The sequence below is a fragment of the Arthrobacter rhizophilus genome (assembly GCF_026241105.1).
Lineage (GTDB): Bacteria > Actinomycetota > Actinomycetes > Actinomycetales > Micrococcaceae > Arthrobacter.
The window spans coordinates 57,672-173,014 of the sequence record NZ_JAPFFT010000008.1 but is presented as its reverse complement, the minus strand read 5'-3'; the positions used below and the strand labels follow the sequence as shown (position 1 = coordinate 173,014).

The window sequence follows — 115,343 nt, the reverse complement described above, 5'->3', positions numbered from 1 at the left end:
CGACCGGCCAGATATACTCGACGGTCATCGCCAAGGAACGGCGTGGCGAGTACCTCGGCGACACCGTCCAGGTTATCCCGCACATCACGGATGAGATCAAGCGCCGCATGCGCCTCCCCGCTGAAGGCAAGAACGCTCCGGACGTCATCATCACCGAAATCGGCGGCACCGTTGGCGACATCGAGTCCCAGCCTTTCCTCGAGTCGGCCCGCCAGGTCCGCCAGGACATCGGCCGCAACAACGTCTTTTTCCTCCACGTCTCGTTGGTGCCGTACATCGGCCCCTCGCAGGAACTGAAGACCAAACCAACACAGCACTCCGTTGCCGCCTTGCGCTCCCTCGGCATCCAGCCGGAAGCGATCGTGATCCGCTCAGACCGCGAGGTGCCCGATGCCATGCGCGAAAAGATCGGCCGCATGTGCGACGTCGATATTGACGCAGTGGTCAACGCCGCCGATGCTCCCAGCATCTACGACATCCCCAAGACGCTGCACTCCCAGGGCCTTGACTCCTACGTCGTCCGTGCCCTGGATCTCCCGTTCAAGGACGTCGACTGGACCAGCTGGGACAAGCTCCTCGAAGCAGTCCACAACCCCAAGCACCAGGTTGAAGTTGCCTTGGTGGGCAAGTACATCGACCTCCCGGACGCTTACCTGTCCGTGACCGAAGCCTTGCGTGCCGGCGGCTTCGCCAACGAGACCAAGGTCAAGATCCGCTGGGTCCCGTCCGACGAATGTGAAACCCTCGAGGGCGCCACCAAGTCCCTGGCCGGCGTCGACGCGATTTGTGTTCCCGGCGGCTTCGGGATCCGTGGCTTGGAAGGCAAGCTGGGTGCGCTAAAGTTCGCCCGCGAAACCAAGCTTCCGGTTCTGGGCCTGTGCCTGGGCCTGCAGTGCATGGTCATCGAGTACGCCCGCAACGTGGTCGGCCTCGAAGGCGCATCCTCCAGCGAGTTCGAGCCCGACTCCAAATACCCTGTCATCGCCACGATGGAAGAGCAGTTGGACATCGTGGACGGCAAGGGCGATTTGGGTGGCACCATGCGTCTGGGTCTCTATGAAGCCAAGCTGGACGCAGGCTCCGTGGTTGCAGAGACCTATGGCGCAACCACGGTCAGCGAACGCCACCGCCACCGCTACGAGGTCAACAACAAGTACCGCGAGCAGATCGCGGCCGAGGGCCTGGTGTTCTCCGGAACGTCTCCCGATGGCAAGCTGGTTGAGTACGTGGAACTGCCGCGCGAAGTACACCCGTACTACGTGGCAACGCAGGCCCACCCGGAGCTCAGCTCCCGCCCCACACGCCCGCACCCGCTGTTTGCGGGGCTTGTGAAGGCTGCGCTGGAGCGCCAGGCAGGCGTTGATTCGGCTGCGAAGTCGGCTCGCAAGGTAGCTGCGAAGTAATCGCTCACACAAACGAAGGACGGCGCGATGCCCGGTATTTCTGAAACCCCCAGTACTTTTCGGAAGGTTTCGGACATGCCGAGCCCGCGCCGTCTTTTGTCGTCCAACAAGGTCTACGAAGGCCGCATTTGGGACGTCGTCAGCGACGCCTTCGAGCTGGGCGAAGATACCGGTACTTTGGTTCGCGACTACATTGACCATCCTGGCGCCGTCGCGGTGTTGCCGATGAATGTCGACGGCGAAATCCTGTTGCTCAAGCAATATCGCCACCCGGTCGGCATGGATCTGTGGGAGATTCCCGCCGGGCTTCTCGACGTGGCCGGAGAAGACTTTGTGGTGGGTGCGGCCCGGGAGTTGGCCGAGGAAGCCGATCTTACGGCCGCCACGTGGAACGTCCTGGTGGACTTCTTCAATTCGCCCGGATCCTCGAGCGAGGCGATCCGAATCTATCTGGCGCGGGGACTGGGAGACGTGCCCGAGGCCGAACGCCACGTCCGCACGGAGGAGGAATCCGAAATCGAGCTGGTGTGGGTACCTCTCGACGAGGCTGTTGTGGCAGTGCTGGAAGGCCGTCTTCACAACCCGTCCGCCGTCGTCGGGATCCTCGCCGCCGCAGCCGCACGCGCCGACGGCTTCAGGAGCCTGCGCCCGGCCCATGCCCCCTGGCCAGCCCACCCGAGCCAACGCTGACCATGCCGCAGCTAGCGGAAGCCCGGATTCAAACTGCCATTGACCGGGCCGTCACGGACTACCTGCAGCACCTTGGCGTGGAACGCGGCCTCGCAAGCAACACGTTGTCCGCCTACCGCCGGGATCTGTCCCGCTATTCGAACTTCCTGGCCGCCTCCGGCGTCGACAAACCAGGCAGCATCTCCCGCCACGACGTCACCGCCTTTGTGCAGGCCCTCGCCGACGGCTCGGATGGTGGCGCCACGCTGGGCGTCCGCTCTGCGGCGCGCACCGTGGTTGCCGTCCGCGGGCTCCACAAGTTTTGGGCTTTGGAGGGGACGACGACGGCGGACCCCGCCAGCGATGTCCACCCGCCAATGCCCGGCCGGCGTCTGCCGAAGGCCATCAGCGTCGGCGAAGTGACCCGGATCCTCGAAGCGGCCGGTGCCGATACCGCCACCGGCCTGAGGGACCGGGCACTCCTGGAGTTCCTCTACTCCACAGGTGCCCGCATCAGCGAAGCTGTGGGGCTTGACGTTGACGATGTCTCGCTCGAAGCGGAAGCCGATAGGCCCGCGATCGTACGGCTCTTCGGAAAGGGCTCCAAGGAGCGCCTGGTGCCGCTGGGATCCTATGGTGCTCGCGCCGTCGGGTCCTATGTGGTCCGCGGAAGGCCCGCGTTGGCCGCCAAAGGAAAAGGCACTCCGGCACTGTTCCTGAACGCCCGCGGAGGGCGGATCAGTAGGCAGAGTGCCTGGACAATTCTGAAGGCCGCAGCGGAGAAGGCCAACATCACCAAGGATGTCTCCCCGCACACCCTCCGGCATTCGTTTGCTACGCATCTGCTTGAGGGCGGTGCGGACGTCCGTGTTGTCCAGGAGCTCCTGGGCCATGCCTCAGTGACCACCACGCAGGTCTACACCTTGGTCACCGCCGATACCCTGCGAGAGGTGTACGCTGCGGCGCATCCTCGGGCGCTCGGCTGATAGAGCTGTAACCTGCGGGCTTGTGCCGGAAACTATACCATTAGTCAGGTTTTTGGCTTGGTTTCGGATTGAGAGTGGGGGATTGTGCGTTCCGAGGGGGAATCGACGTTCATCGCCTTGCACAGAGATACGTATCCGCGCATATTCCGGTTTGTGCGGCGGCGGGTGGATGACCCACAGGTGGCTGAGGAATTGGCCGCGGACGTGTTTCGTGTGGCTTGGCAGAAATGGGATGAAGCGTCGTCAGTGGATGTGGCCTGGTTGTTCACTGTGGCGAGGAATCTTCTGGGGAATGCTTATCGGAGTCATCAGCGCCAGCTAGCGCTGCATGAGCGGCTTCGTGAGTCTGTGGTCCCCGGCGACGGCGCCGGGAGCAGGTATTCGCTGGTGGACGAAGTGTTGGATTCCTTGCGGGAGAAAGACCGGGACATTCTGCAGTTGGCGTATTGGGATCAACTGACGGTGGCCGAGATCGCGGCGGTCCTGCAATGCGGTGAGTCGGCCGCGAAGGTGCGGTTGCACCGGGCGCGTGAGGCCTTCCGGAAATTACTGCCGGCCAATGCCGGTGCCGTGGCAGAGAAGTTGGGGGCATAGGGATGGATCCGATCAGAGATCTGATTGAGGGTGCTGATCCGTTGCGCGGTGGAGGGGAGCCAGTGCCGGATGCAGAGGCGGCTTTGGCCAGGGTGTTGGCTGCCCCGGCCGGCGGCGCTGATAAATTGCCGCCGAATGTTCGCTCCTTGGCGGCCGCGCGACGGCTCCGGAATGCCAGGATTGCGGGGTTGCTGACGATGGCCGCCGCCGCTGTGACCGCCGGAGTGCTCGTGGCAACCCATCTCGGTTCGATCAGTGCTGTGCCCGTTCCGGCCGGTACGTCCACGATAGCGCCGAGCGCGTCACCGACGGCGACTGCTTCGGCCGCTGGCACGGCAAGCCCGACCGCCACCGCGACGGCAAGCTCCGCGGCGACGCCTTCGTCACTTGCCGCCGTTGGCCACGGTGAATGCACGATTGAGAACCTGACTGGCGCCATGACTTCATTGGAGCGGCTGAAGCCGGTTCTCCGGCTTGTGGGTTGCAAGGCCGGATGGATGAGCATCATGGCGCCGGCACCAAGCGACAATCCGAATCCGGAACCGGGGGACTGGTTCTGGATCGCCAGACTTGTCAACGGGACGTACGTGCAGGAAACCAGCCTTGTGAACTGGGCGGCCGCTGCGTCCAATAACGATCGCCTGACGGCTGAGCAATTCATGGACAAAGCGTTTGTCAACAGCGGAATCCCAGTCGAGCTTCGTACAGCGCTCGTCGGTTCCCCGGAGCCGGGATCCCTGGCAGCGCTTGGCATCAAGACCTACGAGGACCGGTCCACAGGCTACAAAGTGAGCTTCAACTATCCGGCAGCGTGGCAATTGGGTGACCCAGGCAGCCTTTCCCTGACAAGCGGTCCTGGGACTGCGCTCACGGACTCCAATGGCCAGTCCATGGCACGCCTCGCCTTGGGGGAAACCAACGACTGGAGCTTGAGCAGCTGCCTTAACAAGGCGCCCTACAAGATCCTCGACAGCCAGCCCATGCCCGGGCTGCCAGTCGACCCGGCATTGCCAGGTCAAGGAACACCAAGATTCGTCTTCGTCGCCATGACATCAGCCGCAAATGACGGAGGTCCCGTTCAGGCAGGGATTGGAATCACCAACCGCATTGCTGGACAGGACGGGATTGGCTGCGTCCTTGATCTTGCTGTCGCAGGACCCGGTCCTTTGAAGTTCTTCAGCTTCACGGACCGCCGTCCATTGGGCGGACCCACATGGGGCCTCTACAAGTTCAAGACAATGGACGAGGCCGCGGCCTTCACCCAGACGCAAGGCTACAAGGACTTCAAGGCGGTCATCACCTCGCTCACCATCACCAAAGCCGGCTAGCGACCCCTGACCTCGCAAGCTCGGCCAGGGAACCCTGCTCGCGCGGGCCCACTCAGGTGACCGGCCCGGCGTCGTTCTTCAGGGCCGAGGCAGTCGTAGGCTTGATCCCATGACAGCCGCCCAGGTGACCCTCTGTTTTCTCCTCCGCGAGGTCGATGCCGGCCGGGAGGTCCTCCTTGGACGAAAGCGCACCGGCTTCGGCAAGGGCAAGGTAGTGGGCGTCGGCGGCCATGTGGAGGAGGGGGAGACCGCCATCGAGGCTATTTGCCGGGAAGTCCGCGAAGAAGTCTACGTCCAAGTTGAGCCGGACGACCTGGTGGCCGCGGGCACTGTGGACTTTGTCTTCCCTGCCAAACCCGAGTGGAACATGTTCACCACCGTGTTCCTCGCAGAATCGTGGGTGGGGGAGCCCACGGAGAGCGACGAGCTCACGCCGCAGTGGTACCCGGCGGAGGAACTGCCGGTTGCCCACATGTGGGCCGATGCCGAACACTGGCTTCCGGCGATGATGAATGGCCGGCGCATGGACGTCCGCGTGGTGCTCGCCGACGACAACGAGAACGTGGCCGAAGTCTTCCATTCCGACTGGACCGACGACGGAGCAGCGGCGGGTGTGCTCGCTCAGAATTGGGTACCCGGGCTGTAACCTCAAGACGTTTGCCGGAAACTAACACGATAGACGCCCGGTTCGGGGCGCTTAACGACAAAGGGGGAATGGTGGATTCCAAGCGCCACGATGGCCACGGACTGTCCATGCACGACGAAAGCATGGAGCGTTCATACCGCCCTGAGATCGACGGGAACATGTTGGGCGTGGACTCAGCGGACGCTGAACGGAAAAGGAAGATGCGGAGGCTGAGAATCATCGTGTTGGTGGCACTGGCCGCAGCGGTCCTGGCGGCGGGAGTCCTCGTTGCCGGCAACCTTGGGTCCCAGAGCCAGGCGCAGGCCGGAAGTCCACAGGCTCCGGCTGCTACGACGGCACCTGCATCGACTCCTCCCTCGCCAACAGCGTCGGAGACGGCTCCGGCTTCAACGGTGGCCACCGCATCGGCTGCTGCATCAGCAACTCCTACGCCCGAGCTCGCGTGGACGAGCTTCGTCAGTGCCAGCGCGCACGCGCAATTCGACCTCCCCATGGGCTGGACGGCCACTGATGTTCCCGCAGGTACCGCCAGCAGTCCCGCTTCCGGGATCCAGGTGAAGGACGAGGCAGGGCGCCTCATGGCCAAGTTCTACTATGGCGCGGGCGGCGGCGTAGGCGGGGCGTGCGGGCCCGGCACATATAAACAAACGGAGCTCGACAAAGCCGCCACCTCACTGACGGGGCAGTGGGTCACCACGTCGCAAGCCCGGTTCTCTTTTCGCCTGCTGGATCAGACAGCCCAGGGCGGCGGCATCGGCTACCAGATCGGTTTGGTGGACAAGTCCAGCGGCGAACTCCGGGACAGCTGCCTGATGTACTCCTTCGTGTCTGGTGCGCCCAAGGGCACGCTGTCTTTCGCTACGAGTGATGCCCAGGCCCCTGGCTCCCGCACTTTCAGCACCATGGCGGAAGCCACCCAGTACTTGCAGACACCTGAATACCAGAAGCTCAAGCGGATGATCACCAGCCTGCAGCTCACCCAATAGCTTGCAGTACGACGGCGGGCCGGTCCCCACGAGCCCCCTGACCTCGCAAGCTCGGCCAGGGAACCCTCCCCACGAGCCCCCTAACCTCGCAAGCTCGGCCAGGGAACCCTGCTCGAGTGGGCCCACGCGTGGGCCCACTCAGGTGACCGGCCCGCCGTCGTGCGTCCAGAAATTACGGCAGGTGCCGTTCGTCCACGCCGTTGTATTCGCTGAGTGGGCGGATGAGGGAGTTCGATCCGAGCTGCTCCATGATGTGTGCGGTCCAGCCTGTGATGCGGCTGGCGACGAACAGCGGGGTGAAGGTGGGGGTGTCGAAGCCCATGAGGTGATACGTGGGTCCGGCGGGGTAGTCCAGATTGGGCTTGATCGCCTTGGCCTCGTCCATGGCTTGTTCAAGGCCGTTGTACAGGCCCAGGATCTCCGGCCGGCCATAGTGGGCGATCATCTTGTCCAGCGCGGCCTTCATGGTGGGCACCCTGGAGTCCCCGTGCTTGTAGACACGGTGCCCGAATCCCATGACCTTCTTCTTCTGCGCCAGGGCGTGTTCCATCCAGGTCTTCGCCCGGCCAGCGGCGTCATCCAGCGATTCCTCGGTGCGGATGCCGATTTCCTCGAAGGTGTGCATGACGGCCTCGTTGGCGCCGCCGTGCAACGGGCCCTTGAGGGCGCCGATCGCCGCGGTGACCGCGGAGTGCAGGTCCGAGAGGGTGGAGGTGACAACACGGGCCGTGAAGGTGGAGGCGTTGAAGGAGTGCTCGGCGTAGAGGATCATCGAGACGTTGAACGCCTTCACGACCTCGTCCACAGGCTCCTCGCCGAAGGTCATCCACAGGAAATTCGCCGAGTAGCCCAGGTCGTCGCGGGGTTCCACGACTCCCTGACCGCGTCGGCGGCGCTGGTCGTAGGCGACCACTGCGGGCATGGCGGCGAACAAGTCAATTGCTTTGGCCATGTTGGCCTCCGGCGTGGAAACGTCGGCCAACGGGTGCCGTGCTCCCAGTACCGAAGCGGCCGTGCGGCACACATCCATCGGGTGGGCTGTAGTGGGCAGCGTATCGATGACCTGCTTCACCACGGGGTCAAGGGTTCGGCCCGCGCGCTCGCGGGCTGTGAACTCTGCGAGTTCTTCCGGCGTGGGCAACTCGCCATTCCACAGCAGGAAGGCGACTTCCTCGAAGCTGCATTTGGCGGCGAGTTCCTGCACGGGATAGCCGCGGTACAGCAGTGAGTTGGTGTCCGGGTTGACCTTGGAGATTGCGGTGTAGTCAACCACGACGCCGGCCAGGCCCTTCTTGATCTCTTCAGCTACCATGCTGAACTCCTTCGTTCGTCGGCAAGAACTCCGGAATGGCCGGAGCGCCTGCATCCCTTGGTTGATCCAGTTACCGGCTGAGCCCAGGAATCTGGAAGTTGAAAACGCTCGTGTCGAAGTGGTTGTAAGCCTCGTAGTCCACGAGGTCATAGAGGCGCGCACGGGTGAGCATGTTCTCCACCTGCGCCTCCTGCGTTCCTGTGGCCTTGATCGTTTCCAGCGTACGCTCTGCAGCCCCCATGGCAATGCGGAGCAGGGTGACCGGATAGATCACCATGTTCACGCCGACGCCCTGGAGCTGTTCCACGGTGAACAAATCGCTCTTGCCGAACTCGGTCATGTTGGCCAGGATCGGCACGTCCACTGCATCACGGATGGCTTGGAACTCGGACAGATCCTTCATGGCTTCCGGGAAGATGGCGTCGGCGCCGGCATCGACGAGCGCCCGGGCACGTTCCTGGGCGGCCTCGATGCCGTCGACGGCGCGGATGTCGGTGCGGGCCATGATGAGGAAATTCGCATCCCGTCGGGCGTCGGCCGCGGCGCGGATGCGCTTGGCGGCGGTGTCGACGTCGACGACGTTCTTGCCGTCCAGGTGCCCGCAACGCTTCGGGTTGAACTGGTCCTCGATGTGGCAACCGGCGAGTCCGGCGTTTTCGAGCTCCTGGATGGTGCGGGCCACGTTCATCGGCTCGCCGAATCCAGTGTCCGCGTCCACCAGGCACGGCAATTCAGTCATGCGGGCAATCTGCCCGGCACGGGTGGCCACCTCGGTGAGCGTGGTCAGGCCGATGTCCGGCAGTCCGAGGTCGTTGGCGAGGACGGCACCGGAGATGTAGACGCCGGGGAAGCCCTTCTCCTCGATCAGGCGCGCCGAGAGCGGGTTGAACGCGCCGGGAAACTGCTGGACGGTCCCGGAAGCGAGCATCTCGCGCAGGGCGAGGCGCTTCTGCTCCGGCGTGGTCTTGGAATACAGCATCTAGAACAGCCCCTTCGGTGCGGCGGCGAGGTCGAAGACGCCGGGCGCGGCAGTGATGTTCAGCTGGTCCAGCTCACCCGGGCCCAGTTCCGGGAGGGCTTCGGCGGCGGCGAGGAAGCGTTCGATCTCGGACGCCTCGACCAAACCGGTAGCAAGCGTGCGGAACTTGTTGATGTATTGCTGGCGGGCGAAGGGCCGGGCACCGAGCGGGTGGGCGTCGGCGACGGCGATCTCGTCCGTGATCACTGTTCCATCCGTGAGTGTGATGACAACAGTGCCGCCGAAGGCCTTTTCCGCGATGTCCAGGGAGTGGTAGCGGCGGGTCCACTCGGGGTCTTCCACGGTGGTGACCTTGTGCCACAGCTCCACGGTGTCGGGGCGTCCGGCGCGTTCGGGGCTGTAGGAGTCCACGTGGTGCCAGGAGCCGTCCTGCAGGGCGACCGTGAAGATGTACGGGATGGAGTGGTCCAGGGTCTCCCGGCTTGCGGTGGGCGAGTATTTTTGGGGGTCGTTGGCGCCGGAGCCGATCACGTAGTGCGTGTGGTGGCTGGTCTTGATCAGGACGGACTTCACGTTGGCCGGGTCCGTGGCCTCGGGGTGCTCGCCGTGGAGTTTGCGGGCGAGGTCGATCCAGGCCTGGGCCTGGTATTCGGCGGAGTGTTCCTTGGTGTAGGTGTCCAGGATGGCGCGCTTGGGCTCCCCGGCCTCCGGGAGCGGGACTTCGTAGGAGGCGTCCGGGCCGTCCAGCATCCAGGCGATGACGCCGTCTTCGCCTTCGTAGATGGGCACGGGCGAGGTCTGGCCGCGCATGGAGCGGTCCACGGCCTCGACGGCCATCTTGCCGGCGAACGCGGGGGCGTGGGCCTTCCAGGTGGAGATCTCGCCCTTGCGGGACTGCCGTGTGGCCGTGGTGGTGTGCAGGGCTTGGCCGACGGACTGGAAGATCGTCTCGACGTCCAGGCCCAGGAGGGTGCCGATGCCTGCGGCGGCGGAGGGGCCGAGGTGGGCTACGTGGTCGATCTTGTGCTTGTGCAGGCAGATGGCCTTGACCAGGTTCACCTGGATTTCGTAGCCGGTGGCGATGCCGCGGATCAGGTCCGCCCCGCTCGCGCCGGTGTGCTGGGCCACGGCCAGGATCGGCGGGATGTTATCGCCCGGGTGGGAGTAGTCCGCGGCCAGGAACGTGTCGTGATAGTCCAGTTCACGCACGGCGACGCCGTTGGCCCAGGCAGCCCACTCGGGGGAGACCTTGTCGCTGATTCCGAAGACACTGGAGCCCTTGCCGTTGGTGGTCGGCGCGTGGGTCAGGGCCTGCGCCCGGGCAGCGATGATCGGGGCACGGTTAAGGGAGGCAATGGCAACGGAGGCATTGTCGATGATTCGGTTGATGATCATCTCCGCGACCAGGGGAGTCACTTCGACGGGGTCGGCGGCGACCGTGGCGATCTTGTGCGCCAGCTGCTCCTCACGGGCAAGGTTCTCTTCGCTCTTGTAGACGCGGACGTGGTTGTTCTTCACCATGGTGCTCCTTCTAGTGAGGGGTGTGGGTGGCTTTGACGTGGGAAAGACTGCGGTGCAGATGGACTGTGGTGGCGGCTTCGGCGAGCCGGGGGTTGCCTGCCGCGATGGCTTCGGCGATCGCGGCGTGCTCGGCCGCGGCGGCATGGAGGCGTCCGGCGTCGTCGGCCGCGAGGCGGCGGACCCGCACCAGGTGCACGCGCAGGCTGCGCATGGCCTGGGCGAGGTAGGAATTGGAGATGGCCTCGTCGATCGCTTCGTCGAGCCTTCCCACCAAGGCGTAATAGTCGTGCCGTGCGGGATCGCTGTCGTTGAGCATCTCCGGTGCCCGGAGGAGCTCGGCGTGGAGTCGCTCGAATACCGCGCATTCACCGCGTTCAGCGGCAAGGGCGGCAGCTTTGCCTTCCAGGGTTTCGCGCAGTTCGAACAGTTCGTCGATGTCCTCCAGCGAGATGTCGGTGACGACGACGCCGCGGCCGCCTGCCGCCGTCGTCAGCCCTTCCGCGCTGAGTCGGCTCAGCGCCTCCCGGACGGGCGTGCGGGACACGCCCAGGCGTTCGGATTGTTCCACTTCGGCGAGGACTGTGCCGGGGGTCAGCCGCCATTCAATGATGTCCTCGCGCAGGGCAGCATACGCCTTGTCGCTGGCGCGCATGGATCCTCCCTCTGCTGTGCGGATTCCCTCAGTGTATACAAAAACCTCGATCCAGCCTAGCTTTGTTCAAAAAAACGATCCAAGATTCGATCTATGTATACATAGTGTCGGTCAACACCAGCGGCTGGGGCGTTAGCTCCGGTTCCAGCGGTACTCATTTTCGGGTCGTCCGGGAGTGCCGTAGCGCGGATTCCTGGTAGCCAATCCGGCGTCGGCCAAGTACTCGAGGTAGCGGCGCACGGTCACCCGGGACATACCAAGGGCCTCAGTCGCCTCGCTGGCGGAGACGGCCCGGCCGAGGCTTGCGAGAAGGTCTTTAACAGAGTCCAGGCTGTGGGCGGAAAGTCCCTTGGGCAGTGGGAGCTCGGTGGGCGCTCGGAGGCTCGCGAAGGCCTGGTCCACATCGCTTTGCGAGGCCCCGCTGGCACGCGCGCCCGACGCCGGTGCGGCAAGTTGCTCGCGGAACATGCGGTAACTGGCGAGCTTGTCCGCAAACGTCGCGAAGGTGAACGGCTTGATCAGGTATTGCACTACGCCGATCGACACGGCGCTGCGGACGATGTTGACTTCCCGGACGGCGGTGATGGCGATGATGTCGGCCAGCAGGCCGGACGCGCGCATCCTGCGGGCAACGTCCAGTCCGTGAAGGTCCGGCAGGTTCATGTCCAGGAGGACAAGGTCCACCGGTTCCCCCGCCGCGGCGAAATCGTTGAGCAGCCGCAGGGCCGATTGCCCGTCCGGGGCTGTTCCAGCAACAGTGAAACCGTCAATTCGGCCGACGTAGACGCCATGGGCATCTGCGGCGATGGGTTCGTCCTCGACAACGAGGACGCGGATATCGGTCATTCGGCTTCTTTCCTGGAGTCCGGCGCGGGGAGCACCACACGAAACAACGCACCGCCCAAGGCGCTGGTGGATTCGCTGATGGACAGCGTACCGCCCAGCCGTTGCACCGCTTGCCGCACTAGTGCCAGGCCGACGCCGCGGGAGGGAGTTCCCGGGCCCGCGCTCTGTCCGATGCCGGCTGCCTTAGTGCTGTATCCGTACTGCCAGACGTCGTCCACAATGCCGGGATCGATGCCGTGGCCGGAATCGACAACCGTGAACGTGGTTCCGTTAAGTCCCGACTCGATGCCTAGTTCCACTTTCCGCGGCGGGGGAGCGGCGGCTGCGGCATCGAGCGCGTTGTCCAGCAGGTTGCCCAAGATCGTCACCAAATCCTGGACGGCCAAGCCCTGAAGGCCGTCCCCGCCGGACACGGTGACAGTGAGCTCCGCTCCGCGTTCGTGCGCCTCCGCCGATTTCCCCATGATGAGTGCGCTGAGGACAGGTTCGTCCACTGATGCCACCAGATGGTCGGTCAACTGTTGGCTTAGCTCGAGGTCCTTGGTGGCAAAATCCAAGGCGTCGGCGGTACGCCCGAGCTCCATCAGGGAAACAATGGTGTGCAACCTGTTGGCGTGCTCATGGGTCTGGGCCCGCAAGGCGTCGGACAACGTCTTCATGGTCTCCAGTTCGCTGCCCAGGGACTCGATTTCCGTGCGATCCCTGAGCGTGGCTACTGTGCCGAACACAGCGGGGCGCTGCCGACCCGTCATTCCCGGTGGCCCCACCGCGGGCGCCTGGTTCACCACCAGGATCCGGGACCCGGTGAGGTGGATTTCGTCGTGCGCCGTGCGGCCGGATTCGAACAGGCCGTGGAGGCTGGCATCCAGCGGCAGGTCCGAAAGGCGCGGGGCCGGCCCCGCGGCGGGGTCGACGTCGGACCGTTCCAGTCCCAGCAGTTCCGCGGCCTGGTCGTTATACATGACCACCCTGCCTCCGGTGTCGATGAGAACTACGCCTTCGCGCACTGAGTGCAGGACCGACTCGTAGTACGCGAACAGCTGCGCCAATTGCTCCGGCCCCCAGCCCCGGGTCACGGAGCGCAGGTACCGGCCCAATAACCAAGAGGCCAGGGAGCCGCCTGCGAGCATGGCCAGGGAGATGGCGATGATTGCTGTGAGCCGCGCCGACACTGCGACGTCGACCGTTCGCACCGTGACGCCCGCAGCTACCAAAGCCCGAACGGTTCCGGATGGATCTTCCACCGGAACGATGGTGCGCACCGACGGGCCAAGGGTGCCGGCCGTGACTTCCGTGAAGGTTTGTCCGTGCAATGCCGGGTCAATAGTGCCGATATAGGGTTTGCCGATTTCGTCGGGGTTCGCGTGGGTCCAGCGGGTCCGGTCCGGCGCCATAATGGTGATGAAGTCGGCGTGGGCGTTGGCCATCACTACCTGCGCGTACGGCTGCAGCGTCGCCGAGGGATTCGGCGTGCCGGCGGCCTGAAGCACGAGGGGGTTGGCTGCGATCGCCGCGGCAACGGCCTGCATGCGCTGCCCGGCGTCGTTGTAGGCCCGGTCCCTGGCATCCACGAAGGCGGCCGTCCCCACGATCGCGGTGAGCACCAGGATGAACAGCAGGTTCGCCACAAAAAGTCTCCGGGCAATGCTCCAGCGTCGGATCACGCGCTCCTCCTTATGATCAATTCTGCGACCAATATGAACGCAACAGTGATACATGTCACCTTGCCCCGAATGATGGATATCACAGCAGAGCGACGCAGGGACATTTTGCAGGAACCACGGCGCTTTCCAGAGTATCTAAAAGGAGCAAAGCCATGACCTCTCAAAGAGGAGAGATTGCACCCGCAAAGGCCGGGCGCAAGGGGCTGGACAAGTCGCATTACCTCTACATCGCCGTGATCGCCGCAGTTGTGCTCGGCGCCGTCGTCGGCCTGATGTTCCCTGAAGTCGGAAAATCCCTCAAGCCTTTGGGCGACGGCTTCATCAAGCTCATCAAGATGATGATCGCCCCGGTCATTTTCTGCACCATCGTCCTGGGTATCGGTTCCATCGCCAAGGCAGCCACCGTGGGCAAGGTCGGCGGGCTTGCACTGGTGTACTTCCTGGTGATGTCCACCTTCGCGCTCGCCATTGGACTGGTGGTGGGCAATATCATCCACCCCGGCGAGGGTCTGAAGCTGATCCCTTACGACCCCAACGCGAAGGCTGCCACGAACAGTACCGCTGACTTCCTGCTGGGTATTATCCCCGGAGACATTCCCGTCTTGCCGACGCTCCTGGCCGCCATTCTGGTGGGCTTCGCGCTGCAGCGCATGGGCTCGCAGGGGCAGCCGGTCCTCAAGGCCATCCAGCACGGGCAGGCTCTCGTCTTCCGCATCCTCATCATGATCATGTGGCTGGCGCCAGTCGGTGCCTTCGGTGCGATCGCCGCAGTGGTCGGTGCCACCGGAGTGAAGGCTATCTTCGGCATGCTCACCCTGATGGTTGCGTTCTACATCACCTGTGCGCTGTTCATCGTGGTGGTCCTCGGTTCCTTGCTCCGGGTTGTGGCCGGCGTCAGCATCTTCCAGTTGATGAAGTACTTGGCTCGTGAGTACCTGCTCATCTTCTCCACGTCTTCCTCCGAAGCAGCGCTGCCGAGGCTTATCGCCAAGATGGAGCACTTGGGCATCTCCAAGCCGGTTGTCGGTGTCACTGTGCCCACCGGTTACTCCTTCAACCTCGATGGAACTGCCATCTACCTGACCATGGCCTCCCTGTTCGTTGCCAACGCAATGGGCATCCCGCTGGACCTCGGCGCCCAAGTATCGCTGCTGGTCTTCATGATCATCGCGTCCAAGGGAGCGGCTGGCGTTTCCGGTGCCGGCTTGGCCACCCTCGCAGCGGGCTTGCAGGCCCACCGTCCCGAACTTCTGGGAGGCGTAGGCATGATCGTGGGCATCGACCGCTTCATGTCCGAAGCCCGCGCTCTGACCAACTTCACGGGCAATGCGGTCGCCACGGTGTTGATCGGCACGTGGGTCAAGGAAATCGACCGTAATCAGGTCACAAACGTCCTGTCCGGCGCGAAGCCGTTCGACGAGCTGACCATGATCAGCCACCACACGGAACCCGTGGTGAAAGAGGCCGTGGCCGCCTAGTGCGGCATACAGCCTAGAAGCAAAACGCGAGCAAGGCAGGACCCCCTTGGCGGGACCTGCCTTGCTCGCGTTTTGGCGGCCCGGAGACCAAACCTTCTACCTCAGCTAGAAGGTCAAGGCTCAAATTGCGGGGAAAGTCAAGTTCCGCGGAATGCCGTGTCGGGCGCTGTAGCCTAGGTGGGGAGCAGTGCTGGTGCTGGAAACAGCCGCAGGAAATGACCGTCGTGGAGAGAGTGGATAGATACGTGAGCAGCGAACGGGGAGCAACTACGCTGGAGGACACGGATTTCGAGCTGGAAGACGCCGTCATGGGACCCACGGGCCGCCCGTACCGCGACTTCCCTGAACCCGCGCCGCTGGCCTCCCATGGTCCGGCCCGGGTCATCGCCATGGTCAACCAAAAGGGTGGCGTGGGCAAGACCACGTCAACCATCAACCTGGCCGCTGCGCTCGCAGAGTTCGGCCGGCGCGTTCTGCTCGTCGACTTCGATCCGCAGGGTGCACTGTCCGCGGGCCTGGGTGCGAACCCGCACGAGCTCGACCTCACTGTCTACAACGTACTCATGGACCGCAAAGTGGACATCCGCGACGCCATCCAGAAGACCGGCGTCGAAGGCATCGACCTCCTGCCGGCAAACATCGACCTCTCCGCGGCCGAAGTCCAGCTGGTCAACGAAGTGGCCCGCGAGCAAGTGCTGGACCGGGCCCTCAAGAGCGTCGAGGACGACTACGATGTTGTCCTCATCGACTGCCAGCCGTCCCTGGGCCTCCTGACGGTCAATGCCCTGACGGCCGCGCATGGAGTGATCATTCCGCTGATCTGCGAATTCTTCGCACTTCGCGCCGTTGCCCTGCTCGTCGAAACGATCGAAAAGGTCCAGGACCGGCTGAACCCGCGCCTGCAGGTGGACGGCGTACTCGCCACGATGTACGACGCCCGCACTTTGCACAGCCGTGAAGTCATCTCACGCCTCGTGGAGGCGTTCGGAGACAAGGTCTTCGAAACCGTCATCAAGCGCTCCATCAAGTTCGCCGACGCCACGGTCGCCGCAGAGCCCATCACCAGCTACGCCGGAAACCACATCGGGGCCGACGCCTACCGTCGTTTGGCCAAGGAACTGATTTCGCGCGGCGGCGCACCCTAGCCAGCGTGGCACAGCCACTCATCCCTGCGGCCAAGCCCGCCCAGATTGCCCAGCTCGCACAGTCCGGTGACGCCCCGCCGTCGTCCTCTTCCGCAAGTGGCGCGGACGACGCCGGAGTCTCGCCCACCGCGCGGAAGGCCGGCTTCGAGGTCCGGCTGGCAAACTTCACCGGGCCTTTCGATCTCTTGCTCGGCTTGATCTCAAAGCACAAGCTGGACATCACGGAAGTTGCGCTGGCCACCGTGACGGACGAGTTCATCAAGTACATCCGGCGCCTTCAGGAACTGGGGGAGGGCTGGGCGCTGGACGAAGCCAGCGAATTCCTGGTCATCGCCGCGACGCTTCTGGACCTCAAAGCCGCGAGGCTCCTGCCGGCCGGCGAAGTCGAGGATGCCGAGGACATCGCTTTGCTGGAAGCCCGGGATCTCCTCTTCGCCCGGCTTTTGCAGTACAAGGCTTTCAAGCAGGTGGCCGCGATCATGTCCGGCACTTTGGAGTCCGAAGCCCGGCGCTTCCCGCGGCAAGTTGCACTGGAAGGGCATTTCGCGGCATTGCTGCCCGAACTGATCTGGCGCCACACGCCTGAGCAATTCGCTGCGCTTGCTGCCAAGACCCTGGCGCCGAAGGACAACACGCCCGAGGAAGTCGGGCTCGACCACCTCCACGGAACACCCGTCAGCGTGAAGGAACAGGCCGAGATTATCGGGTACCGCCTGCAACGCGGCCTGCCACAATCCTTTAGGGCCCTCATTGCCGACGCGGAGTCCACGCTTGTTGTCGTCGCCCGGTTCCTGGCGCTCCTGGAACTGTTCCGCGACCGCGTCGTGGCCTTTGAACAGCCGGGGCCCCTCGCCGAACTGACAGTCCGCTGGACTGGGCGCCCCGAAGGATGGAGTAGCGACAACTTGAGCGACGAGTACGATTCCGGCCCTTTCGCCGATGAATCGGCCGTCACCGCCGAAACACACACCGACACTATCGACAAGGCACAGGAGCCGCAGTGAGCGAGCAGGAAACAGACGGGGACGGCCTCGCCGAGCTGGAAGCCCTACCCGGTGGTACCCGTGCGGCTCTGGAGGCCGTCCTGATGGTGATCGACGAACCGGCCACCGCGGAAGAGCTGGCTGCGGGGCTCAACGTGACGGTCGCCGTCGTCGAGGATTTGCTGGCGGGACTGAAGCAGGAGTATAGCGGCTATACTGTTAAAGCCCCGGGCAGGGACGCTGATGACTTGCACACCGATGCAAGTGCCAGCGCTGCACCCCGGGGTTTTGAGTTGCGGAACGTTGCCGGAGGGTGGCGGATCTATTCACGCGCGGAATTTGCCGACGTCGTGGGCAGGTTCGTTCTCGAAGGCCAGACCGCGCGGCTGACGCAAGCAGCACTCGAAACCATGGCGGTCATCGCGTACCGGCAGCCGGTTTCCAGGGCCAGGGTGTCGGCTATCCGCGGCGTCAATGTCGATTCGGTCGTACGGACGCTTGTCCAACGCGGGCTGATCGAGGACTCAGGTACCGATCCTGAGTCGGGGGCCATGCTTTACCGGACTACCTCGTACTTCCTCGAGCGAATGGGCATTGGCTCGGTAGCGGAACTGCCTCAATTGTCCCCCCACCTTCCGGGGTTGGAGGGGATCGAGGAGTTCTTCGACGCCGAACGCATGTAATCGCAGGACGCAAGCAGTCCGCAGGCACGGCAGCGCGAAACAACTCGATATTGCAAGGATCTACCAACGCCCGGCTAGTAGCGGGCAGAGTTCACAGGGCAGATATTCTCTGTCCGGCTGGCTAATGTTGAGAAAGAACAAGCTGGCCACAATAACAAAAAGGACGGGTCATGACACAGGCGGGACGCCAGGGTTCACCACGTAATAGTTCGGGACGGAACGGTTCCGGACGCAATGAGTCGCAAGACTCCGGCCGCAGTAGCGCTGGCCGCGCAGGAGGCAGCGGCTTCGGCGCCGGCCGCGGAGGCGCAAGCCGTGCCGGCGGCGCCTCTGGAGGCAGCAAGCGCAGCTTCTCCCCGGGCGGGGACCGCCCCTTCAAGCCAACCCGTCCGCGTGAAGAGCGCCCCTTTGATCCGGACAACCCCACCTCGGCGGGAGGCTACGAGCGCCGTGAAGACGCCGGCCGCCAAGATTCCAGGCCGGCAAAGGCCCCGCGCAAGCCAGGCTCCAACAAGCCCGGCTTCGGCAAGGCTCCGGGCACACCGGGCGCGTTGAAGCCGAAGGCCAGCAACAAGAAACAGTACGCTTCCCGCGCCTTCGGCAGTGAGCGCTTCGGCCAGAACCTTGGTCCGATCCGCAAACCCCGCGGACGCCGCGGCGAAGTTCTTCAGTCCGAGCAGCACGACGCTGATGGCGTTCGCCTGCAGAAGGTCATGGCCCAGGCCGGCGTGGCTTCCCGCCGCGTGTGCGAGGAAATGATCCAGGAAGGCCGCGTCGAGGTCAACGGCCAGCTCACCACCGAGCTTGGCATGCGCGTGGACCCGACGTCTGCCGTGATCCACGTCGACGGCATTCGCATCCAGCTCGATGACACCATGCTGTACATGGTGTTCAATAAGCCCAAGGGCGTCGTCTCCACCATGGAAGATCCCGAGGGCCGTCCCTGCATCAGCGACTTCCTCAAGTCCGCCAAGAACAAGGGCGAGCGTCTCTTCCATGTAGGCCGCCTTGATGTCGCCACCGAGGGCCTGCTGCTGCTGACCAACGACGGCGAACTTGCCAACCGCTTGACGCACCCCTCCTATGAGGTGCCCAAGACGTACCTGGTACAGGTCCGTGGTCCGTTCCCGCAGGGCGTCGGCGCGCAGTTGAAGGCCGGCATCGAACTCGAAGACGGCATTGCTTCCGTCGACTCCTTCAAGCTGGTGGATTCCACACCGGGCCACGTGCTGATCGAGGTTGTGCTGCACTCCGGCAAGAACCGTATTGTTCGCCGTTTGTTCGAAGCCGTGGGTTTCCCCGTGCTGCGACTCGTACGCGTCAAGATCGGTCCCATCGGCCTGGGTGACCAGCGCCAGGGCAGCATCCGCAACCTCGGCAAGCAGGAAGTCGGACACCTCCTGGCCTCCGTAGGACTGTAAGGCATGTCGGCATTCCACTCGCACGGCCGGGGCCACCTTGACGGCCCGGTGGTCGTTTTCGGCACCGGTCTGCTCGGAGCCAGCATCGGTCTCGGCCTGCGTGGCCGGGGTGTCTCCGTGTTCCTTTCGGACCCCTCGCCAACCAACCAGGCCGTGGCCGTGGACATCGGTGCGGGTAGGCCATTGTCGGAGCTCGAGGGCTCTCCCCAGTTGGTTGTCGTTGCCGCGCCGCCGGATGTGACTGCCGACGTCGTTCAGCGTGCCCTCGGTGAATACCCGGAGGCCGTTGTAGTGGACATTGCCAGCGTCAAGCTGGCAATCCAGGCTGACCTCGGGAGCCGTGGGGTGGACATGTCCCGCTACGTCGGGACGCACCCGATGGCTGGGCGCGAGAAGTCCGGGCCAGTTGCCGCCCGTGGCGAACTCTTCACCTCCATGCCGTGGGTCCTTTGTCCGTCCGAGGAGACCAGCGCCGATGCGCTTCAGACCGCGCGTTCCCTTGCCGGGGACCTGGGGGCAATAGTTTCCCAGTTCACGGCGGAGGAACACGATGAAGCTGTTGCTTTGGTGTCTCATTTGCCCCAGGTGATGTCATCGCTTCTCGCCAGCCGCTTGCAGGGAACGCCGCTTCATGCGCTGTCCTTGGCGGGCAACGGGCTGCGGGACACCACCAGGATTGCTGCCAGCGATCCCACCCTCTGGGTGCAGATCCTTGGCAACAACGCGGCCAAGATGGTGGAAATCCTCCATGGTGTCCGTGAGGACCTCAACCGTTTGATCGGTACCTTGGAGGATCCCACGGCCGCCGGCGCCCGCCTGGACCTTGCGCAACTCATCAGTGAGGGCAACGCCGGGCAGGCCAGGATCCCGGGGAAGCATGGCGGACCCCCGCAGGCATATTCATGGCTTACAGTTCTGGTAGACGACAGGCCCGGGCAGATTGCCAGGCTGCTGACGGAGATCGGTGAGATCGGCGTCAATGTCGAAGACCTCCGCCTGGATCACTCGTCCGGGCAGAACGTTGGCATGGTGGAACTTTCCGTCATGCCCAACAAGCATGACCTCCTTGTTGAAGCCTTGACCGACCGTGGATGGCGGGTACTCCAGTAATGACACGTGACCTTTTCGGCCCGGAGACCGTAGTACGCCCGGGCAAGCCACTCGTGGTCGCCATCGACGGTCCGTCCGGCTCCGGCAAGTCCAGCGTCAGCAAGGAAGTTGCCCGGCGCTTGAAGCTCGCCTACCTGGACACGGGTGCGATGTACCGTGCATTGACTTGGTACTGCCTCAAGACCGGCATCGACCTCACGGATAGTGCCGCCGTCGAGCAAGCCTCGAAGGATCTGCCGCTGGAACTTAGCACCAGCGCCAACGCCGAGTACGTCAGCGTTGCCGGAGTGGACATCACGGAAGAAATCCGCGAGCCCAGGATTTCGTCGTCCGTCAGCGCAGTGGCAACAACCTTGGGCGCCCGCAACGAGCTGATTCGCCGCCAGCGCCAACTGATCGAACAGCACCACCGCCGCATGGTGGTGGAAGGGCGGGACATCACCACCGTCGTCGCGCCCAACGCGGAGGTCCGCATGCTGCTGACCGCAAGCGAGGAAGCCCGGCTGCGGCGCCGCGGCCTCCAGCTCGGCGGAACGCAGAGCAAAGAGCAACTCGCCGCCCAAGTGATCCACCGCGACGCCAAAGACTCCACTGTGGTGAACTTCACGCAAGCGGCCGACGGCGTCGTCGCCCTTGATTCCTCGGACCTGGACTTCGAAGAAACGGTCGAAACAGCACTGAGCATTGTGGGCAAGGTCATCTACGGTGACTGAAACCCGCCTCCCGGCACGCTGGACCATGCTCTGGAGCCGGCCTGTGGGCTGGCTGCTGGCTCATGTCCTGTACCGGACCGCGATCACCGGGCGCTCCAACGTTCCCAAGTCCGGTCCGGTCATTTTCGCTGGCAACCACATCAGCTTCCTGGATGGGCCGGTGATGTTCGGAGCTGCGCCGCGGCCCATGCACATCCTGGTCAAGAAGGAGATGTTCGAGGGTTTCCTGGGACGTGTGCTCCGTGCCTCGGGGCAGATTTCCGTTGACCGTTCCGGCGACCGCGCGGCGCTTCAGCTCGGAAAGCAAGTGCTCGACGCCGGCCGTTGCGTCGGGATTCTCCCTGAAGGAACTCGGGGGAGCGGCGCCGCCGGCAGCATCAGCAACGGCGTTGCGTGGCTCGCCCTGATGTCCGGGGCCACTGTCATTCCCGTGGCCATCCTCGGAACGCGGATCGGGGGCGAACACCGTGATTCGATTCCGAGGCCGCGCCGCCGCCTGCACGTCAGTTTCGGAGCTCCCTTCAATGTGACCCGCAGAAATGGCGAGTCGGGGCGTGTTTCAATGGACAGGGCGGCTGCGGAGATCCGCGCTGCGCTGGCTGGACACGTCCAGGATGCCGTCAAGACCACCGGTCAGTCCCTTCCGGGGGACTAAATGAACCGGCCCACAGCCAATGCAGCACCGCCAAGAAGAAGTAGCCGGGACGCCGGCAGATCACCACTAAGGAAAGTGCAATGAGCGATACGACTCAAAAATCCGGCAACATCGGAGCCGGCGACGACGAATACACGCCCACCGGCACCGACCAGGTGGCTGAACACCTTGCCGCCCTGGACGACGATGAAGCCGAACTCCGCGCAGCCTCCCTCCGGGTAGGCCTGGAAGACTATGACCTCGACGAGGACGACGCCGCCCTGCTGAGCGGACTCTACGACGATGAAGGCGAAGACGGTCCGCTCAAGCTTGACCCGGTACTGGCCATCATTGGACGCCCGAACGTCGGCAAGTCCACCTTGGTGAACCGAATCCTTGGCCGCCGCGAGGCCGTCGTCGAGGACACGCCGGGCGTCACCCGTGACCGCGTCATGTACTCGGCACACTGGAACGGCCGCAACTTCACGCTGGTGGACACCGGTGGGTGGGAACACGACGCCAGGGGCATCCACGCCCGCGTCGCCGAGCAGGCCGAGATGGCCGTGGAACTCGCTGACGCTGTGCTCTTCGTGGTGGACTCCGCAGTCGGCGCCACTGCCACGGATGAAGGCGTCATGAAGATGCTGCGCAAGTCCAAGAAGCCGGTCATCATGGTGGCCAACAAGGTTGATGACTTTGCGCAGGAAGCCGACTCGGCCGCGCTCTGGGGCCTTGGCTTCGGCGAGCCGTACCCCGTGTCCGCCCTTCATGGACGCGGCGTTGCCGACCTCCTGGACCACGTCATGGACACCCTGCCCGAGTTCTCCACGGTAGAGGGTGTTGAGCGCTCCGGCGGACCCCGCCGTATTGCCCTCATCGGCCGTCCGAACGTCGGCAAGTCCTCCTTGCTGAACAAGCTGGCCGGTTCCGAGCGCGTTGTGGTGGACACCCTCGCCGGAACCACCCGCGACCCTGTAGATGAATTCATCGAACTCGGCGACCGCACCTGGCGCTTCGTGGATACCGCAGGCATCCGCCGCCGCCAACACATGGCCCAGGGCGCAGACTTCTACGCTTCCCTGCGTACGCAGGCCGCGCTCGAAAAGGCGGAGGTCGCCGTCGTGCTCCTGGCCGTTGACGAGGTGCTCAGCGAACAGGACGTCCGCATCCTGCAGCTCGCCATCGAGTCGGGCCGTGCGCTGGTGCTTGCGTTCAACAAGTGGGACCTGCTCGACGACGAACGTCGCCGGTACCTTGAACGCGAAATCGAGCAGGACCTGGCACACGTGGAGTGGGCCCCGCGCGTCAACATTTCCGCCAAGACGGGCTGGCACAAGGACCGTCTGGTGCCCGCGCTGGACCTCGCCTTGGAGAGCTGGGACAAGCGCATCCCCACTGGACGCCTCAACGCGTTCCTGGGCGAACTCGTGGCTGCCCACCCGCACCCGGTCCGTGGTGGCAAGCAGCCCCGCATCCTGTTCGGCACCCAGGCATCCAGCCGTCCGCCGAAGTTCGTGCTCTTCACCACGGGCTTCCTGGACCCCGGATACCGCCGATTCATCACTCGCCGCCTGCGCGAGACCTTTGGCTTCGATGGCACGCCGATCGAGGTCAACATGCGCGTCCGCGAAAAGCGCGGCAAGAAGCGCTAATTGAGACGCGCGTCACACCCAAGACCCGCCGGGGTGTCATTGGAAACCTCGAACATCGTGTAAGCTTTTTGAGGTGGTTCGGCCGGACTGCTTAGGTGAAAATCTAGGCGGAGAACGGCAGAACTGACGGGCTGTAGCGCAGCTTGGTAGCGCACTTGACTGGGGGTCAAGGGGTCGCAGGTTCAAATCCTGTCAGCCCGACCGCAAGGTATCGATAACAGAGTCCCGGGAACCCAAGGGTTCCCGGGACTTTTGCGTTTAAGCGTTGGTTTGGCGGCGAGTGCGTGTTGGATTCTGCTGTTCGGATGGGATCGTCTGCGCTCGGATGTCAGATTCTGCTCAATCATTCGAATTGATAGAATCCGGATCCGCGAATCACGGGACCGGCAACTTTCTGCGAGAAGAATGATCCAGCAGAATCCGACAGTGTTCGAGGGCGGAGCGCCTTTGACGGGTGGAATGATCCAGCAGAATCGACGCCGTCCCCGTGATTCTCTCCGGACCAGACCTCGCCGTCCTGACCTTGTTTGAAGGGGCAGAGCCTTGAAACGACATGACTCGCCGTGTCGTAAGCGATTTCCCAAACCAAAGAAGGTCAGGACGGCGCCGCCACGTCTTCTTTTCGAAACCGGCCGCCCCCACAATGGGGGCAGCCTCACCTTCGCCCCGTCATGCGGCGAATACCTACGAACAGCACCAGCGTCAAGAAGATCCAGGTGGAAGAGAAGACGTTCAACCCGTCCTGTTGACTTGCCGTCAAATGCAAGGGTTCAGCGAAAACTGTCGAAACTGCGCGAGCTGCTAGCCCGGGCAGAGCGCAGGCTGTCATCAGTCCGAAGAGCTTCAGCGAACGGATGTTTACGGTGACGGCGAGCCATCCTAGAGCGAGTCCCCACGTGGGCAATTGCACGATTTATGTACCAACTTTCAGCTTCTCGGGCATTAGCAATCTATGGCCGACACTTGGCGCCTAGGTGCTGAATGGGAAGAAATGAGTGGTCCAGATGCCCGATTTAGGTGCCTTTTAGGCACATCTAGGTGTGCATGGGCCTCCGTCTAGGTGCCGGCCCACCCCGTTTATTATTGAACGGTGAGCGAAACCCTTCCCCCTTGCCCTGAATGCGCCAGTGAATACACCTACGAGATGGGTGCGTTGCTGGTTTGCCCCGAGTGTGCCCACGAATGGTCGCCGGCCGCGCCTGATGGAGTGGAAGCCGAGTCGACGGAGATCAAGGACGCCGTCGGCAACGTGCTCGCGGACGGGGATACCGTGACGGTGATCAAGGATCTCAAGGTCAAGGGGAGTGCTACGGCCATCAAGGTCGGCACAAAGGTCCGCAACATACGTCTGGTGAACGGCGTGGGGGATCACGACATTGACTGCAAAGTGGATGGCTTCGGCCCCATGCAGCTCAAATCCAGCGTCGTCAAGAAGGTCTGACCCCCCGATAGGACGCGCGCCGCAGCACGCGCCGCCCAAAGGCACGCCCGCCGCGCCTCACGCGCCCTACGAAACAAGGCAAGTGCCTCAGACCCCCTGCAGCGCCCCCAGAGCCTTGACCAGCGGCTCAAGCTCCGGCACCAATTCTGCGGCAGTCAGGGATTCCGCCAGGGTTTCGTCGTGCACCGGCCTCGCCGCCAGCAATAACTTCTGGCCGGCCTCGGTAAGTTCGGTGTAAATCCCGCGACGGTCGTCTGCGCACAGGATCCTGGTCAGCAGCGCACGGTCCTCGAGCCGGTTCACCAACCGCGTGGTGGCGCTGCTGGATAGTGCAGTCGCCCTGGCCAGCTGTTGCATGCGCATGTGCCATCCGTCCTGGCGGCTCAAGGCGTCCAGCACGGTGTATTCGACCACCGAAAGATCCGCGGCCGATTGCAACGCCTTCTCAAGTGCTGCCTCGATGTTTCCGTGTAGCGCAGCGAGAGTCCGCCACCCCTGTGCGCGCACCTCAACGGCGTCGTCCTTGATGCCCATGTCTCCCGTAACTCCTGCCATTGATGAAGAAACCAGACGAGCGCAAAGTAGTTGCTTGCGCAAATACATGGCGTGTGCAACTATATATACAGCGTCTGCAACTAATATTCTACGGTTCTCGGCAACGCACTTCCAGTCTCACGGGAATCCATCCCCACAAAGGAGCACAACATGCCCGCAGGGTTGATCGCCCTTGCCCTGGGCGGATTCGGCATTGGCTTGACCGAGTTCGTCATCATGGGCCTCTTGCCCGGGATTGCCACCGACTTCGGAGTCAGCGAAGCAGCCGCGGGCTGGTTCATTACCGGCTATGCGCTCAGCGTGGTTGTCGGGGCACTCCTGGTTACGGCGGCCGTAACGCGCTTGCCGCGCAAGCCCGTGCTGATCGGGCTTCTCGTTCTGTTCATTGCCGGCAACTTCCTCTCTGCCATCGCAGACAGCTACCCGGCCATGTTGATCGGGCGTGTCGTCGCCGCCCTCTGTCACGGAGCCTTCTTCGGCATTGGCTCGGTCGTCGCAGCCGGCCTGGTCCCGGCCCACAAGAAGGCTGGTGCCATTGCCATCATGTTCACCGGCCTCACTGCCGCCAACGTGCTGGGCGTGCCCTTCGGAACGTTCCTCGGCCAGAACCTCGGCTGGCGTTCCACCTTCTGGGCCATCACCATCATCGGCGTTGTGGCGCTCGTCGGCATTGCCCTCATGGTCCCGCGCACCAAGGACGACGCTGTTTCCGGCAGTCTCCGCAGTGAGCTTGGCGCCTTCAAATCCGGTCAGGTGTGGCTTTCCATCATCGTCACCATCCTTGGCTTCGGCGGCATGTTCGGCGCCTTCACCTACATCGCCTTCACCCTGACCGAAGTCTCCGGATTTGATCCCCGCGCCGTCCCGTGGCTCCTGGTCTTGTTTGGCGCCGGACTGTTCGTCGGCAATATTGCCGGCGGCAAGGCGGCCGACAAATCCGTCGACAAAACCCTTGTGGTCATCCTTGCGGGCCTCGCGCTGGTGCTCGTGTTCTTCGCACTGACCGCCGCGAGCCCGGTGGCCACCCTGTTCTCGCTGGCCCTTATGGGCGGATTCGGCTTCGCCACAGTCCCGGGCCTGCAGATGCGCGTCATGCACTTTGCCACCACCGCGCCCACACTTGCCTCCGGCGCGAATATCGGCGCCTTCAACCTCGGCAACGCGCTAGGTGCCTGGTTGGGCGGCGTCACCATCACCATGGGTTTGGGCTACACCTCGCCTATCTGGGCCGGGGCCGCCATCACCGTCGCGGCCCTTCTCGTGATGATCGCGGCCGCTGGGGCCGCACGGCGCGGGGGAGCCGCACAGGCTGCTTCCGCACCGCAAGTAGCCCCCGACGTCGTACGCGAACCGGAAGAATCGCCGGTCCCCTAAGTGAAACGCGCCGAAGCCCGCCACAGAAGGGTGGCGGGCTTCGGTCGGGAATCAGCCGTCGTCGCCCGAACCGCGTTTGGCCAGGATCTCGCCGTTGGTCTGGCATGTGGGGCAGTACTGCATCGAGGTGCCCACGAAGGTAACCTCCCGCACGGTGTCCCCGCAGACAGGGCAAGCCTCTCCGGTCCGGCCGTGCACGCGCATGGAGGCTTTCTTGGCCGGTTTCAGCTCGCTGGGTTTCTTGCCCGAGAACTCCTGGACGGCGCCACGGAGAATGTCCTTCATCGTGGTGAAGAGACGTTCCACTACGTCCGGCTCCAGAGAAGAAGCGGTAGCGACGGGGGACAGCTTCGCTGCGTGAAGGATTTCGTCACTATAGGCGTTCCCGATGCCCGCAATGAGCTTCTGGTTCTTCAGGATCCCTTTGATCTGCTGCCTGTTGCGGAACAGCCTGCTGAACTCGTCCAAGCCGAAGCCGAGGTCGAGGGGATCCGGTCCCAATTCTGCGATGCCATGGACCTCCACAGGCTGGCGAACGATGAAGATGGCCAATCCCTTCCACGCTCCTGCGTCGGTCAGGATGACACCGTAATCGTGGCCGCTGTTCGAAAAGCCCAGCTGTGCGGCGAAATAGCCGCCCGCACCAGTGGCTTCGGCACCCGGTGGTTTGTCCGAGAACCGCAGCCAGCCTGCCTTCGCGAAATTGACGATCAAGTGAAGAGGCTCTGTTGAGTCTCCTCCCGTGAGTGCTTCAGCGGAAGGGGCGATTTTGAAGTCCAGGAATTTTCCCTGTCGACCGACGGAATCGATTGTCCGCCCGATCAGCGACTCATAGGGAACATCCGCAACCTTCAGGGCGAACGCCGATGGCAGCAGCAACTGGGTGAGCTGTGCGCCGGAAAGCCGCTCTTCCAAGAAATCGGTCAGGGCAGTGAGTTCGGGCAGTTCCGGCATGATCGCGCTCCTTCGACGGCGTTGCAGGATTATGCGGCTCGAGTCTGGTTCCAATCATCCCAGACACCTGTGGGGAGGAGGGCTGTATGTGCTTATACTTTCAGCGGTGGCCGGACCTCAGGGCCGCCGTCGTGGTCCGTAACGTCCCGATGAAAGGCGACTCATGAGCATTATTCCTGCCGATCTTTCCTACACCGCCGAACATGAATGGGTCAGCGCCCCGAATGCAGACGGCGTCGTGCGCGTCGGCATCACGGACTTCGCCCAAGATGCACTCGGCGACGTTGTCTATGCCCAGCTGCCGGAGCCCGGCACCACGGTGAAGGGAAACGACGTCGTGGGTGAAGTTGAATCCACGAAGAGCGTGAGTGACATTTACGCCCCGGTCAGCGGCGAAATTGTCTCCCGCAATGAGGCTCTCGATACTGACTCTGCCCTGATCAACTCGGATCCCTACGGTGACGGTTGGCTGTTCGAGGTAAAGCTTTCGGAAGCTGACGCCATCGAGACCCTGCTCAGTGCATCAGAGTACGAACAACAGGTAGGCTAAAAGGTATCTGGCCCGCCAAGTCGGTTCTCCTCGAAACAGGGGAGCGGTTGCGGCGGGCCAGCGACCCGTTTGGCCCGGCAGAACCGGGTAGATGCGTAACCGGCAGTTCGTAACAATTGCTGGCGGATGAGGAGGATTTCCATGGTTGGCGGCAAGCAGAACCAAGCCCGGGACGAGCACGGTGCAGTAGGACAGCCAACGTCGGAGACCACGTCAATCCACCTCACGCCTGTGCGGCACCATGAGTCGGATGTCCGCCCGCCATTGGCACCCGAAGAGCGCGCGGCAGTCCAAGCGTTGCCTCCAGGATCGGCGTTGCTGATTGCCCACACCGGCCCCAACGCAGGTGCACGGTTCCTCCTGGACTCGGATACCACCACGGCCGGCCGCCACCCGGATGCGGACATCTTCCTGGATGATGTGACAGTTTCGCGTAAGCATGTCGAGTTCGTGCGCACCCCCGAGGGCTTCGAAGTGGTGGACACGGGAAGCCTCAACGGGACCTATGTCAACCAAGACCGGGTTGACAATGTGCTGCTCAAGAATGGCAGCGAGGTCCAGATCGGGAAGTTCCGCCTCACCTACTACCTGAGCCCTGCCCGCGCAGCAGGCCAAGACTGATTCCGGGTACGCCTGTGGCAATGGCCCAGCCGGAACGGCGCGGACCGCAGGTCCTCAACATCGGAGAGGTCCTCGCTCAACTTAGCGACGATTTTCCCACCATGACGGCATCCAAGATCCGTTTTCTTGAGGAAAAGGGACTGATCAATCCGAAGCGCACTCCTGCCGGATATCGGCAGTATGCCGAGAGCGACGTCGAGCGTTTGCGCTTCGTGTTGGCGCTCCAACGCGACCAGTACCTGCCGCTCAAAGTCATCAAGGACTATCTGGACGCGATCGACCGCGGCGAACGTCCCGAAAACCTTCCGCCCGGCGTGTCCGTTTCACCCCGGATTGTCTCGGACGAACTGGCCGCTGAATTGCAGGGCCACGTACGCGCCTTGAGCGAGGAACAGCTCCGGACGGAATCGGGAGCCAGCGTCCCGCTTTTGCAGTCCCTCCTCAGCTTCGGGCTTATCAGCCACGTCAATGGAAAATTCGACGAACACGCCCTCCAGGTGGCGCGGGCATGTGTCCAACTTGAAAGCCATGGACTTGAGCCCCGGCATCTCCGCCCCTTCCAAGCCGCAGCTGAACGTGAATTCGGCCTGGTGGAACGTGTCGTTGCTCCGCTGACGTCCCGGAAGGATGCGGCATCGCAGTCTCGGGCTGCCGAAGCCGCCCGCGAAATCAGCGAACTCTGCCTCAGCCTGCACCGTGCCTTGGTGCAGGACCGTATCTCCCGCATGGAAGCATGATGATCGAGGTCGAGATTGTTGGAGTGCGGATTGAACTGCCTTCAAACCAACCTCTGGTTCTCCTGCGGGAGATGCACGGGGAGCGCCATGTTCCCATCTGGATCGGCACGCCCGAAGCCAGCGCCATCGCCTTGGCCCAACAGGGTGTAGTGCCGCCCCGGCCCATGACCCACGATCTCCTGGTCGACGTCGTTGAGGCTCTAGGCCACACGATCATCAGCGTGAATATTGTGGCGGTTGAGGACAACATCTTCTACGGTCAGCTCCAATTCGACGACGGCACAGTGGTCAGTTCCCGTGCGTCTGACGCCTTGGCCCTTGCCTTACGGGCGAAATGCCGCATCTGGTGTGCTGATGCCGTGATGGATGAAGCCGGAGTCCGGATCACCGAACACGATGAAGGCGAAGATACCGAGCCCGGCCCCGAAGTCGACGAAGAGCGTGAATTGCGCCGCTTCCGGGAGTTTCTGGACGACGTGGAGCCTGAGGATTTCGAAGGCTGAAGGCCACCTAAGGTTAAAGTTGAGGGTGAAAGTTTCGACACGACCTGAAAATGGTCCGAACGTCTTTGACCTCAGGCCTCGGCACGCCTAACGTCGAAGGTATCAAGTTCTCGTTGCATCCGGGACCCGCGCAAGTCACACTGAAAGGTGCGGACGCGTTGAAATTACACGACTGCATTTCCCTTTCGTGTTGGCCGCCGCGTGCACCATCCCCAAGGGAACTTCTGACAAGGAGGGTCACGTGAGTCCCAAAGGCGAAGCAGGCGAGCTAAAGCAGGCCTCGGCAGGCGTTGCTGTCCCCGCAAGCGGTGCCCAGGGTCTGCTTTTCACCGAGGACCTTCCGGTCCTGGATGAAGATGCCGGCTACCGCGGTCCCACCGCGTGCAAGGCAGCAGGGATCACTTACCGCCAGCTGGACTACTGGGCGCGCACAGGACTTGTAGAACCAGCTGTGCGGGGCGCAGCTGGATCCGGCTCGCAGCGGCTCTATGGTTTCCGGGACATCCTGGTCCTCAAAGTCGTCAAGCGCCTCCTGGACACAGGCGTGTCCCTCCAGCAGATCCGCACAGCCGTTGAGCACCTGCGCGAACGCGGGGTGGAAGACCTGGCCCAGATCACGCTCATGAGCGATGGCGCGAGCGTTTATGAATGTACTTCTGCAGACGAAGTCATTGACCTGGTCCAGGGAGGCCAGGGCGTATTCGGCATCGCAGTTGGGCGCGTGTGGCGCGAAGTGGAGGGCAGCCTCGCTGCCCTCCCGAGCGAGCACGCGGCAGAACAACCCTTTCCGGACGACGAACTGAGCAAACGCCGTACGGCACGCCGCACGGGCTAAACCGAACGCTCTACCGTTCGACCCGCCGTCGGGATCCCCGCGAACCGCCACCAAAGACCAATGAAGCCGTCTTCCGAGAGGAAGGCGGCTTCATGGCGTTTCTCTCCACGACGCAGCTTTGCGCTCGGGCACCGAACCTTGGGTCAGCGCTGGCGGCGTTCCCGCGTGCCATTGCGTGAGGACAGCATGTTCTCCAAGAGGGTGTCAAACAATTTGGCCGTGTTCTTGGCCGAATCGCCGGGCCAGTGATGCACAGCGTGCGCCGCACCCTGGATTTGCTGCCAGTTCGCCTGCTCTGGAATTTGTGGCGCCAACAAAAGCTCGCCGAACATCGATTCCATCTCGGCGAGCCGGAACGTGTGCTCGGACGAGGCGGGCCGGACCCGGTTTGCCACAATGCCCGCAGGGGCCAGTTGGGGAGCGAATTCCTGGCGGAACAGCTGGATTGCACGCATGGTGCGTTCGGTGCCTGCTACTGAGAAGAGTCCGGGTTCGGCAACAAGCACAACGCGGTCACTCGCGCTCCAAGCCATGCGGGTCAGCCCGTTGAGCGATGGCGGGCAATCCACAAGCACCAGCTCATACTTATCGGCGGGAGCGAGGACGGCAGAGAGCCGGCGGAGATCGCGGCGTCCGAGGTCCGGCCGATCGTAGATTCCGGTGTAGGCGGATCCGACGGCGACATCAAGGGCCGTCCCTCCGCCATTGCGGCGGGCCTGTTCAACCCAGCCACTGCTGACCACGTTGTCCAGGAGCCTGGCCTTGCGGGGATTCTTCAGCATCCGGCCAATGTCGAGCTGGTCGCCGGCTTTGACGCCGAGGGCTGTGGTGGCGTCGGCGTGGGGATCCAGGTCCACAACAAGGGTAGGGATGCCTGCGGCCAGTGCGGCCGAGGCCAACCCAGTGGTTACGGATGTCTTTCCCACGCCGCCTTTAAGGCTGCTGATGCTGACTACTTGCACTTGAAAACCCAAAACCTAACGCCGGTTGCCGTGTCGCGGTGCTTGCGTTCCGGCTGTGCCGGAACCGGGGCTCTGCCGCCGCCCTTCAACATCATATGTTGAGTGGCCACCGATTCCTGCCTTATCAGCCTGAACGGCTCGGATGGCTTGTTACTTCTCCGGTCTTTAGCATGTGAATCCGTATCGTGCGCGAAGGTACACTGCTCGTGACGAATCCCCGTGTGACTGTCACCACAAAGATTTGTGTTTGGGTATGGAGGTCTTACACACTGTGACCACCGACCGTTACACCCGCAATGATGCAGGAGAAGCATGTTTTCCAAGATTCTGGTGGCTAATCGCGGCGAAATCGCGATCAGGGCCTTCCGCGCTAGCTATGAACTGGGCGCCAAGACCGTAGCGGTCTTCCCTTATGAGGATCGCAACTCGATCCACCGGCAGAAGGCTGATGAGGCCTACCTGATTGGCCAAGAGGGTCATCCGGTCCGTGCTTACCTCGACGTTGACGAAATCGTCCGTGTAGCCAAAGAATCGGGTGCAGACGCGATCTACCCGGGCTACGGATTCCTGTCTGAAAACCCGGACCTCGCCCGGGCTGCCCAAGATGCTGGCATAACGTTTATCGGCCCGCCGGCGGAGGTGCTGGAGCTCGCCGGTAACAAGGTCGCTGCCCTCGAGGCCGCCCGCAAGGCCGGCGTACCGGTTCTGAAGTCCAGCGCGCCGTCCCGCGACATCGACGAGCTCATTGCTGCGGCGGACGAGGTCGGATTCCCGATCTTCGCCAAGGCGGTTGCCGGTGGCGGTGGCCGCGGCATGCGCCGGGTGGAAACCCGCGAGGACCTTCCCGAAGCCCTCCAGGCGGCCATGCGCGAGGCGGACGCTGCGTTCGGCGATCCCACCATGTTCCTGGAGCAGGCCGTCCTGCGCCCTCGTCACATCGAGGTCCAGATCCTGGCCGATGCTCAGGGCAATGTCATGCACCTCTTCGAGCGCGACTGCTCCCTGCAGCGCCGCCACCAGAAGGTCGTGGAGATCGCTCCGGCCCCTAACTTGGATGAGTCCATCCGCCAGGCCCTCTACCGCGACGCCGTGGCTTTCGCGAAGGCCCTGAACTACGTCAACGCCGGAACGGTCGAGTTCCTGGTGGACACCGAGGGCGAACGCGCCGGCCAGCACGTCTTCATCGAGATGAATCCGCGCATCCAGGTAGAGCACACGGTCACCGAGGAAATCACCGACGTTGACCTCGTCCAGGCACAGATGCGCATCGCATCGGGTGAGACCCTTGCAGACCTCGGCCTGAGCCAGGAGTCGGTGTCCATCAAGGGTGCCGCCCTGCAGTGCCGCATCACCACGGAAGATCCCGCCAACGGCTTCCGCCCCGACGTCGGAAAGATCACCGGCTACCGTTCCGCAGGCGGCGCCGGTGTGCGTCTCGACGGTGGCACGGTCTACTCGGGTGCCGAGATCAGTCCGCACTTCGACTCCATGCTGGTCAAGCTGACCTGCCGCGGCCGCGACTACCCGGCCGCCGTGGCCCGCGCGCGGCGCGGCCTGGCCGAATTCCGAATCCGTGGCGTTTCCACCAACATCCCATTCCTCCAGGCTGTTCTCGCTGATCCGGACTTCATTGCCGGAAACGTCGCCACCGACTTCATCGACAAGCGCCCCGAGTTGCTGAAGTCCCACGTTTCCGCAGACCGCGGAACCAAACTGTTGACCTGGCTGGCCGACGTCACCGTCAACAAGCCCAACGGGGAACTCAAGGTGCACTCGGACCCTGCGGCCAAGCTGCCTTCGGTTACCAGCGTCGTAGCGCCTGCGGGATCCCGCCAGCGGCTTCAGGAATTGGGTCCGGAAGGATTCGCCAAAGCCCTGCGCGAGCAGATTGCCGTTGCGGTCACGGACACCACCTTCCGTGATGCACACCAGTCGCTCCTTGCCACGCGGGTCCGTACCCGCGATCTCGTCGCAGCCGGCCCTGCCGTTTCCGCCCTCCTGCCCGAACTGCTGTCCGTCGAAGCCTGGGGTGGTGCCACGTACGACGTCGCACTACGCTTCCTCGGCGAAGATCCTTGGGACCGCCTCGCCGCTTTGCGCAAGGCCCTGCCCAACGTCTGTATCCAGATGCTGCTCCGTGGCCGCAACACTGTTGGGTACACGCCGTACCCGGAAGAAGTCACCGAGGCATTCGTCAACGAGGCCGCGGCAACAGGCATCGACATCTTCCGCATCTTCGACGCCCTCAACGACGTCAACCAGATGGCTCCGGCAATCCGGGCGGTGCGTGCCACCGGCACCGCCGTAGCCGAAGTCGCGCTCTGCTACACGGGCGATCTCCTGGACCCGGATGAGAAGCTGTACACCCTCGACTACTACCTGGGCCTCGCCCAGAAGATCGTCGACGCCGGTGCACACATCCTCGCCATCAAGGACATGGCTGGCCTGCTTCGGCCTGCGGCCGCTGCCAGGCTTGTCAGCGCCTTGCGTGAGCGTTTCGACCTCCCGGTCCACTTGCACACCCACGACACCGCAGGCGGCCAGCTGGCCACCCTTCTGGCAGCCGTGGACGCCGGCGTGGACGCCGTCGACGTCGCGTCCGCGTCCCTGGCCGGCACTACGAGCCAGCCTTCGGCGTCGGCCCTTGTGGCCGCCCTGGCACACACCCCGCGGGATACCGGCCTCAGCCTGGCGAACGTCAGCGCGCTGGAGCCCTACTGGGAAGCTGTCCGTCGCGTCTACGCGCCGTTCGAATCAGGGCTTCCGGGTCCCACCGGCCGGGTTTACCAGCACGAAATCCCTGGTGGCCAGCTGTCCAACCTGCGCCAGCAGGCCATGGCGCTGGGGCTCGGCGAGCGTTTTGAGGCCATCGAGGACATGTACACCGCAGCGGACCGTATTCTGGGCCGCCTGGTCAAGGTGACCCCGTCCTCCAAGGTGGTGGGCGACCTCGCGCTTCATCTCGTTGGACTCAATGCGGACCCGGCGGACTTCAACGAGAACCCGCAGAACTATGACATCCCGGACTCCGTCATCGGATTCTTGTCGGGTGAACTGGGAGATCCTCCCGGAGGATGGCCTGAGCCATTCCGCACCAAGGCGCTCCAGGGCCGCAGCATCAAGGTCCGCGACGTCGAACTGAGCGCCGAGGACAGTGCGGCCCTCAAGGGCGATTCCAAGTCCCGCCAGAGGACTTTGAACCGGCTGCTGTTCGACGGTCCCACGAAGGACTACCTCAAGAGCGTAGACACATACGGCAACCTGTCAGTCCTTGATACCCGCGACTACCTCTATGGCCTCCAGCTCGGCGCCGAACACGTCATGGAACTCGAAAAGGGCGTGCGCCTGATCGCCTCCCTCGAAGCAGTCTCGGAGCCGGACGAAAAGGGCATGCGCACCGTCATGTGCAAGCTCAACGGCCAGTCCCGCCCCGTGGTGGTTCGCGACAAGTCGGTCGTCAGCAACGTGAAGGCTGCGGAGAAAGCTGATGCGTCCCAGCCCGGTCAGGTTGCAGCGCCGTTCGCCGGTGCCGTGACGCTGGCCGTCAAAGCCGGAGACGCCGTCAAGGCGGGCGACACTGTTGCCACCATTGAGGCGATGAAGATGGAGGCATCCATCACGACGCCGGTGGCCGGCACAGTCTCGCGCCTCGCCATCAACCAGGTGGAGCAGGTTCAGGGCGGCGACTTGTTGATCGTCGTCGAATAGCAGCTCGCTTCTTCGCGGAGAGGCATGAACGAAGGTCCCGGGCTCGTGAGCCCGGGACCTTCCTTTTTGGCTTCCGGATATGTCAGGCTGCGGGGTGTCAGGACGCCTTGGGCGCCGAATACATTTCTTCGATCACGGCGTCGAAGTCCTTCATGACCTGGGCGCGCTTGACCTTAAGGGACGGTGTGAGGTGGCCGGAGGCCTCGGTGAAGTCTGACGGCACAATCCGGAACGACTTGATGGCCTCCGCGTGGGAGACGGACTGGTTCGCGTGGCTGATCAGTTCCTGGACGGCCGCCCTGACCAAGGTGTTGTCGGCAGCGTCCGCCGGAGTGGTGGACGTTGGAAGGCCATGGCGTTCCAACCAGCCGGGGAGGGCTTCCTCATCGAGGGTGACCAGCGCGCCGATGAAGGGCCGGTTGTCGCCGACCACCAGGACCTGCGAGACCAGTGCGTCCGCCCGGATTTGGTCCTCGAGGAGGGCCGGCACCACGTTCTTGCCGCTGGCCGTGACGATGATTTCCTTCTTGCGGCCGGTGATCTTCAGGAAACCCTGTTCATCCAGTTCGCCGATGTCACCCGTGCGGAACCAGCCGTCCACGAAGGTGTCTGCAGCAAGGTCATCGCGCCTGTAATAACCCTTCATGACGCAGACGCCCTTGGCGAGGATTTCGCCGTCGTCGGCGATCTTGACCGCATTGCCGGGGAGCGGTGCCCCTACCGTGCCGATCTTGATCAGGGACGGGGTGTTTACTGAAATGGGCGCCGTGGTCTCGGTCAGCCCGTATCCTTCCAGGATCTGCAAGCCGATACCGTGGAAGAAATGGCCTAGCCGTTCGCCCAGGGGGCCACCACCGGAGACGGCGTGGCTGACGTGGCCGCCCATGGCCGCGCGGAGTTTCCCGTACACCAAACGGTCGAAGACGGCGTGCTTGAGCCTCAGCACGAGCCCGACCGAGCCGGACTGCTGGGCCTTCGAGTAGGCGATTGCCGTGTCCACCGCCTTATGGAAGATGGCGCCCTTGCCGCCGTCCTCCGCCTTGGTGAGGGCCGAGTTGAAGACTTTTTCGAAGACGCGGGGAACGGCGAGGATGAATGTCGGCTGGAAACTCTGGAGGTCTCCGAGAAGGTTCTTGATGTCCGGGGTGTGGGCGACCTGGGAGCCGGCTGCGACAGCCAGGACCGAGATGAAGCGGGCAAAGACATGGGCGAGCGGGAGGAACATGATGGTCTTGGCGTCCTCATTGACGACGTCACCAAGGGAAGCCAGCGCGTTCTCTGAAAGTTCCACGAAGTTGCCGTGCGTGAGTTCGCAACCCTTGGGGCGCCCCGTGGTGCCGGAGGTGTAGATGATGGTGGCGACGTCGGCAAGCACAGCACTGCCGCGGCGAGACTCGAGTTCCTCGTCACTGATGCCGCTACCCGCGCCGCGGAGGGTATCAAGGCCGCCCCCTTCAAGCTGCCAGACATGGGCGACTGAGCTGAGGCCTTCAGCCGTGACGGCTTGGCGGATGATGTCCTCGTGCTGTGCGGACTCGGCGAATGCCGCAACAGCGCCGGAGTCACCGAGGTTCCAGGCCACCTGCGACGGCGATGACGTTTCGTAGATCGGCACGGAGATGCCGCCTGCGAACCAGATGGCGAAATCCACGAGGGACCATTCGTAACGGGTCCTTGACATGATGCCCACGCGGTCGCCCATACCGACGCCATTGGCGATCAGGCCTTTGGCCAGGGCCGATACATCCTTGAGGAAGTCCGTTGCGCGGATGTCCTGCCATTGGCCGGCGCTGTTGAGCTTGGCAAACAATGCCGGGTTGGATGGTTTGGCGGCCTGACGAACCACAAGGTCCGTGATGTTGGTTTCGGGGGCAACATTCACCAGGGGCGGAACACTGAATTCACGCACGATAGCTCCTTCGATATCAACAGACCATTGCGGGGCTGCTCTAACTCTATACGGCCAAGTAATGGGTGTGTCGCAATTCACCTTACTCAAGTTACTGATGAGTAACTTTACGTGAAGCGTGGGATTCCGCCAATGCAGACCTGCGGGCTCTCCATCCCAACAGCCAACATGTCAGTACATATGCGGCGCTCGGAATAGGATGGCGACATGCCACTGAATTCATCCAACGACCAGAACCCGGCAAGAGTTCGGAAGATTTCCTGGTCCGGTTCGGCCTCAACCGGCCGACGCCCCGGCTCCACGCACGGAGGCCTGCGCTGGGAGTCCGTGCCGTGGGCCGCGCGCCGTTCCCATCTCGGCCGCAGGGGCCTGGCGATCGGGATCGACATCGGCGGCACGAAGGTGGCAGCGGGAGTCGTGGATCCTTCGGGCCGTGTGGTCGAGGAAGCGCGGCGCTCCACGCCGGGCAATGACGCCCGGGCAGTAGAGCGAGTGATCGTCGAGCTTGTCCAAGAGTTGGGCAGAAGCCATCGGATCGCCTCTGTGGGGATCGGCGCCGCCGGTTGGATGGATCTCGACGGCGGCACGGTGCTTTTCAGCCCGCATCTCGCCTGGCGTAACGAGCCGCTGCGGGAGAACCTGCAGAGCCTGCTGAGGCGCCCGGTACTCGTCACCAACGACGCCGATGCTGCTGCCTGGGCTGAATGGCGCTTCGGCGCAGGGCAAGGCGAGAGCCGCCTCGTCTGCATTACGCTCGGCACCGGCATCGGTGGTGCCATGGTCATGGACGGACGAGTGGAGCGTGGGCGGTTCGGCGTAGCGGGGGAGTTCGGCCACCAGATCGTGGTGCCCGGCGGGCATCGCTGCGAATGCGGCAACCGCGGCTGCTGGGAACAATATGCCTCCGGTAACGCGCTCGGCAGGGAAGCCCGGGAGCTGGCCCTCCGGAATTCGCCGGTTGCCTACGAATTGCTCAAGGCTGCCGGAGGCTCGGCTGAGAACATCACGGGCGTTACCGTAACGGAGCGGGCAAAAGCCGGAGATTCCGCTTCGAGGGAGCTCTTGGAAGAAGTGGGGCACTGGCTCGGGCTTGGCCTGGCGAACCTGGCTGCTGCGCTCGACCCAGGGACATTCGTCATCGGCGGCGGCCTGTGCGACGCCGGCGAGCTTCTGGTTGGCCCCGCGCGGACAGCATTCACCCGGAACCTGACGGGCCGCGGCTTCCGGCCTGCAGCCGCCATCAAGCTTGCGGCCCTCGGACCCCGGGCCGGGATGATCGGTGCCGCCGACCTGTCGCGGGTCAGCGGCAGGGCGCGCGGCTAGTACAAGCTCCGCCGCGCGACAAGGAGCGGTGCGGCAATCCCCCTAGACGCGGGCGCCGTCGTCGTTCTCATCTTTTTCCTGGGGCAGCTTCATGATGAGGTACACCACAGAAGCTAGAAATGCCGCCAAGATGCCCATGACGGCCAGGAGGGGCGCCGAGCGCCAGAACATTGCGGTGAACAGGAGGGCAACTGGACCGCCCACAGCTCCGAGCCAGGCGAGCATGGTCAGCGGTTCAGTACCGGCCAGGCTCGGTGGATCCTCCGGCACGAACCCGTCCTCGTCCTCGACATCAAAGTCACGCGGACCGGTGGCCCCGTTGCCTTCGCGTGCGCCGGGTTCATCGGCGGCGCCCCTCCTGGCCAATCCAAGGGGATCGAAGTCCTGAAAAGAGCGGGACGTCGATGTACCAGGAACCGTGTCCGGTCCTGGACCCGGTTCTGGTCCGGGTTCCTTGGGGAGCTCTTCCGCTAGCCGCGGTTCGTCGAGCGGCGAGGAAGGCATCGACTCAAGCCGCGCCACCAGATCCAGCCAGACGGCGTCGTCGTCTTTGTTGGCGCTCTGGTCCGGTGAGTCGGGTCCAGGCCTATTCATGGGGTGAGTCCCGGAGTTCGGCGCCGGACGGGCGGGCAGGGGCGGAGCTGTTGGCCAGTCCAGCCATCGTTTTTCGGATAAATTCGGCCGAGCCGCGGAAGATTTCCAGCGCATCGTTGTCCAACGTGGCCACGTGGTAGCTGTTCTCCAGGGTGCTGAACTCCATCGGAGCCGTGACGCGCTCCTTCAGCTGCTTGATGCTTCGGTCCGAAACCACATGGTCCACGGAAGAGCGGAAGACGCGCACGGGGGCGGAAATCCGCGGGAGGAGAGTCACGGTGTCCTTGAACATCTTCTTCAGCTCATGGGCAGCGGCGACCGGGGTCCTCGGGTAGGCGCCCTCGTCCATGCCTGGTTTGAGGATGTCGTTGGCAATGGCGGGGGTGGATTTCATGACGTGCTTGAGGACGCCAACCACTGCCGCGCGGGGGTCGTCAATCACCAGGCCAGGGTTGACCACGATGGTGCCGGCGACGGGGCGAGTGGCCGCGATCCGGAGAGCCAGCGTCCCGCCCATCGACAGGCCGGCAGCGAAAACGAAATCGCACTCGGCCTGGAGCTCGAGATACGCCACATCCACAGCATGGTGCCACTCCTGCCAGTGCCGCGTAGCCATGTCCTGCCACGTGGTCCCATGGCCCGGAAGCAAAGGTAGGCGCACGGCGTAGCCTTCCGCTGCAAGATGCTCCGCCCACGGGCGCATGCTGTGCGGACTGCCAGTGAAGCCGTGGCTCATCACCACGCCGATGCTCGGTCCACTACCGGTGAAACTGCTGGCGTACGGGGAGGGATCAGGGAGAGTGTTCATGATGACTCCGAGGCTACTCTGTTGGCGGCATGCTGCAGGAAAAAGGTGGTCGATTCCTCTAGTATCGTCGCCGCGTCCACGTCAAGGGTGGCGACATGGACGCTGATGCTGAGCAGGCTGTCCGTAAAAGCATGGCAAATGGCTACCCCGGTGCCGGCGTTTTGACCGTGGCCAGGGTAGTGCAAAGGGCTAATGACGCCCGGAACACTGCTTTCCGTCATGAGTCCATCGTGTCATTGTTCTGGACATTTCTCACTGGAGTAGGGTGGCTTCTGAGTGCCGGCCGGGACCGTCCGGACGCCGAGCAGACGCCGCCCCGGAGAGGAACCAAAGTGTTCTATTGGGTCATGAAACGGATCTTTTTGGGTCCGGTTCTCAAATTGCTGTTCCGTCCTTGGGTCAAGGGCCTCGACAACGTTCCGCACGATGGTCCCGCGATTCTGGCCTCCAATCATTTGTCTTTTTCGGACTCGATCTTCATGCCGGTGATGGTGCCTCGACCCGTCAGCTTTCTGGCGAAGTCCGAGTACTTCACGGGTACGGGACTCAAGGGCAGGCTCACGGCCATGTTCTTCCGGCTCACCAACCAGTTGCCCATGGACCGTTCGGGTGGGGCGGCGTCCGAGCGTTCCTTGCAAGCCGGCAGGGATGTCCTGGCTGCTGGCGGCCTGCTGGGGATCTACCCCGAGGGCACCCGCAGTCCCGATGCCAAGCTGTACCGGGGCAAAGTGGGAGTCGCCAAACTTACGCTCCAAACCCGGGTACCCGTTGTTCCCGTGGCGATGATCGGCACCGAAAAGGTCCAACCCATCGGCAAGCGTTTGCCCAATATCCGCCGCATCGGGATCATTTTCGGCCAGCCGCTCGACTTCAGCCGGTACTACGGCCAAGAGGAAGACCGCGCCGTCCAACGGGCCGTGACCGATGAAATCATGTCCGAGCTCATGCGGCTCTCCGGGCAGGAATATGTGGACGAATACGCCGCCGTCGTCAAGCAGCGACTGGCCGGGCAGCTTCCAGGCCCGGAGGGCGGTAACGGAACAATTCCTGCCGATACCGGGAAGGAAGACAAGCCTCGGTCCGCCGGGGGATCGGAGCCGGACGACGGCGACGGCACACTGACCGGAAAAGTATGACGGCCACGCGAATATCGGTTACGGCAGCCGTGCGCAGAACAGTGGGCAAGGCAACTAGTCTTGGAGAGTGACTGAGCTATCCGCGAACCCCGCACCGTCCGTGACCGGCCCCCTGACTAGTTCCCTGGGCAGCCCCCTGACCAGCACCGCGCAAAGTGGCGCGGCAAACTATCCTGGCTTGGACGATTGGCGCCAACTGCCTATCTCGCAGCAACCCACCTGGACCGATAGGGGCGTCTTCGATGCCTCGGTCAAAGAACTCTCCGTGCTTCCGCCGCTGGTTTTCGCCGGTGAAGTCGACATATTGCGCGAGCGCTTGGCCGCCGCAGCCCAGGGCAAGGCTTTCCTTCTTCAAGGTGGCGACTGCGCGGAGACTTTCGAGGACGCCACAGCTGACAAGATCAGCGCCCGTGTCCGCACCATCCTGCAGATGGCCGTTGTCCTCACTTATGGCGCGGCGATGCCGGTCATCAAGATGGGTCGCATGGCCGGCCAGTTCGCCAAGCCGCGATCCTCGAACGAAGAGACCCGCGACGGCGTGACGCTGCCTGCCTACCGCGGCGACATCGTCAACGGTTACGACTTCACTCCGGAGTCCAGGGCCCACGACGCCAGCCGCATGCTGAAGGCTTACCACACCTCGGCCTCCACACTGAACCTCATCCGAGCCTTCACGCAAGGCGGCTTCGCCGATCTTCGCCTGGTGCACCTCTGGAACAAGGGCTTCACCGAAAACCCCGCCCATGCCCGCTACGAGTCCTTGGCGAGGGACATCGACCGCGCCATAAAGTTCATGGCGTCCTGCGGTGCCGATTTCGAAGCCCTCAAGCGCGTGGAGTTCTTCGCGAGCCACGAGGCGCTGCTGCTTGACTACGAGCGTGCCCTTACGCGCATCGACTCCCGCACGGGACTTCCATACGACACCTCCGGCCACTTCCTCTGGATCGGGGAGCGTACGCGTGAGCTCGATCATGCGCACGTGGACTTCCTGTCCCGTGTCCGCAACCCCATCGGCGTCAAGCTCGGTCCCGGAACCAAAGGAGACGACGCGCTGCGGCTCATTGACAAGCTGGACCCGAATCGCGAGCCAGGCCGCCTCACCTTCATCACCCGGATGGGTTCCAAGAACATCCGGGAGAAGCTGCCCGCCGTCGTCGAGAAGGTCACTGCCTCCGGCGCGCAGGTTCTCTGGGTCACGGACCCGATGCATGGGAACACGGTCACCTCGCCCAACGGGTACAAGACCCGCAACTTCGACGACGTCGTGGACGAAGTCCGCGGTTTCTTCGAGGTACACCACGCCCTGGGCACTGTACCGGGGGGCTTGCACATGGAGATGACCGGCGACGACGTCGCGGAATGTTTGGGCGGTGCCGATCCCATTGACCAGGACGCTTTCCTGGACCGCTACGAGTCCGTGTGCGATCCCCGCCTGAACCATATGCAGTCCCTTGAGATGGCATTCCTTGTGGCTGGGGCCCTCACAAAGCGATAGTCCAGCACGCAGGCCGCATACGGGAAAGGCGATCCGGAATGTTCCGGATCGCCTTTCCTGTATGCGGGCGTCCTACACCACGGTCAAGGTGACGACGGAGCCCTCTGGCGCATCGCTGTCCACGGGGTTCTGGTCCCGGACTGTGCCGAAAAAGCCACCAAGGACGTTGTTGATCTTGACGTCGAATCCCAGCGATTCCAAAGCTTTGCGTGCGGCATCCGCCTGCTTCCCGATGAAGCTGGAAACATGCACCAGTTTCGGTCCCTTGGACAGGGTCAACGTGACTGGCTCGCCACGGGTCAAAGTGCCGTTGGCAGGGGTCTGGCTGACCACGGCCCCCGCGGGAACCTTCTTGTCATTGACGGGTTCCGGCGCAATTTTGGCGGTCAGCCCGGCGTCGCTGATCGCTTTAACGGCTGCTTGCTGGGTCATGCCACGGACATCGGGGACGGGCAGGGGCTGAGGTCCTTTGGAAACCACCAATGCCACCGGGGTGCCGTGGCGGACTGCCGTGTCCTGGACCGGGGACTGGGAGATGACCGAGCCGGAAGGAACTTTGTCGTCATACTGCTCTGTGACGTTGCCGAGCGTCATTCCTGCCGTGCCAAGGGCATTCTTGGCCTGGTCCAGCGTCAGGCCCGTCATCGCAGTGAGCGGAAACAACTGCGGTCCCTTCGAAACGAAGAGCGACACGGGTTGGAACTTCCGGATTACCTGACCGGATGCGGGCTCCGTGCCAACCGCTAGCCCGGCCGTGACCTGATCGTCGAATACGTCCCTCGGTTCAGACTGGAAGCCGGCGGTTCTCAGTAGCTGCTGGGCTTCCGCAACCGTCTTGTTTTTCGTGTCCGGAATGGTTCCGGGCGAGCCTGGCCCCATGCCGAAGAACCAGCCCGCGGCGGTGGCGAGGATTGCGAGGACAATCACGACAACCGTCCAGATCACGGCACGGCGGCGCGGATTGCCCTCCTGCAAAGAGCGCGATGGGGTGGCCGCGGCGCGGGCGCGGTCCTTTTCTTCCTGGCGAGCCATTCTCTTGATGTCGCGTTTGCTCGCCGGTGCAGGCCGATCCGTGGGCAACACTGCTTGAACCGTCGTCTCACCGGGGGAGAAGCCCGACGGCGGCAGCACCGTGGTCGGATTGCGCTGGCTTGAGATGATCTCTGTCGGGCGGCCGATTCTTTCCAAAGTCTCCGTGCGTTCGGCATGGAAAGGGGCGAATACTGCGGTTGCCCCAGCCTCTTGTCCGCTTTCTGCCCCCGAGACAAGCGCCTTGGCGGCAGGCGGGCTGATGTCCAACTGTCCGTCGCTCAGGGTTGTCCGGATATGCCGCAATTCCGACAAGAGTGCGGAACCGTCCACCGGACGCTCTTCGGGGTCCTTTGCGGTGCACCATTGGACGAGTTCGTCAATGTCCGCAGCGAGTCCTGGAACAGCGAGCGACGGCGGCACCACGCTCGCGTTGACGTGCTGGTAAGCCACTTGGATTGGAACGTCGCCGGAATAGGGTTGCTCGCCGGTGAGCATCTCGTAGAGCATGATGCCGGCAGAGTAAATGTCGCTCCGGGCGTCGGCGGGCTTGCCTAAGACCAGTTCGGGAGCCAAGTAGGCAACCGTGCCGATCAGGGCACCAGTGCTCGTGTTCGCCGTCACCGCCCGGGCCAAGCCGAAATCGCCCACCTTGATGCGGCCGTCGTCGGCGATCAGGACGTTCTCCGGCTTCACGTCGCGGTGTATCAGCCCGGCTGCGTGGGCGGCAGCCAGTCCTTCGATGACGGGATCTATCAGTGCGAAGGCCAGCCGGGGCGGAAGCGCGCTCTTTTCGTTGAGGACATCGCGGAGCGTGTGCCCCTTGATGTATTCCATGACGATGTATGCAATGTGGCCGTCCTGTCCCTGGTCGAGGACGCCGACCACATGCGGGTGGGACAGGCTGGCGGCCGCCCGAGCCTCGCGCCGAAGGCGGTCAAGGAAGTTTTGGTCGTTGGTCAGATGCGGATGCAGCACTTTGAGCGCCACGTCGCGGTCGAGTCGCTCGTCAGTGGCGAGGTAGACAGTGGACATTCCGCCGCCGGCCAGGCGCGATCGGACGAGGTAGCGCCCGTCCACGAGGGATCCGAGGAGATGGTCCGAAACTTGTTCCTGCACCCTACGATCCTAGTTGAGCAAAAACACGGGCCCGAATCGGCATGCGATCCGGGCCCGGGTTTGCGGTGTGGTTCAGCTGAAGTTTTTCTTGTGCGCCAGGATTGCGGCCACGTAGGCCTTGGTGTCGTCGTACATGCCGTGCTTGCTCACCGAGTACTGGCCCTGGTAGTAACCTGCGATGGCCGTGTTCACGTCCTTGCTGGTGTTCACCAGCGCCCGAATGATCGCGACGCCGGCAGTGACGTTGTCGTACGGGTCGAGAAGGTTGAGCTTGCGTCCTACTAGTTGGGAGGCCCATTCGCCGGAGGAAGGAATCACCTGCATGGTGCCGATGGCGTTGGCAGGTGAGACCGCACGCTGGTTGAAGCCGGATTCCTGGAAGGCGAATGCCATGGCCAGGGAGGGGTCTACGCCCATGCGGCGGGCAGTGTCGGCCACGATCCCCTTCATCTGGGCGGTGCTGGGAACCGGAGCAGCATTGAGGAGCGCCTTGTTCGCGTTGGCTGAACTGACGACAGCCGCGGGGTAGGTGTAGCCGAGGAATGTGCTCGGGACCAAGGGGGCAGTGACGGGAGCCGGAGCGGCGGGAGCGCCGGGGATGGCGAGCTTCTGGCCCGGGTAAATGACGGTACTCATTGACAAGTGGTTTGCCGAGAGCAGCGACGATAGGGAGACGCCAAGGCGGGACGCGATACCGCCCAAAGTGTCGCCGGACTTGATGGTGTAAGCGCCGGTATCGGCAAGCGCCGGTGCTGTGGGCGCGGGAGCCGAAGCCGGTGCCGGCGCCGCAGGAGCCGGTGCGCTTGTTCCGGACCCGACCTTGATCTGCTGGCCCGGGTAGATGATGGACCGGTTGTTAAGGCCGTTCCAGCTGAAGACATCGGACAGGGCCACTCCATTGCGGGCGGCAATACCGCTTAGGGTATCGCCGGACTTGACGGTGTAAGTCGCTGCCCCGGACGACGACGACGGGCTGGGGGCAGGGCTTGGCGCGGCCGGTGTCGGCGCAGCAGTCCCTGAACCGGACAGTTTGATCTGCTGCCCCGGGTAGATGATGGTGTTGGCCGAGAGCCCGTTGAGCTCCAGCACTGTGTTGGTGTTCAGCTCGTAGCGGGCAGCGATGCCGCTGATGGTATCGCCCCGGACGATCGTGTACATGGCCGGAACGGCTGGAGCCATCGGTTGCATCGAAGCCGGGATTGTCGAGGCAACGGCAGACGCCGGTATGACGTTGGCGGACACGGCCGAAGCCTGGGCCTTCATGGCGGCGGCCAGGGTGGCCGGCATCCGCTGAGGCTGTACCGCCGGTAGTGCAGTTGCCGATTGGGCAAGCGCCAGTGAAGAGAGCATGACGACGGGCAGAGCCGCTGTAGTGGCCGCAATTTTGGGCATGCTCGTTGTCTTCTTGTGCGAGCGGGGCGTCGTCATGGAAGCAATCCTCATCTCAGCAGCGGATATTTGGGAATGCCGCTGTTGCCAGTGATACCAGTGTTACTAAAGTGGTTAGTGATGCAAATGTGATCAATGTGAATCTCTCACATTTTTCGGTTATGCACAAGAAATCCCGGGGTTTTCGATTCTTGGGCATTCACGGCCATAAATCCTGCCCTTGCCGCCGGGCTGGCTAGGCGCAAAGCGTACCGGCGTGGCAATCTTGATCCGTGAGTAATGTAGAAAGCCTCGTTTCCGATTGGCTGCCGCTGCCCGATGTCGCAGAGCTGCTGAACGTTTCAATCACCAAAGTCCACGGTCTTCTGGATGAGCGTGCAGTTGTGGCTGTGAGGGTGGGCGAAAGGAACATCCGTTCGATTCCCGCCCTTTTCATCCAGGACGGTCATGTGGTGGACAGCCTGAAGGGCACCATTGCAGTGCTTGGCGATGCAGGGTACACGGATGAGGAGCTCATTGCATGGCTCTTCACCGCGGACGAGTCGCTGCGCGGCCGTCCTGTCGATGCGTTGCGTGAAGGGCGCAAGACTGAAATCCGACGCAGGGCCCAATCGCTGGCCTGGTAAAGGACCCGCATTTAATACAGTGGTGGCGGCAGGAAACTGCCGCCACCACTCTATTAGGCCGTATATTCAGGCGGCTTTTCACCTGGATTTAATCAAGAATTCATGCGGCCCGGCTGACAGCGGCCTCGGCCAACTGCCGGAGTGCAGTGAGTGGCAGTTCAGCCAGGGGTAGGCGGTCCAACGCTTCGAAAGCTTCGTTGCTGAGCTCTTCGATCATTGCTTCCGTGGCTTCGAGCGCTCCGCAATCCACGATGATACGCCTGATCTCGGCAACCTCGGCCTCACCGAGGTCCTGCCTTCCGAGCATGGAGTCGATGGAGGCGGAATCGGCAGCTCCGGCTTGGTTGATGGCAACGCCGACCAACACGGTCCGCTTGCCTTCGCGCAGGTCATCGCCCGCTGGCTTTCCAGTCGTCCCGGGGTCGCCGAAGACGCCCAAGACGTCGTCGCGCAGCTGGAATGCCTCACCAAGCGGGAGCGCGAAGGCGGAATAGCCTTGAAGGAGCTCCTTGCTTGCGCCGGCCAAGGCGCCCCCAAGCGCCAGGGGGTGTTCTGTCGAATACTTTGCCGACTTGAAACGGATGATGGACTGGGCTCGCTTTACGGCACCCGCGCGATCCCGAAATGGACCTGCTACTTCCTCCAGGATGTCCAGATACTGCCCCGCCATGACCTCGGCGCGCATCAGATTGAAGATCCGCCGCGCAGAGGTCCCGGAAGCAGCCTTGGCGCCGATCTGCGTGAACGCCTCCTCGCTGAAGGACAGGCACAGGTCCCCAGTGAGAATAGCGGCAGCGTGCCCGAAACGTTCGCTGTCCAGTGCCCAGCCCTCGCGCTCATGGAGTTGGCTGAACCGTTTGTGGACGCTGGGACCTCCGCGCCGGGTATCAGAGCGGTCGATGATGTCATCGTGAATCAGGGCCGCGGCTTGGAAGAGTTCCAAGGCGCAGCCGGCCGTGATGATGTCCGGATGCCCAGACTCACCTCCGGCCCCTCGCCACCCCCAGTAGCACATCAATGCCCGGAGGCGCTTCCCGCCTGTCACGAGGTTCGTGATGGAGCCCATGAGGGGAGTGACATCGGAGGATATGGTCGACATGGTCTCTTGTTGGGCACCAAGGAAGCCGTTAAGTTTGGCGGCGACGTCGGCAACAAAACGGCCCTGTTCCGCAGCGAGGCTTTCCGTAGTCACTTGACGGACCCGGCGGCCACGTTGGCACCGATGGTGAATGTGGATTTACCGGCGTTTTCCACCACCGAGATGTTCACCGTTTCATTGTCCCCACGCAGGAAGTCTTTTGATTTGATACTTCCCACAGTGTTGCCGGGAACTTCTTTGAAACCCTGTGCCGTGAGCGCAGATGTATAAAAGGCCACCACGGTGTCCGCGGGCGATGCAATGGTGCCGACCAAGGCCACCGAAGCCGGGGAGGTGTTCTTGTCGAAACTGCTGGACTCCACGGCTGCCTGGGGCATCAGGGGAATCAGTTGTTGCGGGAACCCCGGTACGAGGGCTCCGACCGTCGCGGACGCCCCCGGGTTGGCCGTGGAAGAAGTAGTCTGCGCGGGACTTGCCGAAGCAGCCGCCGGCCCGGACGATGTTGGCATCGGCCCTTGGGATACCGTGCTGGCAGGGGACCCCCCGCAAGCCGAAATGGTCAACACGACACCCGTGGCCAACAGGGCCAGGCTGACGGGTTGAGGCTTTCCAAAGAGCTTCACAGGGATTTCCTCCTGGGGACGACGCCGGATGCTGCTTCCAGCTTAGGGTGCCGGAAGCTGCCTCCAGTTTAACGGGTTCAGCGGCATAGGATTTCCTTGTGAAACCACATGCAGAGGACCCCGGGCAAGGACTCACCCCGGATCCCGCTGCGCTGCGGGAGCTGAGGCGCACCAGCATCCTCCACGTGGACATGGATGCCTTCTTTGTCACGGTTGAATTGCGCACCCGTCCTGAACTCCGCGGAAGACCTGTCATTGTGGGCTTCCCGGTGGATCGCTCCGTTGTGCTGTCGGCCTCCTACGAAGCGCGTGCCCTGGGCGTAAGGTCCGCCATGCCCATGGCCAACGCCATGCGGATGTGCCCCAAAGCGGTCATCATCGAACCACGCCACAGCCTCTACTACGAGGTCTCCCGGCAGTTGATGGGAATCTTTGAATCAATTACTGACCTCGTGGAGCCCCTGAGCGTCGACGAAGCTTTCCTGGACGTTGGCGGGGCGATCAGGAGATTGGGTCCGCCACTTCAGATCGGACATCTGATCCGGCGCCGTGTCGCCTCAGAGCTAGGAATTACGGCGTCCGTCGGGATTGCCGCCAACAAGTTCGTTGCCAAAATTGCTTCCACGCGCTGCAAGCCCGACGGCCTGCTACTCGTTGAGGCGGACCAGACCGTCGCGTATCTGCATAGTCTTCCTGTAAACGCCTTGTGGGGAGTCGGGGCCAAAACTGCCGATGACCTTGCCAGGCTGGGGATCCGCACCGTGGCCGATGTTGCGGCAACACCGCTTTCTTCCTTGAAAAGGGTCCTCGGAGCTTCGGGAGAGCACGTCCATCGATTGTCCATGGGTCTGGATCCGCGGCCGGTTACGCCCACACGCTTGGAAAAGAGCATTGGCTCCGAAGAAACGTTCGCGGTTGATACCCCGGACGATGCACTGCTGCACCGCGAGTTGCTCAGGCTCTCCCACCGCACCGCTTCACGGCTGCGGACTGCCGGGATGCTGGCCCGGACAATCGCGCTGAAGCTGCGCTATGCCGATTTTTCGACAATCAGCCGCAGCAAGACGATGCACACACCGGTGGACAGCGCCCAGCTGATCTATCAAGTGGCGAGCCAGTTGCTGGGGTCCTTGGGGGACAGACCCATGAGCGTGCGCCTTGTGGGTGTACGGGCCGAGCAGCTCGAACCGGCCGAACACGCCTCGCTGCAGTTGAGCCTGGATCGCAGGGATGACAACTGGCGGGCGGCTGAGCAGGCGCTGGACCGCGTCAGCGAGCGATTCGGCAGCAAAACCGTCCTTCCGGCGAGGCTTCTGGAACCGCAGACAGAGCCCAATGAGCCGGGATCTCCGTAGCTGTCGAAGAGGTCTTTGTGTGCCTCCGGCGTGTCTTTCAGAACAGCGGCCAACAAACTATCCTAGAGATACACAGATTTAGACCGTCTGGATGAATTGCTCCGTTATGTCTGTTCCGTGAGACCGTGTTCACAAGACCCGGTCTTCGGGAACCCTTTTTTGGATTCGTCCGTTCAAAAGGAACAGAGGCAACGGCCGCGGCGTATCCAGACGCTGGCCGACTAAAGGAGGTCGCGATGCCCCTCTCGGAGCACGAACAGAAGCTCCTCGAGCAACTCGAGAAGCAACTGCATGAGGACGATCCGAAGTTTGCCAATTCAATGGGCTCTGACCCCATTCGTTCATGGTCAACCAGGCACATCGTTATTGGCGTTCTAGGCACTATCGCCGGGATCCTCTTGCTGTTGGTAGGTGTGTCGTTGCAGAACATCTTCGTTGGTGTGCTGGGCTTCATCGTCATGGGCGCCGGCGTTTACTTCGCGACCCTGCGAAGGGCTATCGGCGGCAAGACGAAGAATTCCAAACCCGGTAAGGCCAGGAACTCATTCATGAGCAATCTTGAGGAGCGTTGGGACGAGCGTCGCCGCGGCGAAGAGTAGTTGAGAGCCCTCAAATAGCGCTCGTCTTCCGCAGGAAGCCGAGGCCCTCCACATTGCACCACCAGGCGCTGGCGTGATTGCGAAAAGACCCGAATTTCGGGTCTTTTCGCATTTAATGCCCGGTTCGCAGTGTCCCAGGAGGGTGTGAGCACGGCGTTGCTCCGCCGTCGCGCCCTCCCGGGAAGGCCGCCGCAGAATCCGCTCCACTTTCCACCACGCACGAAATCGCCGTGTTTTCAGGCGCCCTCATTTCGAAAGTGGGGCAGAAACACGCCGGATTGCGTTGACTGTGGGGGCTTGTGGAGTAAAGTGGAGCAAGTAAGAGGGTAGTGGCGGCGTTGGGCAGGTACGGGCACCTTTGACAGATGGGGCGGTGGGCCAGTGTTTCTTGGCACGCATTCGCCGCGTCTGGACGAAAAGGGCCGGATCTTCCTCCCCGCCAAGTTCCGCGAGGAACTTGCTGACGGCTTGGTGCTCACAAGAGGCCAGGAGCGTTGCATCTACGTCTTCAGCCAGCGGGAATTCGAACGTATTCACGAATCCATGCGGGAGGCCCCCATCTCCTCCAAGCAGTCACGTGACTACATCCGGGTTTTCCTGTCCGGAGCCTCTGACGAGGTACCCGACAAGCAGGGGCGCGTGACAATTCCGCAGGCGCTCCGGACCTACGCGGGTCTCGATCGGGAACTGGCGGTCATCGGCGCCGGAACCCGGGCGGAGATCTGGGATGCCCAAGCTTGGGATGAGTACCTGGCCGAGAAGGAAGCCGCCTTCTCGGAGACCGACGACGACAAGCTCCCCGGGTTCTTTTAGAAGCCGGGCCAAGAAGCAGCAAGGCTTCTTGGATGGGATCTCCAGCCGCCCATCACGTTGTTTTCCTGGCTCACCTTCCCCGGAGCCAGGCGGACACTGCGATAGGCGCGGATGGGGATCCGACCCAAGAAGCAACCAACTGACCGGCAGATGCACCGAACAATTCAGCACTGAGGAGGCCGCATGGAGGAGCAAGACGCGCCAAAACCAACCTCGGAGCGCCATGTGCCGGTCCTGAAGGACCGGTGCATCAATTTGTTGGCCCCCGGTTTTGAAGCGGCCCGCAGCCGTGGAGAGACGCCCGTGGCCATCGACGCAACGTTGGGAATGGGCGGCCACTCCGAAGCGATGCTTCAACGTTTCCCCGATCTCCACCTTGTTGGAATAGACCGGGACGAAGAGGCCCTCACTCTGGCAGGAGCGCGACTGGAGCCGTTCGAGGCCCGCACTGATCTTGTACATGCCGTCTATGACGAGATTGAAGACGTCCTTGCGGATCTTGGCATCCCCGAGGTGCACGGCATCCTCATGGACCTCGGAGTGTCTTCCCTTCAGCTGGACGAGCGGGAGCGTGGCTTTGCCTACTCCTACGACGCACCACTGGACATGCGCATGGACACGAGCCGCGGCCAGACGGCCGCTGACGTTGTCAACAACTATTCCGAAGAGGACTTGGTTCGGATCATCCGCAAATGGGGCGAGGAGAAGTTCGCCGGCAGGATCGCCAATCGCATCGTCGCGGCGAGGGCCAACAAACCATTTGCCACCACGGGAGAACTGGTAGAGCAGATTCGCGGCGTGGTTCCTGCATCGGCGGCAAAATCCGGAGGACATCCGGCAAAGCGGACGTTCCAGGCTTTGCGGATTGAAGTCAACGAGGAGCTCGACGTCTTGGAAAGGGCGGTACCTGCTGCTCTCTCGGCCTCAGCAATGGGGGGACGCGTGGTGGTGATGTCTTATCACTCGCTCGAAGACAAGATCGTCAAGTCAGCGTTCCAGTCACGGTCCAAGTCATCAGCTCCGCTCGGTTTCCCGGTGGAGCTCGAGGAACACAAACCGGAATTCAAGACCTTGACCAAAGGCACGGAAGTGCCGACGCCCGAAGAAATCGCCGAAAACCCGCGTGCGGCATCCGCCCGGCTGCGGGCAGTGGAACGCATCAAAGCGAGGAGAACAGCATGAGCACCGCCGCCGCGAAGATCCTGCCGACTACGGTGGGCAACACAGCGCGTGCCCTGCCCGTCCGTGGACCGGAGCGCGACGCCCCCCGCAAGGCGCGGACCCCGCTCTCGCTCGTGCAGAGTGTGCCCGGAAGACGACGTACTCCGTTCGTCGTCTTTTGCTTCGGCGTCCTCGCCGCGGCACTGTTGACGGTCCTGGTGCTAAACATCTCTGTTTCCACAGCCCAGTATGATCTCGTGAAGCTCAGGAACGATGCTGCTTCCCTGAACAAGCAGAACCAGGATTTGACACAGCAGGTCCAGAACTTCCAAGCTCCGCAAAATCTGGCGGCCAAGGCCGCAGAATTGGGAATGGTAGCTTCCACTGCCACGGGCCAGATCGATCTGGACAGCCTGACGGTCACAGGTAAAGCGACGCCGGCAGTCAAGGGACAGAATCCCGGTGCTGTCATAGCTGCTCCTGCGGTTGCAGGTCAGCTCAGTGTCGTACCTCCTGCAACCGCCAAGGATCCGTTGGAAAACCGCAAGCCAGCAGGAACTGCCGACTCCACACCGGCCAAGCCGGAGGCGCCCGCGGCTCCTGTGGCACCCCAGCCGCCGGTTGTGGATCTTCACGGTGGTTCGGTCCCCGCTCCACAACAGAAGGTGCCCGGGCAATAGCCTCCAGCCGACCTGATTTCAGGGTAAACAGCAAGGCAAGCAGCAAGGAATCGACGTGGTGCAGAAAACCGGCAAATCGAAGAACAAGAGAACGCCGGTGGCGAAGAAGCGCCTTCGTATCGGCCTCGGAATCATGCTGACGCTGCTCCTGGTGGTCGGGGGCAAGTTGTTCCTCGTCCAGGGACTGGACGTCGGCGGCATGGCCGAGGCCGCCTATAACAACCGGCTGAAATCCACGATTCTGCCCGCCGAACGCGGCAAGATTCTTGACGCCAACGGCACGGTGCTCGCCAGCAGCGTGATCCGCTACAACATCGTGGTTGACCAAACGGTCAACACCGCCGCCACTGAGTTTTCGCGCTACAACCCCCAGACCCAAGGCATCGACAAGATTTCCAGGACCCAGGGCATTGCGGAGCTCGCCAGCGCCTTGGGGATGGATGTCAACCAGGTCACGCAAGCTGTGAGCGGGGAGAAGAAATACAACATCGTGGCCAAGGAAGTGAAGCCTGAAGTTGAAGACCAGATCTCCCAACTGCATATCCCGGGTGTTGGATCGGAAGGCATCAGCAAACGCGTCTACCCCAATGGGAGCGTTGCCGGGGGCGTCATCGGATTCCTCAAGGACGGCACCACGGGCCAGGCAGGCCTTGAACAGACTCAAGACGAGCTCCTCCGTGGGAAAGACGGAAAGAGGGTATTTGAGATCGGTGCAGACGGTCTTCGCATTCCCGTGGCAACCGATCTGCTGACCCCGGCCGTGAATGGCAAAGACGTCAAGCTGACCTTGAACACGGATATCCAGTACTTTGCGCAGCAGGCCATTCAGACGCAGGTCAACCAGCTCAACGCCCAATGGGGATCGATCGTCGTCGAGGACATCAAGACCGGGAACATCATCGCGATGGCGGACACCAATGCCCCGGATCCCAATGACCCCGGTAAGGTTGCGGCCGCGGACCGCGGCGTGCGGTCCGTAACGGCCGCCTACGAGCCTGGTTCGGTAGAGAAAATGGTCACAGCATCGGCCGCGATCAATGAAGGAAAGTCCAGCCCGCTGGACACGTTCACCATTCCGCCGGCTGTAACGATTGACGGTCAGACGTTTACCGATGCTTTCCTGCACGGTACCGAACAGAGGACCCTTGCCGGCATTCTCGGCTATTCGATGAACACCGGTACCGTGATGGTCGGCAGTCGCCTGACTAAGCAACAGCGATACGACTACCTCAAGCGCTTCGGCATCGGCGAAGCTCCGGACATCGGTCTTCCCGCTGAAGCCACCGGTATCCTCGCGAAGCCTGAGCAATGGGACGACCGGCAGCAGTACACCGTGCTGTTCGGCCAAGGTGTTTCCCAGTCCACCGTCCAAACGGTCCGGGCCTACCAAAGCGTGGCCAACGGCGGCGTGATGCTGCAGCCACGACTTATCGACGGCTACGTCGGCGCAGACGGTGTCGAGGCGAAAGCCCCTGCCAAGGATCCCAGACAAGTCGTTTCCAAGGAGACGGCCCAACAGGTCCGCGACATCCTTGAGAGCAACGTCACCATGGGTGAGGTCAAAGATGCCGGCATCGACGGATACCGGGTGGGTGCGAAGACTGGAACCTCCGAGGCACCGCGTGAAGATGGGCTGCCTGGCTTCGATGGGTTCACCGCTTCCATCATTGGAATGGCGCCCATGGAAAATCCACGGTTCATCGTCGAGGTAGTTGTCCAGCGCCCTAAAGGGAACATCTACGGCATCACCCAGGGACCGATTTTCCGCTCGGTCATGGGCCAGGTTCTGCGCACCTACAACGTCCCCCCGTCCACCGGGACTCCGGCGCGGTTCCCGCAGTACGCCAAGTAAGTCATTTTCGCCAAGTAAGCTTGTTGGGCATCTGTCCGGCCATATTACGATCCACCCATGCCGAGTCCGGGAGCCCCACGGTTCCCGCGCGGCCAGTTTTACGAGTACCAACGGAGACACACTTGTCAGAGCAGAATGACGCCGTATCGATCCCTGCAGGGAACCCGCCGGCTACGGACAAACCAGGCTTCCGTCCCGCCGTCGTGACCGCGGTCCCTCTTGGGGCCATTGCCGCGTCCCTGGGAATCGCGCTTCCTCCGGACTCCGGCGGTACGTCGGTGACTGGTGTGTCCCTGAATTCGCGCACCGTGGAACCTGGAGACCTTTACCTGGCCCTGCCCGGAGCCACACGCCACGGAGCCGACTTTGTCCGCCAAGCTGTGGCCGCTGGCGCCGTAGCAGTCTTGAGCGACGAAGACGGCGCCCGCCAGTTGGCGCTCGGCGACGACCTCGCTGTTCCTGTGTTGATCGTCGGGAGCCCGCGCGCCGCCGTCGGGCCTCTCGCTGCACTGATTTATCGCAGCCAACCCCACGACGCGGCTTCGCCGACACTTTTTGGTGTCACGGGTACAAACGGCAAGACCACCACCACCTACTTCATCAATTCGCTTCTCCGCGCGCTGGGCTTGAACCCGGGCCTGATTGGGACGATCGAAATCCTTGCGGGAGGCGAGGCCATTCCGAGCCTGCTGACGACGCCGGAGTCGACGGATGTCCATGCCTTGCTGGCCCTCATGCGTGAGCGCGGGCTGGATGCTGCTTCCATGGAGGTCTCCTCCCATGCCCTGTCCTTCCACCGGGTCGACTCTGTGATGTTCGACGTCGCCGGCTTCACTAATCTGACCCAGGACCACCTGGACCTTCACGGAAGCATGGATGGGTACTTCCGGACGAAAGCGGAACTCTTCACCACCGCCCGTGCACGCCGGGGCGTGGTGACCGTGGACGATCAGTGGGGGATGTTGCTGGCAGAAGAGGCCGGAATTCCCGTGGCCACGCTGTCCGCCGCACCCGGCACGGATGCTGACTGGGCTGTGGTCTCCACCACGCAAAGAGGGCTTGGAACCGACTTCGAGCTGCGCCACCGTGACGGAACAGCGCTGCGCGTCCACACAGGATTGCCGGGGGACTTCAACGTCGCCAACGCGGCCCTGGCGACCGTCATGGTGCTGGCTTCCGGCGTCGATCCGGGGGCATTGCAGGCGGCGCTGGACAGTTACGATCCCTTTACCGTTTCCGTGCCGGGCAGGATGCAGTTGATCTCGGACGCCCCGGCTTCCGTGGTTGATTTCGCGCACAACCCGGACGCGCTGGCGAGGGCCCTGAAGGCGGTACGCTCCCAGGAACCCGGATCCCGGGTAATCGTCGTTTTTGGTGCCACAGGCCAACGGGACCAGGGCAAGCGGCCGACCATGGGAGCAATAGCGGCCCGGCTCGCAGACGTCGTCATTGTCAGCGACGACGACCCCCACGACGAAGACGCGGCGACCATCCGCTCGGAAGTCATCGCCGGGGCCCGCGATGCCCGGGAGTCGGAGCATCTTGACTGCGAGATCCTGGAAGCGTATCCCCGGGATGTTGCCATTCGCCAGGCTGTGGAAATGGCTACAGAAAGGGACACCATCCTGATCGCCGGCCGCGGCCATGAGGTCTGGCAGGAAGTGAAGGGTGTCAACCTTGCACTCGATGACCGGGTAGAACTGCGGGCTGCCTTGACAGCCAGGGGATTCAGAGTTTCCACGGACGAGCGGATAGAGTCCTAGACCGAGATGATTGCACTTACTGCGGCGGAAATCGCCGATATCACCAACGGCCGATTGGCAGCGGACCCCGGCATTGTTCCGGTGTCCGTCGTCACCGACTCCCGCGAGGTGGCTGCCGGATCGATGTACGTGGCCAAGCCGGGGGAGAACGCGGACGGCCATGCTTTTGTGGGTGCCGCATTTGAGCGCGGTGCCGTTCTGGCGCTGACTGAGCGCGACGTTTCCGACGACGACGGCCGGACATATCCCGCCGTCGTCGTCGATGACGCCGTGCTCGCCATGGGTGCGCTGGCCGCCGAGTCCGTTCGCCGCATCCGCGCGGCCCGCGCGGCACAAGGGGAGCTTTTTACCGTCATTGGCATCACGGGCTCGGCAGGCAAGACCACTACCAAGGACCTGCTGGCGGGGATTCTGTCCCGGGCCGGGGTCACAGTTGCCCCGCAAGGTTCGTACAACGGTGAAGTCGGTGTACCGCTAACCGTATTCCGGGCCGATGCCGGTACCCGCTATCTCGTGATCGAAATGGGCGCCACCGGAGTTGGCCACATCAAGTACCTCGCCGAGATGGTCCAGCCGGACATTGGCGTCGTTCTTGGAGTCGGCACCGCCCATGCTGGCGAGTTCGGCGGCGTTGAGAACATCGCCAAGGCCAAGGGCGAACTCGTCGAAGCGCTGGGACAGGACGGAACTGCGATTATCAACCTCGACGACGACCGGGTCGCGGCGATGGTTTCACGCACCCAGGCCAAAGTGCTCGGAACCACTGCCAACGGCGCTTCCGGATCGGCTGTCGAAGCGCGGAATGCCGATATCGACGAGGACGGCCACCCGGAATTCGATCTCATCCTGCCCGACGGCGGGGCCTCCCATGCGGTCCACAGCAAGCTGATCGGCGCGCACCACATCACCAACCTGCTTGCCGCCTCGGCCGCGGCGTTTGCGGCAGGCGTCCCCGCGGCCGACATTGCCGCCTCGCTGAGCGAGCAGTCGCCGGCCAGCCGGTGGCGGATGGAACGCACGGAGCGGGCAGACGGCGTCACCATCATCAACGATGCGTACAACGCGAATCCTGAATCCATGCGTGCCGCCCTGCGCACCCTTGCCGACCTGGGCCAAGGTCGCCGCACCTGGGCTGTCCTGGGCGCGATGCTGGAACTTGGCGAAGACTCCATCCGCGAACACACGGCGGTGGGGACCCAAGTGGTTCGCTTGAACATTTCCCGCCTGGTGGTGGTTGGCCGAGAAGCCCGGTCGCTGTACATTTCCGCGATCCAGGAGGGCTCCTGGGGCAACGAGTGCAGTTTCGCTGAGACGGCTGACGAGGCCTACGAACTCCTGCAGGCCGAGCTTGAACCAGGCGATCTGGTGCTGTTCAAGTCCTCGAACGGGGTAGGCCTCCGGCATTTGGGGGATCGGATAGCATTACCCCCACAGGCCGGGACGAGTGCGAACACCGCGGCTGTAACCGCCGCCAATGAAGGGAACGAGCTCCTGTGATTGCACTGTTGATCGGCGCTGGCGTCGCCCTCCTGGTGGCTTTGATCGGGACACCACTTTTCATCCGGTTCCTTGTGACCAAAGGCTACGGCCAGTTCATCCGGGACGACGGACCCACTTCCCACCACACCAAGCGTGGTACTCCCACCATGGGCGGCGCCGTGGTGGTGGCGGCCGTGCTCATCAGCTACGGGTTGACCCATGTGATCATGTGGATGATGAATCCGCGTTCACCGGGCCCGTCCGCTTCGGGCCTGCTTTTGTTGTTCCTCATGGTTGGCATGGGATTCGTTGGTTTCCTTGACGATTTCATCAAGATTTCCAAGCAACGCAGCCTCGGACTCAACGCCAAGGCCAAGCTGATCCTTCAAGCTTTCGTTGGCATTGTCTTCGCCGTGCTGGTCCTGAACTTCCCTGACGCGGACGGCATCACTCCGGCATCCACGCATATTTCCCTCGTCCGGGACATTCCCTGGCTGAACCTGGCCTTCGGGGGCACGGTACTCGGCGCCATCCTGTTCGTCATCTGGTCGAACCTGATCGTCACTGCGGCGACCAACGGCGTCAACCTGACTGATGGCCTGGATGGCTTGGCCGCGGGCGCCTCCATCATGGTCTTCGGGGCGTACACCCTCATGGGAATCTGGCAGAACAACCAGGCCTGCGGTTCGCCACGTGAGGCCGGCAGCGGCTGCTATTCGGTCCGTGACCCGCTCGATCTTGCCCTCTTGGCGGCCATTTGCAGTGCTGCGCTGGTGGGCTTCCTTTGGTGGAACACGTCCCCGGCGAAGATCTTCATGGGGGACACCGGTTCGCTGGCAATCGGCGGCGCGGTGGCGGGCTTTGCGATCCTCTCCCGCACTGAACTTCTGTTGGGCATCATCGGCGGGCTGTTCGTCCTCATCACGCTGTCGGTCATCATCCAGGTGGGCTACTTCAAAGTCACCAAGGGCAAGAGGGTCTTCAAGATGGCCCCCCTGCAGCATCATTTCGAACTCAAGGGCTGGGCGGAGATCACGGTGGTTGTCCGATTCTGGATTCTCTGTGGCCTGTTCGTGGCCGCAGGCCTTGGTATTTTCTATGCTGAATGGGTGGTGCTGCTGTGAGCTCAAGTCCTCAAACCAAGCCTTCGGCCAATGATCGGCTCCGGGATCTCGTCAGTTGGGACTCGGACTGGAAGGGCCTTCGCGTCGTGGTGACGGGCATTGGCGTCTCGGGTTTCGCTGCCGCCGACACCTTGATCGAGCTCGGCGCGCGGGTGGTGGTGGTTGACGCCGCCACGAGCGCCAAGGCACTCGCCCAGGCGGACACCTTGAAGATCGTCGGCGCGGCCGACGTCCTCCTTGGCGAGGACGCCGTCAAAAAGGTGCCTTTGGTGGACGGTGAGAAGGCCGAACTCGTGGTGACGTCACCTGGGTGGCGGCCGGACCAGTCCCTCCTGGCAGCTGCCAAACGCGCCCATGTACCGGTGTGGGGCGACGTCGAACTCGCTTGGCGGGTGCGCGAACGCGAGGGCCGCAAGACGGCGGACTGGCTCACGATCACGGGTACAAACGGCAAGACCACCACGGTGGGCATGGCCGAGGCCATGCTGCAGGCAGCGGGCCTCAAGGCGATTGCTGTCGGGAACGTCGGGACTCCAATCCTCGACGCCCTCCGGGACCCGGTGGAATACGATGCTTTCGCGGTTGAACTCTCCAGCTTCCAGCTGCATTGGAGTGAATCGCTCTCTCCTGTGGCCAGTGTCTGCCTCAATGTGGCCGAAGACCACGTTGACTGGCACGGCTCCTACGAGTCTTACCTGGCGGACAAGGCAAAGATCTTCGAGCACACGCAGAAGGCGTGTATCTACAACGCTGAGCAGATCGAGACCGAACGCATGGTGGAGAACGCCGACGTCGTAGAGGGTTGCCGGGCGATCGGATTCACCACTTTGACGCCGGCTGTCAGCATGCTTGGCGTGGTCGAGGGGTTGCTCGTGGACCGTGCGTTCATTGAAGAACGCAGGAGCTCAGCCGAGGAACTTGCGTCCTTGGCGGACCTGGGACCGGCTGCCCCGCGACATATGGTCGCCAACGCCCTGGCTGCTGCCGCCCTGGTGCGGGCCTACGGCGTCGATTCCGCGGCAGTCCGCGAAGGACTAAGGAACTACCTCCCGGGAGATCACCGTATCCAGCCCGTGGCCAAGCAGAACGGCGTGCTTTGGATCAACGACTCCAAGGCCACCAATCCACACGCCGCCTCGGCAGCCCTCTCCGCGTTCGATAGCGTCGTCTGGATCGCCGGCGGTTTGTCCAAGGGCGTCAACTATGACGAGCTGGTCGAAAGCAACGCGCGCCGGCTTAAGGCCGTGGTCCTGATCGGAACCGACACCGCGGATCTGGAGGCCTCCCTCAAGCGACACGCAGCGGATGTGCCTGTAATCGGGCAGCCCAAGGGCGACACTAATGTGGTGCAGTCCGCCGATTCAGCTGGTGCCGCCCCGGAACCGTCTCCGATCTTCGGCGACACCGTCATGGCCCATGCTGTCGCGTCGGCAGCAAGTATCGCCGAGCCCGGCGACACTGTGTTGATGGCCCCGGCGGCTGCTTCCATGGACCAGTTCTCTTCCTACGCTCACCGTGGCGACGCTTTCATCCGGGCAGTTCGCGAGCTAGTGGAAGGCCAGGCACAGACCACCGAGGAGTAACAATGGTCAGCACGCCCACGCGCACCGGGCCCGGACGGACCCGGGCCGGCAAGGCAGCCCCCGCCGGACGCGCGGCCGGCGATGTTCGGCCCTCGCTGCCGTCGCGCATTCGTTCTGGCATAGCCGGTTTCTGGTCAACGCTTGAGGGAAGCGGTAAATCGAGAAACGGGTCCACGTACTACCTGATTCTTGGTGCATCGCTTGCACTTACGGCTATCGGGATCATCATGGTCCTCTCGGCATCCAGTGTTGAAGCGATTGCGGCCGGCGAATCTCCATACTCGATCGCCACCAAGCAAGGCATTTTCGCGGGCATCGGCATCGTCTTGATGTTGGTGCTTTCCCGGGTGAATGTCCTTTGGCTCAAGCGATTCGCGTGGCCAGCCGTGGTGCTCGCGGTTGCCTTGTTGGTCCTCGTCCTGGTCATCGGCAAACGGGTCTTGGGAAACCAGAACTGGATCGAGATCGGCGGCTTCACCTTCCAGCCTTCGGAATACGCCAAGTTCGCACTAGTGCTCTGGATGGCCACCGTACTTTCCGTCAAGGCGAAGCTTCTTGATAGGTGGACGCACGCACTGATCCCGATCGTCCCTGTCTCGTTCTGCATTATTGGATTGATCGTCGCGGGCCATGACCTCGGAACTTCGCTGGTGGTCATGCTCATCATGGCTGCCGGGTTGTTTTTCGGCGGCGTGAACCTCAAGCTCTTCGCTGCGGCAGGTGGCGTTGCCGCCGCCGCCGCGCTGATACTCGCGGTTACCAGCGGCAACCGGATGTGCCGGATCACTTCGTGGATGGGGCAGAGCTGTGCCGGAGCAAGCGACATCGGTTTCCAGAGCGAACAGGGGCTGAACGCCCTCGCTTCCGGGGGCTGGCTTGGCGTGGGGCTCGGCCAGAGCCGGCAGAAGTACCAGTGGATTCCCGAGGCCCACAATGACTTCATCTTCGCCGTCATCGGGGAGGAACTCGGCCTGGTGGGGACCTTGGTGGTCCTGGTGCTTTTCGCGCTGCTCGCTGTTGCCATCTATCGCGTGGTCAGCCATCAGGAAGACCTTTTCGCCCGCGTGTTGGGCGGCTCGATCATGGCGTGGATGCTCGGGCAAGCGGCCATCAACATGGCCATGGTGGCCGGTCTGCTGCCCGTGATCGGCGTTCCGCTGCCTTTCATTTCCTATGGCGGTTCAGCCCTGGTGATGTCCCTATGCGGCGTGGGCGTAGTGTTGTCTTTGGCCCGCGCCCATATGACTTCCGCCAGCCGTTCCAAACCGCGCGGGCGGCCTGCGAAAACTGCACGAAAGCGTACATAGCACTCCATGAATTCCCAGCCCAAGCCACTGTCCGTGGTCCTCGCCGGTGGCGGGACAGCCGGACATATCAGCCCGCTGCTCGCCATCGCCGACGCCCTCAAGTCGCTGCGGCCGGATGCCAGCATCCTTGCCGTCGGCACGCCCAATGGCATGGAAACCCGGCTCGTTCCGGCCGCTGGCTATGAGCTGGCCACCATTGATCGGGTTCCGTTTCCCCGAAAGCCTTCCGCGGATCTGCTCAAATTGCCCGGCAAGCTCGTTGCCGCCGTAAATCAGGCCGGCCGCATCCTCGACGACGCCCACGCCGACGTCCTGCTGGGCGTGGGCGGCTACGTTTGTACGCCGATGTATCTTGCTGCGTGGCGCCGGAAAATCCCCATCGTCATTCATGAGGCCAATACGCGCCCCGGTCTCGCCAACCGGGTAGGAGCCATGTTCACCAAACATGTTGCGGTGGCCTTCCCGGAGACCCGGTTGCGGCATGCCCGTCACGTTGGCATGCCCATGCGCAAGGCCATCGCCGGCTTGGACCGGGCGGCTGGTCGCACGGATGCCAGGCAATCGCTCGGCTTGAACGCCGGACAACCTGCCCTCATCGTGACGGGCGGCTCTTCCGGTGCCCAGAGCATCAACGGCGCCATTGCCGGTGCAGTTGCCGCTCTGGCGGAAGCGGGCATCCAAACACTGCACATCACCGGCCGTGGCAAGGCAGTCAAGAACGACGACGGCGCGCCCCTCGCGGCCGATGGGTACCATCAGGTGGAATACGTGGACGGCATGGAAAACGTCTACGCGGCAGCGGATGTCCTCCTCGCGCGTTCTGGAGCGGCAACGGTCAGTGAGGTAGCCGCCGTCGGGCTCCCCGCCGTATTCGTTCCGCTGCCCATTGGGAACGGCGAGCAGGCCATGAACGCCTCCGCATTGGTCAAGGCCGGTGCCGCCCTCTTGGTCGATGACGCGGCCCTGACCGTGGATTGGCTCAAAGCCGAGTTGATTCCTTTGCTCACGGATCAATCCCGCCTCGATGACATGGCCAGCAAGGCGAAGGAACTCGGCATTAGAAATGCTGATCAGCGGATGGCTGATCTTGTACTGGAAGCGGTATCCGAATGACCCATCCTTTTGCAGACCTCGATTCCCTCGGCCGGGTCCATTTCATCGGCATCGGCGGCGTAGGCATGTCCGCCGTCGCCCGCATCATGGTGGCCCGGGGCGTTGCGGTGAGTGGTTCGGACGCCAAGGACCTGCCCGTCATGGCGGACCTTCAGGCCGCGGGCGCCCGGATCGCCGTCGGCTACGCCGCGGGAAATCTCGGTGACGCGCAAACTGTTGTTGCAGGTTCGGCCATCAAGGCTGACAACCCGGAGCTCGAGGCGGCCCGCGCGGCCGGGATCCCGCTGCTGCACCGCTCCGAGGCCCTCGCGGCGACGATGGGCTCCGATCGTGTCGTGACCGTTGCAGGCACCCATGGCAAGTCCACCACCACCTCCATGGTGGCTGTGTTGCTCAAGGAAGCGGGCCTGGATCCATCCTTCGCCATCGGTGCCAATGTGCCCGCCCTCGGCGTCAACGCAGCGCACGGCACTTCGGACATCTTCGTTGCCGAGGCCGACGAATCGGACGGTTCCTTCCTCAATTACCGGCCGCTCATTGCCGTTGTCACCAACGTCGAGGCCGACCACCTCGACTACTACGGCACGCCTGAGGCCGTCTATGCCTCCTTCGACAGCTTCGTAGCCCTGCTGCCAACCTCTGGAGTCCTGTTCGCCTGCGCGGACGACGACGGCGCCTGGGCCCTCGCGGAGCGGACCCGCGCAGCGGGCAATACCCGTGTGCTGAGCTATGGGACGGCAGGGGACGCCGACATCCGCCTGCACGATGGCGGTCCGGGTGATGTCTGGGTCTCCGCTGATGGACAGCGGCACCGCCTCGACCTTCAAGTCCCCGGCCGGCACAACGCCCTGAACGCGGCTGCCGCGTTCGGCGTCGCCGTCGAACTCGGCGTGGCACCTGAGGCTGCCGCGGCCGCCCTAGGCCACTTCACGGGAGCGTCGCGGCGATTTGAGTTCAAAGGGCAGGGGAGGGGCGTCCGGGTGTATGACGACTACGCCCACCACCCCACGGAGGTCCGGGCTGCTTTGTCGGCTGCCCGCTCGGTGGCAGGCGGTAACAGGGTGCACGTGCTCTTCCAGCCGCATCTGTTTTCGCGCACCCGCGAATTCGCCGAGCAGTTTGCACAGGCGCTTGGGGAAGCGGATACCGCCCTTGTCCTGGACATTTACCCTGCGCGCGAGGACCCCATTCCCGGGGTCACGAGCACCTTGATCACGGAGCGCCTGAAGAGCGGCAGGCTGGTGGCGGACGGGCAGGAAGCTTTGGATGCGGTTCTCTCCGCGGCCAGCGACGGCGACATTATCTTGACCGTCGGAGCCGGTGACGTGACGGCTTACGGGCCCCGGATCGTGGAGTTGTTGGGTGGCTGATACCCGGAAGCCCACCTTCAAGCCGCGGGCCGGAACCCGGCCTGGGACCGTCAGTGCTGAACGCAGCCTCGACGATCCTGTTGAAGTCCCTTCAGGGGCCGCAAACGGAAAGGACAGCAATGTGCTGGCCTTTCCGGAACCGAAAGGGCGCAAGCGCCGGCGGACGGTTCTTGCCGTACTCGCCATCATTGTCGCCCTGGTTGCCGGCATCATCGCTGCGGCCATCTATTCACCGGTGTTCGCCGTGCGCACCGTGACGGTGGACGGAGCCAAGCTGCTCCAGCCGGCTGCAGTCCAGAAAGCACTGGAGCCCGTGAAGGGAAAACCGCTTCCGCAAATCAACGACGCCGAGATCGCCGCGCTGCTCAAGCCTCTGGTCCAGGTACGCTCCGTCAGCACGGAAGCCCGTCCTCCGTCCGAACTGTTGGTGCACATTACCGAACGGGTGCCTGTGGCACTTGTCAAGAACGGTGACAGCTACCTGCTGGTTGACGTCGACGGCGTCAAGCTTGGTTCGACTCCTGATAACGCATCGGTACCCTTGCCCGTCATCGACGGGCAAGGGGCCAACCAGGACCTCTTCAAGGCGATCACTGCTGTTCTGGCGACGCTGCCGGCCGATGTCCTGGCCAAGATGGCCAGCGCCTCGGCGAAGTCGCCCGACGCCGTCGAGCTCAAGCTCACGGACGGCAAGATCGTCGTCTGGGGAAACGCGGACGAGAAAGAGCTGAAGGCACGCGTCCTGGAAGCGTTGCTGAAGGCGCCGGCCAATCCGAAAGTTCCGGTGAATGTCTACGACGTGAGTGCGCCGAGGCATCCATTTACCAAGTAGGCCATTTCAAGAAGTAACTTCGCTGGCGGTCGGGGTTATTTTTGGGACTTTCAGGCGACACGCGGAGGCGGTCATTGAATGTCGGATTCATAGCCCATACCGTCACTTAAGAGTTACTTGACATAACTATAACCTTCAACTAGAGGGTTAAGGTCCAAGAATTCAAGTTGGACTCGATCTGTTTCGCTATAGGACACAAGCAAGGGGCACGAAACGTGGCAGCACCGCAGAATTACTTGGCCGTCATCAAGGTCGTCGGCATCGGCGGCGGTGGCGTGAATGCAGTTAACCGAATGATCGAAGTCGGCCTTCGCGGCGTCGAGTTCATCGCCATCAACACCGATGCACAGGCTCTGCTCATGAGTGACGCGGACGTCAAGCTCGACGTCGGACGCGAACTCACCCGCGGTCTGGGGGCCGGCGCCAACCCCGACGTCGGACGCCAGGCAGCCGAAGACCACGCCGATGAGATCGAAGAAGTTATCCGCGGAGCCGACATGGTCTTCGTCACTGCAGGCGAAGGCGGCGGCACCGGAACCGGCGGCGCCCCCGTCGTGGCCCGGATCGCACGCTCGCTCGGCGCCCTGACCATCGGTGTTGTCACCCGCCCCTTCACCTTTGAAGGCCGCCGACGCGCCGGTTCGGCCGAGGCCGGAATTGACGCCCTGCGCGACGAGGTCGATACCCTCATCGTCATCCCCAACGACCGTCTCCTCTCCATCAGCGACCGTAACGTCTCCGTCCTGGACGCTTTCCGTTCCGCTGATCAAGTACTCCTGTCGGGTGTCCAGGGCATCACGGACCTCATTACCACCCCTGGCCTCATCAACCTCGACTTCGCCGACGTGAAGTCCGTTATGCAGGGTGCGGGCTCGGCCCTCATGGGTATCGGCTCGGCACGCGGTGAAGACCGCGCTGTCAAGGCTGCTGAGCTCGCTATTGCCTCGCCGCTGCTGGAAGCATCGATCGACGGCGCCCACGGCGTGTTGCTCTCCATCCAGGGCGGGTCTGACCTTGGCCTGTTCGAAATCAACGAAGCTGCGCGGCTTGTCCAGGAAGTGGCCCACCCCGAGGCCAACATCATCTTCGGTGCCGTCATCGACGACGCCCTTGGCGACGAGGCGCGCGTCACGGTCATCGCCGCCGGGTTTGACGACGTCAAGGCCACATCGCCGTCGATGAACCAGTCGGCTTCCCCGCAAGCGGGTCAGCACCAGGCACCTGCGGCCCCGGAGCGTCCTGCCGCACCTTCAGCTGCCCCGGCCTATTCCGCGCCGCAGCACGTTGCCGCCGGCGTCGGTGCTTCCGGCTTGAGCAACTGGGGCCAGCAACGCCACTCTGCCTTGCCGGCTGACTCCGGCTTCGACGTCGACCTCCCGGCCGTCGTCGAACCGGACCTTTCAGGTAGTCGTACCGACGACCTCGACGTTCCGGACTTCCTGAAGTAACCGGTCCATATCAAGCCGCTCAGGAGAGTTAGTCAGTAGTGTTTTGGTGGCGAAAAGAAGTGCGACCGGGAATTTCGGTCGCCTTCTCCGATGTCGACGCGGGCAACCTTGCACTGCACGTGGCGGACAATCCTCAAGATGTGATGGCGCGCCGGGCCCGGCTGGAAGCAGCAGCGGGGCTCGGCGAACGGCATTTTCAGTACATGAACCAGGTGCACGGAAAGACTGTCGAATTCATCACTGCGTACGGTGACGGCCCATCAGCTGACGCCATGGTGTCGATGGGACAGCCGCTTGCGGTCATGGTGGCAGACTGTGTCCCCGTTGTGTTGTTGGGCGAGAGGCGGGGCAACATGGAACCTGTCTTGGCCGTAGCCCACGCTGGCCGCCCCGGCGTTGCTGCGGACGTCGTTTCGGCCACGGTCGCTGAAATGCGAAGCCGCGGTGCGGCGGCCATCAGTGCTTGGATTGGCCCTTCCATCTGCGGCGATTGTTATGAAGTTCCTGAACAGTTGCGCGACGACGTAACGGCCGTCGTGCCTGAAACCTGGTCCACTACCTCGTGGGGTACGCCCGCGTTGGACCTGCCGGCCGGCGTGCGGGCCCAGTTGGAGGCGCTCGGCGTCGTGGCCGAATACTCGGGGGAGTGCACGCGGGAGAGCGCCCGGCTTTACTCTTACCGGCGCAGTCAGCAAACCGGTCGCTTTGCAGGTTTGGTGTGGACGCATGAGTGAGACCCTCCCGGCAGCCGGAACTGCCGACGTCGATCCGCGGACAGCCGAACTGCGGGAACGGCTCGCAGCCGTCCGCCAGCGGATTTCCGCAGCAACCGTGGCGGCGGGGCGGAGCGAAGAGCCGCAACTGATAGTCGTCAGCAAGTTCCATCCAGCAGCGGACGTCGTTCGCCTTGCGGCCCTCGGCGTCACCGACGTCGGTGAGAATCGCGATCAAGAAGCGGCTGCGAAGACCGCGGAGCTTGCCGGACTAGCTATGCGTTGGCACTTCATCGGTCAATTGCAAAGCAACAAAGCCAAGTCTGTGGCGAAGTACGCGTTTTCCGTCCAGTCGATTGACCGTCCGCAGCTCGCCGAGGCCCTGGCCAAGGCCATTGCCCGGGAGCAGGAAGAGTCCGGCAGGCCGGACCTTGACTGCTACATCCAGGTCAGTCTTGAGGACGACGCCGGTGCCCACCGCGGCGGTGCCGCGCAGGCCGACGTCGAGCGCATCGCCGAATCCATCGCCATCGCTTCCGGGCTGCGCTTGGCTGGCATGATGGCCGTTGCTCCCCTCGGTGCGCCCCCCGAGGAAGCATTTGAGAAACTGGCCGCCATTTCCACGGATCTGCGGGGACGGCATCCGGAAGCTGTGGGGATCTCAGCCGGGATGAGCCAGGACCTTGAAACTGCTGTGCAATTCGGTGCGACACACCTGCGAATTGGCTCGGATATTCTCGGTTCGCGTCCGCGGGTGGGGTAGCGTCAAAGTATTGGAAGCGACGGGCCGGGATTTCAGCTATGTCAAGTCATGGGCGGCCCGCCTACTGCAGACACGATAGGAGTCCAGCATGGCTGGCGCACTGCGCAAGACAATGGTTTATCTTGGGCTCGCCGATGGCGATGAACACTACGAGTCTGAGCAGCACGTGCAGCACACGGACGAGGACCGGTCTGTCGACCACAATCGTGAAGAGCGCCGCGCCCCTGCACCTGTACGTGAAGTAGTTCGTGAAGTCCACCCTGTCGCCGAAGAGGAATACCGCGCACCCGTGACACCTATCAAGCGTGCGGCATCTAGCCGCGAAGACGCCTCCGGGCTGAGGCAGATCACCACCGTCCATCCCCGCTCCTACAATGACGCCAAGATCATCGGCGAAAGTTTCCGCGACGGCATCCCCGTGATCATGAACGTCACGGACATGGGTGAGGCAGACGCCAAGCGCCTCGTCGATTTTTCAGCCGGCCTGGTCTTTGGACTCCATGGCAGCATTGAGCGGGTAACCAGTAAGGTTTTCCTGTTGTCGCCGTCGTACGTCGAAGTTCTTGGCGATGACAAAAAGGTCAGCGAAGCACAGGCAACGTTCTTCAACCAGAGCTAGCCCAGTCAACACAGATGCCAGGCAGAGCGATCTGCCTGGCATCTGTGTTGCAATAGAGGGACTGACCGAGAAAAGTGGCGAACTAGGAGATCTGAGCTAACCCGTGGGCATAGTTTTCGGCCTTTTGTACATTGCATTGCTGCTGTTCCTGGTCACCCTCATCATCAGGCTCGTTTTTGATCTGGTGCAGATGTTTGCGCGCCAGTGGCGCCCCCGTGGCGCTGCCCTGGTGGCTGCGCACGTGGTCTATTCTGTGACTGATCCGCCCTTGAAACGGATTCGCCGGCTGATTCCACCCCTGCAGCTTGGTGGGGTATCCCTTGACCTGGCGTTTTTGATCATGTTTATTGTCGTCAGCATCGCGATGGGTTTCGTCTACACGCTGGCGTAGCTTTTCCGCAGTCCGCGTGCCCGAAGATCATTTTTTCTTCGGCACGGGGACTGCAATCCTCCGGTCCAACACGATGGTGTTGAATTGGGGGAATCAGATGATATTTAGGTACCGTAGTTTTGAACGGCCGGAAGGCCTACTGACTAACTAGACCAACGAGGTGACCAGATGGCTTTGACGCCAGAAGACGTTGTCAACAAGCGCTTTCAGCCGACCAAGTTCCGCGAAGGCTACGACCAGGACGAGGTCGACGACTTTCTCGACGAAATCGTCGTCGAGCTGAGGCGGTTGAACCAAGAGAACGACGAGCTGCGCAAGAAGCTCGCCGAAGGCGGAAACCCGGTTCTTGCCAGCGCAGCAGCGGCACCCGTGGTCGAGAAGGTGCCCGCACCGGTTAAGGCCGACAAGGACGCACAGGCCAAGGCAGAAGCCGAAGCGAAGGCAGCCGAAGCCGACAAGAAGAAGGAACCGGCAGTTGCTGCCGCTCCTGCCCCGGCCGCACTTTCCGCCGGCTCTCCCTCCGCCGAGTCTGCAGCCGGCCTGCTGGCCATGGCGCAGCAGATGCATGACAAGCACGTGGCTGACGGCGAGCAGCAGAAGGAAAAGATCATTGCCGAGGCACAGATCGAAGCCTCCAGCCTTGTCAATGACGCTCAGGACAAGTCCCGCAAGATCCTCGGTGCACTCGAGCAGCAGCGCTCCGTTCTCGAACGCAAGGTGGAGCAGCTCCGCGGCTTCGAGCGCGACTACCGCTCCCGCCTGAAGGCCTACATCGAGGGCCAGCTGCGTGACCTGGATGCCCGCGGCTCGGTTGCGGCCCCCGAGGTCGGCGAAGCCGCCGCAGAGGTCTAGCAAGTATTCTGAAAGCCGGTGGCTGGGGATTCCCGGCCACCGGCTTTCGCCTGTTAAGGCGCCAGAAGCCTACGGTTACCGAATGAAAGTACTATGAGCGACGAACAAACTGACGGCACCACGGAGCCGCTCCGCACCAAAGTCCACACGTGGCGTCCCGCATTCCTCTGGGTTTTCGCTGGCTTCGCCGTCTTCGCGTACGCCTTCGACCAGCTGACCAAACTCTGGGTCACCAGCACCATGGTGGAGGGCGAACGGATCCCCGTCTTGCCTCCACTGCTGCATTGGTACTACATCCGCAACTCCGGGGCTGCCTTCTCAATCGGTGAAAATGTCACGTGGGTCTTTACGATCGTCATGGCTGCTGTCTCCGTGGCGATCCTCTTCCAACTGCGTCGTTTGGGATCCGCCTGGTGGGCGCTCGCCCTCGGATTGCTACTGGGCGGGGCACTTGGAAACCTCACGGACCGGCTCTTCCGCGAACCCTCCTTCGCCATGGGCCACGTGGTTGACTTCATCCAACTTCCCAATTTCGCTATTTTCAACATCGCCGACTCAGCGGTGGTTTCCGGCGTGGTGATCATCTGCCTGCTGACCCTGCGGGGGATCGGCTTGGATGGCTCCCGCCAGCACTCCGCCGGAACCCGCGCTACGACGCCCGAAGGCGAGGAGCCGGGCGATGTCTGAGCAATTCGTTGTTCCCGAAGAACTGGGCGGGGCCAGGGCGGACGCTGGACTGGCGAAACTCATGGGTATTTCCCGTTCCGCGGCTGCCTTGCTGATTGCCGAGGGCAACGTGACCGTCGCTGCAAGCACGGTGGGCAAATCGGCCGCAGTCGGCAAATCGGCGAAGCTCCTTGCCGGGTCCGTGCTGGAAGTCACCGTTCCCGAACGCCGGGATCCCTTGGAAGTCGTGGAGGAAGTCGTGGAAGGCCTGAAGATCCTGTTGGACGATGAGGATTTTGTTGTCATCGACAAGCCTGTTGGCGTGGCGGCGCATCCATCGCCGGGGTGGGTCGGCCCCACCGTGGTTGGTGGCCTCGCTGGTGCCGGATACCGGATCTCCACCTCCGGCGCCCCTGAACGGGCCGGCATCGTCCACCGTCTCGACGTCGGAACTTCAGGCGTCATGGTGGTGGCGAAGACAGAACATGCTTACACGGTGCTCAAGAGGGCCTTCAAGGAGCGCACAGTGGACAAGGTGTACCACGCCGTCGTCCAAGGCCTGCCGGATCCCCTGGAGGGCACCATCGACGCCCCCATCGGACGTCACCCCGGGCATGATTGGCGGTTTGCGGTCATCGAGGATGGCCGTCCCTCGGTGACGCACTACGAAGTACTCGAAGCGTTTGGCAAGGCGACCCTCGTGGAAATTCACCTTGAGACGGGCAGGACACACCAGATCCGGGTTCATTTCTCGGCCCTGCGGCATCCCTGTGCGGGCGATCTGACTTATGGGGCGGACCCTCGCCTAGCCGCAAACCTGGGACTTACCCGGCAGTGGCTGCATGCGCGCCGACTCGGTTTCAACCACCCCCGCACCGGCGAATGGGTGGAAGTCACCAGCCAGTACCCGGACGACCTGAAGTATGCGTTGGAACTTCTCGAAAGTGGCAACGCGTAGCGAGGATTCCACTCCATCTGCGCGACCCCTGCCGGTAGACTGTCGTGGTGACTTCCAGCAATGACTCGTTCGTCCATCTGCACACCCACACTGAATACTCCATGCTGGATGGTGCGGCCCGTCTTACTGAATTGTTCGATGAGACCGAGCGGCTGGGGATGCCTGCGCTTGCCACGACGGACCACGGATATCTCTTCGGTGCCTTCGATTTCTGGAAGAAGGCCACCGACAAAGGGATCAAGCCGATCATCGGCGTCGAGGCCTATGTCACGCCGGGAACGGCGCGCGGCGACAAAGAGCGCGTCCGCTGGGGCGACGAGAGCCAACGCAAGGATGACGTGTCCGGTGGTGGTTCGTACACCCACATGACGCTGCTGAGCTACAACAACGTCGGCATGCGCAATCTGTTCCGGGCGTCCTCGATTGCTTCCCTCGACTCAGTGTTCGGCAAATGGCCCCGGTTGGACCGCGAACTGCTGAACACGTACTCCGAGGGCCTCATTGCGACCACGGGCTGTCCTTCCGGTGAAGTGCAAACCCGCCTTCGCTTGGGGCAGTACCGTGAGGCCCTCGCGGCGGCTTCGGAGTTCCGCGACATCTTTGGTGCGGAAAACTACTTCTGCGAACTGATGGACCACGGCCTGGACATCGAGCGGCGGGTCACCGGCGACCTGCTCCGCTTGGCCAAGGAACTGAAGCTTCCGCTCGTGGCCACCAACGACCTCCACTACACGCATGAGCATGACGCCAAGGCCCATGAGGCCTTGTTGGCCATCCAGTCGGGCTCTACCCTGCTGGAGCCCACCTATGACAACGGCGGTTCCCGATTCGCTTTCTCCGGTAGCGGCTACTACTTGAAGTCACCGCAAGAGATGCGTGAGTTGTTCCGCGATCATCCCGAGGCCTGCGACAACACTTTGTTGATCGCAGAGCGCTGCGAAGTGTCCTTCAACACGGGCGCGAACTACATGCCGCGGTTCCCCTGCCCTCCCGGCGAGGATGAGACGTCCTGGCTGGTCAAGGAAGTAGCCACAGGACTCGACTACCGCTATCCCAAGGGCGTCCCGGACAAAGTGCGCAAGCAGGCCGACTATGAGCTTGACGTCATCACGTCCATGGGTTTCCCGGGATACTTCCTGGTGGTGGCGGACTTCATCAACTGGGCGAAGAACAATGGCATCCGGGTGGGCCCGGGCCGTGGTTCCGGAGCGGGCTCCATGGTGGCGTACGCCATGCGCATCACCGACCTCGATCCCCTTGAACACGGCTTGATTTTCGAGCGCTTCCTAAACCCGGACCGTGTGTCCATGCCTGACTTCGACGTCGACTTCGATGATCGCCGCCGCTCCGAGGTCATCGACTATGTCACCCGGAAGTACGGCGACGAGCGCGTAGCCATGATTGTCACCTACGGCACCATCAAGACCAAGCAGGCGCTCAAAGACTCCTCCCGCGTGCTCGGGTACCCGTTCAGTATGGGTGAGCAGCTCACAAAGGCCCTGCCGCCCGCCGTGATGGCCAAGGACATCCCGCTTGCGGACATCCAGAACCCGGAGGCCAAGCGCTATGGCGAGGCCGGGGACTTCCGACAGCTCATCAGCACGGACCCCGAGGCCGCCAAGGTCTTCGAGACCGCACTGGGCATCGAAGGACTGAAGCGCCAGTGGGGCGTGCACGCCGCCGGCGTCATCATGTCTTCGGACCCGATTATCGACGTCATTCCTGTCATGCGCCGTATCCAGGACGGCCAGGTCATCACGCAGTTCGATTACCCCACGTCGGAGGGCCTTGGCCTGATCAAGATGGACTTCCTCGGCCTGAGGAACCTGACGATCATTTCCGACGCCCTGGAAAACATCAAGATGAACCGTGGCGTTGACCTTGATCTGGAGAACCTGGCGTTGGACGACGCCGCGTCTTATGACCTCCTGGCGCGCGGCGACACTTTGGGGGTGTTCCAGCTCGACGGCGGGCCTATGCGGTCGCTGCTCAAGCTCATGAAGCCTGACAACTTCGAAGACATCTCCGCTGTCCTGGCTCTCTACCGTCCCGGTCCCATGGGCGCCAACGCCCACACCGACTACGCCCTGCGCAAGAACAAAATCCAGGAAGTCATCCCGATCCACCCGGAGCTCGAGGAACCGCTCGCCGAAATCCTCGGCGGAACGTACGGGCTGATCGTGTACCAGGAGCAGGTCATGGCCGTGGCGCAGAAGCTCGCCGGCTACACGCTGGGCCAGGCCGATATCCTGCGCCGCGCCATGGGCAAGAAGAAGAAATCGGAACTGGACAAGCAGTTCGCCGGCTTCTCCCAGGGCATGCAGGACAACGGCTACTCCATGGCCGCCGTCAAGACGCTCTGGGACATCCTTTTGCCGTTCTCCGACTACGCCTTCAACAAGGCGCACTCGGCCGCCTACGGCGTGATCTCGTACTGGACCGCCTACCTCAAGGCGCACTATGCGCCGGAGTACATGGCGGCACTGCTGACCTCGGTGGGCGACGACAAGGACAAGTCCGCGATCTACCTCAACGAATGCCGGCGGATGGGCATCACGGTGCTGCCTCCCGACGTCAATGAGTCGGCCCTGAACTTCACCCCTGTCGGCAACGACATCCGCTTCGGCATGGGCGCCATCCGCAACGTCGGCGTGAACGCCGTCGAAGCCATGGTCTCGGCCCGTGAAAAGGAGGGCGCCTACACCTCCTTCAAGGACTACCTCATGAAAGTCCCCGCGGTGGTCTGCAACAAGCGCACCATCGAATCACTGATCAAAGCCGGCGCGTTCGATTCGCTGAACCACCACAGGCGGGCCCTGGCCATGATCCATGAAGAAGCCATCGACTCCGTCATCACGCTCAAGAGGAACGAGGCGATCGGGCAATTCGATCTCTTCGCCGGCTTCGACGAAGCCGAATCCGAGGCGTCCCTGAGCATCGAGATCCCGGATCTGCCGGAATGGGAGAAGAAAGACAAGCTGTCCTTCGAACGGGACATGCTCGGCCTCTATGTCTCGGACCATCCTTTGCAAGGGCTTGAGGGCGTGCTGAGCCAGCATGCGGAGCAGTCGATCACTTCGATCCTGGGAGAAGACGGACCGCACGACGGCGCCATCGTCACCATTGCGGGCATGATCACTTCGCTCAGCCGCAGGATTGCCAAGGCAAGCGGCAACGCCTACGCGCGGGCGGAGATCGAAGACCTGGGCGCTTCCATCGAGGTCATGTTCTTCGGGCAGGTCTATGGTCCTATCGCTTCGGTCCTCGCGGAGGACCTGATTGTCGTCGTCAAGGGCCGCCTGCAGCGGCGCGACGACGGCGCGGTCACGCTGAACTGCATGGAGCTCTCGGTCCCGGACCTGAGCGAAAGTACCAACGGGCCACTGGTCATTGCGATGCCCACCTACAAGGCAACCGAAGCTGTAGTCACGGATCTTCGCGATGTCCTCACCACCCACCGGGGGAACTCCGAGGTCAGGCTCCACTTGCAGGGTGATTCAAAAGTCGAAGTGATGGGCCTGCCTGTGCACCTGCGGGTCAATCCCACCCCGTCGCTTTTCGGCGATCTCAAGGTCCTTCTCGGTCCAACCTGCTTGGACAACTGATTGCGCGCGACCCCCTGAACCGGCCAGCCGGCGACGCTTGGTTACTCAGATTTCGTAGTCGAGCGGAACCGGTTGGCTGTAGGAGCCGGAGTGGTAGAGCAGGGGAGCGTCGTCGTCGCCAACAAGCCCGTCGACAACTTCCACCACCACGATCGCGTTGTTTTCGAAGGACAGGCGCATCTGGATCTTGCCGATCAACCAGCCGGCCACCTTCTTCAGGATGGGGACGTCGAAGGGTCCAGGTTCCCAGTGATCGCCTTCAAACCGTTCCTGGGTGCGCGCGAAACGGTCCGCAAGTGCTTGGTTCTCAAGGCCCAGCATGTGCAGGCCGATATACGTGGCATTCGCCACCGCGGGCCAGGAACTGGAACTGCGCGACATGTTGAACGTAAAACGCGGAGGCTCTGCCGACAGTGACGCCACCGACGTCGCGGTGAATCCGAAAGGCTTGCCGTTGAGGTCGGCAGTGATGATGGCAACCCCGGCGGCATGCCGGCGGAACATTTGCTTGAAGGTTCCTTCAAAAGCCGATTCTTCCGAAGCCACTTTGCTCGATCTCCTGCAGGACGTATTGGTATTAACGCTGGTGGGTTCAGCGTATTCCGCCACCTGCCGGGGCGCTCGCTTGTTGAGCGTCCAGAAACGTTTGTTAATGTTTGTGTCATGACCAAGCCAACATCCAACCTCCTCGAGGCCGTCCCCGCGACAGACGCCGACCAGCGAGACCGCAGATGGTGGCTATGGCTCGCCGCGCCAGTCGCCTCGGGCATCGGACTGGGCCTGGCATGGTGGCTCCTTGCTCCGGGCGGACTCAACCTGATCTCCGGAAATTCCGCCCTCGCCGATCCCTCCGCTGCTGCGGGTCGATTTCCGCGGGACTTGGTCTTGGCCGGGCTTCTGCTTCTTGCCGGCTGCTTCACTGCGGTCCTGCTGGACAGCAAGGTACGGAGGCCGGGTCAGGGCATGAGGACTTTCCTCGCTGTTCTCGGAGGCTTGGCTGGCGCGCTGGTGGCTTGGCAAGTCGGCCTGCTCGCTGCGCAGTGGTGGGGCCCCGCGTCCAGCGCCGCGGCGAGCGGAAATGAAGGCTTCACCTTGCGGTCAATGGCTGCGCTTTTGCCGTGGCCGGGAGCGACGGCCCTCGTGACATTTCTCCTGACTCTTTTCGGGCTGATGGGAAAGCAGCCGGAGGCATCGCCCGACGCCCGGTAAAATGATCTGGTGACCATTTCTCCGGAGAATTCTGCCGACACCGCCACCCAGCCCCTGGACTTCCGTCGTATCGACCTGCGCGGACGGTCGCTGACCTTGGCGGAACTGCGCGCCGCGGTGCCCCGGGCGGAGCATAAGACCATGGCGGACGCGGAGCAAAAGGTCCTGGATATCATCACCGCCGTCCGCTCCCGGGGGTTTGAAGCGCTCGGTGAGTTGGCCCTGGCGTTCGACGGCGTGGAACAGTCCCACCCCCGCGTGCCCGCCGCCGCCCTCGAGGGTGCCCTCGAAAACCTGGATCCGGCTGTCCGTGCCGCCCTGGAGGAATCCATCAGCCGTGCACGTCGTTTCGCCGACGGCCAGCGGCCGGCGAACGTCGAGGTGGAACTGGGGGACGGCGCCGTCGTCAGCCAGAATTGGGTACCCGTGGGCCGGGTGGGACTGTATGTTCCGGGCGGGTTGGCCGTGTACCCGTCCTCGGTGATCATGAACGTCGTTCCAGCGCTGGCTGCCGGAGTCACATCCATCGCACTGGCCTCCCCGCCCCAGAAGGACTTTGGCGGCTTGCCCCACCCAACAATCCTGGCCGCTGCCGCGTTGCTGGGAGTTGACGAAGTCTATGGCATCGGAGGTGCCCAGGCGATCGCTTCGTTTGCCTTCGGGATCCCGGGAGCCGGCCATGACCAGTCCATTGAACCCGTGGATGTTGTGACGGGCCCCGGCAACATCTTCGTGGCCACCGCCAAGCGTCTGGTCAAAGGCGTGGTGGGGATCGACTCAGAGGCGGGCACCACGGAGATCGCCATCCTGGCTGACGCGTCCGCCCACCCGGCGCTCGTGGCGGCGGACCTTATCAGCCAGGCTGAGCACGACCCCAAAGCGGCCTCGGTGCTGATCACCGATTCCGAGGAACTTGCCTCGGCCGTGCACCGGGAACTCGCATTCCAGTCAGGGACCACCAAACATGGCGAACGGGTCCGTACCGCATTGTCCGGTCCGCAATCGGGCGTGGTGCTGGTTGACGATCTCATGCAGGGCATTGCGGTCTGCGATGCGTACGCAGCCGAACACTTGGAAATCATGACGGCGGATGCAGCCGCCGTCGCGGCAAGAATCCGCAACGCAGGGGCGATTTTCGTGGGGGACTACAGCCCGGTCAGCCTCGGCGACTACTGTGCAGGCTCCAACCATGTGTTGCCCACGAGTGGTACCGCTGCCTTCTCTTCGGGCCTGAATGTGACAACATTCCTCCGCGCTGTCCAGGTCATCAACTACAACAAGGCTGCCTTGGAGGAGGTCAGCAAGCACATTGTGAGTCTTGCTGACGCCGAGGACCTTCCCGGCCACGGCGACGCGGTAAAGATCCGCTTTGCCGGTGCCTAACCACTACATGTATGGGTAACAACCACTACATATAGTAATTACAGTCTTGTCATTAGCCCTTATGTAGCCGTAAACTGGTGCTGGAAGTCAAACTTCCGGCTCCTTTTGCGTTCCCGGCCTATGCTGCCGTGAGGACGCCCGGGCCGGAATCGAGCGGAGGAGGCCCAGCGTGTATTGTCCGTTCTGCCGTAACCCCGACTCGCGCGTCGTGGACAGTCGAATGGCCGACGACGGTTCCGCCATCCGCCGTCGGCGGCAGTGCCCTGAATGCGGACGCCGTTTTACCACGGTGGAGACCACAAGCTTGTCTGTCATCAAGCGATCCGGGGTGGGAGAACCGTTCAGCCGGATAAAGATCATCAACGGCGTACGCAAGGCCTGCCAAGGCCGGCCCGTGACCGAGGACGACCTCGCCATGCTGGCCCAGGAGGTCGAGGAGAACATCCGCTCATCCGGTGCAGCCGAAATTGACGCCCATGAGGTCGGTTTGGCCATCCTCGGACCGCTCCAGAAACTGGATGAAGTGGCATACCTGCGTTTTGCCAGTGTCTATCAAGCCTTCGAATCCCTCGAGGACTTCGAATCCGCCATCTCGCTTCTACGCCACGAGGCTGAAACTGCCGCCGCGGAAAACGCGGCGAAGGTGGCCAAAGGCATGAGCTCCGAGAAGAGCTCCCTGTAGCTCCGGTGGTGGCAGCGGAGGGGAAGCCGCAGCCACCACCGGCACCAACTATCGCCCGCCGGATACCGGGAGCACAGCTCCGGTGATTTAGCCGTCGTCCATCCGGAATGCTGCCGCGCTACTTGGCAAGCTTGTGGTGGAGGGCGACGTCCAGGGCCGCTCCCACGATTCCAGCATCGTTCTTCAGTTCCGCCGTGACGATGCGGGTACGCAGGTGCAAGTGCGGGAAGTACTCATCCGAGCGCTTCGAAATACCGCCACCGATGATGAAGAGCTCAGGGGAGAACAGGAATTCGACGTGGGAAAGGTAGCGCTGCAGCAGCACGCTGTACTCTTCCCAGCTCAAGCCGTCGCGTTCACGCGCGACGGCGGAGGCCTTCGTTTCAGCGTCGTGGCCGTCCACTTCGAGGTGGCCGAGTTCGGCATTAGGCACCAGGTGCCCGTTGAAGATGAACGCCGAACCAATACCAGTGCCGAGCGTAATGACGAGGACGGTGCCATCAACGCCTTCGCCCGCGCCGTAGCGGGCTTCCGCGAGACCGGCTGCGTCGGCGTCGTTGATGACCTCGACGGGGCGATCCAGGCGCTTGGTGAGAAGCGAGTCAATGTCGGTGTCGAGCCAGGACTTGTCCACGTTGGCGGCAGAGCGGACCACGCCATGCTGGATGATTCCCGGGAAGGTCACTCCGACCGGCGAACCCTCGGCAGGGGCGTCCGAACGGGCCGACAGCTCTTCGACGATCTGCGCGATCACCTCGGCGACAGCTTCGGGCGTCGCGGGCTGCGGCGTGGGAATGCGCAGGCGCTCTCCGAGCAGCTTGCCCTTTTTGAGATCGACGATGCCGCCCTTGATGCCGGTGCCACCGACGTCAATGCCGATCAGCGGGCCATTCTTGTGGATTTTCTCATCCTTCTTGGTCAATGCGTTTCCGTTCATGGCAGGAGGGGTGGGCATGTCGCAGCACGAACGGCTGCAGGTGACCTTCCGGAGAGCTCAAGGAAGAGTCAGGATTTCGGCGCCGGTCTCGGTGACCAGCAGGGTGTGTTCAAATTGCGCGGTCCGCCTGTGGTCCCGGGTGACTACGGTCCAGTCATCGGGCCACATATCCCATTCGATTGTTCCGAGGGTGAGCATGGGCTCAATCGTGAAGACCATGCCCGCCTCGATCACTGTGTTGTAGGCGGGCGCGGCGTCATAGTGGGGGATGATTAGGCCGGTGTGGAAGGCCTCACCAACACCGTGACCGGTGAAGTCGCGGACCACGCCATAGCCGAAGCGCTTCGCGTAGGACTGGATAGCCCGGCCGATCACATTGATTTCGCGGCCGGGAGCCACTGCCTTGATGGCACGGTTGAGAGATTCCTGGGTGCGTTCAACCAGCAGGCGTGATTCTTCGTCCACGTCTCCCACCAAGAAGGTGTAGTTGGTGTCACCGTGGACGCCGTTGATGTAGGCCGTGATGTCGATGTTCAGGATGTCCCCGTCTTGCACCACGGTGCTGTCCGGAATGCCGTGGCAGATGACCTCGTTGAGGGATGAGCACAGGGACTTGGGGAAGCCTCGGTAGCCAAGGGTTGATGGGTACGCGTGGTGGTCCAGAAGGAACTCGTGGCCAACCCGGTCCAGTTGGTCCGTGGTGACGCCGGGCTCGACGTGCTTTCCGACCTCGACGATCGCCCGGGCTGCAATTTTGCTGGCGACGCGGATTTTCTCAATGGTTTCCGCCGATTTGACCTCTGAGCCGGTGAACTTTGCCGGTGCAGACTTGCCGACATACTCCGGACGCGGGATGGACGCCGGTACTGGCAGCTGTGGGCTGACAGTTCCTCGGGTGAGCGTGCCGATGGGTGCGGTCAGGGCGGGAGAAGGCATAGATTGATCATATAAGGGACGCACGAGACGCAAGTAACTAAGTTGCTAAATAACGGCCCGCTCGAAGGGCTAAAGCACCCGCCAATGCTTTGGCGGGATTCGCAGAGGAGAAACTGTGGCGGAGTACTGGTACAACGTTCAGACACACCAGATCGAAGAGGACGCGTTGTCTGACTGGACCCAGTTGATCGGTCCTTACAAGACCCGCGAGGAAGCGGAGCACGCTCTGGAAAAGGTTAAAGCACGTAATGACGCCTGGGACAAGGACGACGAGGACTGAAGCTGCGTTCTCCTAGAAAGAGTGTTCCGGGCCGGGGAACTGGCCGGACCTGACGTCGTCGGCGTACGCCTTGGCCGCGTCGCTGAGTGTGGTGCGCAGATCCGCGTATTGCTTGACGAACTTTGCCATCTTTCCGCCACGCAAACCGGCCATGTCCTGCCACACCAGAACCTGGCCAGTGGTCGCATTGCCGGCGCCGATCCCTATAGTGGGCACTTCAATGGCGGCGTCGACGGCGGCTGCAGTTTCCGCGGGGACCATCTCCATGAGCACACAGAACGCTCCGGCGTTGGCCAAGGCAACTGCGTCCTCGACCAAGCGGGCGGCGTCGTCGCCCCGGCCTTGGACGCGGTAGCCGCCCAACGAATGTTCGCTCTGGGGCGTGAAGCCGATGTGCGCCATGACGGGAATGCCTGCCTGGACCATGGCCCGGACTGTTCCGGCGTAAAAGGCGCCCCCTTCGATCTTGACGCCGTGTGCCAGCCCTTCCTTCAGGAAACGGACACCGGTTGCCACTGCCTGCTCCGGCGAGACTTCGTAGCTGCCAAAGGGGAGGTCGGCCACTACCAAAGCACGCTTGGCGGACCGGGCCACCGCCCGGCACAGCGGGAGGAGTTCATCGACGGTGACAGGGAGGCTGGTTTCGTTTCCAAAGACATTGTTGGACGCCGAATCGCCAATCAGCAGGACCTCGATGCCGGCCTGATCGAAGATTTCAGCCGTGTACTGCTCGTAGGCGGTCAACATCGCAAAGCGCTCACCCTTGGCCTTGGCTTGTTGAAGGTGGTGCGTCCGGATCCTGGCAGGAGCCTTCGGTGCGGAAGCAGCCGCTGAACCTGCAGCAGCAGGCCCGGTTCCGTAAGGGGCAGGAACATCGGCGGGCATGCTGGAATCGGAACTGTTGCTTGGGGCCATGAATAGAGCGTATGCGGTACTGGCCGTCCTAGCCACCGGCGCATGAGGAGCCTCACATTTGTAAACGCTGTGTTACGCGAACCGGGGGTGCAGCCATTCCGGGCCAATGCTTAGTAGAGTGAATGCTGAGTTGTCGTCGGCTTCGAACCCTCGAACCCACGGCATGGACGTTGACCCGGAAATGAGGCCCCATGGACCGCCAGCAAGAGTTCGTTCTGCGAACTATCGAAGAGCGTGATGTGCGCTTCGTACGCTTGTGGTTTACCGACGTCGTCGGTTCCCTGAAATCGGTGGCACTGGCCCCTGCAGAAGTGGAAGGCGCCTTCGAAGAAGGCCTGGGTTTTGATGGCTCGGCCATCGAAGGCCTCGCCCGGGTGTTCGAGTCGGACATGCTGGCCCAGCCAGACCCCTCCACGTTCCAGATCTTGCCGTGGCGCGGTGAGACTGAGCAGACCTCCAGAATGTTCTGCGACATTCTGACCCCCGACGGCGAGCCATCCGCTGCCGATCCCCGGAACGTACTCAAGCGCACCCTCGCCAAAGCGGCGGACATGGGGTTCACCTGCTACACGCATCCCGAGATCGAGTTCTACCTCCTGAAGTCCCAGGATCTTGACCCCAACGGCGTGCCTGTTCCGGTTGACGAGGGCGGCTACTTCGACCACGTACCCGGTGGCGTGGCACAGGACTTCCGCCGCACTGCCGTGACCATGCTTGAATCGGTGGGCATTTCGGTGGAGTTCAGCCACCACGAGGGCGGTCCCGGCCAGAATGAGATCGATCTCCGCTACGCGGACGCTCTCCAGACTGCGGACAACATCATGACCTTCCGCACGGTCATCAAAGAAGTGGCCCTGCAGCAGGGCACGTACGCCACGTTCATGCCCAAGCCCTTCACGGATCACCCGGGGTCCGGCATGCACACGCACTTCTCACTGTTCGAGGGTGACACCAACGCCTTCTACGAAGCCGGCGCCGAATTCCAGTTGTCCAAGACCGCACGCCAGTTCATTGCCGGCATCCTGCGGCACGCCCCGGAGTTCACGGCCGTCACCAACCAATTCGTGAATTCCTACAAGCGTCTCTGGGGCGGTGGCGAAGCCCCGAGCTACCTGAGCTGGGGACACAACAACCGCTCCGCCCTGGTCCGTGTGCCGCTCTACAAGCCGGGCAAGGGCCAGTCCGCTCGGATCGAATACCGCGGGATTGACTCTGCCACCAACCCTTACCTGGCGTACGCCGTGTTGCTGGGTGCAGGGCTCAAGGGCATCGAGGAAGGCTACGAACTTCCGGCTGCCGCGGAAGACGATGTCTGGTCGCTGACCACCGCCGAACGCAAAGCGATGGGCCACACCCCGCTGCCGGCAAGCCTCCACGATGCCATCCGCGCCATGGAAGATTCAGAGCTCGTAGCGGACATCCTCGGCGAACAAGTCTTTGACCACTTCCTGCGCAACAAGCGTGCGGAATGGCAGGACTACCGGCTCCAGGTCACACCCTACGAGCTCAAGCGCAACCTCGGCATTCTCTAGGCCGTGAGTGTGAGCCTGGCCCGCCGGCTCATCTCAGCCGGCTTCAGCGACCTTGAGAAGGGTGAACGGTTTCTTGCCGCACGTGAACTCGACGGCATCGACCAAGACACAATCTTCGCCGGGCTGCACCTCAGCGCCAACCCGGACACCGCTCTCCAGTCGCTTGTCCGCCTGATTGAGAAGCACCCTTCACTCAAGAAGCTCGCGGGGGAGCACGCGGATCGCAGTGAGCCGCTATACCGTCTGCTGGGGGCATCCGAGGCCCTGGGGGAGTTCCTCATCAGGCATCCGGAACACCTGGACGTCTTCGATGTCCGCGTCAGCCCCGAGCCGTTCTCTGCCGACGCCGGTGAACTGCGGACGAAACTCCTCCGTTCGGTCAAAGCGGACCCCAAGTCTCCCCGGCCCGTCGCGGGAATATCGGGACCCGCGGCATACACCGCTCTTAGGACGGCCTACCGGCGGGGATTGACCGAACTGGCCATCAAGGACCTCTGCGCCGCCAGCCCCCAAGACTTCATGCCCGCCGTCGGCGCCGAACTGGCCGACCTCGCCGGAGCGGCGATAGAGGCCGCCCTGGCGGTGGCCCGGGCGGAAGCCGCGGCGACTTTCGACGTCGCCGATATTGCCGGCGTCGGGCTGGCAGTCATCGGCATGGGCAAATGCGGTGCCCGGGAGCTCAACTACATTTCCGACGTCGACGTCATCTACGTGATCGAGGCGCCGGACCTGGAGGACTCCGAGGCCGCGACCATCGGTACGGTCCTCGCCGCCGGCATCTCCCGCGCGATTTCCTCTACTGCGCCCGAACCCGGGCTGTGGGAGGTAGACGCGAACCTGCGGCCTGAAGGAAAGTCGGGTCCGCTGGTCAGGACGCTTCCCTCGCACTTGAGCTATTACGCGAAATGGGCAGAAAGCTGGGAATTCCAGGCACTTCTCAAAGCCAGGACCATCGCGGGGGACAAGGACCTCGGGTCACGGTACGAGCAAGCCGTCCAGCCTCTCGTGTGGGCTTCGGCGGGCAGGGAAGGCTTCGTGGAATCCGTGCAGGCGATGCGCCGCAGGGTCACCAACAACATTGCTCCGGCGGAGGAACAGCGCCAGATCAAGCTCGGTCCGGGCGGGCTGCGGGATGTCGAGTTCACCGTGCAGCTCCTGCAACTCGTCCACGGAAAGTCCGACGAAACGCTCCGTTGCCGGGATACGACGTCGGCAATCTCCGCCCTGTCTGCAGGCGGCTACATCGGCCGGGTGGATGCCGCCGCCTTCGACGCGGCCTACCGCTATCTGCGGGTTCTTGAGCACCGGATCCAGTTGTTCCAGATGCGCCGCACGCACCTCATGCCTACCAGCCAGGAGTCGCTGCGTTTCCTCGCCAAGGCCGTCCTGGGTCCGTTTTCCACGGGCAGGCCCCATCCTGATGCACTGATCGAAACCTGGCAGAAGACCAAGCGGTCCGTTCGGGAACTGCACGACCGGATCTTCTACCGGCCCCTGCTCAACACTGCCGCGAAGTTGAGTAGCGAGGACGCCCGGCTCACCCCGGAAGCCGCACAAGGCCGTCTCGCGGCGCTGGGCTACCGCGACCCGCAGGGCGCCATGCGCCACATAGAGGCCCTCACGTCAGGGGTCAGCCGGCGTGCCGCCTTGCAGCGGCAACTGCTTCCCATCCTTCTCGGCTGGCTTGCCGAAGGAGTAGACCCCGACGCCGGCCTGCTCGCCTTCCGTCGTGTCAGCGAAGCACTAGGAACCACCCATTGGTATCTCGGAATGCTCCGGGACTCCCAAGCGGCAGCGGAGCGGCTATGCCACGTGCTTTCCAATTCACGGCTGATCGCCGACCTCCTGGAGGTTTCCCCGGAATCCGTTGCCTGGCTGGGTTCCGACAAGGAACTCATGCCCCTAAGCTTCGAAGCTCAGTGGCAGGAAATCCAATCCAAGATGTCACGGCATGCCGATCCCGCGAATGCAATGCGGCTCATCCGGCTTATCCGGCGCCGGGAGATCCTCCGGATTGCCATCGCGGACAGTTCCGGTCTCCTGGAACAGGATGCGGTGGGAACGGCATTGGCCGACGCCGACCGGGCAGCCGTACTAGGCGCCCTGCATGTAGCTGAAGCCATTGTGGCCTCCGAGAGGCCTCTCAAGACGCAGGTCCTGGTGGTTGCCATGGGCAGGCAAGGCGGACGCGAGATCGGCTACGGCTCGGACGCAGACGTCATGTACGTTCATCGCGCCCTTCCCGGAGCGAGTGAGTCCGAAGCCCAGCAACAGGCCCTTGCCATTGTTGGTCACATTTCCACCCTGCTGACCCAGCCCCTCAAGCCGGCCATCCTGGCGGAGCGGGTCCTGACGGTTGACGCCGATCTTCGCCCCGAAGGGAAGAGCGGCGCCATGGTCCGTTCCCTGGACTCTTACGCGGAGTATTACCGCCGGTGGTCCCTTATCTGGGAAGCCCAGGCGCTGCTGCGGGCCCAACCCATGGCCGGTAACGACGAGTTGGCGGCGGAATTCCTCTGGCTCATCAACCCCATCCGCTACCCGAAGAATCTCGCCGAGACGGACGTGCGGGAGATCCGGCGGGTCAAGGCGCGGGTCGAGTCCGAACGGCTCCCCAGGGGGGCCGATCCCGCAAGGCATGTGAAGCTGGGCAGGGGCGGACTCAGCGACGTCGAATGGCTTGTGCAGCTGCTTCAGCTCCAGCACGCAGGCGAGCATCGGCAGCTCCGGACCACTTCCACCCTGCAGGCCCTCGACGCGATTGAGTCGTTGGACCTGATCGACAAGAGCGACATCGTGTTGCTCCGCGAAGCGTGGCGGCTTGCGAGCCGCATACGATCCGCGAATGTGATCTGCACTGGGCGTGCCTCTGATCTCCTGCCTGCTTCCCGGCGGGACCTGGAGGCCGTTGCCCGGTGGTGTGGTTACGCTCCTGGCCAAGCTGCAGTGTTCGAAGAGGATTACCTGCGCCTAAGCCGAAGGACCCGGGCCGTGTTTGAAAAGGACTTCTACGGCCAGTGATCTCAGGTTCGCGTCGCCGGGCGCAGCGCGGGGACAGCTAAGCTCGAAAGATGCTTGAAACGGTGTGGCTCATTCCCTTGAAGAATCTCGACGACGACGCCCGAGCCATCAAACTCGGCGACATCGCGGGTATGGAATTGGCTGCGGGGCAGGAAGACTTCGTCGGCGACCCTTTCAAGATGATGCTCATGGGCCTGGAGGACGAAAGCCGGCTGCCATATGTGATCGAAGCGGCCGGTGCCGCCGTCGGAGTCCTCACTTTGCAGGCCGGTGCTGCAACCCTGTCAGGTTGGCCTGACGACCATTCTGCCTGGCTTTTGCGAGGGTTCCTGATCGATCGGCAGCACCAAGGGAGAGGCTTGGGCACCCAGGCTGCGGCCGCGGCTGCCCGGGAAGCGGTGAAGCTGACGGCGAGGCTGGGTGGCGGCCAGGCCGGCGTCGTGCTCTCTGTCAACGAGCGCAATCCTGCCGGCAAAGCCGCATACGCAAAGGCGGGCTTCGCCGAGACGGGCAGGTACCTGGGTGGCTCAGCCGGGCCGCAATGGACAATGTACCGGGAATTCAGCGCCTGAGCGGGGCGTACTGCCGGGGGTTCATCGGACCGGCTCTTCGTGATGAATGTCTCTCGCTCGGCGAGAAAGTAAGCTTACTGAATGAATAGACCGGACGAAGGCCCAGCCGATACTCTCCTTGGCGGTAGGTACCGTGTTCGGGAGCGCATCGCTTCCGGCTCCATGGCCACTGTCTACCGGGCCTCGGATGAGTACCTTGAGCGGGATGTGGCGGTCAAGATCGTCAATCGGCCGGCAAGCGCAGCGGGGCCGGTCCCACTGGACGATGAAGTCGGAATCCTTGCCCGCATGAGCCATCACGGCCTGGTGACGCTCCTTGACGCCGGAGTCGACCGGGAAGGATCCGGGGAACCCAAAGTCTACCTGGTGATGGAGCTGGTTGAGGGGCCGGACCTGAAACAGCGGCTGGCCGATGGCCCCCTCGCTCCGCGCCACGCGGCGCTGATCGGTCATGATCTCGCGGACGCCTTGGAATACATCCACCGTAGCGGTGTCATTCATAGGGATGTGAAGCCAAGCAACATCATGCTCTTCGACTACAACCAGGACTCGGCGAGGATGCGGGCGAAGCTGACGGATTTTGGCATCGCCCTCATCTCGGAAGCCCCGCAGGGGCCTGATGGCGGATTCTTCGGGACAGCGGCATACCTCAGCCCCGAGCAGGCGCGTTCGGAGCCTGTGGGCCCAGCCAGCGACGTGTACTCCCTCGGCCTGGTGCTGCTGGAGTGCCTTACGGGGCAGCTCGCCTTTCCCGGGGATCCCCTGCAAAGCGCGCTTGCCCGGCTGATCCAGGACCCGCCAATCCCCGCCGACCTTGAGGAGTTCTGGCGGACGCTTTTGGGCGCGATGACGTCGGCCGATCCCCAAGGCCGACCGACGGCGCGGGACATATCCGAGGCGCTGTACGAGCAGGCCCATTCCGATCGGGGCAAGCACAAAGTTGACGCTTCCATCATTCCGGCGGACGAAGCCGAGAGGATGGCGGCGGTGCACCAATACCAAATCCTCGATACGCCGCCGGACGGCGCCTTCGACCGGATCACCGCCCTGGCCGCCCGGCTTTTCGATGTTCCCATAGCAATCGTCAGCGTCGTGGACCATGACCGCATTTGGTTCAAGTCCCACCACGGAACTGCAGTGGAACAGATCGACAGGGACCCGGGCCTCTGTGCCTCGGCCATCCTTCAGGGAGGGACTTGGGTGGTCGAAAACGCCCCTGAGGATCCCCGCGCGCTCGCGAACCCGCTGGTGGCGGGGGAGTTCGGACTAGGCTTCTACGCCGGAACCCCGCTGAGGACGCGCGGGGGCTACAACTTGGGAACCCTGTGCATCCTCGACTTCGCTCCGCGAAACATGTCCCGGGCGGAGATCGACACACTCCAGGACCTGGCCGCGGTAGTCATGAACGACCTGGAACTTCGGCTCGAAAGCCGACTTTCGACACAAGCCGTGCGCGCGTCGGTGGATGCCGATTAGATTAGTAAGCCTACTTACCGTATGGTTACTGAGGTTTGCACAGCGATAAAGGCAATCATCAGAATGTTTACGACTGAAACGGACGGTACATCATGAATGTAATCCTCGGAATCGTCGCGGTCATCGCGATCGTTTTCTTTATCATTGGCGGCACGGTAAAGGCCTTGGGGTTCTTTCTCTGGATCGCTCCGATACTGATCGTCTTGGCGATCATTGTCTTCCTCTTCCGGTTGATTAGTGGGCGCCGGAGGGTGTAGGAAAAATTGGGGGTCCGACCCCGGGAAACCCGGGTCCTTTCACGCCAGGAACGGCTGTGTCTTAACAGACACGGCCGTTCTTTTTTGTGGGTTGCGCTTGTGGCCGTTTGAAAGAAAAGGGCCACAGTTCACAAAATGAACTGTGGCCCTTCTCGCTTCTTGCCGTGTTACTAGACGCCGTAGTAGAGCTCGAACTCGTACGGGTTCGGGCGCAGGGAAAGCGGACGGATCTCGTTCTCGTACTTGTACTCGATCCAGGTGTCGATCAGGTCCTGAGTGAAGACGCCGCCGGCCTGCAGGAACTCGTTGTCCTCAGCCAGCGCGGCCAGTGCTTCCTCAAGGGAACCCGGAGCCTTGGGGATGTCCTTGGCTTCCTCTGCAGGCAGTTCGTACAGGTCCTTGTCGATCGGAGCCGGGGGCTCGATGCGGTTGCGGATGCCGTCGATACCGGCCATGAGCTGGGCGGAGAACGCCAGGTACGGGTTGGAGGCGGCGTCCGGAGCGCGGAACTCGATGCGCTTGGCCTTCGGGTTGGAGCCCGTGATCGGGATGCGGATGCCGGCGGAGCGGTTGCCCTGCGAGTAGACCATGTTGACCGGAGCTTCGAAGCCCTTGACCAGTCGGCGGTAGGAGTTGACCGTCGGGTTGGTGAAGGCGAGCACAGCAGAGGAGTGCTTCAGCAGGCCGCCGATGTACCAGCGTGCGGTGTCGGACAGGCCGGCATAGCCCTTCTCGTCGTAGAACAGCGGGTCACCGTTGCTCCAGAGGGACTGGTGGCAGTGCATACCCGAGCCGTTGTCACCGAAAATCGGCTTCGGCATGAAAGTTACGGACTTGCCGTACTCCCACGCAGTGTTTTTGATGACGTACTTGAACTTCTGCAGGTCGTCGGCAGCGTGCACCAGCGTGGTGAACTTGTAGTTGATCTCAGCCTGACCTGCGGCGCCGACTTCGTGGTGCGACCGCTCGACTTCGAGGCCTGCTTCGTCCAGGGCGAGGCACATGGCGTCGCGGAGGTCAGCCTGGTGGTCAACCGGGGATACCGGGAAGTAACCGCCCTTGAAGGGGGTCTTGTAACCGAGGTTTCCGCCTTCTTCTTCGCGGCTCGTGTTCCAAGGTGCTTCAATCGAGTCGACCTTGTAGAAGGAACCCTGCGGGGAGGATTCGAACTGGACGTTGTCGAAGACGTAGAACTCAGCTTCGGGAGCAAAGAATGCCGTGTCAGCAATGCCAGTGGAGGCCAGGTAGGCTTCGGCCTTTTCGGCAACGCCGCGCGGGTCGCGGTGGTACGGGTCTCCCGTGCGGGGGTTCACGATGGAGAAGTTCAGCGCGAGGGTCTTCTCGATGCGGAAGGCATCGATGAAGGCCGTGGTGACGTCCGGGATGAGCTGCATGTCGGACTCGGCGATGCCCTGGAAACCGCGGATGGAAGATCCGTCAAAGAGCTGACCGTTGACAAAGAAGTCAGCGTCAACGCTCTTGGCCGGCACATTGAAGTGCTGCTGGACGCCCGGAAGATCGGTGAAGCGGATATCGACGAACTTAACGTCTTCGTCTTTGATGAACTTGAGGACTTCGTCCGCAGTCTTGAACATCTATGCTCCTAACGCATAACAGGTAACAGGCCCTCGGGCCGTCTGGTCCAGCGCAAACCGAAAGCAGGGAAACAAAAAAGTATCCCTGCTGCGGCGGCTAGCAACTTCTCCAACCATAGGGAAATGGGATTTCCCCGGAGTGTCAGTATTGTTTCGAGCAGGTTACAGAAGTGCCTGCCGTGTAAACGCTACTGGTCTACTGCAGTGCCAGTCTATGTCTTTCTTCCGTGTGTCTGTTTCCTTGTGAACGGAGTGAACATTCCTCCGGGCGCCACCACCCGCCGTCGGGCATCGGATGGTGAAGCCGTAAGCTTGAACAGTGGTTGATCGTAAAGATATTGGTTCATGGCTCACAGGGCCGGATACGTCCGGAATCTCCAAGTACCCGGGAGAGCGGCTCGGGTTGCCCGAGGCCGGTCCCGGCTCCATCGCCCGGGCCGGCCGCCGCATCCTGGCAATCTGCATCGACTGGGTCATTGCCTTGGCGATCAGCAACTTTGCCTTCGGCGGCAACCAGTGGGCAACCCTTGCAGTCTTTGCGGTGGAACAGATACTTCTCATCGGTACGCTCGGCTACAGCATCGGACACCGGGTTGCGGGCATCCACGTGGTGCGGCTCGGTGGACGGCCGGCAGGGCCCCTGGCCGCTGTGGTAAGAACGCTTCTCCTGTGCCTCGTGATTCCCGCGGTTGTCTTCGATCCCGATCAGCGCGGCCTCCATGACAAAGCCATGAACACGATTCTCATCCGGATGTAGCTTTCTGCAGACAAAGAACCGCCCGGTTCCTGGATAAGTCCGGGAACCGGGCGGTTCTTTGTCTGTCGTGTTTAGCGTCCGCGGGCTGCCTTGCGGTCCGGGCGTGCCTTGTACGGGTCGATGCCCTTCGGGATCGGCAGACGGTTGCCGAGCGAGGAGATCCGCTTGCTCACAGCGTTGACCTCAACCTTGGTGAGCTCGTTCTTGTATTTGTTCATGGTCTTTGCAATCTGGCTGATTGGCACCTGGCCCTCGCCGCGACCGCTTTCGATCACGTGAATAGTGACGTTCGGCAGGATACGGGCGAGCTTCTTGCGCTCGGCGTCAACCAACGGCTTGACTCGGTGCGAAGGTCCTTCGCTGACCAGTACGACGCCGGGACGGCCGATGGCGCGGAAGACCGCGTCCTGGGTGCGCGGGTTGACCGCGACCGGCTGGTCTTCCGTGATCCAGCCGCGGCGCAGGGTTCCCAGAGCCGCACCTGAGGCTCCAGGCTGGTTTTCGATCTGCGCAAAGGCTGCCCGCTCCGCGCGGCGCGAGAGGATGAAGACCGCTGCCAGCAGACCCAGGGGAATGCCGATGATCAGGCCCGTGACCCAGTTGTTCAGGAGGAGACCGACGACGAGGCTGACGGCAACTACACCCAGGAAAGCCAGCAGCATGAGCCACACAACGGTGGGGTCATTGCGGCGGGTCATCTTGAAGACCTCGCCGATCTGCTTCAGCTGGCTCGGCTTCTTGGCCTTGGCTTCCTTGGGCTTGCGGGAAAACAAGCCGCGCTTGGGAGCGTCGGCAGCCGATGTTGTCGAGTTGCTGGAATCAGGGGATTTCGCCATAGTGCCTTAATTCTACGTGATTTATGCCAAAGGACCGGACGCCGGATTTGTCCGGGGTCCGGTCCTTCGACCGTGCTTTGCTCGGGTGCTAAGCGTGGTGTGCGAGGAGGGTGCTGGCTTCCTGGCGGGTGGTGCCGGAGTCCTGGATGCCCTCGGCGATGTGGGCCAGGTGGGCGGGGATGTCGCGGCCTTTTTTGCGCATCGCGGTGGCCCAGAGGCGTCCGGCGCGGTAGGAGGAGCGGACCAGGGGTCCGGACATGACGCCGAGGAAGCCGATCTCCTCGGCTTCGGCGGCGAGCTCGACGAATTCCTGGGGTTTGACCCAGCGGTCCACGGGCAGGTGCCGTTCGGAGGGGCGCAGGTACTGGGTGATGGTGATCAGGTCACAGCCCGCGGCGTGCAGGTCGGCCAGGGCTTCGGAGATTTCGGCCCGGGTTTCGCCCATGCCCAGGATCAGGTTGGATTTGGTGACCATGCCGGCGTCCCGGCCCTGGGTGATGACGTCCAGGGAGCGGTCGTAGCGGAACGCGGGGCGGATGCGCTTGAAGATCCGGGGCACGGTCTCGACGTTGTGCGCGAAGACCTCCGGGGCGGAGTCGCAGATGGCTTGGATGTGTTCGGGTTTGCCGGAGAAGTCCGGGATGAGCAGTTCCACGCCGGTGCCGGGGTTCAGTTCGTGGATCTTGCGCACGGTTTCGGCGTAGAGCCAGACGCCTTCGTCTTCGAGGTCGTCCCGGGCGACGCCGGTGACGGTGGCGTAGCGGAGCTGCATGGCCTGGACGGAGCGGGCGACCTTGGTGGGTTCGAACCGGTCCACGGGGGAGGGTTTGCCGGTGTCGATCTGGCAGAAGTCGCAGCGGCGGGTGCATTCGGAGCCGCCGATCAGGAAGGTTGCTTCCTTGTCTTCCCAGCACTCGAAGATGTTCGGGCAGCCGGCTTCCTCGCAGACGGTGTGCAGGCCTTCTTTTTTCACGAGGTTCTTCAGGCCCACGAATTCCGGGCCCATCTGGACCTTGGCCTTGATCCACTCGGGCTTGCGTTCGACCGGGACGGCTTTGTTGCGCTGTTCAACGCGCAGCAGCTTACGGCCTTCAGGTGCCAGGGTCACTGGATTGCTCCTTCGGGGCTGGATACGAGTGCTTCTTCGTGCTTGCGGAACTCTTCCTTGAAGCGCCCAGCAATGTCGGCCGGGTTGATGGTCCGCCCGGTCTCAATGGACATGGTGGTGACACTGGCATCCGTAATGCCGCATGCGATGATCTGCGCGTAAGGCGCGAGATCGTTGCTGCAGTTGATGGCCACGCCGTGCATGGTGACGCCGTCCAGGACGCGGATGCCGATCGCGGCGATCTTGCGATCCGGACCCTTGCCATCTGCCAGGACCCAGACGCCCGCCCGGCCCTTGACCCGGGTGGCTTTGATCCCGTAGTCCTCCATGATCGCGATCATGACGTCTTCGAGACGCTCGACGTAGTCACGGATGCCGGCGCGGTTTTTCAGTTTGAGGATGGGGTAGGCAATCAGCTGCCCCGGTCCGTGCCAAGTCAGTTTGCCACCCCGATCCACAGGGACAACGGGAGTGCCGTCAAAAGGACGCTCGTGGTCCTCCGTGAGCTTGCCTGCCGTGTAGACCGCCGCGTGCTCGAGGAGCAGGACGGTGCTGGGTTTCTCGCCGGCAACAACTTTGTTGTGGAGTTCGCGCTGGATATCCCAGCCCTGCATATAGTCAACGAAATCCGGGGCAAGACCCAGCTGTGAAAACTCAAGAGTCATGGGGACAAGCTTAGACCCCGCTGGACGAAGGCCATGATTTTGTGGCCAAGCTCTCAGTCGTACTCGGCTGGGTCGTGCGGCGGCCGCCACCCTACCTGTGGATAACTTCTGCGGCAATCCGGGAAATCCGGTATCTGTTGACGCATGGAGACTTTTGCGCCCGGCACGGGTGGTCAGGACGACTCGGGCGCCATGCGCTCCCAGGAGACGGACCCTGCCGAACCTGTGATTCCCGGCTTTGTGCCCGTCCGTGAGCTTGGCCGCGGCGGAAGCGCCACGGTATGGCTCGCCACGGAGAGGCGCTCGGGGAGCAGCTTCGCAGTGAAATGCCTTCCCCGGATACCGGAGATAGGGGACCCGGGCGACGCCGAGTCTTCCATGCTTCGTGAGCTGCACCTTCTGTCGCGGCTTGACCACGAGCACCTTGTCAAGGTGCGTGGCGTCGTCCAATTGGGAGGGGCGTTCGACGGCGGCCTGGGCGTGGTCATGGATTACGCGCCCGGGGGTTCGCTGGGGCAGTTGCTCTCCAGCAGGGGGCGCCTCAGCGTGGGGGAGACGGTGACCATCCTGACTCCCCTCGCACGGGCTTTGGCCTACCTGCACCACCAGGGAATGACGCATTCCGACGTTTCACCCGGGAACGTGCTTTTCACTGCCCACGGGAAACCGCTCTTGTCGGATCTGGGCGTTTCGCGCATGGTGGGAGACGCTGCCGGCGTCCCGGACTCCGGCACGCCCGGCTTCGCGGATCCGGGGCCGATTGTCGATGGGGTTGAGGAACTCCACCCTGAGCGCGATACCTACGCCCTTGCCGCCCTTGGCTGGTATTGCCTCACCGGCTCCGCCCCGGACAGTGCGGCCCGCAGGCCGCCGCTGACGCTCCTGGTGCCGGGAGTCCCCGCGGCCCTCGCCGCTGCCATCGAGGCCGGACTTCATCCAGAGGGGCAGCAAAGGCCTTCCGCGGCGGAACTTGGTAACGCCATCTACCGGAGCGCGGCCCCGGCGGCTGTGGACCTTTCGGATGCGGTGCACGCAACGGTTGTTCCGGAACTGCTGACCCGGCGTCGGGCTTCTCGTCCTCGTTCGAGACGGACCCGCATCAAGGCATTTCTCGGCCGCTTCCGTTCGCGATGGGGAGGGCGAACAGGCCGGCCGGCAGCTGCGCTCGTTTCCGCACGACGGCGGGCGGCGCCGATCGTGCTCGCCGTCGGGACACTGGTGGCGGCCGGATCAGCAACCGCGGTGTGGTGGGCCGGTGATCGAGGACCGGGAGCTGCGCAGCAAGCGCAGGTGCAGGCACAGGCGCCGGGGCGGGATGAACCCGGACAGATGGGTACCGGCCTCGACGGCGTTCCCGCCGCCGTGCAAGTGCAGATCCGCTCCCAAAATCCCGAGGAAGCGATCAGGGGACTATCGGCCCTCCGGGACAGGGTGTTCAGTACTGGCAAGTTTGAACTACTGGAATACGTCAACCTGGAGGGCTCTGCGGCAGCTGCTGCCGACAGCAAAATCAGGGACGGACTGGAGAGCGCCGGCGTCTTTCTTTCGGGTTTCTCCACCGCCTTGATCAGCACGGGCGTGGAAGGTGCTGCCGGCCGGGACCACGCAACGGTTGCCGTCACGCTGGAGACCTCAGCCTATGAAGAACGGGATGCCAGTGGCCAAGTGGTCCACGTGCGTCCCGCCGGCCAACCTCAGGAACTCAGGGTGGTCCTTTTGCGTGACGGTGCGGGGTGGAAGATCGCCGAGATCCTGGCTAGGCCGAGGTGAGCGGAAAAGGGTGATCAGTTGCCGCCGCTTGCCACCCATCGGGCCGCGTCAGCCAGTGCGGGGTGCTGCCAGGCAAAGCCGGCGCTCATGAGTTTGGCCGGTTCCATGCGCTGGTTGGCAAGAACCAGTTCCTCAGCCAGATGGCCGCCCAACACGAGGCGCAGCGCCGGAGCAGGTACGCGGAGGAACGCTGGCCGGTGGAGCGCTGCCGCCAGCTGCGCAACGATCGCGTTGACGTCTGCACATTCGGGGGCACAGACATTGACGGGACCCTCAAGCGGCGAGTCGAGCAGGTATTCGAAAGCGGAGACTTCATCCACCAAGGAAATCCATGGCCAGTATTGCCGACCATTTCCCAACGGACCACCCACGCCCAACTTCAATAACGGCAGTAGTGGCCCCAGAGCCCCGCCGTCAGGGCTGAGGACTACGCCGGTGCGCGGGGTCACGACCCGCACGCCCGCAGGGGCCGTGCGGGCGGCAGCTTCCCAATCAACGCACAGGGTTGCCAGCATGCCCTTGCCCGGTCCCGCTTCCTCGCGGAGCAGACCGGCACGCGACGAGCCGTAGTAGCCTGACGCTGACTGGCTCAGAAACGTTCGGGGAGGGGTTCCGAGCCGTCCCATGGCCGCCGTGAGTGTTTGTGTTGACCGCAGGCGTGAGTCGATGATTTCCCGCACGCGTGTTTTGGTCCAGCGGCGGTCCCCGATGCCTGCCCCGGAGAGATTGACCACCGCGTCTGCGCCGTCGAGGACCGCCTCGTCCAATTGCCCCGCGCCAGGATCCCACTGTGCCTCGCCGGTCCCTGTTGGTGGGCGGCGAACTAGCCGGACGACGTCGTGCCCTTGGCGAAGAAGGCGCTCCGTCAGCGCGGTTCCGATAAATCCCGATGCACCCGAAATCACGATTCGCATGCCTCATCACATCATGGCCAGTGTCACTCCGGCACTACGGCAGGCCTCAGAGAGCTTGCTCCTCCTTTGACTATGATCGAACAATGACCTCCTCCAGCTACTTCCGTTTCCCGCATTTGCATGGTGATCTACTCACCTTCGTAGCCGAAGACGACGTTTGGATCGCGCCCGTGGCCGGAGGCCGCGCGTGGCGGATTTCAGCCCAGCAGTTGCCCGCACGCAATCCGCGCTTCAGCCCGGACGGCAAGCGGCTTGTGTGGACGACGATCGTCGGCGCAGCTCCTGAGGTGGTGACAGCAGAGGTCGACGGCGGCGGGTACCGGCAGTTGAGCTACTTTGGCCACAGCACTACCCGGGTCAAGGGATTCACCTCCGGGGGCGACGTTGTGGTCACCTCCGCTTTCGAACAGGCCGAGGGGCGGCACACCCACGCCTATGCCTTGACGCTTGACGGTGGCCCCGCCGTCGAACTTCCCTTCGGTCCGGTGGAATCGCTGGTGTTCGGTCCGGAAGTGGGAGATGAGCGTCCCGTTGTCCTCGCCAGCGTGCTCTCCCGCGAGCCCGCTTGGTGGAAACGGTATCGCGGCGGTACAGCTGGAAAGCTGTGGATCGACGCCGACGGGAACGGCGAGTTCGCCCGTCTGGTCCCCGAACTCGACGGGAATCTCGCGGACCCTGTCTGGGTAGGTGGCCGGATTGCCTTCCTTTCGGACCACGAGGGTTACGGAAATCTCTACTCCGTGCAGCCCGACGGAACCGATCTGCGCCGGCACACCGATCATGAAGATTTCTATGTCCGGCACGCTGCGAGCGACGGCAAGCGGGTCATCTTCGAATCGGCCGGCGAGTTGTGGATCCTACCAACGCTCAAGGCTGATGCAGAGGCGGTACGGGTCGACATTACGCTCGGCTCGGCATCGCAGTCCCGCCGGCCGGCGCCACTCAAGGTAGCCGCCCACTTGGGCGAAGTGTTCCCGAATGCCGTAGGTTCGGCCAGCGCGGTGGAATCCCACGGCACCATCCACTGGCTGCGCCACAAGGACGGCCCGTCCCGGGTGGTCGAAGCGACTCCCGGCGTGCGGGCAAGGCTTCCGCGGCCCCTTGTCGACGGCCGTATCGCCTATGTGGCGGACCATGACGGCGTCGACTCCGTTTTCATCAAGAGGATCGCCCCGAGTGTCCCTCAACCGACCCTCGCAGCCACGGTCCAGTACGCGGCCGCAATGGCGCCCGAAACCGACGTGCCGCCCGCATCCGACGAGGCTGGGGCCGATCCATTGCCCCGCCCCGTCTCTGCGTCAGCCATCGCGGGACAGCCGGTGATGCCCGCGGTCCGGCATGCGCAGCCGCGCACGGAAGCCGCACCGGAGAGCCAGGCGGACCAGCTGCGGGTCGATTTCCAGCGGATCGACTTCCCCAGGGCAGCCCGCCCGAGTGCCCTTGAGGCCAGCCCTGATGGCCGACGGCTTGCCGTAGGTACCGCATTCGGTGACGTCTACCTCGCCGACACGGACAGTGGCACTTTGTCGCTTGTTGTGAGCGTAGGGGACGGCAGCATTGACGGACTCGCGTGGTCGCCGGACTCACAATGGCTCGCGTGGTCCGAACCTGTGACTTCGTTTGGTTCGCGGAGCAAGCTGCGGATGGTCAATACAGCCAGCCCGGAAGACATTGTGGATGTCACCGATGGCCGTTTCTGTGACGAATCACCGGCATTCACCCCCGACGGCAAGTTCCTGGCGTTCCTGTCGAATCGCAGTTTTGATCCCGTCTACGACGGCCACGCCTTCGATTTGTCATTCCCCAGCCCGATCAAGCCGTACCTCGTGGCACTCGCAGCGGACACTCCCTCTCCCTTCGGGCCGGTCGTGGACCTGTTTGAGGATGCCGAGGCTGCCCCAGGAGCGACGGCCGGCTCGAAGGGCGATGCGGGCGCGGCTGTCCGTGTCCGGGTGGACCTTGACGGCCTGGCACTGCGCGTCATCGGCATCCCGGTGCCGCAGGGCAACTACTCGGATCTTTCCTCAGCCAGCGATGCTTTGTTTTGGCTCGACACCCCTCTTTCAGGTGTTACCGGAGAAGGCCGGGGGAAGGTGCAGGACAAGGCACCGGCTCCCGCCTTGGTCCGCTACGAGCTTTCGAAGCAAAAGCAGGTCACCTTGGCTTCGGCAGTTGAGCGCTACCGGGTGTCCGGCGACGGCAAGAAACTGGTCTTCGTCAACGACAAGCATGTTATTGCCGTGCCCGCGGACACCAAGGTTGATGACGACTCAGGTGAGCGCGTCAACGTTGAGCTCAACCGGATCCGGGTCATCATGGATCCGCTGGCTGTGTGGGGGCAAGCGTTCGACGAAGCATGGCGGCTGCAGCGGGACTTCTTCTGGACCGAGGACATGGCCGGCCAGGACTGGGAATCGGTGCACCGCCTGTACCGTCCCGCCGTAGAACGCCTGGGATCGCACGACGACCTGGTTGACCTTCTGTGGGAAATCCATGGCGAGCTCGGTACCTCCCACGCCTATGTACGTCCGGCGGCCTCGGGCGAACCCGGCAGCAACGGACAGGGCCGGCTCGGCGCCGACCTTAAGCTCACGGAGGCTGGCTGGGAGATTACGCGCATCCTCGCGGGAGACTCCTCAGACCCACTGTCCAACTCGCCGTTGACGCGACCCGGAGCCGACGCGAAGGTGGGCGACGTCGTCTTGGCGATTGACGGCGTCGGGCTTTCAGCAGACCGCACTCCTGCCCAACAACTGGTGGGCGCTGCTGGCCGCACCGTCGAACTCACGCTCCTCAATGGCGATGGACACGGGGACGCGGCTGGTCGGCAGCGGCGTATTGCCGTGGTTCCGGTGAAGGACGAGGAACGACTGCGGTACCAGGAATGGGTACATGCCAACCGGCGTACCGTGCGCGAGGCCTCGGATGGAAAGTTCGGCTACCTGCACGTGCCGGACATGATGGCCAACGGCTGGGCACAGCTTCACAGGGATCTAGATACCGAGACCGCCCTGGATGGGTTGATTGTTGATGTCCGGCGCAACCGCGGCGGCCACACGTCTCAACTGGTGGCTGAGCTGATCGGCCGCAAGGTCACAGGCTGGAGCATGCCCCGGGGCGAAAAGCCACGAACGTACCCCCATCACGCTCCGCGGGGACCGGTCATTATCCTCACCGACGAATTCGCCGGCTCCGACGGCGACATCATCACGCAGGTGTCCAAGCTCCGCGGCATCGGCCCGGTCATCGGCACGAGGACTTGGGGAGGTGTTGTGGGCATTGACAACCGCTTCTCCCTGGCGGACGGCACGGGTGTGACCCAGCCGCGTTATGCCACGTGGTTCTCCGGCGGAATCGGCTGGAGCGTGGAGAACTTCGGGGTTGAGCCCGACATCGAAGTGGTGTTCCCGCCCCACGCCTACGCAGCGGGCATGGATCCCCAGCTGGAGTACGGGATCGGTGCGCTCAAGGAAATGGTCCAGGAATTGCCCACGGACCGGCCTCCGCTGCGCGAAGGCTACCGTAAGGTCCGTCCGGCCGCACTGCCCGCCAGACCGCAACAGGGCTGAACCAAACCGCCTGGCAAAAGGCCCCGGATTGGCTAACGCGAAAGGCCCCGCCGACCCCTTAAACGGGGAGTCGGCGGGGCCTTTCGCGCTTAGTGCTAGGAGGCCAAAGAGGCTTCCAGCGTGATCGGGGTTGCCCGGAGTGCCTGTGAGACCGGGCAGTTCACCTTGGCGTCTTCGGCCAGGCGCTGGAATTCTTCCTCGGAGACACCCGGGATGCGTGCGCTCACGGTGAGGTGGATGCCGGTGATGCCAACACCCGGCTGGAATGTGACGTCGGCCTTGGTGTTGACCTCTTCGGGGGTGAAGCCTGCGCCTGCCACGCCGTTGCTGAAGGCCATCGAGAAGCATGCCGAGTGTGCTGCCGCAATCAGTTCTTCCGGGCTGGTCTTGCCCTCTGCGGACTCCGCGCGGGCCTTCCAGGTAACGTCGAAGTTTCCAAGTCCGGAGCTGTCCAGCGTGGTGTTGCCGGCGCCTTCGATCAGGTTGCCGTTCCATACGGTGTGTGCGGTGCGTGTTGTAGCCATGTCCACTCCTCAGCGTCGTTGCGAATTGGCATCCGGATGCCGGATGCCGCCGGGTTCAATCCTAAGGATTCGACGACGGCGGCGCAGCGCTTGTCCGCTCTCAGAGGATTGTGACCGCCACGGCTAAAACGGCAACGGCCGCCTGGACGGTGGATCCAGGCGGCCTCATATCGATCAGGGAATTACTGCCAGATCGTGGCGATGGCGATGTTGATCAATGCCAATCCGCCGACACCGTGTGCGAGGCCAGTGGAGACCGGTTCGCCCTTCTTGACCTTGCGGGAGCCAATGACGGCGAGCACGGCCACGGCGAGGCCGATGGCGAACTTGATACCGAGTTTGAAGTAGTCAGGGTGGGCGTTGGGCAGCATGGGCAGGATTCCCATCATGGCAATGCCGGTGATCAGCTGCACGAATGCGCCATCCCGCTGACGTGGGTGGACGGTCGGCTGCTTCATGGTGGCGATCCAGAAGCCCACAATCATGGCTGCGCCGACGATGTGCAAGAACAGCAGGACGTTGAAGAGAATACTCATGGCTCCAGCTTAGCCAGAATCTTCTACGTGCCGTAGCAAAGCCACGGAGCAAAGTGCGTGCACGAAAAACGGGGCGGGCCCCGGCGGTTTCCCACCGGAGCCTGCCCCGCCGTCGTGATCCGCACCTTTAGGCGGTGCGGGTTGCTACGTCATGACCGGAATCAGAGACCCAGGTCAGCTTCGAAGGCACCTTCCTCAAGGCGGGCCCTGAGGGTCTGCAGGAAGCGGCCGGCGTCGGCGCCGTCGACCAAGCGGTGGTCGTACGTCAGCGACAGGTACATCATGGAGCGGATGGCGATCGAGTCATCGCCGTTCTCGTCAGCAACCACCACCGGGCGCTTGACGATCGCACCGGTGCCCAGGATTCCCACCTGCGGCTGGTTGATGATCGGCGTGTCGAACAGGGCGCCGACAGAACCGATGTTGGTGATGCTGAAGGTGCCGCCTGACAGTTCGTCAGGACCGATCTTTCCCTGGCGGGTGCGGCCGGCGACGTCGGCGATCTTGCTGGCCAGGCCTGCAAGGTTCAGGTTGCCGGCGTCGGAAATGACCGGAACCAGGAGGCCCTTGTCGGTGTCTACCGCAATCGCGAGGTGTTCCGCGTTGTGGTAGGTGATTTCCTGCTTGGCTTCGTCGTAGGCAGCGTTCAGCTTGGGGTGCTGCTTCAGTGCTTCAGCGACGGCCTTGGCGATGAACGGCAGGAAGGTGAGCTTGACGCCGTTCTGGGCCTCGAAGGAACCCTTGGCCTTGAGCCGGAGCTTGGCGATCTTGGTCATGTCGACCTCATGCACCTGGGTCAGCTGCGTGGAGGTTTCGAGTGACTCGCGCATGCGGCGGGCGATGACCTGGCGGATGCGCGGAGCCTTTTCCACGGTCCCGCGCAGCGAGGAGGCAACCACGGGAGCGGCGGCAGGCTTGCTGGGGGCCGCAGGAGCTGCGGACGCCGGCGCGGCAGCTGCTGCCTTCTTTGCTTCGGCCGCGGCGAGCACGTCCTGCTTCCGGATCCGGCCGCCGACGCCGGTGCCCGTCACGGAGGTGATGTCGACACCGTTCTGGTTGGCAAGCTTGCGGACGAGGGGGGTCACGTAGCCGGATTCTGTTGAAGCCGGGGCCTGTGCCGGAGCCGAGGCTGCTGCGGATTCGGCAACCGGGGCCGGAGCTGGCGGAGCGGCGGGTGCTGCTGCCGGTACTGCCTCAACAACGGGCGCGGGGGCAGCAGAAGCGGGGGCGGCAGCCGGAGCGGCTGCGGCTGGTGCTGGAGCAGCTTCGGGTGCCGGTGCGGCGGCGGCGGCGGGGGCGCCGGAGCCGATGACGGCCAGGACTGATCCGACTTCAGCGGTGTCGTCTTCGTTGACGCGGATTTCCAGCAGGGTACCGGCAACAGGGGAGGGGATTTCGGTGTCGACCTTGTCGGTGGACACCTCAAGGAGCGGCTCGTCGACCTCGACGGTGTCGCCGACGGCCTTGAGCCAGCGGGTGACGGTACCTTCGGTGACGCTTTCGCCCAGGGCCGGGAGGGTCACATCGTGCCCCGATGCGGCGGCAGGAGCTGCTGCGGGTGCCTCAGTCGGCTCGGCTGCGGGGGCCGGTGCTGCTTCAGGAGCCGGCGCTTCGGCGGGGGCGGGAGCCGCCGGTGCTTCTGCCGCAGGTGCGGCTGCGGGAGCTGCTGCGCCATTGCTGCCGCTACCGATCCGGACCAGGGGAGCGCCGACTTCGGCGGTCTCGTCTTCAGCTACGAGGATTTCTTCGATGATGCCGGCAATAGGAGACGGGATTTCGGTGTCTACTTTGTCGGTGGAAACTTCGAGCAGGGGCTCGTCGACTTCCACTCGGTCACCAACCTGCTTGAGCCAGCGAGTGACGGTGCCTTCGGTGACGCTTTCACCAAGGGCGGGCAAGTTAACGGATTCAGACATGTCGTCCCCGTTCTCCTTATTGATCTTTAGTGCGGATGAGTGGTGCCTGCTGGGGTCCTGCGCCCGCAGTTCGTGCGGGCGCAGGACCGGGTGTCTTGCGTAAAGACTTAGCCGTGGAGCGGCTTGCCCGCCAGGGCGAGGTGGACTTCGCCCAGGGTCTCGTTCTGGGTCGGGTGTGCGTGGATGAACTGAGCCACGTCCTCCGGGTGTGCTTCCCAGTTGACGATCAGCTGTGCTTCGCCGATCTGTTCACCCATGCGGGAGCCGATCATGTGGATACCGACGACGGGGCCGTCCTTCTGGCGGACCACCTTCACGATGCCGCCGGTGCCCAGGATGGAGCTCTTGCCGTTGCCGGCCAGGTTGTATTCCTGGGTCTGGACCTGGTCCTCGCCGAACTTCTCCTTGGCCCCCTTTTCGGTGTAGCCAACGGTGGCGATTTCAGGTTCGCAGAAAGTGACCTTCGGGACGTTCACGTCTTCGACGACCACCGGGTTCAGGCCCGCGATCTCTTCGGCGACGAAGATGCCCTGCTGGTATCCGCGGTGGGCCAGCTGGACGCCGGGGACGATGTCGCCGACGGCGTAGACGTTGCCGACGCCGGTGTGCAGGCGCTCGTTGGTGATGACGAAGCCGCGGTCGAGGGTGATACCTGCTTCTTCGTAACCGAAGTTGGCGGTGACGGGGCCACGGCCCACGGCAACCAGGAGGAGATCAGCTTCGAAGGTCTGGCCGTCAACCAAGGTGACCTTCACGCCGTTGTCGTCCTGCTCCACGCCCTGGAAGAAGACGCCGGTGCTGAACTTGATGCCGCGCTTCTTGAAGGCGCGCTCAAGGTTCTTGACGATGGCGGTGTCTTCGTTGGGAACGAGGGAAGGGAGGCCTTCAACGATGGTGACGTCGACGCCGAAGGACTTCCATACAGAAGCGAATTCGACGCCGATGACGCCGCCGCCGAGGACGATGACACTCTTCGGGATGTAGTCCATGGTCAGCGCTTCGTCGGAAGTGATGACGCGGCCGCCGATTTCGAGGCCAGGCAGCGAACGGGAGTACGAGCCGGTGGCGAGAACGATGTTCTTGCCCTTGTACGCAGTGCCGTTGACTACCACGGTGTCGGTGCCCTGGAGCTTGCCTTCGCCTTCGATGACCGTGATGCCCTTGGACTTGATGAGCCCCTGCAGGCCCTTGTACTTACCGGCGACGATTCCGTCCTTGTAAGCGTTCACGGCAGTGATGTCGATGCTGTCCAACGTGACGTTGACGCCGTACTTGGAGGAATCGCGTGCGTGATCGGCCAGTTCGGCCGAGTGCAGCAGTGCCTTGGTGGGGATACACCCGTTGTGCAGGCAGGTGCCGCCGAGCTTTCCCTTCTCGACGAGGCCAACGGTGAAACCAAGCTGAACGGCACGCAGAGCCGTGGCGTAGCCGCCGCTGCCGCCACCGAGTACCAGGATGTCGAATTCTTGCGCAGTTGCCTGATCGGCCACTAGGACGCTCCCTCGCGTGAGCGATGACACGCGACTACGCGTCATCTGGTCTTGGAACTTGTACTGCCGCGATTATGCCAGCACCGAAGTTCTCTTGCATTTGTGACTACCGTGGTTCACCTTAGCGAACCACTTATCCATGCTCCACCCTGCCGAGGCTTTTGTGGGGCGCTTGTGGCCAGACTCACGTCGGGCCGTGGGGCCGGTCATGAACCGGCCCCACTTGGGGACGCGCTTAGGCCGTGGCCAGCACGTCTTCGACGTAGGCGAGCAGCGTCCGGACAGTGCAGCCGGTGCCTTGCTTGGGCGTGTAGCCGTAGGGGCTGCCGTTGTTGAAGGACGGGCCGGCGATGTCCACGTGTGCCCAGGGGATTTGCTTGCCCTCTGTGTCCTTGCCGACGAACTCGCGCAAGAAAACGGCCGCGGTCATCATTCCGCCGTGGCGTTCGCCGATGTTGGCGATGTCCGCCACTTGCGAATCGAGGCTTGCCCTCAGTTCTTCCGGCAGCGGCATTGGCCAGACGAGCTCGCCTGCCCGGTCGGCGGCGGACTTGAGCGCGCCGGTGACAGTATCCGAGCCCATGACGCCTGCAGTACGGTCGCCGAGGGCGATCAACTGTGCACCGGTGAGCGTTGCGACGTCGATGATGGCATCAGGCTGTTCGAGGCTAGCCGCGACCAGGCCGTCGGCCATGACCAGGCGTCCCTCGGCGTCTGTGTTGAGGACCTCAACCGTCTTGCCCCCGTAGACCGTGAGGACATCCGCCGGGCGCTGTGCCGCGCCGGAAGGCATGTTCTCGGCGATGCAGAGCCACGCGGTCACCTTGGCGGGCAACCCGAGTCCCGCGACGGCCAAGACAGTATTAAGTACGACGGCGGCGCCCGCCATATCGCTCTTCATGTCGCCCATGCCGAGCGCCGGCTTGATCGAAATGCCGCCAGTGTCGAAGGTGATGCCCTTGCCCACGAGCGCGATCTTCTTGGTGGCCTTCGCCGGCGCGTACTCCACCTTGACCAGGCGCGGTTGGCGGGTTGAACCCTTTCCGACGCCCAGGATTCCGCCGAAGCCGTCTTTCTCAAGGCGCTTCTCGTCCCACACGGTCACCTTGACCGGGAGTCCCTTGGACAGTTCTTTGGCAGCTTCGGCAAAGGACTCCGGGTAAAGGTGGCTTGGCGGCTGGTTGACCAGCGTACGGGTCGCGTTGACCGCACGTCCCACGAGCAACGCCCGGTCAAGCGAGGTCTGGACTTCCTTGCCGTCAAGGGCAGTGTGGATCAGGACCTTGCCGACCGGATCCTTGAGGCCGTCCCTGATGGAGCGGTGCTCGGTGTAGGAATAGGAACCGAGTACGGCCCCTTCGGCTACAGCTGCGACATCGGCGAGGGACGCCGTCGGGAGGGCGAGCGTCACGGAGGACAGGCCAGCCAGTTGGCGGACGGCGGATCCCGCGGCGCGGCGCAGGGCTTCCTCAGCGAGGGGAGCGTCGTTGGCCACTTTGCCGACGCCTGCCAGGACAAGAACGCCTGAGCCGGTCTCCGGAAGACCTGGCAGACGGTGAACCTGATCGGCTGCTCCCGTGATGCCCAGGAGTCCCAGCGAGGCTGTGAGGGATTCCGCAGCCTTGGCGCTCAGCGGGTTCCCGAGCAGAACCGGTCCGTCAGGACCCTGCCCGATGCCTATCACGAGTGCGTCGCTGGGCGACTTTTTCAGGTCCTTGGCGATGGTGCCAAGGGTGATGTCTGTAGTCTTCACCACGAGGATCGGTCCTCATTTCTCTCTGCATGGATTGGCCGGGCTGCATGTTAGGCGCCCGGCCCTGGTACCCGTCGGTTGTCCGCTTGTGACAACGTTTGTGGTTGCTTCGGCCCGCATATGGCGGCACGTCTCGATCGTAGTCTGTCTGTTGCGCCGGATAGCAATTAAATGAGAGTTGCAGCACACAAGCTGACAGGAATGCGTAGCCTGTCCGGGGCGTTGTACCAATACATGGAGCATGGGCGGCCGCCGAAGGCGTTTGCCGCGGTGTGCAGCCGCCTGCTCCTCCTAGAATTTGCAACTGCGAAAGGAACACGCCGTGTTTGAACGGATTTCCGGCTCACTCCTTGACCCTGAGTCGCTGTACGCGAGCAACACCGAGCTCTTCCACAGCCACGAGATCAGGGGGCTCAACATGCTGATGGGCTTCACGGGATTTGCCGATGCCGGGCACGTGGTCCACCAGATCAACCGGGAACTGCTGGACACCCTTGAGGTCGAAACCGTTGCCGTCTTCGATGCCGACCAGCTCATTGACTACCGCACGCGCCGTCCCCACATCAGCTTCGTCGAGGACCATCTGGAGGATTACAAGGCCCCTCAGTTGGCGCTTTACATGCTGAAGGACGGTCTGGGCGAGCCGTTCTTGCTGCTTGCCGGTTTTGAACCGGACCTCCAGTGGGAGCGGTTCTCGCGCGCCGTCGTCGGGATCGTGGAAAAACTCGAGGTCAACCTGGTTACGTGGATCCACTCGATCCCCATGCCGGTTCCGCACACCAGGCCGGTGGGCGTCACGGTGCACGGCAACCGCCCGGAACTCATCGAAGGGATCTCAACGTGGAAGCCTACTGTCGACGTTCCTTCGGCCATTGGCCACATTCTTGAACTGCGGCTGAGTGAAGCCGGGCGCAAGGTGGCCGGTTACGTCATCCACGTTCCGCACTACCTCGCCGATGCGGAGTACCCGCCAGCTGCGGTCGCAGGTCTTGAATACCTGGGTGCGGCGACGTCCCTGATGCTGCCCACGGACCGTCTCCGTGAGGCCGGCAGGGAAGTGGGCCGGCAGATCGCAGAACAGGTGGAGGCATCCGAGGACGTCCAGCAGGTGGTTTCGAAACTGGAATCCCGCTATGACGACAAAGCCGAGGGGACCGTCCGTCGATCCCTGCTCGCTGACGAGAACGACGAGTTGCCCAACGCGGAGGACTTGGGCGCTGCGGTTGAGGCGTACCTCGCACGTAAAGATGCGCGACCATAAAGCAGCTTTAATGCAGCCCCGGGCATAATGGAAGGGTGAACGCACCCCGCGCCTGGCTCATATGGACGATCGGGGTGCTCGCCTATCTGGTGGCAGTGGCCCAGCGCACATCTTTTGGTGTGTCCGGACTTGAAGCGACTGAGCGATTCCATGCCAGCGCGGCCGCTATTTCCTTCTTCACCGTGCTGCAATTGCTCGTCTACGCAGGCCTCCAGATACCGGTCGGGCTGCTTGTTGACCGTTTCGGTTCCCGCGCCATGATTGCCAGCGGGGCCGTGCTCATGGGGCTCGGCCAACTCCAGCTGGCTTATGCCGAGACTGTTCCGGGCGGCGTGCTCGGCCGGGTGCTCGTCGGCGCAGGCGACGCCATGACCTTCGTCTCCGTGATCCGCCTCGTGCCGATCTGGTTCGCGCCGGCCCGGGTTCCGCTCGTCACCCAACTGACCGGAATGTCGGGCCAGCTCGGCCAACTCATCAGTGTGGTGCCCTTCGCGCTGGTCCTTCATTCCGCGGGCTGGAATACTGCCTTCCTGGCCCTGAGTTCCCTGTCGGCGCTCGCCGTCGTCCTTGTCCTCGCCTTGCTCAGGGACGTGCCGCCCGGTCATCCGCCCCGGGAGAGCGCCCAAGGGCTGCGCGCCACAGGTGTGACCCTGGCGCGTGCGTGGCGGCAGCCCGGGACACGCTTGGGGCTCTGGTGCCACTTCACTGTCCAGTTCAGCGGTAACGTCTTCGCCATGTCCTGGGGCTACCCGTTTCTGGTGTCGGCGCAGGGCCTGGACGCGGCCACCGTGTCAGCCCTGATGGGACTTTTCGTGGTCACCAGCATTCTGGTAGGGCCTCTGTTTGGAACCTTCGTGGCCAGGCACCCGATGCGGCGCTCGGCCATGGTCCTCCTGATTACGGCGGCAACCGCACTTGCCTGGGGCGCGGTTCTGCTGCTGCCAAACCGGGCGCCCTTATGGTTGCTCGCCTTATTGGTGGTCGCTCTGGCTATCGGTGGCCCCGGGTCCATGATCGGCTTTGATTTTGCCCGGACATTCAATCCTTCCCACAGGATCGGTACTGCCACGGGCATCGTCAACGTGGGCGGCTTCGTTGCGGCGCTCCTGACGATCTACTTGGTGGGGCTCATCCTCGACATTCTCCACACCAGCGGTTTCTCAGGTGGGGAGCTGTACGGCCTGGCGTCCTTCCGCATCGCATTGAGCGTGCAATTCCTGTTCCTTCTTGTGGGTACCGTCTTGATCGTCATGACCCGCCGCAAGGTGCGCCGCCAGATGGCGGCGCAGGGGGTGCACGTTCCACCGCTCCTCGTGTCATTGGCAAATCAGCGCCGGCGCCGCGTGGAATTGCGACGCGTACGGCTCGCGAAGCAGCGAACCTCAGCGAGATAGCCTGCTTCCGCCGTGGCTTCCTTTCGCGGTGGCCCGCCTTTCGTCGGGAGGCGTCGTAGTGCAGACAGCGGAAGTGTTCCTCCACAGGCAGTCGCTGGAACCTTTGTCCACATAGGGCAAATGAGGCCTGCCGTCGCCGCCTATTGCTGCCGATGCTGGATTCATGACAGCAGACAACCGTGTAACCATCTCCCGGCCCGAGGACATTCTGGGCTTCATTCCCCACGCATTGGGGCACTGGCCAAAGGAGAGTCTCGTGGCCATCACTTTGCGCGGCCAGACGCTAGGCGCCACCCTGCGAGTGGACCTTCCGCCGGACAGATCCGAAAGGGTGCTCGCAGTGTACTCACGGAGGATCGCCGAATACTTGGAAGCGGACCATGACGCCGACGGAGCACTCTTGGCATTTTTCAGCGACGACGGCTGGGAAGATGGAGGCATTGTGCGGGGCAACGTGCCGCTGCTGGAGGCACTGGAACTCGTCCTGGCCCGCCGCGGCCGAGCGCTCCGGGACGCCTGGTTTATTGGTTCCGAGTACTGGCGCAGCGCGTTCTGTACCGACGTCTCGTGTTGCCCTATCCCTGGGCGTCCAGTGGACCAGATCCTCGACAGCAGGCTCAACGCCGAAATGGTTTTCAGGGGGAGCAGCGTCAGGGAGTCACCCCGGTTGCTGGGGCCGGAGGACGAACCGGCCGTTGATCCGGAGTTCTTGGGTGCGGAAGCCGCCACCCTTGAGGAGATGCTTCGAAGGTGGCAAAGCAAAAAGACGTTCGAAGAAATGCTGGATGTGTGGATACGGGTCCTCGACTCCGGTCTTCCCGAAGAAATCGACCTTGAGGCTGCGGCGTTCCTCCGGGCGAGCCTGCGGGTCCCGGCGTGGCGCGACGCCGTAGTGGTCCTGGCGGCTGCAGGGCAAGGCGTCGCCCGCGGCGGTGCGGAGGCCTTCCGCTTCTTTTCTCCCGAGGGCGATGACGAAGAAGCCTTGCTCATTCCGCCTGGACTTCGTCCCCTCCCGCAAGCAAAAGGGACGTCTCCGGCAGTAGGGAAATCCCCTGCAGCAGGGAAGTCGCCAGCCGGAGGGACGGCACCAAGAGGGAAGCCTCCGAGGACCGCGGCTGCTGATATCAACGCCTTGCGGTATGGGGACGTGCTGCTGGGACTCTACCCGGATAACCCGGACTGGGAACGGCTGTCCGCCTTGGACCGGGTTCTGGCGAGGCTCTCGCGGCGCGGCGGTGGCGAGGGACGCGCTGCCGCGCTCACGATCCGAGGGTGGATTCAATGGTGCCAGGGGAGCGGTTCGTTCGCCGACGAGTTCTTTTCGCGAGCGGACGCCGAACAACAGGGCTATCGACTCGCAGAACTACTTGCGGAGGTGGTGCGGCGCGGCACCGTGTGCGGCTGGGCGAAAAGCAAGACCTCAGCGTGGCGGAAGTTCGGTGGGGAGGCTGCGTGACGAGAAGCCGTGACGTCGTGCTGCTACGTGAAGACAGGACCCGACCTGAAGACAGGCATCCGACCTGTAGACGCCGGGGCGTGTCACCGCGGGAAATCCGCCGACGCGTAATTGTCCGCAAGGTGGCCGATATCGACCTCCGGAATACAAAACCGTGAGACAATGGTTGCCGAGACCCGGTTGGGTCCGTGTTTCAAGTGCCCTAAATGTCCCTGAACCTAGGGAACATTTAGGCGTCGTCGGGAGTTGTATCTAAAGACTCTGCGGTCGGCGATGGCATTTGATGTTCATCGCGGACTTGACAGGGTCATAGTGGTGTTGCCCCCATGGTGATTCCACAGACCGCCGCTAGAAAGGTTTTCTGTGACCCCGTCTTCCGCCGAGAAGGAACCCGCCGCCCAGGCCGAACTGTCCGCCGAAGAAAAGAAGGCGGCTACAGTTGCGAAGCGTGCGGCAACGCGTGCTGCCAATGCTTCAACTGCAGGTGCAGAGAAGCCGGCACCCAAGAAGCGCGGGCCCAAGCCCGGCGCCAAGGCCGCTGCCGAAGCAGCCAACAAGTCCGCCGGCGCCGACGAGGACTCCGAAGAAGTCGAGGATTTTGACGCCGTCGTTCCCGATGAAGCAGAGCTCACCGAGGAAGTCGAAGAAGGCGAAGACGGCAAGAAGCCTGCCGCAACAGGTTCCGGTTTTGTCTACTCGGATGCCGATGACGACGACGCTCCTGTCCAGCAAGTTATGTCTGCCGGCGCAACCGCCGACCCCGTCAAGGATTACCTGAAGCAGATCGGTAAGGTCGCCCTCCTGAACGCGGAACAGGAAGTCGACCTTGCGCTCCGCATTGAAGCCGGCCTCTTCGCGGAGGAGAAGGTCAACGCTGATGACGGTTCCATGGACCCGAAGCTCAAGCGTGAGCTCGAGTTCATCATCCACGACGGCAAGCGCGCCAAGAACCATCTCCTCGAAGCCAACCTTCGCCTTGTGGTCTCCCTTGCCAAGCGCTACACCGGCCGGGGGATGCTGTTCCTGGACCTCATCCAGGAAGGAAACCTGGGCCTGATCCGTGCAGTGGAAAAGTTCGACTACACCAAGGGCTTCAAGTTCTCCACCTACGCCACCTGGTGGATCCGCCAGGCCATCACCCGCGCCATGGCGGACCAGGCCCGCACCATCCGCATCCCGGTGCACATGGTTGAAGTCATCAACAAGCTGGCACGCGTTCAGCGCCAAATGCTGCAGGATCTCGGACGCGAACCCACGCCTGAGGAACTGGCCCTCGAACTGGACATGACGCCCGAGAAGGTTGTGGAAGTCCAGAAGTACGGTCGCGAGCCCATCTCGCTGCACACCCCGCTTGGCGAGGACGGCGACTCCGAGTTCGGCGACCTCATCGAAGACTCCGAAGCCGTGGTACCGGCGGATGCCGTGAGCTTCACCTTGCTCCAGGAGCAGCTGCACTCGGTACTCGATACCCTGTCCGAGCGTGAAGCAGGCGTGGTCGCGATGCGCTTCGGCCTCACCGACGGCCAGCCGAAGACTTTAGACGAAATCGGCAAGGTCTATGGAGTCACCCGCGAACGCATCCGTCAGATCGAATCCAAGACGATGTCCAAGCTGCGCCACCCCTCACGGTCGCAGGTTCTGCGGGACTACCTCGACTAAAGCAACGGACGCCCTGCCCTAAGCGGTGCAAGGCTTCCGCGAAAATGGACCCTCGGATGATCTTCCGGGGGTCCATTTTCTTGTCCTAACGCTTGTTTCGTTCGAGTGCTTGGCCGAGGATCCTCGTCCCTTCCGGGAAGGCGGACGGGTTGGGGCCGGCATAGTTGAGCCGGATGAACGGACCTGCAGGTTCAGCCGGGAACCACTCGTTGCCGACGGCGATCATCACCCCCGCACTCTCGCAATCCAGGGTCAGCCTTTCGAGGTCGGTCCCGTCAGGCAGGCGTGCCCAGACGTTCAGCCCTCCCTTGGGGATCTGGCTGATGTGGGCTTGCGGGGCGTGTTCGCGCAGGCTCGTGATCAGAAGGTCGCGGCGGGATTGAAGCTGATGGCGAAGGCTGCGCAGATGCGTCTGCCAGGCCGGCTGCGTGACGACATCGAGTGCTGCAGCCTGGAGCAACCCGCTGACATACATTGACTCTGCGGCCCGGTCTGCAAGGATGCGTTCGCGGGCCGGGCCGCGTGCGATGACGGCAGCAACACGGATGGCCGGGGAAACGCTTTTCGTGAGGGAGCGCAGATAGACGACATGCCCGGAATCGTCACGTGCGGCGATAGGCATGGGAGCCGAAGTGATGCCGAAATCGTGCGCCCAGTCGTCCTCCACCAGGAACGCGCCGTTCGCGCGCACCACGTCCAGAACCTGCTCGCCTCGTCGGGCGGGCCATTGCGCTCCGGTGGGGTTCGCGTAATTCGGTTGTGCGTAAAACAGGCGTGCGCCGGTCTCCTCAAAGGCCCCGGCCAATTCTTCCGGGTCGGGCCCATCGGGCCCGCTAGGCACCGGAACAATGCGGACTCCCGCTTGCGTCGCGGCCAGAATGGCTCCCCAGTAGCTCGGGGATTCCATCAGCAGTGGCTGCCCGTGGCCCACCAACGCACTAAATATCGAGCTGAGACCGCCTTGGCTTCCTGGCAGCACGATGACGTCGCTCGGCGTTGGCGGGGTGAGCCCTGCCTGGGTCGCGGAGCCTAGTTCGTGCGCGAACCAGGACTGCAACTCGGGAAGCCCCGCCGCGGGTGGTCGAGACAACGCCGCGTCTCCCCGGGCAGCCCGGGTGAGCGCGGCCCGCACAAGGCGCTCCGGAAGGAGTTCACGGTCCGGGTAGCCGGAGTGGAAAGCAATGACATCGTTCGAGGTGCTGCGCATCGTTGTGGAGGCCGAGCGGGGAGGTGCCTGCGGTGCGCGCAGCGCCGAAGTCTGCCAGCCGTAATCCGACGGCCGCGCAGTCCGGACGGCCCGCACAAAGGTCCCGACGCCGGGCCTGCTCTCAATCAAGCCCTGGGAAGTGAGCGCTTGCAGGGCCTTCTGCACCGTCACGGGGCTGGCCTGGTACTCGGCAACCAGCGACCGCGTGGACGGCAGCCGGGATCCCGGCGCCGCCCCCGCGATCCATTCGCGCAGTCGCGTCACAATCCGGGAACTGCTATCGTGGTTCATGAGAGACAATAGTAGCGCTACTACGCTAATTCGCCCAGTGATACCGTTCCTTCCGGCCACAGGCCTTTGGTGGAGCCTTCTGGGAGTAGCGGCGTTCTCGTTCACTGTTCCCTTCACCCGAGTAGCGGTTGCTGGCCTGTCACCCCTGTTCATCGGCTCGGGTCGTGCCGTCGTCGCAGGGGTTCTCGCGATGTGTGCCCTTTCGCTCACCAAGCAGCGACTTCCTCGGGGCAAGCAATGGGCGCGGCTCGCGGTGGTCGCTGCCGGGATTGTTGTCGGCTTCCCGTTGCTCACCTCATTCGCCCTCATGACGACGCCGGCCAGTCACGGTGCCGTCGTCATCGCTTTATTGCCGGCCGCGACGGCAACCGCGGCAGTGCTGCGCGGAGGTGAGCACCCGCCGATCGCTTTCTGGCTGGTCACAGCCGTGGGAGCCATTGCGGCCATTGCATTCGCCCTATCGCAGGCAGGTCACCCAGCGCAGTCCGGCGGGCCCGGGCAGCTGAACTGGGCGGACTTGCTGCTCCTCGGTGCCGTCATTGCTGCTCCTCGGTGCCGTCATTGCCGCGGCTATCGGTTACGCCGAAGGGGGCCTGCTCGCACGCGAACTGGGCGCATGGCAGACCGTATCCTGGGCGCTCGTGCTGGCATTGCCGTTGATGGCCGGCCTGACGGCGGTCTCCATGGCCCAGCAGCCACCGTCAGCTTCACCGGTTCAGTGGGCTGCTTTTGCCTACCTCGGAATCGTTAGCATGTTGCTCGGCTTCTTCGCCTGGTACCGGGGTCTCGCCATTGGACCCATGGCCAAGGCCAGCCAGATACAACTCGTCCAACCCTTGCTGAGCATCTGTTGGGCAGGATTGCTGCTCGGCGAAACCCTGGGCTGGACCACAATCGTCGGTGGAATCGCCGTCATCCTTTGCGCCGGCGTCGCCGTCCGCGTCCGGCTCAATCCGCAGCCTGCGAACCAGAATCGCTAACGGCCAACGGACATCAAGATCCCCCTACTCCGAAGAAGAAGAACCCCATGTACATTCCAGCGCACTTCCAAGCCGGCACCGACGCCATCCATGAGCTCCTCATGCGGCCGGTCGCTGGGAACTTAGTCACCATGACCCAGCGAGGCCTGCTCGCCAGTTTCGTGCCCTTCGTCTACGATCCTTCGATCGGCGAACACGGCGCGTTGCACGGACACCTCGCCAGAACCAACACGCAATGGTCCGAGCCGGCGATCGGAGAATCACTTGTCATCATCCAAGGTGCGGATGCCTATGTCTCGCCTTCGTGGTACGCCTCCAAAGCCGAACACGGACGTGTCGTCCCGACGTGGAACTACTCCACAGCCCACGTCTACGGAACGCTCGCCGTCCATGACGACGTGGCGTGGCTCGGCAACCAGGTCCGGCGGCTGACCGGGCTCAACGAAGCCCCCTTTGAGCGACCGTGGTCCGTGGACGATGCGCCGGAGCGTTACGTCGCGGGTCAATTGCGAGCCATCGTTGGCGTCGAATTATTGATCACGAGGATCGAAGCCAAAGCCAAACTTAGCCAAAACCGACCTGACACGGACATTGACGGCGTGATTGCTGGCCTTCAGGCGC

The 115,343-nt window shown here is 63.1% G+C and carries 99 protein-coding genes, 1 tRNA gene and 1 pseudogene (2 of these 101 cut by a window edge); 70 read left to right on the top strand and 31 right to left on the bottom strand.

Annotation, left to right across the window (positions count from 1 at the left end; translation table 11 throughout):
• The 7 genes from pyrG to OOZ51_RS09320 all read left to right on the top strand — a co-directional run.
• Window positions 1–1,403 carry the 3' portion of a CTP synthase gene (pyrG, locus tag OOZ51_RS09350; RefSeq protein ID WP_265979111.1) on the top strand. It extends 340 nt beyond the left edge of the window, so 1,403 of the gene's 1,743 nt are visible here — the last part of the coding sequence; the start codon falls outside the window, past its left edge; the stop codon is at window positions 1,401–1,403.
• 27 nt (window positions 1,404–1,430) lie between these two features.
• Window positions 1,431–2,093, top strand: coding sequence for an NUDIX domain-containing protein (locus tag OOZ51_RS09345; RefSeq protein ID WP_265979110.1), 663 nt, complete (start codon window positions 1,431–1,433; stop codon window positions 2,091–2,093).
• A gap of 2 nt (window positions 2,094–2,095) precedes the next feature.
• Window positions 2,096–3,058, top strand: a complete 963-nt coding sequence (xerD, locus tag OOZ51_RS09340) for a site-specific tyrosine recombinase XerD (protein ID WP_265979109.1) — start codon at window positions 2,096–2,098, stop codon at window positions 3,056–3,058.
• An 84-nt stretch (window positions 3,059–3,142) separates the two neighbouring features.
• Window positions 3,143–3,652: an RNA polymerase sigma factor gene (locus tag OOZ51_RS09335; protein ID WP_265979108.1), complete on the top strand. Its 510-nt coding sequence runs from the start codon at window positions 3,143–3,145 to the stop codon at window positions 3,650–3,652.
• A 62-nt stretch (window positions 3,653–3,714) separates the two neighbouring features.
• Entirely contained in the window at window positions 3,715–4,980 is a 1,266-nt protein-coding gene (locus OOZ51_RS09330; RefSeq protein WP_265979107.1) for a hypothetical protein, read from the top strand.
• Window positions 4,981–5,089: 109 nt separating this feature from the next.
• The gene (locus tag OOZ51_RS09325; protein ID WP_265979106.1) at window positions 5,090–5,626 is read left to right on the top strand and encodes an NUDIX domain-containing protein; all 537 of its coding nucleotides are present in this window, start codon (window positions 5,090–5,092) and stop codon (window positions 5,624–5,626) included.
• Between the two features lie 68 nt (window positions 5,627–5,694).
• A complete protein-coding gene (locus tag OOZ51_RS09320) occupies window positions 5,695–6,612 on the top strand; it encodes a hypothetical protein (RefSeq protein WP_265979105.1) in 918 nt (305 codons plus the stop codon).
• A gap of 172 nt (window positions 6,613–6,784) precedes the next feature.
• Here the strand turns inward: OOZ51_RS09320 and OOZ51_RS09315 are convergent, their stop codons facing one another.
• The 6 genes from OOZ51_RS09315 to OOZ51_RS09290 all read right to left on the bottom strand — a co-directional run bounded on the left by OOZ51_RS09315 (window position 6,785) and on the right by OOZ51_RS09290 (window position 13,586).
• On the bottom strand, window positions 6,785–7,924 hold the full coding sequence (locus tag OOZ51_RS09315) for a bifunctional 2-methylcitrate synthase/citrate synthase (RefSeq protein ID WP_265979104.1): 1,140 nt from the start codon (window positions 7,922–7,924) through the stop codon (window positions 6,785–6,787).
• Between the two features lie 70 nt (window positions 7,925–7,994).
• Window positions 7,995–8,903, bottom strand: coding sequence for a methylisocitrate lyase (gene prpB, locus OOZ51_RS09310; protein WP_265979103.1), 909 nt, complete (start codon window positions 8,901–8,903; stop codon window positions 7,995–7,997).
• Window positions 8,904–10,424 (bottom strand): MmgE/PrpD family protein, encoded by a 1,521-nt coding sequence (locus tag OOZ51_RS09305; protein WP_265979101.1) that lies wholly within the window; start codon window positions 10,422–10,424, stop codon window positions 8,904–8,906.
• A 10-nt stretch (window positions 10,425–10,434) separates the two neighbouring features.
• Entirely contained in the window at window positions 10,435–11,076 is a 642-nt protein-coding gene (locus OOZ51_RS09300; protein WP_265979100.1) for a GntR family transcriptional regulator, read from the bottom strand.
• 132 nt (window positions 11,077–11,208) lie between these two features.
• A complete protein-coding gene (locus tag OOZ51_RS09295) occupies window positions 11,209–11,922 on the bottom strand; it encodes a response regulator (protein WP_265979098.1) in 714 nt (237 codons plus the stop codon).
• Window positions 11,919–13,586 carry a sensor histidine kinase gene (locus OOZ51_RS09290; protein ID WP_265979096.1) on the bottom strand — a complete coding sequence of 556 codons (1,668 nt, stop codon included), beginning with the start codon at window positions 13,584–13,586 and terminating at the stop codon, window positions 11,919–11,921. The genes OOZ51_RS09295 and OOZ51_RS09290 overlap by 4 nt, the downstream gene beginning before the upstream one ends.
• A gap of 152 nt (window positions 13,587–13,738) precedes the next feature.
• Between OOZ51_RS09290 and OOZ51_RS09285 the strand changes: the two genes are divergently transcribed.
• The 11 genes from OOZ51_RS09285 (at window position 13,739) to OOZ51_RS09235 (ending at window position 24,846) form a co-directional block, all read left to right on the top strand.
• Window positions 13,739–15,064, top strand: coding sequence for a cation:dicarboxylate symporter family transporter (locus tag OOZ51_RS09285; protein ID WP_265979094.1), 1,326 nt, complete (start codon window positions 13,739–13,741; stop codon window positions 15,062–15,064).
• Between the two features lie 245 nt (window positions 15,065–15,309).
• Window positions 15,310–16,209, top strand: a complete 900-nt coding sequence (locus OOZ51_RS09280; RefSeq protein WP_265979093.1) for a ParA family protein — start codon at window positions 15,310–15,312, stop codon at window positions 16,207–16,209.
• Between the two features lie 155 nt (window positions 16,210–16,364).
• Complete coding sequence (locus tag OOZ51_RS09275) at window positions 16,365–17,213, top strand: segregation and condensation protein A (RefSeq protein ID WP_265979133.1); 849 nt, start codon at window positions 16,365–16,367, stop codon at window positions 17,211–17,213.
• Complete coding sequence (gene scpB, locus OOZ51_RS09270) at window positions 17,210–17,875, top strand: SMC-Scp complex subunit ScpB (RefSeq protein WP_265979092.1); 666 nt, start codon at window positions 17,210–17,212, stop codon at window positions 17,873–17,875. The genes OOZ51_RS09275 and scpB overlap by 4 nt, the downstream gene beginning before the upstream one ends.
• A 170-nt stretch (window positions 17,876–18,045) precedes the next feature.
• On the top strand, window positions 18,046–19,296 hold the full coding sequence (locus OOZ51_RS09265) for a pseudouridine synthase (RefSeq protein WP_265979091.1): 1,251 nt from the start codon (window positions 18,046–18,048) through the stop codon (window positions 19,294–19,296).
• Between the two features lie 3 nt (window positions 19,297–19,299).
• Window positions 19,300–20,406, top strand: a complete 1,107-nt coding sequence (locus OOZ51_RS09260) for a prephenate dehydrogenase (RefSeq protein ID WP_265979089.1) — start codon at window positions 19,300–19,302, stop codon at window positions 20,404–20,406.
• Window positions 20,406–21,119: a (d)CMP kinase gene (gene cmk / locus OOZ51_RS09255; RefSeq protein WP_265979088.1), complete on the top strand. Its 714-nt coding sequence runs from the start codon at window positions 20,406–20,408 to the stop codon at window positions 21,117–21,119. The genes OOZ51_RS09260 and cmk overlap by 1 nt, the downstream gene beginning before the upstream one ends.
• Before the next feature lie 25 nt (window positions 21,120–21,144).
• A complete protein-coding gene (locus OOZ51_RS09250) occupies window positions 21,145–21,774 on the top strand; it encodes a lysophospholipid acyltransferase family protein (RefSeq protein WP_265979132.1) in 630 nt (209 codons plus the stop codon).
• Between the two features lie 80 nt (window positions 21,775–21,854).
• On the top strand, window positions 21,855–23,405 hold the full coding sequence (gene der / locus OOZ51_RS09245) for a ribosome biogenesis GTPase Der (RefSeq protein WP_265979086.1): 1,551 nt from the start codon (window positions 21,855–21,857) through the stop codon (window positions 23,403–23,405).
• Between the two features lie 127 nt (window positions 23,406–23,532).
• A tRNA-Pro gene (locus OOZ51_RS09240) sits at window positions 23,533–23,606 on the top strand.
• 889 nt (window positions 23,607–24,495) lie between these two features.
• Window positions 24,496–24,846 (top strand): zinc ribbon domain-containing protein YjdM, encoded by a 351-nt coding sequence (locus tag OOZ51_RS09235; RefSeq protein ID WP_265979085.1) that lies wholly within the window; start codon window positions 24,496–24,498, stop codon window positions 24,844–24,846.
• 87 nt (window positions 24,847–24,933) lie between these two features.
• Here OOZ51_RS09235 and OOZ51_RS09230 read toward each other — a convergent pair whose 3' ends face one another.
• A complete protein-coding gene (locus OOZ51_RS09230) occupies window positions 24,934–25,380 on the bottom strand; it encodes a MarR family winged helix-turn-helix transcriptional regulator (RefSeq protein ID WP_265979084.1) in 447 nt (148 codons plus the stop codon).
• Between the two features lie 171 nt (window positions 25,381–25,551).
• On the opposite strand from OOZ51_RS09230, the gene OOZ51_RS09225 reads away from it, so the two are divergent.
• Window positions 25,552–26,775 carry an MFS transporter gene (locus OOZ51_RS09225; RefSeq protein WP_265979083.1) on the top strand — a complete coding sequence of 408 codons (1,224 nt, stop codon included), beginning with the start codon at window positions 25,552–25,554 and terminating at the stop codon, window positions 26,773–26,775.
• A 51-nt stretch (window positions 26,776–26,826) separates the two neighbouring features.
• Here OOZ51_RS09225 and OOZ51_RS09220 read toward each other — a convergent pair whose 3' ends face one another.
• The gene (locus tag OOZ51_RS09220) at window positions 26,827–27,729 is read right to left on the bottom strand and encodes a DNA-formamidopyrimidine glycosylase family protein (protein WP_265979081.1); all 903 of its coding nucleotides are present in this window, start codon (window positions 27,727–27,729) and stop codon (window positions 26,827–26,829) included.
• A gap of 163 nt (window positions 27,730–27,892) precedes the next feature.
• Between OOZ51_RS09220 and gcvH the strand changes: the two genes are divergently transcribed.
• The 5 genes from gcvH to OOZ51_RS09195 all read left to right on the top strand — a co-directional run bounded on the left by gcvH (window position 27,893) and on the right by OOZ51_RS09195 (window position 30,975).
• Entirely contained in the window at window positions 27,893–28,279 is a 387-nt protein-coding gene (gene gcvH / locus OOZ51_RS09215) for a glycine cleavage system protein GcvH (RefSeq protein WP_265979079.1), read from the top strand.
• A 141-nt stretch (window positions 28,280–28,420) separates the two neighbouring features.
• Window positions 28,421–28,900: an FHA domain-containing protein gene (locus OOZ51_RS09210; protein ID WP_265979077.1), complete on the top strand. Its 480-nt coding sequence runs from the start codon at window positions 28,421–28,423 to the stop codon at window positions 28,898–28,900.
• A 20-nt stretch (window positions 28,901–28,920) separates the two neighbouring features.
• Window positions 28,921–29,637, top strand: coding sequence for a transcriptional regulator FtsR (ftsR, locus tag OOZ51_RS09205; RefSeq protein WP_265979131.1), 717 nt, complete (start codon window positions 28,921–28,923; stop codon window positions 29,635–29,637).
• Window positions 29,637–30,140, top strand: coding sequence for a bifunctional nuclease family protein (locus OOZ51_RS09200; RefSeq protein WP_265979130.1), 504 nt, complete (start codon window positions 29,637–29,639; stop codon window positions 30,138–30,140). Before ftsR ends, OOZ51_RS09200 begins: the two co-directional genes overlap by 1 nt.
• A gap of 241 nt (window positions 30,141–30,381) precedes the next feature.
• The gene (locus OOZ51_RS09195) at window positions 30,382–30,975 is read left to right on the top strand and encodes a MerR family transcriptional regulator (RefSeq protein WP_323054716.1); all 594 of its coding nucleotides are present in this window, start codon (window positions 30,382–30,384) and stop codon (window positions 30,973–30,975) included.
• A gap of 143 nt (window positions 30,976–31,118) precedes the next feature.
• On the opposite strand, the gene OOZ51_RS09190 is transcribed toward OOZ51_RS09195, so the two are convergent.
• On the bottom strand, window positions 31,119–31,937 hold the full coding sequence (locus OOZ51_RS09190) for a ParA family protein (RefSeq protein WP_265979076.1): 819 nt from the start codon (window positions 31,935–31,937) through the stop codon (window positions 31,119–31,121).
• 312 nt (window positions 31,938–32,249) lie between these two features.
• Between OOZ51_RS09190 and OOZ51_RS09185 the strand changes: the two genes are divergently transcribed.
• The gene (locus OOZ51_RS09185; protein ID WP_265979074.1) at window positions 32,250–35,645 is read left to right on the top strand and encodes a pyruvate carboxylase; all 3,396 of its coding nucleotides are present in this window, start codon (window positions 32,250–32,252) and stop codon (window positions 35,643–35,645) included.
• 97 nt (window positions 35,646–35,742) lie between these two features.
• Here the strand turns inward: OOZ51_RS09185 and OOZ51_RS09180 are convergent, their stop codons facing one another.
• On the bottom strand, window positions 35,743–37,554 hold the full coding sequence (locus OOZ51_RS09180; RefSeq protein ID WP_265979072.1) for an AMP-dependent synthetase/ligase: 1,812 nt from the start codon (window positions 37,552–37,554) through the stop codon (window positions 35,743–35,745).
• A gap of 207 nt (window positions 37,555–37,761) precedes the next feature.
• Between OOZ51_RS09180 and OOZ51_RS09175 the strand changes: the two genes are divergently transcribed.
• Window positions 37,762–38,877, top strand: a complete 1,116-nt coding sequence (locus OOZ51_RS09175; RefSeq protein WP_265979070.1) for an ROK family glucokinase — start codon at window positions 37,762–37,764, stop codon at window positions 38,875–38,877.
• Between the two features lie 42 nt (window positions 38,878–38,919).
• Here OOZ51_RS09175 and OOZ51_RS09170 read toward each other — a convergent pair whose 3' ends face one another.
• Window positions 38,920–39,471, bottom strand: a complete 552-nt coding sequence (locus OOZ51_RS09170) for a hypothetical protein (RefSeq protein WP_265979069.1) — start codon at window positions 39,469–39,471, stop codon at window positions 38,920–38,922.
• On the bottom strand, window positions 39,464–40,279 hold the full coding sequence (locus OOZ51_RS09165; protein ID WP_265979067.1) for an alpha/beta hydrolase: 816 nt from the start codon (window positions 40,277–40,279) through the stop codon (window positions 39,464–39,466). The genes OOZ51_RS09170 and OOZ51_RS09165 overlap by 8 nt, the downstream gene beginning before the upstream one ends.
• Before the next feature lie 332 nt (window positions 40,280–40,611).
• Here OOZ51_RS09165 and OOZ51_RS09160 point away from each other — a divergent pair, with 332 nt between their 5' ends.
• On the top strand, window positions 40,612–41,415 hold the full coding sequence (locus OOZ51_RS09160; RefSeq protein WP_265979127.1) for a lysophospholipid acyltransferase family protein: 804 nt from the start codon (window positions 40,612–40,614) through the stop codon (window positions 41,413–41,415).
• Between the two features lie 67 nt (window positions 41,416–41,482).
• The gene (locus tag OOZ51_RS09155; protein WP_416346365.1) at window positions 41,483–42,910 is read left to right on the top strand and encodes a class II 3-deoxy-7-phosphoheptulonate synthase; all 1,428 of its coding nucleotides are present in this window, start codon (window positions 41,483–41,485) and stop codon (window positions 42,908–42,910) included.
• A gap of 72 nt (window positions 42,911–42,982) precedes the next feature.
• Here the strand turns inward: OOZ51_RS09155 and pknB are convergent, their stop codons facing one another.
• Together pknB and OOZ51_RS09145 are read right to left on the bottom strand one after the other, a co-directional pair.
• Complete coding sequence (pknB, locus tag OOZ51_RS09150; RefSeq protein WP_265979065.1) at window positions 42,983–45,058, bottom strand: Stk1 family PASTA domain-containing Ser/Thr kinase; 2,076 nt, start codon at window positions 45,056–45,058, stop codon at window positions 42,983–42,985.
• A gap of 72 nt (window positions 45,059–45,130) precedes the next feature.
• Window positions 45,131–46,486 carry a LysM peptidoglycan-binding domain-containing protein gene (locus tag OOZ51_RS09145; RefSeq protein WP_265979064.1) on the bottom strand — a complete coding sequence of 452 codons (1,356 nt, stop codon included), beginning with the start codon at window positions 46,484–46,486 and terminating at the stop codon, window positions 45,131–45,133.
• A gap of 233 nt (window positions 46,487–46,719) precedes the next feature.
• On the opposite strand from OOZ51_RS09145, the gene OOZ51_RS09140 reads away from it, so the two are divergent.
• Complete coding sequence (locus OOZ51_RS09140; protein ID WP_265979063.1) at window positions 46,720–47,073, top strand: Rv2175c family DNA-binding protein; 354 nt, start codon at window positions 46,720–46,722, stop codon at window positions 47,071–47,073.
• A 100-nt stretch (window positions 47,074–47,173) separates the two neighbouring features.
• On the opposite strand, the gene OOZ51_RS09135 is transcribed toward OOZ51_RS09140, so the two are convergent.
• Together OOZ51_RS09135 and OOZ51_RS09130 are read right to left on the bottom strand one after the other, a co-directional pair.
• Complete coding sequence (locus OOZ51_RS09135; RefSeq protein WP_265979061.1) at window positions 47,174–48,265, bottom strand: polyprenyl synthetase family protein; 1,092 nt, start codon at window positions 48,263–48,265, stop codon at window positions 47,174–47,176.
• Window positions 48,262–48,795 (bottom strand): hypothetical protein, encoded by a 534-nt coding sequence (locus OOZ51_RS09130; protein WP_265979059.1) that lies wholly within the window; start codon window positions 48,793–48,795, stop codon window positions 48,262–48,264. Before OOZ51_RS09130 ends, OOZ51_RS09135 begins: the two co-directional genes overlap by 4 nt.
• Before the next feature lie 98 nt (window positions 48,796–48,893).
• Between OOZ51_RS09130 and dinB the strand changes: the two genes are divergently transcribed.
• The 23 genes from dinB to dnaE all read left to right on the top strand — a co-directional run bounded on the left by dinB (window position 48,894) and on the right by dnaE (window position 75,841).
• A complete protein-coding gene (gene dinB / locus OOZ51_RS09125) occupies window positions 48,894–50,150 on the top strand; it encodes a DNA polymerase IV (protein WP_265979057.1) in 1,257 nt (418 codons plus the stop codon).
• Window positions 50,151–50,386: 236 nt separating this feature from the next.
• Window positions 50,387–50,749, top strand: coding sequence for an SCO2097 family morphological protein (locus tag OOZ51_RS09120; protein WP_265979056.1), 363 nt, complete (start codon window positions 50,387–50,389; stop codon window positions 50,747–50,749).
• 381 nt (window positions 50,750–51,130) lie between these two features.
• On the top strand, window positions 51,131–51,562 hold the full coding sequence (gene mraZ / locus OOZ51_RS09115) for a division/cell wall cluster transcriptional repressor MraZ (protein ID WP_265979054.1): 432 nt from the start codon (window positions 51,131–51,133) through the stop codon (window positions 51,560–51,562).
• A 183-nt stretch (window positions 51,563–51,745) separates the two neighbouring features.
• Entirely contained in the window at window positions 51,746–52,744 is a 999-nt protein-coding gene (rsmH, locus tag OOZ51_RS09110; RefSeq protein WP_265979053.1) for a 16S rRNA (cytosine(1402)-N(4))-methyltransferase RsmH, read from the top strand.
• Window positions 52,741–53,403 (top strand): cell division protein FtsL, encoded by a 663-nt coding sequence (ftsL, locus tag OOZ51_RS09105; protein WP_265979051.1) that lies wholly within the window; start codon window positions 52,741–52,743, stop codon window positions 53,401–53,403. Before rsmH ends, ftsL begins: the two co-directional genes overlap by 4 nt.
• A 55-nt stretch (window positions 53,404–53,458) precedes the next feature.
• Window positions 53,459–55,255, top strand: coding sequence for a peptidoglycan D,D-transpeptidase FtsI family protein (locus tag OOZ51_RS09100; protein ID WP_265979049.1), 1,797 nt, complete (start codon window positions 53,459–53,461; stop codon window positions 55,253–55,255).
• 122 nt (window positions 55,256–55,377) lie between these two features.
• On the top strand, window positions 55,378–57,018 hold the full coding sequence (locus tag OOZ51_RS09095; protein ID WP_265979048.1) for a UDP-N-acetylmuramoyl-L-alanyl-D-glutamate--2,6-diaminopimelate ligase: 1,641 nt from the start codon (window positions 55,378–55,380) through the stop codon (window positions 57,016–57,018).
• 6 nt (window positions 57,019–57,024) lie between these two features.
• Complete coding sequence (locus OOZ51_RS09090) at window positions 57,025–58,515, top strand: UDP-N-acetylmuramoyl-tripeptide--D-alanyl-D-alanine ligase (RefSeq protein WP_265979047.1); 1,491 nt, start codon at window positions 57,025–57,027, stop codon at window positions 58,513–58,515.
• Entirely contained in the window at window positions 58,512–59,621 is a 1,110-nt protein-coding gene (mraY, locus tag OOZ51_RS09085) for a phospho-N-acetylmuramoyl-pentapeptide-transferase (RefSeq protein WP_265979046.1), read from the top strand. The genes OOZ51_RS09090 and mraY overlap by 4 nt, the downstream gene beginning before the upstream one ends.
• On the top strand, window positions 59,603–61,204 hold the full coding sequence (murD, locus tag OOZ51_RS09080) for a UDP-N-acetylmuramoyl-L-alanine--D-glutamate ligase (RefSeq protein ID WP_265979045.1): 1,602 nt from the start codon (window positions 59,603–59,605) through the stop codon (window positions 61,202–61,204). The genes mraY and murD overlap by 19 nt, the downstream gene beginning before the upstream one ends.
• A 2-nt stretch (window positions 61,205–61,206) precedes the next feature.
• Window positions 61,207–62,511, top strand: coding sequence for a putative lipid II flippase FtsW (gene ftsW / locus OOZ51_RS09075; RefSeq protein WP_265979044.1), 1,305 nt, complete (start codon window positions 61,207–61,209; stop codon window positions 62,509–62,511).
• Between the two features lie 6 nt (window positions 62,512–62,517).
• Window positions 62,518–63,624, top strand: a complete 1,107-nt coding sequence (murG, locus tag OOZ51_RS09070; protein ID WP_265979043.1) for an undecaprenyldiphospho-muramoylpentapeptide beta-N-acetylglucosaminyltransferase — start codon at window positions 62,518–62,520, stop codon at window positions 63,622–63,624.
• Window positions 63,621–64,994, top strand: coding sequence for a UDP-N-acetylmuramate--L-alanine ligase (murC, locus tag OOZ51_RS09065; protein ID WP_265979042.1), 1,374 nt, complete (start codon window positions 63,621–63,623; stop codon window positions 64,992–64,994). The genes murG and murC overlap by 4 nt, the downstream gene beginning before the upstream one ends.
• Entirely contained in the window at window positions 64,987–65,826 is an 840-nt protein-coding gene (locus OOZ51_RS09060) for a cell division protein FtsQ/DivIB (protein ID WP_265979041.1), read from the top strand. The genes murC and OOZ51_RS09060 overlap by 8 nt, the downstream gene beginning before the upstream one ends.
• A 215-nt stretch (window positions 65,827–66,041) precedes the next feature.
• Window positions 66,042–67,274, top strand: a complete 1,233-nt coding sequence (gene ftsZ / locus OOZ51_RS09055; RefSeq protein ID WP_265979040.1) for a cell division protein FtsZ — start codon at window positions 66,042–66,044, stop codon at window positions 67,272–67,274.
• Between the two features lie 38 nt (window positions 67,275–67,312).
• On the top strand, window positions 67,313–68,008 hold the full coding sequence (locus OOZ51_RS09050) for a purine nucleoside phosphorylase YfiH/LACC1 family protein (RefSeq protein WP_265979039.1): 696 nt from the start codon (window positions 67,313–67,315) through the stop codon (window positions 68,006–68,008).
• Entirely contained in the window at window positions 68,001–68,750 is a 750-nt protein-coding gene (locus OOZ51_RS09045; RefSeq protein ID WP_265979038.1) for a YggS family pyridoxal phosphate-dependent enzyme, read from the top strand. The genes OOZ51_RS09050 and OOZ51_RS09045 overlap by 8 nt, the downstream gene beginning before the upstream one ends.
• An 88-nt stretch (window positions 68,751–68,838) precedes the next feature.
• Window positions 68,839–69,369: a cell division protein SepF gene (locus tag OOZ51_RS09040; protein ID WP_265979037.1), complete on the top strand. Its 531-nt coding sequence runs from the start codon at window positions 68,839–68,841 to the stop codon at window positions 69,367–69,369.
• A 103-nt stretch (window positions 69,370–69,472) separates the two neighbouring features.
• Window positions 69,473–69,760 (top strand): YggT family protein, encoded by a 288-nt coding sequence (locus OOZ51_RS09035; RefSeq protein WP_265979036.1) that lies wholly within the window; start codon window positions 69,473–69,475, stop codon window positions 69,758–69,760.
• Window positions 69,761–69,928: 168 nt separating this feature from the next.
• Window positions 69,929–70,612 (top strand): DivIVA domain-containing protein, encoded by a 684-nt coding sequence (locus OOZ51_RS09030; RefSeq protein ID WP_265979035.1) that lies wholly within the window; start codon window positions 69,929–69,931, stop codon window positions 70,610–70,612.
• Window positions 70,613–70,705: 93 nt separating this feature from the next.
• Window positions 70,706–71,299, top strand: a complete 594-nt coding sequence (gene lspA / locus OOZ51_RS09025) for a signal peptidase II (protein ID WP_265979034.1) — start codon at window positions 70,706–70,708, stop codon at window positions 71,297–71,299.
• Window positions 71,292–72,236, top strand: coding sequence for an RluA family pseudouridine synthase (locus tag OOZ51_RS09020; RefSeq protein WP_265979033.1), 945 nt, complete (start codon window positions 71,292–71,294; stop codon window positions 72,234–72,236). Before lspA ends, OOZ51_RS09020 begins: the two co-directional genes overlap by 8 nt.
• A gap of 47 nt (window positions 72,237–72,283) precedes the next feature.
• On the top strand, window positions 72,284–75,841 hold the full coding sequence (gene dnaE / locus OOZ51_RS09015; protein ID WP_265979032.1) for a DNA polymerase III subunit alpha: 3,558 nt from the start codon (window positions 72,284–72,286) through the stop codon (window positions 75,839–75,841).
• Window positions 75,842–75,886: 45 nt separating this feature from the next.
• Here the strand turns inward: dnaE and OOZ51_RS09010 are convergent, their stop codons facing one another.
• A complete protein-coding gene (locus OOZ51_RS09010) occupies window positions 75,887–76,387 on the bottom strand; it encodes a flavin reductase family protein (protein ID WP_265979031.1) in 501 nt (166 codons plus the stop codon).
• Between the two features lie 117 nt (window positions 76,388–76,504).
• On the opposite strand from OOZ51_RS09010, the gene OOZ51_RS09005 reads away from it, so the two are divergent.
• The 3 genes from OOZ51_RS09005 to nrdR all read left to right on the top strand — a co-directional run bounded on the left by OOZ51_RS09005 (window position 76,505) and on the right by nrdR (window position 79,115).
• Window positions 76,505–77,050, top strand: a complete 546-nt coding sequence (locus tag OOZ51_RS09005; RefSeq protein ID WP_265979030.1) for a hypothetical protein — start codon at window positions 76,505–76,507, stop codon at window positions 77,048–77,050.
• A gap of 9 nt (window positions 77,051–77,059) precedes the next feature.
• Complete coding sequence (gene hisD, locus OOZ51_RS09000; RefSeq protein ID WP_265979028.1) at window positions 77,060–78,433, top strand: histidinol dehydrogenase; 1,374 nt, start codon at window positions 77,060–77,062, stop codon at window positions 78,431–78,433.
• 169 nt (window positions 78,434–78,602) lie between these two features.
• Window positions 78,603–79,115, top strand: coding sequence for a transcriptional regulator NrdR (gene nrdR / locus OOZ51_RS08995; RefSeq protein ID WP_265979027.1), 513 nt, complete (start codon window positions 78,603–78,605; stop codon window positions 79,113–79,115).
• A gap of 118 nt (window positions 79,116–79,233) precedes the next feature.
• Here the strand turns inward: nrdR and ppgK are convergent, their stop codons facing one another.
• Both ppgK and map read right to left on the bottom strand, forming a co-directional pair.
• Complete coding sequence (gene ppgK, locus OOZ51_RS08990) at window positions 79,234–80,037, bottom strand: polyphosphate--glucose phosphotransferase (RefSeq protein ID WP_323054719.1); 804 nt, start codon at window positions 80,035–80,037, stop codon at window positions 79,234–79,236.
• A gap of 72 nt (window positions 80,038–80,109) precedes the next feature.
• Window positions 80,110–80,988 (bottom strand): type I methionyl aminopeptidase, encoded by an 879-nt coding sequence (gene map / locus OOZ51_RS08985; protein WP_265979026.1) that lies wholly within the window; start codon window positions 80,986–80,988, stop codon window positions 80,110–80,112.
• A gap of 115 nt (window positions 80,989–81,103) precedes the next feature.
• Here map and OOZ51_RS08980 point away from each other — a divergent pair, with 115 nt between their 5' ends.
• The gene (locus OOZ51_RS08980; protein WP_155854374.1) at window positions 81,104–81,268 is read left to right on the top strand and encodes an SPOR domain-containing protein; all 165 of its coding nucleotides are present in this window, start codon (window positions 81,104–81,106) and stop codon (window positions 81,266–81,268) included.
• A gap of 12 nt (window positions 81,269–81,280) precedes the next feature.
• Here the strand turns inward: OOZ51_RS08980 and panB are convergent, their stop codons facing one another.
• Window positions 81,281–82,183: a 3-methyl-2-oxobutanoate hydroxymethyltransferase gene (gene panB / locus OOZ51_RS08975; RefSeq protein ID WP_265979024.1), complete on the bottom strand. Its 903-nt coding sequence runs from the start codon at window positions 82,181–82,183 to the stop codon at window positions 81,281–81,283.
• A gap of 191 nt (window positions 82,184–82,374) precedes the next feature.
• On the opposite strand from panB, the gene glnA (OOZ51_RS08970) reads away from it, so the two are divergent.
• From glnA (OOZ51_RS08970) to OOZ51_RS08950, 5 genes are all read left to right on the top strand, one after another.
• Window positions 82,375–83,715: a type I glutamate--ammonia ligase gene (gene glnA, locus OOZ51_RS08970; protein ID WP_265979023.1), complete on the top strand. Its 1,341-nt coding sequence runs from the start codon at window positions 82,375–82,377 to the stop codon at window positions 83,713–83,715.
• 9 nt (window positions 83,716–83,724) lie between these two features.
• Window positions 83,725–86,736 carry a bifunctional [glutamine synthetase] adenylyltransferase/[glutamine synthetase]-adenylyl-L-tyrosine phosphorylase gene (locus tag OOZ51_RS08965; protein ID WP_265979022.1) on the top strand — a complete coding sequence of 1,004 codons (3,012 nt, stop codon included), beginning with the start codon at window positions 83,725–83,727 and terminating at the stop codon, window positions 86,734–86,736.
• Window positions 86,737–86,786: 50 nt separating this feature from the next.
• Window positions 86,787–87,308: a GNAT family N-acetyltransferase gene (locus tag OOZ51_RS08960; protein WP_265979020.1), complete on the top strand. Its 522-nt coding sequence runs from the start codon at window positions 86,787–86,789 to the stop codon at window positions 87,306–87,308.
• Window positions 87,309–87,389: 81 nt separating this feature from the next.
• Window positions 87,390–88,784, top strand: a complete 1,395-nt coding sequence (locus OOZ51_RS08955; protein WP_265979019.1) for a GAF domain-containing serine/threonine-protein kinase — start codon at window positions 87,390–87,392, stop codon at window positions 88,782–88,784.
• A gap of 92 nt (window positions 88,785–88,876) precedes the next feature.
• Window positions 88,877–89,041, top strand: coding sequence for a hypothetical protein (locus tag OOZ51_RS08950; protein ID WP_265979017.1), 165 nt, complete (start codon window positions 88,877–88,879; stop codon window positions 89,039–89,041).
• Window positions 89,042–89,211: 170 nt separating this feature from the next.
• On the opposite strand, the gene glnA (OOZ51_RS08945) is transcribed toward OOZ51_RS08950, so the two are convergent.
• The gene (gene glnA, locus OOZ51_RS08945) at window positions 89,212–90,636 is read right to left on the bottom strand and encodes a type I glutamate--ammonia ligase (protein WP_265979015.1); all 1,425 of its coding nucleotides are present in this window, start codon (window positions 90,634–90,636) and stop codon (window positions 89,212–89,214) included.
• A 319-nt stretch (window positions 90,637–90,955) separates the two neighbouring features.
• Between glnA (OOZ51_RS08945) and OOZ51_RS08940 the strand changes: the two genes are divergently transcribed.
• Window positions 90,956–91,393: an RDD family protein gene (locus OOZ51_RS08940; protein WP_265979013.1), complete on the top strand. Its 438-nt coding sequence runs from the start codon at window positions 90,956–90,958 to the stop codon at window positions 91,391–91,393.
• 71 nt (window positions 91,394–91,464) lie between these two features.
• On the opposite strand, the gene OOZ51_RS08935 is transcribed toward OOZ51_RS08940, so the two are convergent.
• From OOZ51_RS08935 to lipB, 3 genes are all read right to left on the bottom strand, one after another.
• Window positions 91,465–92,229: a DUF4191 domain-containing protein gene (locus tag OOZ51_RS08935; protein WP_265979012.1), complete on the bottom strand. Its 765-nt coding sequence runs from the start codon at window positions 92,227–92,229 to the stop codon at window positions 91,465–91,467.
• Window positions 92,230–92,317: 88 nt separating this feature from the next.
• Window positions 92,318–93,337, bottom strand: coding sequence for a lipoyl synthase (gene lipA, locus OOZ51_RS08930; protein ID WP_265979010.1), 1,020 nt, complete (start codon window positions 93,335–93,337; stop codon window positions 92,318–92,320).
• On the bottom strand, window positions 93,334–94,002 hold the full coding sequence (lipB, locus tag OOZ51_RS08925; protein WP_265979009.1) for a lipoyl(octanoyl) transferase LipB: 669 nt from the start codon (window positions 94,000–94,002) through the stop codon (window positions 93,334–93,336). Before lipB ends, lipA begins: the two co-directional genes overlap by 4 nt.
• A gap of 144 nt (window positions 94,003–94,146) precedes the next feature.
• Here lipB and OOZ51_RS08920 point away from each other — a divergent pair, with 144 nt between their 5' ends.
• Window positions 94,147–95,772 (top strand): serine/threonine protein kinase, encoded by a 1,626-nt coding sequence (locus OOZ51_RS08920; RefSeq protein WP_265979008.1) that lies wholly within the window; start codon window positions 94,147–94,149, stop codon window positions 95,770–95,772.
• A 14-nt stretch (window positions 95,773–95,786) separates the two neighbouring features.
• On the opposite strand, the gene OOZ51_RS08915 is transcribed toward OOZ51_RS08920, so the two are convergent.
• Complete coding sequence (locus OOZ51_RS08915; protein ID WP_265979007.1) at window positions 95,787–96,686, bottom strand: TIGR01777 family oxidoreductase; 900 nt, start codon at window positions 96,684–96,686, stop codon at window positions 95,787–95,789.
• 83 nt (window positions 96,687–96,769) lie between these two features.
• On the opposite strand from OOZ51_RS08915, the gene OOZ51_RS08910 reads away from it, so the two are divergent.
• Window positions 96,770–100,255: a S41 family peptidase gene (locus OOZ51_RS08910; RefSeq protein WP_265979006.1), complete on the top strand. Its 3,486-nt coding sequence runs from the start codon at window positions 96,770–96,772 to the stop codon at window positions 100,253–100,255.
• A gap of 95 nt (window positions 100,256–100,350) precedes the next feature.
• Here OOZ51_RS08910 and OOZ51_RS08905 read toward each other — a convergent pair whose 3' ends face one another.
• From OOZ51_RS08905 to OOZ51_RS08885, 5 genes are all read right to left on the bottom strand, one after another.
• Complete coding sequence (locus OOZ51_RS08905; protein WP_265979004.1) at window positions 100,351–100,779, bottom strand: OsmC family protein; 429 nt, start codon at window positions 100,777–100,779, stop codon at window positions 100,351–100,353.
• A 182-nt stretch (window positions 100,780–100,961) separates the two neighbouring features.
• Window positions 100,962–101,315 carry a hypothetical protein gene (locus OOZ51_RS08900; RefSeq protein WP_265979002.1) on the bottom strand — a complete coding sequence of 118 codons (354 nt, stop codon included), beginning with the start codon at window positions 101,313–101,315 and terminating at the stop codon, window positions 100,962–100,964.
• Window positions 101,316–101,476: 161 nt separating this feature from the next.
• Window positions 101,477–103,231 (bottom strand): 2-oxoglutarate dehydrogenase, E2 component, dihydrolipoamide succinyltransferase, encoded by a 1,755-nt coding sequence (sucB, locus tag OOZ51_RS08895; protein WP_265979001.1) that lies wholly within the window; start codon window positions 103,229–103,231, stop codon window positions 101,477–101,479.
• Between the two features lie 107 nt (window positions 103,232–103,338).
• Window positions 103,339–104,721, bottom strand: a complete 1,383-nt coding sequence (lpdA, locus tag OOZ51_RS08890; protein ID WP_265979000.1) for a dihydrolipoyl dehydrogenase — start codon at window positions 104,719–104,721, stop codon at window positions 103,339–103,341.
• 235 nt (window positions 104,722–104,956) lie between these two features.
• Complete coding sequence (locus OOZ51_RS08885) at window positions 104,957–106,477, bottom strand: leucyl aminopeptidase (RefSeq protein WP_265978999.1); 1,521 nt, start codon at window positions 106,475–106,477, stop codon at window positions 104,957–104,959.
• Between the two features lie 319 nt (window positions 106,478–106,796).
• Between OOZ51_RS08885 and OOZ51_RS08880 the strand changes: the two genes are divergently transcribed.
• The 4 genes from OOZ51_RS08880 (at window position 106,797) to OOZ51_RS08865 (ending at window position 112,244) form a co-directional block, all read left to right on the top strand.
• Entirely contained in the window at window positions 106,797–107,735 is a 939-nt protein-coding gene (locus OOZ51_RS08880; RefSeq protein WP_265978998.1) for a proteasome assembly chaperone family protein, read from the top strand.
• Between the two features lie 35 nt (window positions 107,736–107,770).
• Window positions 107,771–109,129: an MFS transporter gene (locus tag OOZ51_RS08875; RefSeq protein WP_265978997.1), complete on the top strand. Its 1,359-nt coding sequence runs from the start codon at window positions 107,771–107,773 to the stop codon at window positions 109,127–109,129.
• 163 nt (window positions 109,130–109,292) lie between these two features.
• Window positions 109,293–110,585 (top strand): DUF4192 family protein, encoded by a 1,293-nt coding sequence (locus tag OOZ51_RS08870; RefSeq protein ID WP_265978996.1) that lies wholly within the window; start codon window positions 109,293–109,295, stop codon window positions 110,583–110,585.
• Between the two features lie 363 nt (window positions 110,586–110,948).
• Complete coding sequence (locus OOZ51_RS08865) at window positions 110,949–112,244, top strand: RNA polymerase sigma factor (protein WP_265978995.1); 1,296 nt, start codon at window positions 110,949–110,951, stop codon at window positions 112,242–112,244.
• Window positions 112,245–112,329: 85 nt separating this feature from the next.
• Here the strand turns inward: OOZ51_RS08865 and OOZ51_RS08860 are convergent, their stop codons facing one another.
• Window positions 112,330–113,742, bottom strand: coding sequence for an aminotransferase-like domain-containing protein (locus OOZ51_RS08860; protein WP_265978994.1), 1,413 nt, complete (start codon window positions 113,740–113,742; stop codon window positions 112,330–112,332).
• Between OOZ51_RS08860 and OOZ51_RS08855 the strand changes: the two are divergent.
• A pseudogene (locus OOZ51_RS08855) lies at window positions 113,741–114,722 on the top strand (DMT family transporter). The gene OOZ51_RS08860 and the pseudogene OOZ51_RS08855 sit on opposite strands and share 2 nt — an antisense overlap.
• 47 nt (window positions 114,723–114,769) lie before the next feature.
• Window positions 114,770–115,343 carry the 5' portion of an FMN-binding negative transcriptional regulator gene (locus tag OOZ51_RS08850; RefSeq protein ID WP_265978993.1) on the top strand. The gene runs 77 nt beyond the window's last position, so only the first 574 of its 651 coding nucleotides appear in the window; it begins with the start codon at window positions 114,770–114,772; its stop codon lies beyond the right edge, outside the window.

Excerpts from the sequence above, each read along its gene's own strand:
- OOZ51_RS08950 (WP_265979017.1), top strand. The coding sequence starts at position 88,877 with ATGAATGTAATCCTCGGAATCGTCGCGGTCATCGCGATCGTTTTCTTT.
- ftsW (WP_265979044.1), top strand. The coding sequence starts at position 61,207 with ATGGTCAGCACGCCCACGCGCACCGGGCCCGGACGGACCCGGGCCGGC.
- OOZ51_RS09305 (WP_265979101.1), bottom strand. The coding sequence starts at position 10,424 with ATGGTGAAGAACAACCACGTCCGCGTCTACAAGAGCGAAGAGAACCTT.
- OOZ51_RS08870 (WP_265978996.1), top strand. The coding sequence starts at position 109,293 with ATGACAGCAGACAACCGTGTAACCATCTCCCGGCCCGAGGACATTCTG.
- OOZ51_RS09320 (WP_265979105.1), top strand. The coding sequence starts at position 5,695 with ATGGTGGATTCCAAGCGCCACGATGGCCACGGACTGTCCATGCACGAC.
- murD (WP_265979045.1), top strand. The coding sequence starts at position 59,603 with ATGGGTGGTGCTGCTGTGAGCTCAAGTCCTCAAACCAAGCCTTCGGCC.
- OOZ51_RS09345 (WP_265979110.1), top strand. The coding sequence starts at position 1,431 with ATGCCCGGTATTTCTGAAACCCCCAGTACTTTTCGGAAGGTTTCGGAC.
- map (WP_265979026.1), bottom strand. The coding sequence starts at position 80,988 with ATGCCTTCTCCCGCCCTGACCGCACCCATCGGCACGCTCACCCGAGGA.
- OOZ51_RS08915 (WP_265979007.1), bottom strand. The coding sequence starts at position 96,686 with ATGCGAATCGTGATTTCGGGTGCATCGGGATTTATCGGAACCGCGCTG.
- OOZ51_RS09200 (WP_265979130.1), top strand. The coding sequence starts at position 29,637 with ATGATCGAGGTCGAGATTGTTGGAGTGCGGATTGAACTGCCTTCAAAC.
- OOZ51_RS09295 (WP_265979098.1), bottom strand. The coding sequence starts at position 11,922 with ATGACCGATATCCGCGTCCTCGTTGTCGAGGACGAACCCATCGCCGCA.
- OOZ51_RS09210 (WP_265979077.1), top strand. The coding sequence starts at position 28,421 with ATGGTTGGCGGCAAGCAGAACCAAGCCCGGGACGAGCACGGTGCAGTA.
- lipB (WP_265979009.1), bottom strand. The coding sequence starts at position 94,002 with ATGACTCTTGAGTTTTCACAGCTGGGTCTTGCCCCGGATTTCGTTGAC.
- OOZ51_RS09175 (WP_265979070.1), top strand. The coding sequence starts at position 37,762 with ATGCCACTGAATTCATCCAACGACCAGAACCCGGCAAGAGTTCGGAAG.
- OOZ51_RS09285 (WP_265979094.1), top strand. The coding sequence starts at position 13,739 with ATGACCTCTCAAAGAGGAGAGATTGCACCCGCAAAGGCCGGGCGCAAG.
- OOZ51_RS09120 (WP_265979056.1), top strand. The coding sequence starts at position 50,387 with ATGCCCCTCTCGGAGCACGAACAGAAGCTCCTCGAGCAACTCGAGAAG.
- murG (WP_265979043.1), top strand. The coding sequence starts at position 62,518 with ATGAATTCCCAGCCCAAGCCACTGTCCGTGGTCCTCGCCGGTGGCGGG.
- OOZ51_RS09165 (WP_265979067.1), bottom strand. The coding sequence starts at position 40,279 with ATGAACACTCTCCCTGATCCCTCCCCGTACGCCAGCAGTTTCACCGGT.
- OOZ51_RS08935 (WP_265979012.1), bottom strand. The coding sequence starts at position 92,229 with ATGGCGAAATCCCCTGATTCCAGCAACTCGACAACATCGGCTGCCGAC.
- OOZ51_RS08905 (WP_265979004.1), bottom strand. The coding sequence starts at position 100,779 with ATGGCTACAACACGCACCGCACACACCGTATGGAACGGCAACCTGATC.
- panB (WP_265979024.1), bottom strand. The coding sequence starts at position 82,183 with ATGGCCCCAAGCAACAGTTCCGATTCCAGCATGCCCGCCGATGTTCCT.
- OOZ51_RS08955 (WP_265979019.1), top strand. The coding sequence starts at position 87,390 with ATGAATAGACCGGACGAAGGCCCAGCCGATACTCTCCTTGGCGGTAGG.
- OOZ51_RS08860 (WP_265978994.1), bottom strand. The coding sequence starts at position 113,742 with ATGAACCACGATAGCAGTTCCCGGATTGTGACGCGACTGCGCGAATGG.
- OOZ51_RS09045 (WP_265979038.1), top strand. The coding sequence starts at position 68,001 with ATGAGTGAGACCCTCCCGGCAGCCGGAACTGCCGACGTCGATCCGCGG.
- OOZ51_RS08900 (WP_265979002.1), bottom strand. The coding sequence starts at position 101,315 with ATGAGTATTCTCTTCAACGTCCTGCTGTTCTTGCACATCGTCGGCGCA.
- OOZ51_RS09185 (WP_265979074.1), top strand. The coding sequence starts at position 32,250 with ATGTTTTCCAAGATTCTGGTGGCTAATCGCGGCGAAATCGCGATCAGG.
- OOZ51_RS09030 (WP_265979035.1), top strand. The coding sequence starts at position 69,929 with ATGGCTTTGACGCCAGAAGACGTTGTCAACAAGCGCTTTCAGCCGACC.
- der (WP_265979086.1), top strand. The coding sequence starts at position 21,855 with ATGAGCGATACGACTCAAAAATCCGGCAACATCGGAGCCGGCGACGAC.
- lspA (WP_265979034.1), top strand. The coding sequence starts at position 70,706 with ATGAGCGACGAACAAACTGACGGCACCACGGAGCCGCTCCGCACCAAA.
- OOZ51_RS09040 (WP_265979037.1), top strand. The coding sequence starts at position 68,839 with ATGGCTGGCGCACTGCGCAAGACAATGGTTTATCTTGGGCTCGCCGAT.
- murC (WP_265979042.1), top strand. The coding sequence starts at position 63,621 with ATGACCCATCCTTTTGCAGACCTCGATTCCCTCGGCCGGGTCCATTTC.
- OOZ51_RS09170 (WP_265979069.1), bottom strand. The coding sequence starts at position 39,471 with ATGAATAGGCCTGGACCCGACTCACCGGACCAGAGCGCCAACAAAGAC.
- OOZ51_RS09260 (WP_265979089.1), top strand. The coding sequence starts at position 19,300 with ATGTCGGCATTCCACTCGCACGGCCGGGGCCACCTTGACGGCCCGGTG.
- glnA (WP_265979023.1), top strand. The coding sequence starts at position 82,375 with ATGGACCGCCAGCAAGAGTTCGTTCTGCGAACTATCGAAGAGCGTGAT.
- OOZ51_RS09230 (WP_265979084.1), bottom strand. The coding sequence starts at position 25,380 with ATGGGCATCAAGGACGACGCCGTTGAGGTGCGCGCACAGGGGTGGCGG.
- OOZ51_RS09020 (WP_265979033.1), top strand. The coding sequence starts at position 71,292 with ATGTCTGAGCAATTCGTTGTTCCCGAAGAACTGGGCGGGGCCAGGGCG.
- OOZ51_RS09225 (WP_265979083.1), top strand. The coding sequence starts at position 25,552 with ATGCCCGCAGGGTTGATCGCCCTTGCCCTGGGCGGATTCGGCATTGGC.
- OOZ51_RS09090 (WP_265979047.1), top strand. The coding sequence starts at position 57,025 with ATGATTGCACTTACTGCGGCGGAAATCGCCGATATCACCAACGGCCGA.
- OOZ51_RS08920 (WP_265979008.1), top strand. The coding sequence starts at position 94,147 with ATGGAGACTTTTGCGCCCGGCACGGGTGGTCAGGACGACTCGGGCGCC.
- ftsL (WP_265979051.1), top strand. The coding sequence starts at position 52,741 with ATGAGCACCGCCGCCGCGAAGATCCTGCCGACTACGGTGGGCAACACA.
- OOZ51_RS09145 (WP_265979064.1), bottom strand. The coding sequence starts at position 46,486 with ATGACGACGCCCCGCTCGCACAAGAAGACAACGAGCATGCCCAAAATT.
- sucB (WP_265979001.1), bottom strand. The coding sequence starts at position 103,231 with ATGTCTGAATCCGTTAACTTGCCCGCCCTTGGTGAAAGCGTCACCGAA.
- ftsR (WP_265979131.1), top strand. The coding sequence starts at position 28,921 with ATGGCCCAGCCGGAACGGCGCGGACCGCAGGTCCTCAACATCGGAGAG.
- OOZ51_RS09250 (WP_265979132.1), top strand. The coding sequence starts at position 21,145 with ATGCTCTGGAGCCGGCCTGTGGGCTGGCTGCTGGCTCATGTCCTGTAC.
- xerD (WP_265979109.1), top strand. The coding sequence starts at position 2,096 with ATGCCGCAGCTAGCGGAAGCCCGGATTCAAACTGCCATTGACCGGGCC.
- OOZ51_RS09005 (WP_265979030.1), top strand. The coding sequence starts at position 76,505 with ATGACCAAGCCAACATCCAACCTCCTCGAGGCCGTCCCCGCGACAGAC.
- rsmH (WP_265979053.1), top strand. The coding sequence starts at position 51,746 with ATGGAGGAGCAAGACGCGCCAAAACCAACCTCGGAGCGCCATGTGCCG.
- OOZ51_RS09220 (WP_265979081.1), bottom strand. The coding sequence starts at position 27,729 with ATGCCGGAACTGCCCGAACTCACTGCCCTGACCGATTTCTTGGAAGAG.
- gcvH (WP_265979079.1), top strand. The coding sequence starts at position 27,893 with ATGAGCATTATTCCTGCCGATCTTTCCTACACCGCCGAACATGAATGG.
- OOZ51_RS08960 (WP_265979020.1), top strand. The coding sequence starts at position 86,787 with ATGCTTGAAACGGTGTGGCTCATTCCCTTGAAGAATCTCGACGACGAC.
- OOZ51_RS09265 (WP_265979091.1), top strand. The coding sequence starts at position 18,046 with ATGACACAGGCGGGACGCCAGGGTTCACCACGTAATAGTTCGGGACGG.
- OOZ51_RS09325 (WP_265979106.1), top strand. The coding sequence starts at position 5,090 with ATGACAGCCGCCCAGGTGACCCTCTGTTTTCTCCTCCGCGAGGTCGAT.
- cmk (WP_265979088.1), top strand. The coding sequence starts at position 20,406 with ATGACACGTGACCTTTTCGGCCCGGAGACCGTAGTACGCCCGGGCAAG.
- glnA (WP_265979015.1), bottom strand. The coding sequence starts at position 90,636 with ATGTTCAAGACTGCGGACGAAGTCCTCAAGTTCATCAAAGACGAAGAC.
- OOZ51_RS09300 (WP_265979100.1), bottom strand. The coding sequence starts at position 11,076 with ATGCGCGCCAGCGACAAGGCGTATGCTGCCCTGCGCGAGGACATCATT.
- OOZ51_RS08910 (WP_265979006.1), top strand. The coding sequence starts at position 96,770 with ATGACCTCCTCCAGCTACTTCCGTTTCCCGCATTTGCATGGTGATCTA.
- OOZ51_RS09315 (WP_265979104.1), bottom strand. The coding sequence starts at position 7,924 with ATGGTAGCTGAAGAGATCAAGAAGGGCCTGGCCGGCGTCGTGGTTGAC.
- prpB (WP_265979103.1), bottom strand. The coding sequence starts at position 8,903 with ATGCTGTATTCCAAGACCACGCCGGAGCAGAAGCGCCTCGCCCTGCGC.